The organism is Halobacterium sp. KA-4 (assembly GCF_021028995.1).
Taxonomy (GTDB): domain Archaea; phylum Halobacteriota; class Halobacteria; order Halobacteriales; family Halobacteriaceae; genus Halobacterium.
Map to the genome: position 1 here is coordinate 270,381 of NZ_JAJJZG010000001.1, position 109,831 is coordinate 380,211.

113 protein-coding genes, 9 tRNA genes and 4 pseudogenes (2 of these 126 only partly in view) are annotated in these 109,831 nt (G+C 67.5%); 72 read left to right on the plus strand and 54 right to left on the minus strand.

Going from position 1 to position 109,831, the window contains the following annotated elements; translation table 11 throughout:
* Nucleotides 1–37, minus strand: a tRNA-Ser gene (locus LPA44_RS01485); it reaches 48 nt to the left of the window's first position.
* A gap of 101 nt (nt 38–138) precedes the next feature.
* Between LPA44_RS01485 and LPA44_RS01490 the strand changes: the two genes are divergently transcribed.
* Nucleotides 139–1,107: an AAA family ATPase gene (locus LPA44_RS01490; protein ID WP_230887828.1), complete on the plus strand. Its 969-nt coding sequence runs from the start codon at nt 139–141 to the stop codon at nt 1,105–1,107.
* Here LPA44_RS01490 and LPA44_RS01495 read toward each other — a convergent pair.
* The 5 genes from LPA44_RS01495 to LPA44_RS01515 all read right to left on the minus strand — a co-directional run bounded on the left by LPA44_RS01495 (nt 1,089) and on the right by LPA44_RS01515 (nt 5,107).
* Nucleotides 1,089–1,586, minus strand: a complete 498-nt coding sequence (locus LPA44_RS01495; protein ID WP_230887948.1) for a DUF7519 family protein — start codon at nt 1,584–1,586, stop codon at nt 1,089–1,091. The two genes, LPA44_RS01490 and LPA44_RS01495, sit on opposite strands and share 19 nt — an antisense overlap.
* Complete coding sequence (locus LPA44_RS18020; RefSeq protein ID WP_330166470.1) at nt 1,583–2,926, minus strand: DUF58 domain-containing protein; 1,344 nt, start codon at nt 2,924–2,926, stop codon at nt 1,583–1,585. Before LPA44_RS18020 ends, LPA44_RS01495 begins: the two co-directional genes overlap by 4 nt.
* Nucleotide 2,927: 1 nt before the next feature.
* Nucleotides 2,928–3,503 (minus strand): DUF7269 family protein, encoded by a 576-nt coding sequence (locus tag LPA44_RS01505; RefSeq protein WP_230887829.1) that lies wholly within the window; start codon nt 3,501–3,503, stop codon nt 2,928–2,930.
* Nucleotides 3,503–4,453 (minus strand): DUF4129 domain-containing protein, encoded by a 951-nt coding sequence (locus LPA44_RS18190; protein WP_230887830.1) that lies wholly within the window; start codon nt 4,451–4,453, stop codon nt 3,503–3,505. Before LPA44_RS18190 ends, LPA44_RS01505 begins: the two co-directional genes overlap by 1 nt.
* Before the next feature lie 183 nt (nt 4,454–4,636).
* On the minus strand, nt 4,637–5,107 hold the full coding sequence (locus LPA44_RS01515) for a hypothetical protein (RefSeq protein ID WP_230887831.1): 471 nt from the start codon (nt 5,105–5,107) through the stop codon (nt 4,637–4,639).
* Between the two features lie 181 nt (nt 5,108–5,288).
* On the opposite strand from LPA44_RS01515, the gene LPA44_RS01520 reads away from it, so the two are divergent.
* Nucleotides 5,289–5,477, plus strand: a complete 189-nt coding sequence (locus tag LPA44_RS01520; RefSeq protein ID WP_230887832.1) for a hypothetical protein — start codon at nt 5,289–5,291, stop codon at nt 5,475–5,477.
* 55 nt (nt 5,478–5,532) lie between these two features.
* Here LPA44_RS01520 and LPA44_RS01525 read toward each other — a convergent pair.
* A tRNA-Tyr gene (locus LPA44_RS01525) sits at nt 5,533–5,606 on the minus strand.
* Nucleotides 5,607–5,726: 120 nt separating this feature from the next.
* Between LPA44_RS01525 and LPA44_RS01530 the strand changes: the two genes are divergently transcribed.
* The 3 genes from LPA44_RS01530 to ftsZ all read left to right on the plus strand — a co-directional run bounded on the left by LPA44_RS01530 (nt 5,727) and on the right by ftsZ (nt 7,781).
* The gene (locus tag LPA44_RS01530; protein WP_230887946.1) at nt 5,727–6,245 is read left to right on the plus strand and encodes a zinc ribbon domain-containing protein; all 519 of its coding nucleotides are present in this window, start codon (nt 5,727–5,729) and stop codon (nt 6,243–6,245) included.
* 175 nt (nt 6,246–6,420) lie between these two features.
* Nucleotides 6,421–6,588: a ribbon-helix-helix domain-containing protein gene (locus LPA44_RS01535; RefSeq protein ID WP_058981067.1), complete on the plus strand. Its 168-nt coding sequence runs from the start codon at nt 6,421–6,423 to the stop codon at nt 6,586–6,588.
* A gap of 2 nt (nt 6,589–6,590) precedes the next feature.
* Nucleotides 6,591–7,781, plus strand: coding sequence for a cell division protein FtsZ (gene ftsZ / locus LPA44_RS01540; RefSeq protein ID WP_230887833.1), 1,191 nt, complete (start codon nt 6,591–6,593; stop codon nt 7,779–7,781).
* A gap of 54 nt (nt 7,782–7,835) precedes the next feature.
* Here the strand turns inward: ftsZ and ncsA are convergent, their stop codons facing one another.
* From ncsA to LPA44_RS01555, 3 genes are all read right to left on the minus strand, one after another.
* A complete protein-coding gene (gene ncsA / locus LPA44_RS01545) occupies nt 7,836–8,798 on the minus strand; it encodes a tRNA 2-thiolation protein NcsA (protein WP_230887834.1) in 963 nt (320 codons plus the stop codon).
* Between the two features lie 145 nt (nt 8,799–8,943).
* Nucleotides 8,944–9,321, minus strand: a complete 378-nt coding sequence (locus tag LPA44_RS01550) for a hypothetical protein (RefSeq protein WP_230887835.1) — start codon at nt 9,319–9,321, stop codon at nt 8,944–8,946.
* A gap of 195 nt (nt 9,322–9,516) precedes the next feature.
* On the minus strand, nt 9,517–10,902 hold the full coding sequence (locus LPA44_RS01555) for an HD domain-containing protein (protein WP_230887836.1): 1,386 nt from the start codon (nt 10,900–10,902) through the stop codon (nt 9,517–9,519).
* Between the two features lie 133 nt (nt 10,903–11,035).
* Between LPA44_RS01555 and LPA44_RS01560 the strand changes: the two genes are divergently transcribed.
* Nucleotides 11,036–11,683, plus strand: a complete 648-nt coding sequence (locus LPA44_RS01560; protein ID WP_230887837.1) for a DUF7095 family protein — start codon at nt 11,036–11,038, stop codon at nt 11,681–11,683.
* A 131-nt stretch (nt 11,684–11,814) separates the two neighbouring features.
* Here the strand turns inward: LPA44_RS01560 and LPA44_RS01565 are convergent, their stop codons facing one another.
* The 3 genes from LPA44_RS01565 to LPA44_RS01575 all read right to left on the minus strand — a co-directional run bounded on the left by LPA44_RS01565 (nt 11,815) and on the right by LPA44_RS01575 (nt 14,711).
* Nucleotides 11,815–12,909, minus strand: coding sequence for an aminopeptidase (locus LPA44_RS01565; protein ID WP_230887838.1), 1,095 nt, complete (start codon nt 12,907–12,909; stop codon nt 11,815–11,817).
* Between the two features lie 67 nt (nt 12,910–12,976).
* Nucleotides 12,977–13,771 carry a class I SAM-dependent methyltransferase gene (locus LPA44_RS01570; protein ID WP_230887839.1) on the minus strand — a complete coding sequence of 265 codons (795 nt, stop codon included), beginning with the start codon at nt 13,769–13,771 and terminating at the stop codon, nt 12,977–12,979.
* Between the two features lie 109 nt (nt 13,772–13,880).
* Nucleotides 13,881–14,711: a deoxyribonuclease IV gene (locus LPA44_RS01575; protein WP_230887840.1), complete on the minus strand. Its 831-nt coding sequence runs from the start codon at nt 14,709–14,711 to the stop codon at nt 13,881–13,883.
* Between the two features lie 79 nt (nt 14,712–14,790).
* Between LPA44_RS01575 and LPA44_RS01580 the strand changes: the two genes are divergently transcribed.
* Entirely contained in the window at nt 14,791–15,324 is a 534-nt protein-coding gene (locus tag LPA44_RS01580; protein ID WP_230887841.1) for a redoxin domain-containing protein, read from the plus strand.
* Here LPA44_RS01580 and LPA44_RS01585 read toward each other — a convergent pair.
* The gene (locus tag LPA44_RS01585; protein ID WP_230887842.1) at nt 15,321–16,121 is read right to left on the minus strand and encodes a lipoate--protein ligase family protein; all 801 of its coding nucleotides are present in this window, start codon (nt 16,119–16,121) and stop codon (nt 15,321–15,323) included. The two genes, LPA44_RS01580 and LPA44_RS01585, sit on opposite strands and share 4 nt — an antisense overlap.
* Nucleotides 16,122–16,471: 350 nt before the next feature.
* Here LPA44_RS01585 and LPA44_RS01590 point away from each other — a divergent pair, with 350 nt between their 5' ends.
* From LPA44_RS01590 to LPA44_RS01605, 4 genes are all read left to right on the plus strand, one after another.
* Nucleotides 16,472–17,374 carry a serine/threonine-protein kinase RIO2 gene (locus LPA44_RS01590; RefSeq protein ID WP_230887843.1) on the plus strand — a complete coding sequence of 301 codons (903 nt, stop codon included), beginning with the start codon at nt 16,472–16,474 and terminating at the stop codon, nt 17,372–17,374.
* A 537-nt stretch (nt 17,375–17,911) separates the two neighbouring features.
* Nucleotides 17,912–18,976 (plus strand): DUF7282 domain-containing protein, encoded by a 1,065-nt coding sequence (locus tag LPA44_RS01595; RefSeq protein WP_230887844.1) that lies wholly within the window; start codon nt 17,912–17,914, stop codon nt 18,974–18,976.
* Nucleotides 18,977–19,055: 79 nt separating this feature from the next.
* Complete coding sequence (locus tag LPA44_RS01600; protein WP_230887845.1) at nt 19,056–20,027, plus strand: restriction endonuclease; 972 nt, start codon at nt 19,056–19,058, stop codon at nt 20,025–20,027.
* A 159-nt stretch (nt 20,028–20,186) separates the two neighbouring features.
* Nucleotides 20,187–20,777 (plus strand): 50S ribosomal protein L15e, encoded by a 591-nt coding sequence (locus tag LPA44_RS01605; protein ID WP_230887846.1) that lies wholly within the window; start codon nt 20,187–20,189, stop codon nt 20,775–20,777.
* 45 nt (nt 20,778–20,822) lie between these two features.
* On the opposite strand, the gene LPA44_RS01610 is transcribed toward LPA44_RS01605, so the two are convergent.
* Genes LPA44_RS01610 through LPA44_RS01620 form a run of 3 tightly spaced genes read right to left on the minus strand, consistent with a single transcriptional unit; the run spans nt 20,823 to nt 24,148 of the window.
* Nucleotides 20,823–21,341, minus strand: coding sequence for a CNNM domain-containing protein (locus LPA44_RS01610; protein WP_230887847.1), 519 nt, complete (start codon nt 21,339–21,341; stop codon nt 20,823–20,825).
* A gap of 48 nt (nt 21,342–21,389) precedes the next feature.
* Nucleotides 21,390–23,129 (minus strand): MutS-related protein, encoded by a 1,740-nt coding sequence (locus LPA44_RS01615; RefSeq protein ID WP_230887848.1) that lies wholly within the window; start codon nt 23,127–23,129, stop codon nt 21,390–21,392.
* Nucleotides 23,130–23,161: 32 nt separating this feature from the next.
* Complete coding sequence (locus tag LPA44_RS01620) at nt 23,162–24,148, minus strand: carbohydrate kinase family protein (RefSeq protein ID WP_230887849.1); 987 nt, start codon at nt 24,146–24,148, stop codon at nt 23,162–23,164.
* Nucleotides 24,149–24,262: 114 nt separating this feature from the next.
* On the opposite strand from LPA44_RS01620, the gene LPA44_RS01625 reads away from it, so the two are divergent.
* Together LPA44_RS01625 and mutS (LPA44_RS01630) are read left to right on the plus strand one after the other, a co-directional pair.
* Nucleotides 24,263–24,694 (plus strand): CopD family protein, encoded by a 432-nt coding sequence (locus LPA44_RS01625; protein ID WP_230887850.1) that lies wholly within the window; start codon nt 24,263–24,265, stop codon nt 24,692–24,694.
* 59 nt (nt 24,695–24,753) lie between these two features.
* Nucleotides 24,754–27,327: a DNA mismatch repair protein MutS gene (gene mutS / locus LPA44_RS01630; protein ID WP_230887851.1), complete on the plus strand. Its 2,574-nt coding sequence runs from the start codon at nt 24,754–24,756 to the stop codon at nt 27,325–27,327.
* Here mutS (LPA44_RS01630) and nucS read toward each other — a convergent pair whose 3' ends face one another.
* From nucS to LPA44_RS01645, 3 genes are read right to left on the minus strand one after another with little or no spacing between them, the layout of a single operon-like run.
* Nucleotides 27,328–28,029: an endonuclease NucS gene (gene nucS / locus LPA44_RS01635; RefSeq protein ID WP_230887852.1), complete on the minus strand. Its 702-nt coding sequence runs from the start codon at nt 28,027–28,029 to the stop codon at nt 27,328–27,330.
* A gap of 54 nt (nt 28,030–28,083) precedes the next feature.
* Complete coding sequence (locus tag LPA44_RS01640) at nt 28,084–28,860, minus strand: NAD+ synthase (RefSeq protein WP_230887853.1); 777 nt, start codon at nt 28,858–28,860, stop codon at nt 28,084–28,086.
* 38 nt (nt 28,861–28,898) lie between these two features.
* A complete protein-coding gene (locus LPA44_RS01645; RefSeq protein ID WP_230887854.1) occupies nt 28,899–29,402 on the minus strand; it encodes an adenylyltransferase/cytidyltransferase family protein in 504 nt (167 codons plus the stop codon).
* Between the two features lie 518 nt (nt 29,403–29,920).
* On the opposite strand from LPA44_RS01645, the gene LPA44_RS01650 reads away from it, so the two are divergent.
* Nucleotides 29,921–30,547, plus strand: coding sequence for a DsbA family oxidoreductase (locus LPA44_RS01650; RefSeq protein ID WP_230887855.1), 627 nt, complete (start codon nt 29,921–29,923; stop codon nt 30,545–30,547).
* Between the two features lie 276 nt (nt 30,548–30,823).
* On the plus strand, nt 30,824–31,543 hold the full coding sequence (locus LPA44_RS01655; protein ID WP_230887856.1) for a DNA-directed RNA polymerase subunit epsilon: 720 nt from the start codon (nt 30,824–30,826) through the stop codon (nt 31,541–31,543).
* A gap of 1 nt (nt 31,544) precedes the next feature.
* On the opposite strand, the gene LPA44_RS01660 is transcribed toward LPA44_RS01655, so the two are convergent.
* Both LPA44_RS01660 and psmA read right to left on the minus strand, forming a co-directional pair.
* Nucleotides 31,545–31,892, minus strand: a complete 348-nt coding sequence (locus tag LPA44_RS01660) for a thioredoxin family protein (protein ID WP_230887857.1) — start codon at nt 31,890–31,892, stop codon at nt 31,545–31,547.
* A 72-nt stretch (nt 31,893–31,964) separates the two neighbouring features.
* Complete coding sequence (gene psmA / locus LPA44_RS01665; RefSeq protein ID WP_230887858.1) at nt 31,965–32,687, minus strand: archaeal proteasome endopeptidase complex subunit alpha; 723 nt, start codon at nt 32,685–32,687, stop codon at nt 31,965–31,967.
* A gap of 117 nt (nt 32,688–32,804) precedes the next feature.
* Between psmA and LPA44_RS01670 the strand changes: the two genes are divergently transcribed.
* The 6 genes from LPA44_RS01670 to LPA44_RS01695 all read left to right on the plus strand — a co-directional run bounded on the left by LPA44_RS01670 (nt 32,805) and on the right by LPA44_RS01695 (nt 42,409).
* Nucleotides 32,805–33,833 (plus strand): AIR synthase family protein, encoded by a 1,029-nt coding sequence (locus tag LPA44_RS01670; protein ID WP_230887859.1) that lies wholly within the window; start codon nt 32,805–32,807, stop codon nt 33,831–33,833.
* A gap of 81 nt (nt 33,834–33,914) precedes the next feature.
* Complete coding sequence (gene mutS / locus LPA44_RS01675) at nt 33,915–36,551, plus strand: DNA mismatch repair protein MutS (protein ID WP_230887860.1); 2,637 nt, start codon at nt 33,915–33,917, stop codon at nt 36,549–36,551.
* A 40-nt stretch (nt 36,552–36,591) separates the two neighbouring features.
* Nucleotides 36,592–38,601: a DNA mismatch repair endonuclease MutL gene (gene mutL / locus LPA44_RS01680; RefSeq protein WP_230887861.1), complete on the plus strand. Its 2,010-nt coding sequence runs from the start codon at nt 36,592–36,594 to the stop codon at nt 38,599–38,601.
* A 24-nt stretch (nt 38,602–38,625) separates the two neighbouring features.
* Nucleotides 38,626–39,576 carry a bifunctional 2-dehydro-3-deoxygluconokinase/2-dehydro-3-deoxygalactonokinase gene (gene kdgK1 / locus LPA44_RS01685; RefSeq protein WP_230887862.1) on the plus strand — a complete coding sequence of 317 codons (951 nt, stop codon included), beginning with the start codon at nt 38,626–38,628 and terminating at the stop codon, nt 39,574–39,576.
* A 111-nt stretch (nt 39,577–39,687) separates the two neighbouring features.
* Nucleotides 39,688–40,920: a hypothetical protein gene (locus LPA44_RS01690; RefSeq protein ID WP_230887863.1), complete on the plus strand. Its 1,233-nt coding sequence runs from the start codon at nt 39,688–39,690 to the stop codon at nt 40,918–40,920.
* A 100-nt stretch (nt 40,921–41,020) separates the two neighbouring features.
* Nucleotides 41,021–42,409, plus strand: a complete 1,389-nt coding sequence (locus LPA44_RS01695; RefSeq protein ID WP_230887864.1) for an FAD-dependent oxidoreductase — start codon at nt 41,021–41,023, stop codon at nt 42,407–42,409.
* Here LPA44_RS01695 and LPA44_RS01700 read toward each other — a convergent pair whose 3' ends face one another.
* Nucleotides 42,410–42,814, minus strand: coding sequence for a DUF7522 family protein (locus LPA44_RS01700; protein ID WP_230887865.1), 405 nt, complete (start codon nt 42,812–42,814; stop codon nt 42,410–42,412).
* 102 nt (nt 42,815–42,916) lie between these two features.
* On the opposite strand from LPA44_RS01700, the gene LPA44_RS01705 reads away from it, so the two are divergent.
* On the plus strand, nt 42,917–43,981 hold the full coding sequence (locus LPA44_RS01705; RefSeq protein ID WP_230887866.1) for a rod shape-determining protein: 1,065 nt from the start codon (nt 42,917–42,919) through the stop codon (nt 43,979–43,981).
* Nucleotides 43,982–44,025: 44 nt separating this feature from the next.
* Nucleotides 44,026–44,910 (plus strand): alpha/beta fold hydrolase, encoded by an 885-nt coding sequence (locus LPA44_RS01710; protein ID WP_230887867.1) that lies wholly within the window; start codon nt 44,026–44,028, stop codon nt 44,908–44,910.
* 10 nt (nt 44,911–44,920) lie between these two features.
* On the opposite strand, the gene ubaA is transcribed toward LPA44_RS01710, so the two are convergent.
* Nucleotides 44,921–45,736, minus strand: a complete 816-nt coding sequence (gene ubaA / locus LPA44_RS01715) for an SAMP-activating enzyme E1 (RefSeq protein ID WP_230887868.1) — start codon at nt 45,734–45,736, stop codon at nt 44,921–44,923.
* Nucleotides 45,737–45,934: 198 nt separating this feature from the next.
* Nucleotides 45,935–46,780, minus strand: coding sequence for a DUF7260 family protein (locus LPA44_RS01720; protein WP_230887869.1), 846 nt, complete (start codon nt 46,778–46,780; stop codon nt 45,935–45,937).
* Between the two features lie 167 nt (nt 46,781–46,947).
* On the opposite strand from LPA44_RS01720, the gene LPA44_RS01725 reads away from it, so the two are divergent.
* Nucleotides 46,948–48,429, plus strand: coding sequence for a sensor histidine kinase (locus LPA44_RS01725; protein ID WP_230887870.1), 1,482 nt, complete (start codon nt 46,948–46,950; stop codon nt 48,427–48,429).
* Between the two features lie 138 nt (nt 48,430–48,567).
* On the opposite strand, the gene LPA44_RS01730 is transcribed toward LPA44_RS01725, so the two are convergent.
* Together LPA44_RS01730 and LPA44_RS01735 are read right to left on the minus strand one after the other, a co-directional pair.
* Nucleotides 48,568–48,676: transfer RNA gene (locus LPA44_RS01730), tRNA-Ile, on the minus strand.
* Nucleotides 48,677–48,766: 90 nt separating this feature from the next.
* Nucleotides 48,767–48,839 (minus strand) — tRNA-Asn (locus tag LPA44_RS01735).
* Nucleotides 48,840–48,939: 100 nt separating this feature from the next.
* On the opposite strand from LPA44_RS01735, the gene cca reads away from it, so the two are divergent.
* Nucleotides 48,940–50,289, plus strand: coding sequence for a CCA tRNA nucleotidyltransferase (gene cca, locus LPA44_RS01740; protein ID WP_230887871.1), 1,350 nt, complete (start codon nt 48,940–48,942; stop codon nt 50,287–50,289).
* A gap of 18 nt (nt 50,290–50,307) precedes the next feature.
* Here cca and LPA44_RS01745 read toward each other — a convergent pair whose 3' ends face one another.
* Both LPA44_RS01745 and LPA44_RS01750 read right to left on the minus strand, forming a co-directional pair.
* Entirely contained in the window at nt 50,308–51,315 is a 1,008-nt protein-coding gene (locus LPA44_RS01745) for a histone deacetylase family protein (protein WP_230887872.1), read from the minus strand.
* Nucleotides 51,312–51,743 carry a histone family protein gene (locus LPA44_RS01750; RefSeq protein ID WP_230887873.1) on the minus strand — a complete coding sequence of 144 codons (432 nt, stop codon included), beginning with the start codon at nt 51,741–51,743 and terminating at the stop codon, nt 51,312–51,314. Before LPA44_RS01750 ends, LPA44_RS01745 begins: the two co-directional genes overlap by 4 nt.
* A 91-nt stretch (nt 51,744–51,834) precedes the next feature.
* Here LPA44_RS01750 and LPA44_RS01755 point away from each other — a divergent pair, with 91 nt between their 5' ends.
* Nucleotides 51,835–52,062 (plus strand): hypothetical protein, encoded by a 228-nt coding sequence (locus LPA44_RS01755; RefSeq protein ID WP_230887874.1) that lies wholly within the window; start codon nt 51,835–51,837, stop codon nt 52,060–52,062.
* On the opposite strand, the gene LPA44_RS01760 is transcribed toward LPA44_RS01755, so the two are convergent.
* Nucleotides 52,059–53,468 (minus strand): single-stranded DNA binding protein, encoded by a 1,410-nt coding sequence (locus tag LPA44_RS01760; protein WP_230887875.1) that lies wholly within the window; start codon nt 53,466–53,468, stop codon nt 52,059–52,061. The two genes, LPA44_RS01755 and LPA44_RS01760, sit on opposite strands and share 4 nt — an antisense overlap.
* Before the next feature lie 183 nt (nt 53,469–53,651).
* On the opposite strand from LPA44_RS01760, the gene LPA44_RS01765 reads away from it, so the two are divergent.
* From LPA44_RS01765 to LPA44_RS01775, 3 genes are all read left to right on the plus strand, one after another.
* Nucleotides 53,652–53,724, plus strand: a tRNA-Arg gene (locus tag LPA44_RS01765).
* A 100-nt stretch (nt 53,725–53,824) separates the two neighbouring features.
* Nucleotides 53,825–54,580, plus strand: a complete 756-nt coding sequence (locus tag LPA44_RS01770; protein WP_230887876.1) for a PHP-associated domain-containing protein — start codon at nt 53,825–53,827, stop codon at nt 54,578–54,580.
* Nucleotides 54,581–54,616: 36 nt separating this feature from the next.
* Nucleotides 54,617–55,228, plus strand: a complete 612-nt coding sequence (locus tag LPA44_RS01775; RefSeq protein ID WP_230887877.1) for a DUF309 domain-containing protein — start codon at nt 54,617–54,619, stop codon at nt 55,226–55,228.
* Here LPA44_RS01775 and LPA44_RS01780 read toward each other — a convergent pair.
* The 3 genes from LPA44_RS01780 to azf form a co-directional block, all read right to left on the minus strand.
* A complete protein-coding gene (locus LPA44_RS01780; RefSeq protein ID WP_230887878.1) occupies nt 55,225–55,461 on the minus strand; it encodes a hypothetical protein in 237 nt (78 codons plus the stop codon). The two genes, LPA44_RS01775 and LPA44_RS01780, sit on opposite strands and share 4 nt — an antisense overlap.
* Entirely contained in the window at nt 55,462–56,271 is an 810-nt protein-coding gene (locus tag LPA44_RS01785; protein WP_442903356.1) for a M48 family metallopeptidase, read from the minus strand. It lies immediately after the preceding gene.
* Nucleotides 56,272–56,414: 143 nt separating this feature from the next.
* Nucleotides 56,415–57,173 (minus strand): NAD-dependent glucose-6-phosphate dehydrogenase Azf, encoded by a 759-nt coding sequence (gene azf / locus LPA44_RS01790; RefSeq protein WP_230887880.1) that lies wholly within the window; start codon nt 57,171–57,173, stop codon nt 56,415–56,417.
* A 120-nt stretch (nt 57,174–57,293) separates the two neighbouring features.
* Here azf and LPA44_RS01795 point away from each other — a divergent pair, with 120 nt between their 5' ends.
* On the plus strand, nt 57,294–57,620 hold the full coding sequence (locus LPA44_RS01795) for a dihydroneopterin aldolase family protein (RefSeq protein ID WP_230887881.1): 327 nt from the start codon (nt 57,294–57,296) through the stop codon (nt 57,618–57,620).
* 60 nt (nt 57,621–57,680) lie between these two features.
* Entirely contained in the window at nt 57,681–58,130 is a 450-nt protein-coding gene (locus LPA44_RS01800; protein ID WP_230887882.1) for a DUF5790 family protein, read from the plus strand.
* Between the two features lie 2 nt (nt 58,131–58,132).
* Here LPA44_RS01800 and LPA44_RS01805 read toward each other — a convergent pair whose 3' ends face one another.
* Complete coding sequence (locus LPA44_RS01805; protein ID WP_230887883.1) at nt 58,133–58,870, minus strand: creatininase family protein; 738 nt, start codon at nt 58,868–58,870, stop codon at nt 58,133–58,135.
* Between the two features lie 100 nt (nt 58,871–58,970).
* Between LPA44_RS01805 and LPA44_RS01810 the strand changes: the two genes are divergently transcribed.
* Nucleotides 58,971–59,258 (plus strand): DUF5789 family protein, encoded by a 288-nt coding sequence (locus tag LPA44_RS01810; protein WP_230887884.1) that lies wholly within the window; start codon nt 58,971–58,973, stop codon nt 59,256–59,258.
* A 35-nt stretch (nt 59,259–59,293) separates the two neighbouring features.
* Here LPA44_RS01810 and LPA44_RS01815 read toward each other — a convergent pair whose 3' ends face one another.
* Both LPA44_RS01815 and LPA44_RS01820 read right to left on the minus strand, forming a co-directional pair.
* Entirely contained in the window at nt 59,294–61,210 is a 1,917-nt protein-coding gene (locus tag LPA44_RS01815) for an ABC transporter ATP-binding protein (protein ID WP_230887885.1), read from the minus strand.
* An 84-nt stretch (nt 61,211–61,294) separates the two neighbouring features.
* Nucleotides 61,295–61,777: a DUF192 domain-containing protein gene (locus tag LPA44_RS01820; RefSeq protein WP_230887886.1), complete on the minus strand. Its 483-nt coding sequence runs from the start codon at nt 61,775–61,777 to the stop codon at nt 61,295–61,297.
* A gap of 82 nt (nt 61,778–61,859) precedes the next feature.
* On the opposite strand from LPA44_RS01820, the gene LPA44_RS01825 reads away from it, so the two are divergent.
* Both LPA44_RS01825 and LPA44_RS01830 read left to right on the plus strand, forming a co-directional pair.
* Nucleotides 61,860–61,933, plus strand: a tRNA-Val gene (locus tag LPA44_RS01825).
* Nucleotides 61,934–62,179: 246 nt separating this feature from the next.
* Complete coding sequence (locus tag LPA44_RS01830) at nt 62,180–63,190, plus strand: hypothetical protein (RefSeq protein ID WP_230887887.1); 1,011 nt, start codon at nt 62,180–62,182, stop codon at nt 63,188–63,190.
* 48 nt (nt 63,191–63,238) lie between these two features.
* Here LPA44_RS01830 and LPA44_RS01835 read toward each other — a convergent pair whose 3' ends face one another.
* Nucleotides 63,239–63,634 carry a hypothetical protein gene (locus tag LPA44_RS01835; protein WP_230887888.1) on the minus strand — a complete coding sequence of 132 codons (396 nt, stop codon included), beginning with the start codon at nt 63,632–63,634 and terminating at the stop codon, nt 63,239–63,241.
* A gap of 136 nt (nt 63,635–63,770) precedes the next feature.
* On the opposite strand from LPA44_RS01835, the gene LPA44_RS01840 reads away from it, so the two are divergent.
* From LPA44_RS01840 to LPA44_RS01850, 3 genes are all read left to right on the plus strand, one after another.
* Nucleotides 63,771–63,844, plus strand: a tRNA-Phe gene (locus tag LPA44_RS01840).
* A gap of 566 nt (nt 63,845–64,410) precedes the next feature.
* Nucleotides 64,411–65,070 (plus strand): HAD family hydrolase, encoded by a 660-nt coding sequence (locus LPA44_RS01845; RefSeq protein ID WP_230887889.1) that lies wholly within the window; start codon nt 64,411–64,413, stop codon nt 65,068–65,070.
* Nucleotides 65,071–65,177: 107 nt separating this feature from the next.
* Nucleotides 65,178–65,372 carry a cold-shock protein gene (locus tag LPA44_RS01850; protein ID WP_059055516.1) on the plus strand — a complete coding sequence of 65 codons (195 nt, stop codon included), beginning with the start codon at nt 65,178–65,180 and terminating at the stop codon, nt 65,370–65,372.
* 258 nt (nt 65,373–65,630) lie between these two features.
* Here LPA44_RS01850 and LPA44_RS01855 read toward each other — a convergent pair whose 3' ends face one another.
* The 4 genes from LPA44_RS01855 to LPA44_RS01870 all read right to left on the minus strand — a co-directional run bounded on the left by LPA44_RS01855 (nt 65,631) and on the right by LPA44_RS01870 (nt 71,034).
* Nucleotides 65,631–66,470 (minus strand): aldo/keto reductase, encoded by an 840-nt coding sequence (locus LPA44_RS01855; protein ID WP_230887890.1) that lies wholly within the window; start codon nt 66,468–66,470, stop codon nt 65,631–65,633.
* Nucleotides 66,471–66,530: 60 nt separating this feature from the next.
* Nucleotides 66,531–68,210 (minus strand): helicase HerA domain-containing protein, encoded by a 1,680-nt coding sequence (locus LPA44_RS01860; protein WP_230887891.1) that lies wholly within the window; start codon nt 68,208–68,210, stop codon nt 66,531–66,533.
* A 50-nt stretch (nt 68,211–68,260) separates the two neighbouring features.
* Nucleotides 68,261–69,607, minus strand: coding sequence for an LLM class flavin-dependent oxidoreductase (locus LPA44_RS01865; protein WP_230887892.1), 1,347 nt, complete (start codon nt 69,605–69,607; stop codon nt 68,261–68,263).
* 203 nt (nt 69,608–69,810) lie between these two features.
* Nucleotides 69,811–71,034, minus strand: coding sequence for a carboxylate--amine ligase (locus tag LPA44_RS01870; protein ID WP_230887893.1), 1,224 nt, complete (start codon nt 71,032–71,034; stop codon nt 69,811–69,813).
* Nucleotides 71,035–71,218: 184 nt separating this feature from the next.
* Here LPA44_RS01870 and LPA44_RS01875 point away from each other — a divergent pair, with 184 nt between their 5' ends.
* Both LPA44_RS01875 and LPA44_RS01880 read left to right on the plus strand, forming a co-directional pair.
* The gene (locus LPA44_RS01875) at nt 71,219–71,749 is read left to right on the plus strand and encodes a 50S ribosomal protein L16 (protein WP_230887894.1); all 531 of its coding nucleotides are present in this window, start codon (nt 71,219–71,221) and stop codon (nt 71,747–71,749) included.
* A 103-nt stretch (nt 71,750–71,852) separates the two neighbouring features.
* Nucleotides 71,853–72,704 carry an ATP-grasp domain-containing protein gene (locus LPA44_RS01880; protein WP_230887895.1) on the plus strand — a complete coding sequence of 284 codons (852 nt, stop codon included), beginning with the start codon at nt 71,853–71,855 and terminating at the stop codon, nt 72,702–72,704.
* Here LPA44_RS01880 and LPA44_RS01885 read toward each other — a convergent pair whose 3' ends face one another.
* Both LPA44_RS01885 and LPA44_RS01890 read right to left on the minus strand, forming a co-directional pair.
* Nucleotides 72,705–73,088 (minus strand): Hsp20/alpha crystallin family protein, encoded by a 384-nt coding sequence (locus LPA44_RS01885; protein WP_230887896.1) that lies wholly within the window; start codon nt 73,086–73,088, stop codon nt 72,705–72,707.
* Nucleotides 73,089–73,131: 43 nt separating this feature from the next.
* Complete coding sequence (locus tag LPA44_RS01890; RefSeq protein ID WP_230887897.1) at nt 73,132–74,139, minus strand: type II glyceraldehyde-3-phosphate dehydrogenase; 1,008 nt, start codon at nt 74,137–74,139, stop codon at nt 73,132–73,134.
* A 123-nt stretch (nt 74,140–74,262) separates the two neighbouring features.
* Between LPA44_RS01890 and LPA44_RS01895 the strand changes: the two genes are divergently transcribed.
* The 5 genes from LPA44_RS01895 to LPA44_RS01915 all read left to right on the plus strand — a co-directional run bounded on the left by LPA44_RS01895 (nt 74,263) and on the right by LPA44_RS01915 (nt 78,607).
* Nucleotides 74,263–75,207, plus strand: a complete 945-nt coding sequence (locus tag LPA44_RS01895; RefSeq protein ID WP_230887898.1) for an aminopeptidase — start codon at nt 74,263–74,265, stop codon at nt 75,205–75,207.
* A 128-nt stretch (nt 75,208–75,335) separates the two neighbouring features.
* Entirely contained in the window at nt 75,336–75,995 is a 660-nt protein-coding gene (locus LPA44_RS01900) for an HVO_0476 family zinc finger protein (RefSeq protein WP_230887899.1), read from the plus strand.
* An 18-nt stretch (nt 75,996–76,013) separates the two neighbouring features.
* The gene (locus LPA44_RS01905; protein ID WP_230887900.1) at nt 76,014–76,703 is read left to right on the plus strand and encodes a protein-L-isoaspartate(D-aspartate) O-methyltransferase; all 690 of its coding nucleotides are present in this window, start codon (nt 76,014–76,016) and stop codon (nt 76,701–76,703) included.
* 230 nt (nt 76,704–76,933) lie between these two features.
* Nucleotides 76,934–77,854 carry a hypothetical protein gene (locus LPA44_RS01910; RefSeq protein ID WP_230887901.1) on the plus strand — a complete coding sequence of 307 codons (921 nt, stop codon included), beginning with the start codon at nt 76,934–76,936 and terminating at the stop codon, nt 77,852–77,854.
* A 21-nt stretch (nt 77,855–77,875) separates the two neighbouring features.
* Nucleotides 77,876–78,607: a protein-L-isoaspartate O-methyltransferase family protein gene (locus LPA44_RS01915; protein WP_230887902.1), complete on the plus strand. Its 732-nt coding sequence runs from the start codon at nt 77,876–77,878 to the stop codon at nt 78,605–78,607.
* Here LPA44_RS01915 and LPA44_RS01920 read toward each other — a convergent pair.
* Nucleotides 78,604–79,068, minus strand: a pseudogene (locus LPA44_RS01920) (DUF7382 domain-containing protein). The gene LPA44_RS01915 and the pseudogene LPA44_RS01920 overlap by 4 nt on opposite strands.
* A 76-nt stretch (nt 79,069–79,144) precedes the next feature.
* Here LPA44_RS01920 and LPA44_RS01925 point away from each other — a divergent pair.
* Entirely contained in the window at nt 79,145–80,146 is a 1,002-nt protein-coding gene (locus tag LPA44_RS01925; protein WP_230887903.1) for an ATP-binding protein, read from the plus strand.
* Nucleotides 80,147–80,413: 267 nt separating this feature from the next.
* A pseudogene (locus LPA44_RS01930) lies at nt 80,414–80,565 on the plus strand (PadR family transcriptional regulator); the annotation flags it as partial.
* Nucleotides 80,566–80,589: 24 nt separating this feature from the next.
* Here LPA44_RS01930 and LPA44_RS01935 read toward each other — a convergent pair.
* Complete coding sequence (locus LPA44_RS01935; RefSeq protein WP_230887904.1) at nt 80,590–80,889, minus strand: hypothetical protein; 300 nt, start codon at nt 80,887–80,889, stop codon at nt 80,590–80,592.
* 79 nt (nt 80,890–80,968) lie between these two features.
* Nucleotides 80,969–81,091 carry an SWIM zinc finger family protein gene (locus tag LPA44_RS01940; RefSeq protein WP_230887947.1) on the minus strand — a complete coding sequence of 41 codons (123 nt, stop codon included), beginning with the start codon at nt 81,089–81,091 and terminating at the stop codon, nt 80,969–80,971.
* Nucleotides 81,092–81,294: 203 nt separating this feature from the next.
* Here LPA44_RS01940 and LPA44_RS18315 point away from each other — a divergent pair.
* The 5 genes and pseudogenes from LPA44_RS18315 to LPA44_RS01965 all read left to right on the plus strand — a co-directional run.
* Nucleotides 81,295–81,678 (plus strand): annotated as a pseudogene (locus tag LPA44_RS18315) (DUF7827 domain-containing protein); the annotation flags it as partial.
* A complete protein-coding gene (locus LPA44_RS01950) occupies nt 81,679–82,101 on the plus strand; it encodes a BGTF surface domain-containing protein (protein ID WP_330166473.1) in 423 nt (140 codons plus the stop codon).
* Between the two features lie 159 nt (nt 82,102–82,260).
* Nucleotides 82,261–83,163, plus strand: coding sequence for an archaeosortase A (gene artA / locus LPA44_RS01955; protein ID WP_230887907.1), 903 nt, complete (start codon nt 82,261–82,263; stop codon nt 83,161–83,163).
* A 96-nt stretch (nt 83,164–83,259) separates the two neighbouring features.
* The gene (locus LPA44_RS01960; protein ID WP_230887908.1) at nt 83,260–83,619 is read left to right on the plus strand and encodes a MarR family transcriptional regulator; all 360 of its coding nucleotides are present in this window, start codon (nt 83,260–83,262) and stop codon (nt 83,617–83,619) included.
* Nucleotides 83,620–83,742: 123 nt separating this feature from the next.
* Entirely contained in the window at nt 83,743–83,955 is a 213-nt protein-coding gene (locus tag LPA44_RS01965; protein ID WP_230887909.1) for a hypothetical protein, read from the plus strand.
* A gap of 345 nt (nt 83,956–84,300) precedes the next feature.
* Here LPA44_RS01965 and LPA44_RS01970 read toward each other — a convergent pair.
* Nucleotides 84,301–84,373, minus strand: a tRNA-Asp gene (locus tag LPA44_RS01970).
* 178 nt (nt 84,374–84,551) lie between these two features.
* Between LPA44_RS01970 and LPA44_RS01975 the strand changes: the two genes are divergently transcribed.
* The 9 genes from LPA44_RS01975 to LPA44_RS02015 all read left to right on the plus strand — a co-directional run bounded on the left by LPA44_RS01975 (nt 84,552) and on the right by LPA44_RS02015 (nt 95,535).
* Nucleotides 84,552–84,779, plus strand: coding sequence for a DNA-directed RNA polymerase subunit H (locus LPA44_RS01975; RefSeq protein ID WP_058980873.1), 228 nt, complete (start codon nt 84,552–84,554; stop codon nt 84,777–84,779).
* A complete protein-coding gene (locus LPA44_RS01980; protein WP_230887910.1) occupies nt 84,780–86,345 on the plus strand; it encodes a DNA-directed RNA polymerase subunit B'' in 1,566 nt (521 codons plus the stop codon).
* Between the two features lies 1 nt (nt 86,346).
* Complete coding sequence (rpoB, locus tag LPA44_RS01985) at nt 86,347–88,173, plus strand: DNA-directed RNA polymerase subunit B (RefSeq protein WP_230887911.1); 1,827 nt, start codon at nt 86,347–86,349, stop codon at nt 88,171–88,173.
* On the plus strand, nt 88,170–91,082 hold the full coding sequence (locus tag LPA44_RS01990; protein WP_230887912.1) for a DNA-directed RNA polymerase subunit A': 2,913 nt from the start codon (nt 88,170–88,172) through the stop codon (nt 91,080–91,082). Before rpoB ends, LPA44_RS01990 begins: the two co-directional genes overlap by 4 nt.
* On the plus strand, nt 91,075–92,262 hold the full coding sequence (rpoA2, locus tag LPA44_RS01995) for a DNA-directed RNA polymerase subunit A'' (protein WP_230887913.1): 1,188 nt from the start codon (nt 91,075–91,077) through the stop codon (nt 92,260–92,262). Before LPA44_RS01990 ends, rpoA2 begins: the two co-directional genes overlap by 8 nt.
* A complete protein-coding gene (locus LPA44_RS02000; protein ID WP_230887914.1) occupies nt 92,262–92,687 on the plus strand; it encodes a NusA-like transcription termination signal-binding factor in 426 nt (141 codons plus the stop codon). The genes rpoA2 and LPA44_RS02000 overlap by 1 nt, the downstream gene beginning before the upstream one ends.
* A 270-nt stretch (nt 92,688–92,957) precedes the next feature.
* Nucleotides 92,958–93,386, plus strand: coding sequence for a 30S ribosomal protein S12 (locus tag LPA44_RS02005; RefSeq protein ID WP_157500124.1), 429 nt, complete (start codon nt 92,958–92,960; stop codon nt 93,384–93,386).
* Between the two features lie 2 nt (nt 93,387–93,388).
* Nucleotides 93,389–94,003 carry a 30S ribosomal protein S7 gene (locus tag LPA44_RS02010; protein WP_230887915.1) on the plus strand — a complete coding sequence of 205 codons (615 nt, stop codon included), beginning with the start codon at nt 93,389–93,391 and terminating at the stop codon, nt 94,001–94,003.
* A gap of 116 nt (nt 94,004–94,119) precedes the next feature.
* A complete protein-coding gene (locus LPA44_RS02015) occupies nt 94,120–95,535 on the plus strand; it encodes a PQQ-dependent sugar dehydrogenase (protein WP_230887916.1) in 1,416 nt (471 codons plus the stop codon).
* Here the strand turns inward: LPA44_RS02015 and LPA44_RS02020 are convergent, their stop codons facing one another.
* The gene (locus LPA44_RS02020; RefSeq protein WP_230887917.1) at nt 95,536–96,300 is read right to left on the minus strand and encodes a DUF5781 family protein; all 765 of its coding nucleotides are present in this window, start codon (nt 96,298–96,300) and stop codon (nt 95,536–95,538) included.
* A gap of 165 nt (nt 96,301–96,465) precedes the next feature.
* Here LPA44_RS02020 and LPA44_RS02025 point away from each other — a divergent pair, with 165 nt between their 5' ends.
* The 6 genes and pseudogenes from LPA44_RS02025 (at nt 96,466) to LPA44_RS02050 (ending at nt 102,336) form a co-directional block, all read left to right on the plus strand.
* Nucleotides 96,466–98,655: an elongation factor EF-2 gene (locus LPA44_RS02025; protein WP_230887918.1), complete on the plus strand. Its 2,190-nt coding sequence runs from the start codon at nt 96,466–96,468 to the stop codon at nt 98,653–98,655.
* Between the two features lie 289 nt (nt 98,656–98,944).
* The gene (locus LPA44_RS02030) at nt 98,945–99,466 is read left to right on the plus strand and encodes an amino acid-binding protein (RefSeq protein ID WP_230887919.1); all 522 of its coding nucleotides are present in this window, start codon (nt 98,945–98,947) and stop codon (nt 99,464–99,466) included.
* A pseudogene (locus tag LPA44_RS02035) lies at nt 99,460–100,404 on the plus strand (homoserine dehydrogenase); the annotation flags it as partial. The gene LPA44_RS02030 and the pseudogene LPA44_RS02035, both read left to right, overlap by 7 nt.
* A gap of 140 nt (nt 100,405–100,544) precedes the next feature.
* On the plus strand, nt 100,545–101,810 hold the full coding sequence (tuf, locus tag LPA44_RS02040; protein ID WP_230887920.1) for a translation elongation factor EF-1 subunit alpha: 1,266 nt from the start codon (nt 100,545–100,547) through the stop codon (nt 101,808–101,810).
* A 3-nt stretch (nt 101,811–101,813) separates the two neighbouring features.
* Nucleotides 101,814–102,122, plus strand: a complete 309-nt coding sequence (gene rpsJ, locus LPA44_RS02045; protein WP_058980897.1) for a 30S ribosomal protein S10 — start codon at nt 101,814–101,816, stop codon at nt 102,120–102,122.
* 142 nt (nt 102,123–102,264) lie between these two features.
* Nucleotides 102,265–102,336: transfer RNA gene (locus tag LPA44_RS02050), tRNA-Ala, on the plus strand.
* A gap of 345 nt (nt 102,337–102,681) precedes the next feature.
* Here the strand turns inward: LPA44_RS02050 and LPA44_RS02055 are convergent.
* Complete coding sequence (locus LPA44_RS02055; RefSeq protein WP_230887921.1) at nt 102,682–102,933, minus strand: hypothetical protein; 252 nt, start codon at nt 102,931–102,933, stop codon at nt 102,682–102,684.
* Nucleotides 102,934–102,996: 63 nt separating this feature from the next.
* On the opposite strand from LPA44_RS02055, the gene LPA44_RS02060 reads away from it, so the two are divergent.
* Both LPA44_RS02060 and LPA44_RS02065 read left to right on the plus strand, forming a co-directional pair.
* Complete coding sequence (locus LPA44_RS02060; protein ID WP_230887922.1) at nt 102,997–103,200, plus strand: DNA cytosine methyltransferase; 204 nt, start codon at nt 102,997–102,999, stop codon at nt 103,198–103,200.
* A gap of 80 nt (nt 103,201–103,280) precedes the next feature.
* Nucleotides 103,281–104,312, plus strand: coding sequence for a matrixin family metalloprotease (locus tag LPA44_RS02065; RefSeq protein ID WP_230887923.1), 1,032 nt, complete (start codon nt 103,281–103,283; stop codon nt 104,310–104,312).
* A gap of 84 nt (nt 104,313–104,396) precedes the next feature.
* Here LPA44_RS02065 and LPA44_RS02070 read toward each other — a convergent pair whose 3' ends face one another.
* Together LPA44_RS02070 and LPA44_RS02075 are read right to left on the minus strand one after the other, a co-directional pair.
* Nucleotides 104,397–105,680, minus strand: a complete 1,284-nt coding sequence (locus LPA44_RS02070; RefSeq protein WP_230887924.1) for an RNB domain-containing ribonuclease — start codon at nt 105,678–105,680, stop codon at nt 104,397–104,399.
* Nucleotides 105,681–105,723: 43 nt separating this feature from the next.
* A complete protein-coding gene (locus LPA44_RS02075) occupies nt 105,724–106,002 on the minus strand; it encodes a DUF7562 family protein (protein WP_230887925.1) in 279 nt (92 codons plus the stop codon).
* Nucleotides 106,003–106,097: 95 nt separating this feature from the next.
* Between LPA44_RS02075 and LPA44_RS02080 the strand changes: the two genes are divergently transcribed.
* Nucleotides 106,098–106,577 (plus strand): RNA-binding protein, encoded by a 480-nt coding sequence (locus tag LPA44_RS02080; RefSeq protein ID WP_230887926.1) that lies wholly within the window; start codon nt 106,098–106,100, stop codon nt 106,575–106,577.
* Here LPA44_RS02080 and LPA44_RS02085 read toward each other — a convergent pair whose 3' ends face one another.
* A complete protein-coding gene (locus tag LPA44_RS02085) occupies nt 106,578–107,261 on the minus strand; it encodes a DUF1028 domain-containing protein (protein WP_230887927.1) in 684 nt (227 codons plus the stop codon).
* A 91-nt stretch (nt 107,262–107,352) separates the two neighbouring features.
* On the opposite strand from LPA44_RS02085, the gene LPA44_RS02090 reads away from it, so the two are divergent.
* Nucleotides 107,353–107,709 carry a cell division protein SepF gene (locus LPA44_RS02090; RefSeq protein WP_230887928.1) on the plus strand — a complete coding sequence of 119 codons (357 nt, stop codon included), beginning with the start codon at nt 107,353–107,355 and terminating at the stop codon, nt 107,707–107,709.
* 62 nt (nt 107,710–107,771) lie between these two features.
* Here LPA44_RS02090 and LPA44_RS02095 read toward each other — a convergent pair whose 3' ends face one another.
* The gene (locus tag LPA44_RS02095) at nt 107,772–108,167 is read right to left on the minus strand and encodes a DUF5611 family protein (protein ID WP_230887929.1); all 396 of its coding nucleotides are present in this window, start codon (nt 108,165–108,167) and stop codon (nt 107,772–107,774) included.
* Nucleotides 108,168–108,204: 37 nt separating this feature from the next.
* On the minus strand, nt 108,205–109,125 hold the full coding sequence (locus tag LPA44_RS02100) for a DUF7093 family protein (protein WP_230887930.1): 921 nt from the start codon (nt 109,123–109,125) through the stop codon (nt 108,205–108,207).
* Nucleotides 109,126–109,206: 81 nt separating this feature from the next.
* Here LPA44_RS02100 and LPA44_RS02105 point away from each other — a divergent pair, with 81 nt between their 5' ends.
* Complete coding sequence (locus tag LPA44_RS02105; RefSeq protein WP_230887931.1) at nt 109,207–109,500, plus strand: DUF6432 family protein; 294 nt, start codon at nt 109,207–109,209, stop codon at nt 109,498–109,500.
* Between the two features lie 55 nt (nt 109,501–109,555).
* Nucleotides 109,556–109,831, plus strand: partial view of a CAF17-like 4Fe-4S cluster assembly/insertion protein YgfZ gene (gene ygfZ, locus LPA44_RS02110; RefSeq protein WP_230887932.1) — the start only. 822 nt of this gene lie beyond the right edge of the window; 276 of the gene's 1,098 nt are visible here — the first part of the coding sequence; it begins with the start codon at nt 109,556–109,558; its stop codon lies beyond the right edge, outside the window.

Sequence of the window (109,831 nt, forward strand, 5' to 3'; positions counted from 1 at the left end):
CGAAGCAACCGCCTTGGCCAGGCTAGGCTACCTCGGCTCGTTTGGAGGAACGCCGTTGTCGGATTTAGGGATTACGGTTGGCGGGAGCGAGGTCGTGTCAACCGATACCACTAAACGCAACGGACTGAACGAACGCCTATGGACGTCACTGCTGCGAGTGACGAATGCGACGCCGTCCTGAGCGAAGTCGAGCGCGCGGTCGTGACCGACCGCGAGTTCCTCGAAACGGTCCTCGTCGGGTTCCTAGCCGACGGCCACGTCCTCCTCGAAGACGTTCCGGGAACAGGGAAGACGCTGACGGCGCGCAGCGTCGCGACCGCGCTCGGACTGGAGTTCAGCCGCATCCAGTTCACGCCGGACTTGCTGCCGGCGGACGTGCTGGGGACGCACGTGTTCAACGAGAAGTCCCGGGAGTTCGAGTTCCAACCCGGCCCCATCTTCGCGAACGTGCTGCTGGCTGACGAAATCAACCGCGCACCGCCGAAAACACAGGCCGCGCTCCTCGAAGCGATGGAGGAGGGGCAAGCGACTATCGACGGGGAGACGATGGAGCTGCCGGAGCCGTTCTTCGTTATTGCGACCCAGAATCCCGTCGAGCAGGAGGGGACGTTCCCGCTCCCCGAGGCGCAGATGGACCGGTTCGTCGCGAAGGCGGGCATCGGCTACCCGGACGAGGCTGGCGAACTGGAACTGCTCCGGCGCCGCGCGGGGCGATTCTCGCGCAGTCCGACCGTCGAGTCGGTCCTCGACGCCGAGCGCGTGCAGGCGGTGCGGGCGGTCGCCGAGGACGTGCGCGTGGACGACGACCTCCTGCAGTACGTCGTGTCGGTGGCGCGGGAGACGCGCGAGGACCGGCGCGTCGAGGTGGGCGTGAGTCCGCGCGGCACCCAGCGGCTGTTCGAGACGGCACGGGCACGCGCGGTGCTCCGCGGCCGGGAGTACGTCGTTCCGGAGGACGTGAAGCGGCTGGCGCCGAACGTGCTCGCGCACCGGCTCGTGTTGACGCCGGACGCCGCCGTCGAGAACACGGACAAGCGCGAGGTCGTCGGCGACGTGCTCGACTCGGTGCCGGTGCCGACCGTCGAGACTCAGTCGCCGAGCACGTAGGCGAGGAAGACGGCCGCGAACAGCAACGCAATCAGGCCGGTCACGGGGAGGCTCGTCGGTCCGAACTGGTAGATGCCGAACCCGAGAGCAGCGGCCAGGGACGCGACCGCGACGCTCCCGGCGGTGTGGACGGCGACGGACTGCGCGACGGCCGCGTCCGCGCCGACGTCGACGCCGAGCGTGACGGCGTGTTCGCCGGTGTCGTAGGCGACGAGTGCGGCGACGCCCGCAATCAGTGTGAGTGCGGTCGGGAGACCAGTAGCGGCGGCGACGGCGACGCCGAGGAACGCGAGCGTGCCGCCGAGCGTGACGTACGACCGGGTCGCGCTGCGGGCACCGAAGACGACCGCCGCGGCCCCCGGGCCAGCGAGCACGAGGCCGGCCGTCGAGCCCACCGCGACCGGGAGCACGACGAGCGCGGCGGCGACGGCGACGCCGAGGAACGCGAGCGTGGGCGGGCGCGCGTCGAACTCGCTCACTGCGACCACCCCCGGCTGGCGGTAGCGACAGCGACCGGGAACGAGGCCTCGGCGGACCAGTCGACGACGCGGACGCCCGCGCGGCGCAGCGACCGAATTCGGGTGGCGCGCTCGATGCGCGCGACCTGCTGGCCGAGCGTGTCGGAGCCGGTGACGTCCGGCGAGACAACCGTCACCGGGCTGCCGCCGGCTTCGAGGCGGCGGACGTACTCGGCGGCGTTGTCGTCGGCCAGCGGCGAGCAGAACACTACCTGCGCGTCCGCGGGCAGGTGCTTGCGGAGGCGGCGGAACACGAGCGCGCCGAGGAATCGTCGGTCCGGGGCGAGCGCGGCGAACCCCCGGCCGCGGGCGAGCGCGTCCCGGAGGCGGACGCAGTGGTCGCGGCCCGTTCCGGGCGCGAGCCACTCCCAGTGCGGGCCGAACGCAGCGACGCCCACGCGGTCGCCGGCGTCGAGCAGCGCTGACGCGACCCCGCCCGCGGCTTCGACGCCGTACTCGACGGCGACGTGTGCGGCGTCGCGGGCGTCCACGACGGCGACGACGGTGGCGGCGCGCTCCTCGCGGTACTGCACCGTCGAGAGTTCGCCGGTGCGCGCGAGCCGGTGCCAGTCCACGCGCGAGAGCGGGTCGCCGGGCCGGTACTCGCGGGTCGCGTGGAACTCCACGCCCGACCCGCCCTGCGAGGTGGGGACGCGGCCGACGCGCTGGACCGTCTGCTCGCGCAGCGGGAACGACGCCAACTCGGGGAGTTCGGGGACTGACGCCACGCTCGACGTCGTGGGAATCGTGGCTTCTGTCTCGCGGGCGCCGCTGAGGTCGCGCGCACGGACGTGCATCGAGTCGAAGTCGTGCTGGCCGCGGTGCATCTCGACGGTGTACCGGAGCGTCGCCGACTTCCCCGAGCGGAGCGCGGTCGCGAGCCGCGGCGACCCGTCGACGACTTCGACGCCCGCGGGCACGTCGTCGACGACGCGGAGGTCCGGGAGGAACGCGCCGTCGTTGCTGACCGACAGCATCACGTCGACCTCGTCGCCGGGCTCGGGGTCGTCAGCGTGAATCGTCCGCTCGACGCCCAGCGACGGCGATGGCGCCGCGAACAGCTCGCCGTAGGCGGCGTACGCCACACCGAGCACGGCGAGCAGGAGCGCGGCGGGCGACGACGACGCGATGCCGGCTGCGGCCGCGAGCAGGGAGAGCGCAGTGACGCCCCGCCACCGGTTCGTCTCGCGCGTGGTCACGCCCGTGAGCGTCGTGCCGATTCCGTCGGCGTCCGAATCGGCGTCAGGCTCGCCGTCCGCCTCGGCTGTCGTCTCCGCTTCCGCCGTGGTGGTCGTGCTCACGTCAGTCACCTCCGGCGTCGACGCCCGAGCGGCATTCCAATTCGGCGAGCGCGTGCCGGACTTCGCGCTCGTGGGTCGACTCGATGCCCGCGAATGAGGCTACGAGGTGCTGTGCGGCCGGGTTGACGTCCTCGGAGAACAGCGCGGCGGCGGTGCGGTCGTCGGTCCACGTGCCGTCGTCGAGGCGGCGGTGGGCCTCGTCCTCGGACCAACCCTCGGCGTCCGACAGCACGCGCACAGCGAGCAGACGCAGGCGCTCCCGGAGGCGAGTGTCGACGCTCGATGTGCCGTTCCGCGGGCCGACAGCGAGCTCCGTGTCGATTTCCGCGCCAGGTCGTGGCGGCTCATAGCGACCCTCTAGGCCGGACGCGCGCACGACCGCTTCGTCTGGGTCGCGGAAGTCCACCTTCTTGCGGGCGGCGTGTGTCGCGAGTGCGAACACGACTGCGAGCGCGGCGACGACGACGCGCGGCACGTCCGGCAGCCGCAGCGTGGTCGCAATCGAGGGGATGGCGGCGACGGCGACACCGAGCGCGGTGAACGCGAAGCCGAGCACGAGCAGGACGCGCCGCAGCACTACGCGTCACCCCCGTAGGAGGCTTCGATGGCCCGGAGCGCGTCGACCGCGCGCTGCTCGCGGTCCGCGGTGACCTCGGCGCCGCCGTACCGAATCGACCGGAAGAGGTCCGTGAGTTCGTCGACGTGCTCGCGGGCCATCCCGGCGTCGCTGGCGGCGGCCGCGAACTCCGCGGGCGTGCTGGCCTCGGGGTTGGCGACGTCGAGGTGGTCGGTCATCTCCCGCCACGCGCGGTACACCTCGTTCTCGACGTCCGCGTCCGCGGCGATGCGGTCGGCGGCCTCGCCGGCGACGCTCCCGAGCGCGCCGAGCGTCTCGTCGTCGGCCGCGGGCGCTGGTTCGGGGACGGGCTCGCGCACGGGTGGTTCGTCGTCGCCGGTCGCGCGGAACGCCACGGCGCCGAGCAGGACGGCGATTGCGAGCAATCCGAGGAGTACAGTCGGCGGCGAGAACAGCAGTTCACTCCCCGCGCTGCCGCCGGTCTCGCCGCCCGCGGAGGGCCCGTACGCGAGGTCGCGAAGGATGCCGCCACCCGTACGGTCGTCGGGCATCTCGCCGCTACAGTTCGTGAGCAACAGCAGGGCCGGGAACAGCACCGTCGACGTGACGAAGACGACGATGAACGCGGGCGCGATGCCGTCCCGCCAGTACGCGACGAGGCCGAGAGCGAGGGCGAACCCGAGGATTGCGAAGCCAGCGGCCGGCGTCGCGAGCACGGGTACGCACACCGGTTCGAGGCGGAACATTTCCTCGCCGTCGGCGGGTTCCGGGTTGTCGAGCCCGTCGCCACCGTCGCCGGACTGGGCGGCGGTGCCACTGGAGTCGGGTCCAGAGCCACCGATGCCGCTGCCGCCGGCTGGCTGCTGGGGGTTCGCGAGCGTCGCGGCCGCCAGCGAGACCGCGAGCACGCAGAGGAGGGCTACCAGGAGGGCGCGTCGGTTGCGGACCACTGCCGGCGTTTACGATGTTGACAGTATAGGTCTTGCGAACAGTTCACTCACCCCACCAGGTTCGATACTATTCGTGAAGTTTTAAATTAAGTAACGAACCGATTACTCGTAATGTCCGTGCTCGCCGACTACGCCGACCCGTCGCCGGTTCCGCCGGACGACCCGGACGCGACGGCGAACGCCTCAACCATCCTCGTCCCCCGGGCGGAGCGCGGCGGCAAACGCCTCGCGGTCATCGGGCAGCGACGCGAACTCCTCGTCGGCGGTACGGCGGCGCTCGCGAACGTCCTCGTCCGGCCGGCCGAGCGCGCGCTCGCGGCACGCCTCGTAGAGGTCCGATACCGAGCGCCGATAGGAGGCGATGTGGCGGGCGCGCTCGACGGCGGCACGGACGGACCCCTCACAGGACGATGCACACGCGACGTCGGCGTCGAGCGCCGTCGTCCCGATAGCAACGATGGCCGCGTCGGTGGTCGAACGAACCGTATTCACGACGGCAGCGGGGTCGGCAACCGTGGCTGCATCCACGACGACGACGTCGGGATCGTCGCGAGCGACGACGTCGCGGACTGCCGCAGCGTCGACGGTCACCACGTCGTCCGGCAGCACGTCCGCGAGTGACAGCCGGATCCCGTCCGCGACTAGATGTGTCACGTACGGTGTTTCCGCGTTGTCCGGCAAAATATTTTCGGGGACACTGTCGAAAATTCCGCCTCGATTGTGTGTGAATTTCCCAACCGGAGCAGTCGAAGGAGTAGCTGTCACTGTAAGTGATTCTGCAGCGGCTGAGAACACGACGCCGTACTTATGTGTCTTCTGTGAAACGTCCGCGTGTATGCGACACGAAGCGTGTGTCATCTGTGGGGGCTGGGCAGTCTTCCTCACCACGTTCGCCCTGACAGCCCTCGTCACGCCAGTGCGGAGCGTATTCGTCCCATCGCTCCTCAGTGTCGCGTCGGTCCTCCTCGCGACACCGGTCATCCACACGGGCCTGCGTGCACGCGAGGCGGCGAGTGCGAACTGATAGCGCGACTACGTCTAGTGTCGCGTAAACGGCCACGAATCGACCGCAGAGAAAGTCCGCCCTCCCCGATTTGAACGGGGGACAAGTCGATCTACAGTCGACTGCTCTACCAGTCTGAGCTAAGGGCGGATGCACTCTTGCGTACGCCGTGGTTCGGATTTAAGGGTTACCATTCGGAAACGGACGACGCGCGTCAGACGCATGAGGTGGGTTGAAGTCCCCGGCGGTATTACGTACTACCGAACGGGCATGTCGAAGATTACCTTCCGCGCGGACGATGACCTCGTGGACGCCGTCGACGACCTCGACGAGTCCAAGAGCGAGGTCATGCGCGCGGCGCTGCGGGCGTACCTCGACGGCGACGCGTCCGACGCAGACGACAGCATCGACGACGTCGTCGCAGAGCGCGTCGACGAACTCGTCGAGCGGCGACTCGCCCCACGAACCCGCGAGCGCGACGTAAACGTACGAATTACGGTCGATACCGCCGAGGGGCTGCGCGCGGAGCCACGGCGCGACGACCAGCGTGCGCCAGGTCGTGAACCGGCACGCGGCGAGAGTCGCGGGCGGGCAGCGGACCGCAGCCGCGAGCAGAGCTGCGCGCAGTGTGGCGAGTCGCTGTCCGACGACCACGTGTTCTGTCCGAACTGTGGGGAGAAGGCGACCCACCGCGTGTTCTGCGAGTGCGGCGACGAGGTGCGAGCGGACTGGTCGTTCTGTCCGCACTGCGGGCGGCGGACCGCGTCGGCGGACGCGCTCGACCGGTAAGACGCTCGTTTACATCCGCCGTTAATTATATACGTTGTGACGCTGTGGGTAGTGGTACGTAAGACGGTTGTCTTACACAGAATCGCACGACAGCGCGGGATTATGACCTGCCAAACGATTCTGTAAGACACGGACGGAACCAAACGCCGTCTTACCACAACGGGGATACCAAAATATGGAGCGTGTGACACTCCGCATTCCGAAACAGCAGATCGACGAGGTCGAACAGATGGTCGAACGGGGTAAGTTCCCGAATCGTAGCGAGGCGATTCGGTCGGCGGTCCGTGAGATGATAGACGAACAAACCGAACAGACCAGCACGAACAGCTGGGCGAAGGTGTAACGATGCAGGACATCGTTCAGGACGCCCTCGACAACGCCGAAGCCGAACAGCGCGAGATGGACGCCAGCGGCGACGGCGACGAATTCGGCGACCCGCGAATCGTCATCGTGGGCGCGGGCGGCGCGGGCAACAACACCGTCAACCGGCTGTACAACATCGGTGTCGAAGGCGCGGACACGGTCGCCATCAACACCGACAAACAGCACCTCAAGATGATCGAGGCCGACACGAAGATTCTCGTCGGGAAGTCCCTGACGAACGGCCTCGGCGCGGGTGGCGACCCCTCGATGGGCGAGCGCGCCACCGAGATGGCCCAGGGCACAATCAAAGAGGTACTCGGCGACGCGGACCTCGTGTTCGTGACCGCCGGCATGGGTGGCGGTACCGGTACGGGCGCCGCACCCGTCGTCTCGAAAATCGCCAAAGAACAGGGCGCAATCGTCGTCGGCATGGTGTCGACGCCGTTCAACGTCGAGCGCGCTCGGACGGTCAAGGCCGAAGAGGGCCTGGAAAAGCTCCGCGAAGAAGCGGACTCCATCATCGTCCTCGACAACAACCGGCTGCTCGACTACGTGCCCAACCTCCCAATCGGGAAGGCGTTTTCCGTGATGGACCAGATTATCGCGGAGACCGTCAAGGGCATCAGCGAGACGATTACCCAGCCGAGTCTCATCAACCTGGACTACGCCGACATGACCGCCATCATGAACCAGGGCGGCGTCGCGGTGATGCTCGTCGGCGAGACCCAGGACAAGAACAAGACCAACGAAGTGGTCAAGGACGCGATGAACCACCCGCTGCTGGACGTCGACTACCGCGGCGCGAGCGGTGGTCTCGTCCACATCACGGGTGGCCCCGACCTCACGCTGAAAGAGGCCGAGGGTATCGCGGACAACATCACCGAGCGGCTGGACGCGAGCGCGAACGTCATCTGGGGCGCGCGCATCCAGGAGAACTACAAGGGGAAGGTCCGCGTCATGGCCATCATGACCGGCGTGCAGTCCGCGCAGGTGCTCGGACCGAGCACGCAGAAGCAGGCGGACAAGTCCCGGCAGGAGCTCAAGGACGTCGACGCCGACGCGAAGCAGCGCGCCGTCGACGAGGGTGCCGGCACGACCAACGAGTTCGGCGCTCACTCCGACGGCGGCACGGAAGAGGTCGAGAAGAACAACGGCCTCGACGTCATCCGGTAACCTCCCGGTTCTTTTGCGGTCGTCAGCGACCCCGGATCCGCGGGTGTCGCACGTTTACACTGCGTTCACGGCGTCGACCAGCGCGCACTTCCGACACTGGTCGCGCGTCGTCGGCGCGCCACACTCCTCGCACTCGCCCACGTCCTCGTCCTCGTCGCTGTACTGGTCGGCCGCGAGCCCCGCGAGCTCCTCGTAGCCAGCCATAATCGAGTGACGCGTGCCCGGATGGTTCTCCTCTAACTTCAGCAGCAGGTCCTGAATCTCGCCGCGGAACGCCTCGCTGGAGTGCGGACACTCCGCCATGTGAACTGGCAGGTCCCGAAGTTGCGCGTACAGCGCGACCTCCTTTTCCGGGACGTCGCGGAGTGGCTTCGCGCGCGGAATCATGTCCTCCTTGGGCGTACGCTCGTCGAACGGGCCGAGGCTGGCGTCGAAGTGTTTGGCGACCTGCTCGACGTTCCCCTCGAAGATATTCATCAGCGCGGTCTCGGCCTCGTCGTCGAGGTTGTGCCCGGTGAGGAGTTTGTCCGCGTCGTACTCCTCGGCGTACTTCGCGAGGAGGTCCCGGCGGAACACCCCGCAGTACGCGCAGGGTGCCATGTCCAGGGGGTCGTCGTCGACGACGTCGTCCATCTCGACGTCGAACTCGTCGGCGTACGTGACGACCTCGTGGCGGATGTCGCGGTCCGCGGTGAGTTCCTCGCAGGCCGCGAGGCTCTCGTCGCGGTAGCCCTCGATGCCCTCGTGGATGGTGAGCGCGACCATCTCGATGCGCGGGTCCTCCGCGAATGTCTCCGAGAGGATGTCCGTGAGAACGACGCTGTCCTTCCCGCCGGAGAGTCCGATGACCCACGTTTCGGGGTCCTCGGGCGTCGCGTCGTCGGGCAGCATGTCGTCCTCGCGGATGCGCCGCCGCACCCGACGTTCGACGCTCTCGAAGAGGTGACCCTCGCAGAGGTGCGCGCCGGAGTACGCCGCGTGCATCACGGCCTCGCGGTCGCACTTGGTGCAATCCATTACGTACACGTTGGCAGCGCCGGCGTTTCACCGTTACGTCTCGACGAACCACCGCGACTGGTAAACCTCGTTTCGGGATAACAAATCGGTGGCTGCGCGAGAATCTCGGGCACAGAATCGGTCGCGAAAAAGCGCGAGCGGTGAGTCAGCCCGCGAATTCGGAACTCGCGGCGCGGTCGGCAGCGTCGCGAGCGTCGTGGACGTCGTAGAGCACGTCGGCGGGGTCGACGTCACCACGCCGGAGCGCTTTGAGCAACGCCGAGCGCTCGTCGGTGTCGAGTTCGTCGATGGTGTCGACGCGTCGCGCCACGTCCTCAACGGCCATGTCCGTCGGCTCGAAGCGCTCGCCGTCCGGCTTCAGTTCCTCGGCGGCCCCCACAGCGTCGAGCGTGTTCAACTCGCGTTCCGCGACGCCGATGGAGACGGCCGCACGGGTCGTGATTTCGTCCGTCGGCGGTGCCTCGTCGGTCTCGTCGGCGAGTTCGCGGAGCGCTGCGAGCACGCGGAAAGTCTGGTCGCCCATGTGTAGATGCGGTGGTGGGTGGCGCTTGACCGTTGTGGCCAGCGCGGCCGTCGACAGCCGGCCGCGTTAGGCGAACGCGGAGCGCAGCGATGCGTGAGCAGCGTGCCCGAGCGAAGCGACCCGCGAGCGGCCGTCTACCGACGACGTCACTACGAGCAACCCAATCAATCGCGAAAATTCAGAGAACAGCCGCCGTTACGCCTGATCGTACTTCTCGGCGTGGAACCAGTCGACGAGCGTGCCGGTGGCTTCCTTCTCGACGCCGTGGGGGACGTAGACGAACGGGATGGGGCGGTCGAACGCGCGCTCGCCGTAGAGCCCCCAGTCGCCGACCGAGCGGGTGGTGCCGCCGTACGCGATGGGGATGTCTTCGAGGTCCTGTGGCTCGTACTCGGGGACGTAGGACTGTTCGACCCAGACCTCGTGGTCGGGGACGCCGAGTTCGGCGGCGAGGTCGGCTTCGAGGCGGTCAGCGTGGGCGACCAGCCAGTCGCTGAACGCGTCCAAGTCCGCGTCGACGCGGTCGGCGTACGCGATGCGGTGTTTCCAGCAGGTCTCGGGGAAGCGGCGCGCGCGGAAGCGGTCGTAGAGCGCTGCGAGCGTGGAGTCGGGGTGCTCGCTGGCGGCGACGCGCAGGCGCTCCATGAGCGTGTTGTCGTCGATTTCGTCGTCGAGGATGCGGTCGGCGGTGACTGGCGGTTCCTCCGCGAGCGCGGCGAGTTCGTCGAGGAGTTCGCTGAGGAGCACGTGGGCGTAGACGGACTTGTGGTGCTGAGTCACCCACATGTACACCGCGATGCGGCCTTCGAGGTAGTTGCCGATGGTCGAGAGGGCCTTGTCCGAGAGCGCGAGTCCTTCCTCCGGATGGGCCGTGTAGGAGCCGACCATCCGGTCGGTGTCGAAACTGAGCACGTCCGCGCCGGTCATCTGGTTGTCCCGCGTGATGTAGTCGAGGCGATCGACGTCGATGGGGGAGTGCAGAATCTGGGCGGCGACGCCGTGCTGCCAGCGGCCGCCGCGCTCGTACTCGAGGCTGTACCCGAGGATGTGCGCGCAGACGTCGTGGGGGTCGACACCCATCTCGTGGAGGCCGTCGGCGAACTCCTCGAGGACGATGAGACAGCCCAGGAGTTCGTGCGCGGACGCCTCCCGAATCGGCGCGTCGCCGACGCCAGCGTCGTCGAACGCCTCGCGGAGCCCGCGCTCGGCGAGTCGGTCTTGGAGGTCGTCAGTGTCGATGAAGCGCTCGCCCAGGTGTGAGAACGGCGGGTGGCCGACGTCGTGGAGTAGTGCGGCGCACTCGAGCGTGCGCTGGATGTCGTCGAGTTCCGCGGTGGTGGCGTCGCGGTAGAAGTACGACTGTTCGCGGAGGTTCTCGAAAACCGTGCGCGCGAGGTGGTAGACGCCCAGGGAGTGCTCGAAGCGCGTGTGGTTCGCGCCCGGGTAGACGAGGTAGGTCGCCGAGAGCTGGCGGACGTGGCGGAGGCGCTGAAACGCACGGTTGTCGAGGACGTTGTCGACGAGCGGCTGGTCGAGTTCGACGTAGCCGTGGACGGGGTCTTTGATTTGCGTGGCTGGCATGGTGAATCGTCGGTCCGAGCGGACCGACCCGAATTACCCGCTCTAGGAGCTCGGCGGGGGTCGGTCTTTCGATTCGCGGCGTCGGTGGGCGCGTGCGGAACCGTTTTCGGCGTTCGCGGGCTACGAGCAGTCGATGGACAGAGCTGCCGCCGTCGACCGGGTGGAGGAGCTCGTCGACACCGTCGCGAGCGAGGAGATGCCGGTCCCCGTGCGCGAAATCTGGGTGTACGGCGACGTCGCGCTCGGCCTCGACCCCGTCGAGCGCCTGGACGTCTACCTCACGAAGGACATCCTCATGCGCGGCGACGACGCCGACCGCGCCGGGGAGTTCAAGCGCGAGTACGGCGTGAAGGGCGTCGGGAAGACCGTGCGCGCCTCGTGGGCCGACGACCACCCCGAGTACCTGCGCGCGAACGAGAGCGGCCACGTCGCGCCCGAGAGATGTCTCGCCGCACACCTCCTCGACGACGACGAGCCGATTCACCTCGAAGTGTGTAACGCGGGCTTCGAGGACAACGTCACTCAGCGCCTCGAAGGCGCGAGAGCGACCGAGACCTACGAGAACGTCCTCGACCCGCGCGGCGTCTGCCTATGGGCCGACGGCGAGCGTAGCGACGACGCCTTCCAGAAACTCCGCGACGGCGAACTCGTGTTCCCCACGCTCGCGGGTGCACTGGAGATGCTCGGTGCCGACGAGGAAGAAGCCGAAGTCGCCGCCGACGCCGTCGAAACCCGCCGCGAGCGGGCCGAGGGCGCGACCGTTCGCGGCGACGTAGTTTGAAGTGCGAAGCCGGGACCAACCGGGCGCGTGACCTGACGACTCGCCGGCTGGGGGAGGTGGGAGCGCGGCAGTCCCAGCCGGACGCGATGCCGCCTGTCAGCCCCGAGCCTGAGGCAAGTTGCCGGTAGCGATTACTCGTCTTCGAAGCCGTCTTCGAATTCGAACGTCCCGTCGCGCTGGACGATTTCGCCGTCGACCTCGATGAACGAATCCTCGCTCATGTCCACGATCAGGTCCACGTGCGTCGCGGACTCGTTGAACGGCTGGTCGTCGGGGACACACTCCGCGATGGCGCCGCCGACGGCCATGTGGACGGTGTCGCCCATCTTCTCGTCGAAGAGCATGTTGTAGGTGAACCGGTCGATGTCCCGGTTCATCCCAATGCCCAATTCCCCGAGGCGGCGAGCTCCCTCGTCCGTTTCGAGAATGCCTTCGAGCGCGGCTTCGTTCTGCCCTGCAGCGAAGTCCACGACCTCGCCGTCCTCGAACTGCAGCCACGCGTCCGCGATTTCCTTGCCCTGCCGGATGAGCGGCTTGTCGAACAGCACCTCGCCGTCGACACTGTCCGGCACGGGGCACGTGAACACCTCGCCCGCGGGCATGTTCTTCGTGCCCCAGTCGTTGGCCGCGTCCATCCCCGCGACACTCATCGTGACGTCGGTCGTGTCGCCGGAGACGATGCGGACTTCGTCGGCGGGGCCGAGAATCTCGACCATCTGGGCCTGAAACTCGCGCTGTTCGTCCCAGTCCTTGTTGATTGCGTCGTAGACGAAGTTCTCGTAGGCTTCCGTGCTCATCTCGGCCTTCTGCGCGCCCGCGTCCGTCGGGTGCTGGGTGATGACCCAGCGCTTGCCCAGTCGCTCTTCGAGAATCGGGCCGTTCGCGCGGCTCGCAGCCTGCGACTTCTCCGGGGGCACGTCGCTGGTCTCGAAGGCGTTCCCGTCACCCCCAATCAGGAAGACGACGTCGGTCTCCTCCATCGCGGCGAGGTCGTGGGCTTTCGTCTCGTAGTCGTCGACGTCCATCGCTCGGTTGTACGCGCGCGCAGCGCGAGCGTGTCCCCACTGCGTGGTCGGTCGCGCGCCGACCTCGCCGAGTTTCTCGTACAGCGCGACGACGAGGGCTTCGGCTTCCTTCGACGCGCGCACCAGCACCATGTCCCCAGGCTGGACGTCGGTACAGTCCTCGACGAGAATCTCGGCGTGGCGGCGGGCTCTGTCGTCCATACCGCGAAGTCGACCCGGACGCGAATAAACTCCGGAGGAGCGGAAAACCACCGCAGTTCGTGGGCGATTACTCGGGAACGCGCCCGACGGTCACGTAGAACGGCACGGTCTCGACGCGCTCGTAGTCGTCCTCGCGCATCTGCGCGACGACCTCGCGGCCCATCTCACGCCATTCCGCGCGCAGCGCGTCGTAGGCGTCCGAGGAGAGCCCACCGGCGGCGAGCGTCGGTTGCTGTTCGGCGAGCCGTTCGCCGGTCGCCTTCCGTGCAGCGGCTTCGAGCGCGGCTTCGCCGTACGGCGGCTGGATGGCCTGCACGTGCTCGTACTGCGTCGTCGAGACGTCGACGAGTCCTGCTTCCTCGAAGCAGTCCGCGGCGTCCGCACCGAGCGAAACGTTCGTCTCCACGCCCTCGATGTACGCATCGCGGGCGCGCGCTGCGAGCGGCGGTTCGCTCGCGACCGTCGACTCCACGGTGACGGCGGCGTTGTTCGGTTCGACGGCCGCCACGAGGTCCGAGGACACGCGCGAGAACTCCCGGACAGCGGCGACGGGGTCCGGGAGGTTGATGAGCAGTGCCTGGCACGCGACGAGGTCGCAGACGTCGTCGCGGAACGGCAGCCGCGTCGCGTCCCCGACGAGGCGCTCGTCGGCGTCGACGTGCCGGAGGAGGTCGGTGTCCGCGTCGAGTGCGAGCACGTCGGCGTCGGACTCCTCGCGGAACACGCCCGTGAGTTCCCCCGTGCCGCAGCCGACGTCGAGAATCCGCTCCCGGCTGGACAACTCCAGCGCGTCCAACGCCTCGCGCTCGGCCGACATCCCGGGGCGCGTCTCCTCGAGGTAGTCGGCGCTGAATCGGCGCACATCCCCACTGAAAACCGGGGTCGGCAAAAGCAGCGGGGTCCGAACGCTGGCTGTCTACTCGCCTCGCAGTTCACGGCTCCCGTCGGTCGCCGTTCACGGTCCCGAGAATCTACGATTCTCGCAGCTCCCGTACCTTCTGGATGTTCCACTCGAAGCCGCGCCCGTCCTCGTGCGGCGTCTCCAGCACGAGCGGAACGTCGGTGATGGCGTCGTGGTTGACGAACGCGTCCATCCCCTCCTCGCCGATGAGCCCTTCGCCGATGTGCGCGTGTTCGTCCTTGTTCGTGCCGCAGTCGTGTTTCGAGTCGTTGAGGTGGACGCAGTGGAGGTGTTCGAAGCCGACGACGTCGTCGAACTCCGCGAGCGTCTCCGCGACGGCGTCGGCCGTCGAGAGGTCGTAGCCCGCGGCGAACGCGTGCGCGGTGTCGACGCAGACGCCGAGGTCGTGGGCCGACTCGTCGAGAACGTACGCGAGGTGGTCGAAGTCGTCGCCGAGCTTCGTGCCCGAGCCCGCGTCGCTCTCCACGAGCACGGTGACGCCGTCGGGGATGTCAAGTTCGTCGAGCGCGCTGACGGCGTTGTCCAGGCCCTGCTGGACGCCCGCGCCGGTGTGCGCGCCGAGGTGGACGTTGACGTACTCGATACCGAGTTTGTCGGCGGCGTCGACCTCCTTCTGCATGCTGTCGACGGACTTCTCGCGGAGGTCGTCTTTGGGCGTGCAGAGGTTCACGAGGTACGACGAGTGGATGACCCACGGGCCGTCGAGGTGTTCGTCGGTTCCCTCCCGGAACGCAGCGGCTTCGTCGTCGCCGACGTTCGGGTCCTGCCAGACTTGCGGCGAGTGCGTGAAAATCTGTCCGCAGTTCCCGCCGACGTCCAGTTCGTTCTCGACGGCGTTGTCGACGCCGCCCGCGATAGAGACGTGTGCACCTACTCGCATACGCTGTCGTTCGCCGCGGGGGGCAAAGAGGCTTCGAACCGTCGCAACACCTTTGCCGACCGAGCGCGCTCGTGACGGTATGACCTCGGGGGACGCGCTCGACGTAGGTGACGAGGTGCCCGACGTGGCGGCACCGCTGGTCCATCCCGACGACAGCGTCGAGGAGACGCCCCTGTCGGAGCTCTACGTAGACCGACCGGTGCTCGTCGTCTTCTACACGAACGACTTCAGCCCGGACTGCGTGAGCGAGTGGTGTTCGTTCCGCGACTACGGCTGGTTCACGTCCACCGAGGACGTGCGCGTCGTCGGCTCGAGCAAGTCCCGCGTGCCGACTCACCGGCGGTTCATCGACTACCTCGACATCGACTTCCCGCTGTACGCCGACACCGACCTCGACGTCTCGGACGCGTTCGGCGTCACGTACCGCGCGCTGAAGCTGTTGCCGCGGGCGAAGCGCTCGGTGTTCCTCGTGGACACCGACGGCGTCGTTCAGTACCGCTGGATTGGCGAACACCCACTCGACCCGACGCGCGACCAGCCGCCGCTGGGCGAGATTCGGGAAGCCGTCGAGGAACACGTCGGCGGCGAGCCGGAGACGTTCGGGTTCAGCTAAGCAGTCCGCTCCCGCGTCCAGTCGTCGGTCGCGTACTTCTCCTCGGCGAGCTCACGCGCCGCTTCGACTTCGTCGTCGGTCCACTCGCCGACGCGCGCGTCACACCACTCCGCGAGCGCGTCCTCCAGCGCAGAGACGGCGTCGTCGCGGCTGATTCCGGCCTCCTCGTGGATGCTCGTCACGCGCTCGCGGAACCGCTCGGCGTCGATGCCGGGGTCGGCGAACACGCCGAGGTGGGCGTCGGGTGCCAGGGCGAACGACAGCGACCCGTGCTGGATGACCGCGTCCCGGGTGCGGTACTGGGCGTTCCCACTGATTTTCCGGCCGTCGACCGCGATGTCGTGGGCGGGGTGGAGCGCGCGCAGGTAGCACGCGGGCTCGTGAATCGCGGGGTGTTTCTCGGGGACGAAATCGGCGTCGACGCCCATCGCGTGGAACGCCGACAGAATCGGCTCGCAGAGCACCTCGTAGCAGTCCATCAAGTCACCGGGGAGTTCGTCGGCGGGCGCGACGATGCTGTAGGAGATGTCCGAGAAGTCGTCGTGGTAGATGCCGCCGCCGCCGGTCTGCCGGCGCGTCACGGAGATTCCCTCGCGCTCGGCGAAGTCCCAGTCGACGGAGTCCGCGTCCTGCCGGTACCCCATCGAGAGCGTCGACGGCGACCACTGATACGTGCGGACCGTTCGCGGGCCGCCATTTGCGGCGGTCTCCGCAGCGACCTCCTCTAGTGCCATCTGCATCGGCCCGTCGCGGGCCTCCTCCGGAATCAGCCGCCACTCGCGGTCGGCCAGCGTCATACCACGCGGTTCGCGGCCACCGACAAAAAGCCGTGCGTCTGCGGTTCCGCTCGGCTGCGTCCATCGAGCGCGCCGAGCGGCGCGGCAATCTGTGGCCGGACTGGAGGCACGATCGACCGCAACATCCTGTTTCTATATCGTGGCATGGGATTTATCGAGTGTATAGTCGCATTTTCGTAGAACAGATAATATCGGCCAGAGACAGCCACAGCGTCGCCAAATTGCTGGTTTCTATCAAAATCCAAGCGGGACCGCCCACGCTACCACGTCGATTGCTCCTGCGGCGCGGATTTCACGCCGTCGCCACGCGCCGCGTAGCTTTTACCCGCCGGTCCGCTAGATTCGCGTGAATGGTTCGGAACGTCGCCGCCGAGATGGCGGACCTCGACCCGGAGGACTTCCACCTGCTCTCCGGGGTCGAACACGGGATGCGGTTCTCCGAGTGGGTCAGCCGCGAGAAGCTCCCGGAGTTCTCCCGACTGACACAGGAGGAGGTCGACTACCGGCTGGACCGCATGCTCGACCTGGAGTTCCTCGAACGGAAGACCATCCAGTACGAGGGCGTCCAGCTCACGTTCGCGGGCTACGACGCGCTCGCGTTGCACGCGTTCGCCGAACGCGACACCGTCGAGGGCTTCGGCTCGCCGCTCGGCGTCGGTAAGGAGAGCGACGTCTACGAGGTGCAGTCGTTCCGCCCGATGGCGCTGAAGTTCCACCGCGAAGGCTACACCCAATTCCGGGAGGTCCACCGCGGCCGCGACTACACCAGCGACAAGGAGCACACGTCCTGGCAGTACACCGCGCGGAAGGCGGCCGAACGCGAATACGACGCGCTGGAGACGCTGTACCCGGACGTGAATGTCCCGCGGCCGGTTGACCAGAACCGCCACGCCATCGTGATGGAGCGCATCGACGGCGTGGAACTCTCGCGCGCGGAACTAGAGCCCGAGCAGGCCAGCGGCGTCCTCGATTTGGTGCTCCGGGAGATGGCGACCGCCTACGACGCGGGTTACGTGCACGCGGACATCAGCGAGTACAACGTCTTCGTCAGCGAGGACGGCGTGACGCTGTTCGACTGGCCGCAAGCCACCCCGAGCGACCACGAGAACGCCCGCGAACTGCTGGCCCGCGACGTGGGGAACATCGTCGGCTACTTCCAGCAGAAGTACCCCAGCGACGTCCCCGACGTCGACGAGTCGGCGATTGCAGACGCAGTCGCGAGCGGTTCGTTCGGCTCAGTCACCGAATTCTAACGCGTTCGCGTTTCTCGCACACAAATTCCGTAGCGGCTGCACTCTCGCGTTCACTCGAATAAATCTCATTCTGCGATATAGAATGTTCGTACGATCCCGGTCGCTACAGCAGTGAGGAGACAAAAGCGGCGCTCCGGCCCAGACGTGTTCGGTATCTAACCCGACACCCTACTGTATTTATACGACGGCGCGGAAGTGAAGGCCGAACTGCAATCGGTCATGGGCACACACCCGATTCGTCCCCGTCGTCGCCGCGCTCGTGTTGGTCGCCGCCGTACTCGCAGGTGTCGCGCCAGTCGCCGCGAGCACGCAGGCGTCCGCGTCAGTCGGAGACTACACCGTGACGCGAGGTGGGACGGTCAACATCAACGTCGGGCACTCCGGGCCTGCGAACCTCACCATCTCGGGGGGAGGCTTCGAGGTGCTGGTCGGGCTCGGCGACTACGCGGCGTTCGTCGTCGACGAGAACGAGAGCGGGTACGGCGCGCCGTTCGACGGCGACGTGTCCGTCCAAGCGTTAGCCAGCGAGGGTTCGAGATGCGCATCGAGGAACTCGACCCGGAGCCGAACACGAAAGCCGAGACGTACACCGCCGAGGACCAGCGCGTGGCCGCCCAGTTCGGTGACGGTGACGGCCAGTTCGCCGTACTCTGGGACACCAGTAGCGTCGACCTCGGCACGGGCTCGAACCACACCTACGGATTCGAACTCACCGTCGACGAGACGAAGAACCCCCCGTTCTCGGAGAACCAGACGCTGCTCACGGAGCGCGTGACGCTCGTGGAGCCGTCGGTGAGCATCAGCGCCGACCCCGGCTACACGCTCGCGCCGTGGGACGGCGACCAGATGCAGATTTCGGGGGAGGCGAACCTCCTCCCGGGGACGACGCTGAACGTGCGCGCGCTCCACGAGGACGGGACCCCGCCGCGGCTCTGGCAGTCCGACGTCGGGGTCTCCGGGGACGGAACGTTCGGGGCGACGTTCGACTTCTCGAACCCCGACCGGCCGGCGGAGTTCCCCCTGTGGGTGCAGAACTACGAGGAGCAGACCCGGACGACAGTCCGGCTGACTGCTGCGAGAGCGTCGATACTGTTCCCCTCACAGGTAGTCAAGAACGACACGGTGACCGTCGAGCGCGTGACGCTCTCCAGGGGCGGGTTCCTCCGATTGATCGTGGACAACGAGGCGCTCGGCACCTCAGGGTCGCTCTCACAGATGACCAACGGCAGCGTCGACATCCCGCTGAATACGTCGTTGGACGGTCCGACGAACGTGACCGCGACCGCAATCGTGGACGCGAACGGGAACGGGGAGCTGGACGCTGACGATCCCGCGTACGAGGCGTCGGGGTCGCCAGTCGCTGGGACCGCAGTCATCGAGCCGGAGACGGCCACGGAGCCGAACAACACGACCGCGACGCAGACCGCAGCGCCGACCTCCATGGAGGTGACGCTGCACGTGAACGACGCGGAGCCAATCGCGCCAGTCGCGAACAACAACAACTCGTCGGGCGGGTTCGTGCCGCTATCGCCCGTGACCACCCTCGTCGCGGTCGTCGCCGCGCTGCTGTTGGCGGCGCGCCGCGGACCCGACCGTTTATGAGGGGGCGCCGTGGTGATTACGATACACCTGGGGACTGCATGACGGGACAGAGTACGCGTCCGACCGGGAGGGCCGCGTGATGTTCGACGAGATGGCGGCGTCGGAGTTCCCGCACTTCCTCGCTGCGTTCTGGGAGGAGAAGGGATGGTCGACGTCGGTCACGGAGAACGACGACGGCACGTACCTCGTCGGCGGCGACAAGGACAATGGCAAGCGCGGGCTCATCGGCGTCCGGCCGGACACCGACACGGAAATCGGCGCCTCCGAGGTCGAGGACTTCGCGGCGTTCTGCGACAAGAAGGGCGTCGACGTGCGCGTGATGGCGACCCGCGGCCGGTTCACGACCGGCGCGCGGAGCGCCGCGGACGCGGGCAACGTCCACCTCCTCGACCCGAACGAACTCGCGTCGTCGGTCCGCGAGGAGGGTGCCGAGGGCCTCGTCGAACAGTACACCGGGAGCGACGACGGGTCGCTGCTCGACAACGTGCCGAGCCCGCCGGGCGGCGTGCCCAGCGGCATCCCAGTCGTTCCAATTGTAGTGGCAGTGGTGGTGATTCTGGCGGCCGTGTTCGCTGGCGGGACCGTCCTGAGCTTCGTGCCGTTCGTCGGCGGCGGTGGCGGTGGCGACGCGGGCCCGTCGTTCACGGCGTTCTCGATGGCGGCCGGGGAGAATACTACAGCGACCGCGGAGTGGGACGCTCGCGTACAGGACGAAATCCAGACCGCGAACAACACCTACCAGCCGAACGACGGGGAGACGTTCGTCGTCGTCCAGTTGAACGTGACTGCAGGCGACTCGCAGGTCGTGGTGCGGAACCCGAACTTCGCGCTGTCGGTGAACGGGACGAACTACGGCCACCAGCGCTTCGAGAACGCTAGCCAGCAGTTCCGCCAGAAACTGTCGGCAGTAACGGCCGCGCCCGGCGAGTCCGGGCGCATGCTCGTCGTGTTCTCGGTGCCCGAGGACTTCGACGGCGCGACGCTCGTCGAACGGCCGGACGGCCCCGGGCTGCGCTTCGAGCGCGCCGACCTGACCTTCGACGTCGAGTGACCGCGGGGATTCGAAGTTCTTAACCCCCGCCACGACGAAACTCGGGTAACTCGCTGGCGAGCGGGCTCCAGCGGGCTCCTGACGGGAGTCAGGACGGAATGTGACCGGCGAGGTCCACAGACCCAACCGGTTGAACCACCCAACGCCCGCGGACAACACATGACACGAAGCTTCTACTCCCACATCAAGGAAGCCTGGCGGGACCCCGACGACGGGAAGCTCGCCGAGCTCCAGTGGCAGCGCAAGCAGGACTGGCGCAAACAGGGCGCTATCGTCCGCGTCGACCACCCGACCCGCCTCGACAAGGCCCGCGAACTCGGCTACAAGGCCAAGCAGGGCGTCGTCGTGGCGCGCGTCAGCGTCCGGAAGGGTACCGCCCGGAAGTCCCGGTTCAAGGCTGGGCGCCGCACGAAGCGGCAGGGCGTCAACCGCATCGGTCGCGCGAAGAACCTCCAGAGCATCGCCGAGGAGCGTGCGTCGAAGAAGTACGTCAACCTCCGCGTGCTGAACTCCTACTGGGTCGGCGAGGACGGCTCGCAGAAGTGGTTCGAAGTGATTCTCCTGGACCCCGAGCACGGCGCAATCGAGAACGACGACGACCTCAACTGGATCTGCGACGAGAGCCAGCAGGGTCGCGTCTTCCACGGGAAGACGAGCGCCGGGCAGCGCGCCCGCGGCCTCCAGAACCGTGGCAAGGGCACCGAGCACCTGCGCCCGAGCACGAACGCCGGCAAGCGCCGGAAGTCGTAACGCCCCACTTCCTCCGTTCTTTCTCGCCGCTCAGCGGCAGCGCCGTCAGTCCTCCTCGAGGAGTTCCTGCTCGATGTCCGGGCTACCGCCGGTCGCGCCGGCGAGCCGGCGCGTAATCACGTCGAAGAACGTGACCAGCGGCCACAGCGCGAGCGCGACGTACTTCAGGGGCCGCGCGGTGGTCAGCGCCCACGACTCGGCGTTCGCCAGCCCCCACGACTTGGGGAGAATTTCCCCGCAGACGAGCACGAGCGAGGTGGCGATCAGCGTCGTCCCGACGACCGCGAGTTCGGGCGGGAGGTAGGTCACGAGCAGCACGGTGAGGATGCTGGAGACGGCGATGTTGACGACGTTGTTGCCGACGAGAATCGTCACGAGCAGCCGGTGTGGGTCGTCGCGGAGCCGCTTCAACTCGGGGCCGCGTTCGTCGCCGGCGGCGAGGTCGGCGATGCGTTCGTCAGTCAGCGAGAACAGCGCGATTTCCGTGCTGGAGAAGTACGCCGACACCGCCAGCAGGACGGCGACCGCGGCCAGTGATACGAGCACAGAGAGGTCGAGTGGCATGGAACCAGCGAGGGCTACCAGCCACTAAGGCGTTGGTGGCTGCCTCGCCTACTCGGACCACTCGGCGTCGGCGAGCGTGCGCTGGACGGCTTCCTCGCCGACGGCGCGCGCGAGCGTCTCGTAGCCGGCGCGCTCGGCGCGGTCGCCGGCGTCGGCGACGAGCCGGGAGACGATGAACTCCGGCGTGGACTTCCCGACGGTGCCGAAGCGCGGCTGGTAGTCCACGAGCAGGTCGAGGTCCTGGCTGAGGCCTTCGGCGAAGATGCCGTCGGTCCGCGCGACGTCGGGGAGCGGTTCGAGGTCGTCCGCGAGGTGCGTGACGAACACGCCCAGCGCCTGCTCGTCGACGGTGAGCGTGACGAGGCCGTGGAGGAGGTCGGCGGCGCTCCCGGGTTCGGTGATGGCTTCGAACTCGTCGACGAGCATGAGCGTGCGGTCGCCCTCGGTGAGCGGCGGGACGACGGAGTTCAGCGTCGCCTCCAGCACGCCCGCGTTGAACGACGCGTGGCGGCGGTGGAAGACGATTGCGTCGACGGGGCCGAGTTCGGCGCGGTCCGCGGGCACCGGCAGCCCCATCGCGGCGAGCACGGCGACCTGGCAGAGCGTCTCCAGCAGCGTCGTCTTCCCGCCGGAGTTCGCGCCCGTGAGCACGGTGACGCGGTCGCCGTTCGGCGGGTCCAGTGAGTGGTCGCCGACCGCGTACGTCACGGGCTGGACGTCCCCGCCGTCCGCCGCGAGCGAGAGGTTGCGCGCGTTCTCGACGGCGATGGCGTCCGCGTCGACGAAGTCGGGGCGCGTGAGGTCGTGGGCTTCCGCGAATCGCGCCAGCGAGACGTCGACCGCGAGATCGCTGACAGCGGCCACCGCGGCGTCGACCTCCTCGCGGGCGTTCGAGATGGCTCCGCGGAGTTCCGCCGCAACCTCGTTCTCGCGGTCCTGTTCGTCCTCGCGCACGTCGTCGGCGAGCGCGCGCAGCGTCGTGCTCACGAAGTCCGCGGCGTCGGCGGCGTCCGCGGCCATCGCGTTCCGGACGCGGCGCGGTTCGACGCCGGCCTCGCTGGCGACGTACTGGACGAACGCCTCGCGGAACTCGTCGGTGCCCTCGACGCCCTGCGAGCGCACGTCTTCGAGCACGTCGAAGGTGTCGCGTTCGAGGCGTTCGAGGTCGCTGGCGCGCTCGTGGAGCCGGTCGAGTTTCGCGTCCGCGCCGGCCGCAACGCCGTCACCAGTGAGGTGGCGGAGCGCTTCCGCGGCGTCTTCGAGCGCGTCGCGGTCGAGCGTTGTGACCGCCGCGAACACGCCGGAGTCGTCGCTGACGCCGTTCTGCAGGGCGAGCGCAGTCTCGACCGCCGCGCGCTGCGTGTCGCCCGCGTCGTCGTGGCCGTCGAACGTGTCGAGAACGGCTTGCTTGGCCTCGCCGTCGAGACCCGCCCACGTCTCGCGAGCGGCCTCCACGTCGTCGAGGCGCTCGCGCATCGCGTCGCGGTCGGTCAGCGGCGTCCGCACGCGAATCCGGTCCGCGGCGCCGGGCGTGACGGCGTAGTCGGCGGCGAGCGCGACCAGTTCCTTGTAGACGGCGCGGGCGTCGTCGGTCGCGAGCGCGTCCATCCCCTCGCCGCCGTTCGCGCGCCGCAGGATGCGCGTCGCGCGGCCCCGCGAGATGCCGGCGTCGACGAGCGCGCGGACGTTCGCGGACTCGATGGCGTCAACGGCGTCGGGGACGCCGAGTTCGGTCTCCAGTTTGTCGGCGGTCTTCGGGCCGACCCCCCAGTACTCCTCTAATCGCATACCTGCGAGTGGGCGACCACGTGGGTAAAGCGTTACGTGGATTCCGACGCCCGCCCAGCGAGCAACGCACGGACCGCGGCGTCGTCGGGGAGCGCAGTCGTCCCGCCAGTCTCGGTGGTCGTGAGCGCAGCCGTCGCGTTCGCGTAGCGGAGCACATCATCGAGCGCGTCAGCGTTCATTCCGGGTTCGTACGCCGCGAGCGCGCCAGCCGTGAACGCGTCGCCCGCGCCCGTCGTGTCCACGACGTCCACGTCGAAGGCGGGTTCAGAGCGCGTAACGCGCTCGCCGTCCAGCAGGTCGGCGACGACGGTCGCACCGTCGCCGCCGCGGGTGAGGAATACCGTCTCCGGGCCGTAGTCGAGCAATTCAGCGGCGGCTGCTTCGGGGTCGCTGCGGGCACGCTCGCCGAGGCCGAGCGGCCGGAGGTCGTCGGGACTACAGAATAGGAGGTCTACGAGGGCGAGCGCATCACGAATTGCGTCTCCGGCGGCTTCCGGGTCGTCCCAGAGGTCGGGCCGCGTGTTCGGGTCGAGCGAGACGAGACAGTTCGCGTCGCGGGCGCGTTCCAGTAAGTCGAGCGTGGCGTCGCGGCCCGCGTCGTTCGTGAGCGCGACGCCCCCGACGTGGACGCAGTCGAAGCGCGGGAGTGTGCTGTCGGGGACAGTTCCAGTCTCGAACGCGAGCGTGGCGGTGTCGGCTTCGTAGAAGGTGAACGAGCGGTCGCCGTCGGGCGTCGGGCTGACGACCGCGAGCGCGGTTGCGGCGTCGCCAGTGACGACGAACTCCCCGTCGAGGCCGTGGTCGGCGAGCACGTCGCGAAGGTACGCGCCGAACGCATCGTCGCCGAGGCGCGTCCAGAATTCGGGCGGGCTGTCGAGGCGCGCGAGGCCGGTGGCGACGTTCGCTGGCGCGCCGCCCGCGCGGTAAACGAAGCCGTCGACGGTCGCGAGGTCGCCGGGACCGGACGGGAACAGGTCGACGAGCGTCTCCCCGGCCACGAGGATTCGGTCGGTACGCACACCGCCGTCGACGCGCCACCGGCACTTAGTCTTCGCCGAGTACGCTTGAGGGCAGTGCCGGTTCTGGCTGGAGACCGACGCGTTATTTCCCGCCGGTCTGCGAATCCGGAAGCGATGAGCTTCGACATCACCGCCGCCCGAGTCGTCCACGTCGTCTTCGGCGCGGCGTGGACCGGGAGCACGCTCGCCGTCGCGCTGTTCGTCGTCCCCGCCGCCCGCCGCGGCGTGCTCGACGCCGCGCCCGTCGAGTGGATTGCCGACCGCTTCACGAAACTCAGCGTCGTCAGCGTCCTCGCGATGCTGTTGACCGGCGGCCACCTCGCCGGCAACCTCTACACGTTCGAGGCGCTCGCGGGTTCCTCGCGCGGCCACCTCGTCGTAGGGATGACCGGCCTCTGGCTGGTGCTGGCGGGACTCGCACACGTCGCGACGAGTCGCCTTACCGCCGGCCACGACGTCGAATCCGCGGCCGACGACGCGAAACCGTGGTTCGGTGCCGCGGCCGTCGTGAGCGTCGCGCTCCTCGTGCTCGCCGGCCTGCTCTGAGGCGCGCGAGGGGCCGTTGACCGACGAGCATAACAGCCGCCACCCCGTTGCCTTCGTGCATGGACGCGGCGCTCGGGCCACCCGACCAGATGGCCGAGAACGAGAGCGACCTCACGCCGATGATGAGCCAGTACTTCGAGCTCACGCGGCGCTACGAGGACGCGCTCGTGCTCTTCCAGGTCGGAGACTTCTACGAACTCTTCTGCGACGCGGCGGAGGCCGCCGCCCGCATCTGCGAGATTACGCTGACCGCACGCGAGGACTCGACCGGAAAATACCCGATGGCGGGCGTACCCATCGACAACGCGGAGCCGTACATCGACGACCTGCTGAACGCGGGCTACCGGGTCGCGGTCGCCGACCAGGTCGAGGACCCCGACGAGGTCACGGGGGTCGTCGAGCGGGCAGTGACGCGGGTCGTCACGCCGGGGACGCTGACCGAGGACGAACTGCTCGCGGGCGACGACAACAACTTCGTCGCGACGGTCGCAGCCGCAGAAAGTGGTGGGTTCGGCCTCGCGCTGCTGGACGTTTCGACCGGCGACTTCTACGCGACGAGCCTCCCGAACGCGGCGCGCGTGCGGGACGAACTCGGACGGTTCGCGCCCGCCGAGCTCGTCACTGGACCAGGTGTAGCGGCCGACCGCTTCGACGACGGGACGTTCGTCGCGGAGTACGACGACGCGGCGTTCGACGGCGAGCGCGCCAGCAGGACCGTGGAGGCGTACTTCGGGAGCGTGGACGCGCTCGCTGGCGACGCCGAGGTCGCGGCGTGTGGCGCGCTCCTCGACTACGCCGAGTACACGCGCGGTGGCGAGGACGGCGACCGATTGGACTACTTGAATCACCTGACGCGGTACGACCCTCGCGAGTACTTGCAGATGGACGCGGTGGCGCTGCGTAGTCTGGAGGTGTTCGAGCAGCGCAGTGTCCACGGCGCGGAAGGCACCGCGCTCGTGGACGTGCTCGACGAGACGGCGTGCGCGCTCGGCCGGCGGACGCTGACGGACTGGCTGCGCCGGCCGCTGACGGACCCCGAGGACATCGAGGCGCGCCACGAGGCCGTGGGCGAACTGCTCGCGGACCCCCTGACGCGCGAGGAACTCCACGAGCACCTGCGGGACGTCTACGACGTCGAACGGCTGATTTCGCGCGTGTCTCGGGGGCGCGCGAACGCCCGGGACCTGCGCGCGCTGAAGGACACTCTCGACGTAGTGCCCGAGATTCGGGGGCTGCTGGCGGACGCAGATAGCGAGAAACTCCGCGAGTTGCGCGCGAGCCTCGACGACCTCCCGGAGATTCGGGACCTGCTCTCGCGGGCCATCGTCCCGGACCCGCCCCAGGAACTCACGGAGGGCGGCGTCATCCGGGACGGCTACGACGAGACGCTGGACGACCTCCGGGAGACCGAGCGCTCGGGGAAGCGCTGGATAGACGAGTTGGAGCAACAGGAGCGCGAGCGTACGGGCGTCGACTCGCTGAAGGTCGGCCACAACGCGGTCCACGGCTACTACATCGAGGTGACGAACCCGAACCTCGACGCCGTCCCCGACAATTACCATCGCCGACAGACGCTGAAGAACTCCGAGCGGTTCGTCACGCCCGAATTGAAGGAGCGCGAGGACGACATCGTGCGCGCCGAACAGCGCTCCCAGGACCTCGAATACGACCTGTTCCGCGAGGTCCGCAGCCGGGTCGCGGAGGAGGCCGAGCGCGTGCAGGCGACGGCAGCGGCGGTCGCGGCCGTGGACGCGCTGGCGTCGTTCGCGACAGTCGCTGCGAGCCACGACTACGCGCGCCCCGAGATGGGTGGCGACGGCATCCACGTCGAGGGCGGCCGTCACCCAGTCGTGGAGCGCACGGAGGCCGGGTTCGTGCCCAACGACACAAATCTCACGCCCGAGAGGCGGGTCGCGGTCATCACGGGGCCGAACATGAGCGGGAAGTCGACGTACATGCGCCAGGTCGCGCTAATCTCGCTGCTCGCGCAGGCCGGGAGCTTCGTCCCTGCGGAGCGTGCACGCCTCCGGGTCGTCGACCGCATCTTCACCCGCGTTGGCGCCAGCGACGACATCGCGGGCGGGCGCTCGACGTTCATGGTGGAGATGACCGAACTCGCCTCAATTCTGCGCGCGGCCACCGAGGACTCGCTGGTCCTGCTGGACGAGGTCGGCCGCGGCACCTCCACCACGGACGGCCTCGCCATCGCGCGCGCCGTCACCGAGTACGTCCACGACGAACTCGGCGCGACGACGCTGTTCGCGACGCACCACCACGAACTCACGGCGGACGCCGACCGTCTCGCCGACGCCGTGAATCTCCACTTCGGCGCGACCCGGAGCGAGGAGGGGGTGACGTTCCAGCACGAAGTGCGGGAGGGGCCGGCGACCGCTTCGTACGGCATCGAGGTCGCGCAGACCGCGGGCGTGCCGGAAACGGTCGTCGAGCGCGCTCGCGAGTTCCTCGACGCGGCAGACGTGAGCGAGGAGCAGACGGAGTCGAGTGCGACAGGAGTAAATGGGAACACCAACGAGTCGGTCGTCGAAGCCGCGCTCCGGGACGTGAACGTCGCGGAACTCACACCCGTGGAGGCGTTGAACGTGCTGAACGACCTGAAGCGCGACCTCGACTGACTACTCGACGAGCGAAAAGGAGAGCCCGTTCTCCGCGAGCAGGCGACGAGTCTTCTCGGTGATTTCTGGGGCGACGAGCACGCCGCGGACGTCGGCGTCGGCGTGGAGGTCGCGGCGGAGCGCGTTCACGTATCGCTCCAGTTGCGACGCCGCCGACGGGCCGACGCGGCGGGCCTTGAGTTCGACGACGACCACGGCGCCGTCGCGGCCGCGGCCGTAGACGTCCACGGGGCCGGCGGGTGTCTCGCGTTCCGTGCTGCGCGGCTGGAAGCCGGGTTCGACGAGGTCGGGGTTGGCGAGCACGCGCTCCTTGAGGTCGGACTCGGTGCCGGAGACCTCTGCGTCGGCGTCCGCAGGGTCGAACGCCGCGGCGTGGTGGACAGCGTCGAACTGGACGGTGAGCGCGTCCGCGGCGTCGCCGTCGCCACAGCGGAGTTCGAGCGTTCCCTGATTCGCTTCGACGGCGACGCTGCCGCCGGTCGCCCACGCGTCGGGGTCGCGGCCGGTCGCGCCGTGGACGAGCACGGTGTCGTCGGGCTTGCAGAGGACGCTCCGGACACCCGCGGAGAGGCTGCGCTCGGCGCGCCCCTCGAATTCGGTCGCGCACTCGCCGACGAGCGAGACTGCGAGGCCGTCGCTGCGGGCGTCCGCGGCGAAGGCAGCGGCGCGGTCGGCGTCGGGGGTCGAGAGCGCGCGGGTCACGCCTCCGGGTACGCGGTGGACGGGAAAAAGCGCGCGGATGCGGCGACCCGCGGGCTACCGGATGCCGGGCGAGGGCGGGCGCTCGCGCTTGTGCGTGGAGGACTCGTAGTGCTCGACGAACTCCGCGACCGTCTCGCGGGCCTCGCCGGTGGCCTCGCCGGTCTCCTCGATGGTACGGTCCTCGTCGACGTACGCGTGCAGAATCGGGTCGATGACCTCGTAGGGTTCGCCGAGTTCGCCGGGGTCGGTCTGTCCCTCCCAGAGTTCCGCCGTGGGCGTCTTCGCGACGATGTCCTCGCTGACGCCGACCTCCTGAGCGAGGTCGTAGGCCTCGGTCTTGTAGACGTCCGCGAGCGGCGCGACGTCGGCAGCGCCGTCACCGTACTTCGTGAAGTAACCCAGGAGGAGTTCCGAGCGGTTGTTCGGGCCGACGACGAGCGCGTCGTCGTCGTTGGCGGCCTGGTAGAGCAGGACCATCCGGACGCGCGCCTGAACGTTCCCCACAGTAGTCTTCGAGAGGTCCTCGCGGGCGGCGGTGACGTCGTCGACGATGGGCTGGATGTCGGTCTCGCGGTAGTCCACACCCAGGCGCTCGCAGACCGCCCGGGCGTCCTCGACGTTCTCGGGGTCGCTGGGGTCCGCGGGCAGCAGGAGGCCGGTAACGCGCTCGGGGCCGACGGCGTCCGCGAGGAGGTGCGTGGCGAGCACGGAGTCGAGCCCGCCGCTGACGCCGACGACGTAGCCGTCCGCGGGCGTGGCGTCGAGGTAGCTCGCGAGGAACGACCGAATCTCGTCGGCGGCGGTCGCGAGGTCGAGGTCGAAGTCAGTCACGGACGAACGCGCGGCCGCCACCGGCAAAAAGCACGTGGCTACTCGGCGTTCTCACCGGCCTCGACGATGACGGGCGCGTACGTCGCGACGCGGTCCTCGCAGCAGTCCGGTACGAGGTCTCGCCACGGCTCGCCCTCGCGGATGCGACGGCGGATTTCGGTGCCGGAGTAGCGGCCGGGCTCGTGCATACGCTGGGCTTCGACGCGCGCGTCGGTGTACTCGCGGACGATGTCGGCGACCGTCTCGTTGCCCGTGATGACGACGTCCGCGTCCGTGCGCGCGACGAGGCGCTGCCCCCAGTCGGGGTAGCCGGCTTCGCCACGGTCCTCGTCGCAGACGCGCACGAGGTCGAGGTCCGGGAAGCACTCGCGAACGACGTGTTCGCGTTCGGCGGCAGTGAGCGGATTTCGCGGCGTCCGGGCTTTCTGCGGGCTGCCGATGGCGACGACGAGGTCGTACTCGCGGAGGAATCGGCGGACCGTCCGGTAGTGGCCGACGTGGAACGGCTGGAAGCGACCGGGGAACGCTGCGCGTTCGGGCACGAGAAGCGCTACCGACGGCGACGACTTGGGTGCTTGGGCTGGACGCATCGAAAAACCACGCTGGCCGGCGGTCCCGGCCAGCAGCGAGCGTGGAGCACTCGCCATCGGTTGCGTCAGACCACTGCGGGCTGGTCGTCGCGGCCGACCCGCTACGAGGGGACACCAGCCTCGCACGTGGACGGTGCTGGCGGACGACAGAAGACGTTTCGCCGAACATCTTCTCCGCGGAGTGCACGCCGACGACCCGCTCTCGCTTTAAGTATCTCTGGCGACAAGGGATAGATACGAAGAACTTCTCAGCGTGCTACGCTCCGTAGCCACGGTGCCGTCGTTCGCGTGAACGGTCGTCGGTGTGACGAACGCGAATGTTCTTTAAGTGCTTCTGGCGACAAGGGATAGATACGAAGGACTTCTCAGAGACACCGACTGCAGAGCCGGTGGCTCGTCGGTCGTCGTGGCTCCAGCGGGAACCCCCGCCAGCAGGGACCTTTTCGGCGTGCGCGTCCTACCGAGTAGCGATGAGCGACGCCGACGAAATCACGGTGTACTCCGACTACGTCTGCCCGTTCTGCTACCTCGGGCGGCAGTCGCTGTCGGAGTACCAGGCAGAGCGCGAGGAACCCCTCGACATCGACTGGCAGCCCTTCGACCTGCGCGCGCAGAAGCGCGGGCCGGACGGCGAAATCGACCACGACGTCGACGACGGCAAGGACGACGAGTACTTCGAGAAGGCCCGCGAGAACGTCCAGCGCCTCAAAGAGGAGTACGGCGCCGACGAGATGCAGATGGACTTCTCCCGCGAGGTCGACTCGCTGGACGCCCAGGCCGCGTCGCTGTACGTCAGCGACGAGTACCCCGAGCAGTGGCTGGACTTCGACGTCGCCATCTTCGAGGCGCTCTGGGAGGAGGGCCGCGACATCGGCGACCTCGACGTACTGGTCGACATCGCCGAGGACGTCGGCCTCAACCCCGAGGAGATTCGGGAGGTCGTCGAGAGCGAGCAGTACCACGACGAACTCCGCGCGGAGTTCCGCGAGGCCCAAGAGCACGGCGTCACCGGCGTCCCGACGTTCGCGTACGACGGCTACGGCGCGCGCGGCGCCGTCCCGCCGTCCCAGCTCCGCCGCCTCGTCGAAGGGACGTAAGCGCGGTTCGGCGGACTGCGACTGGCCGACACGCAACTTTCTTTAAGTGCCTCTGGCGACAAGGGATAGATATGAAGAGCTTCTCAGCGTGTTACGTCTCGTAGCCGCGGCGCTGTCGATAGCGAGCAACCGCCGAGCGTCGTTCGAAGTGCGGTTCCGCTTTAAGTATCTCTGGCGACAAGGGATAGATACGAAGGACTTCTCGGGGAGTTACGTTCCACAGCCACAGCGCCGCCAGCCGAGAGTTTAAACCGTGCGAGGCCACAGGTACCGGTAATGAGTGCTGACGGCGGCGACCGGATTCGCTGGGAGACGCGCGACGAGCGCCGCGTCGAACACCGACCGGGCTCGGGCGCGCTCTCGCGGGCGGAAGCCCAGCGCGACACCACGGTCCGCAAGTGGGGCGTCGTCTCCCCGAGCGCGACCGTCATCGGGCGCGCCGAATCCCCCGAAGCCGACCTCTCGGAGAGCATCCGGCGGCTCCACGAGGAGCGCCACACTGCGACCGAGGGACACAGCCGCCGCACCCACCACCTCGACCGCCTGCGGACGACACAAGCGCTCTGCAACGCCATCGACGTGACGCCGTGGCAGCGCGACGTCGCGCTCGGCGTGATGGGCGACATCGACCTCACTGAGTTCGGCAGCCAGCGCGCCATCGAGAAGGTCGCGCTCGTGGTCATCCGTCACGTCGTCGACGTCGACCGCCGCCAGTACTTCGGCCTCGACGACCTCGACGCGAACGAGCTCTCCCAGGAGCGCATGAACGACCTCTACGAACGCTACCGCAGCCACGACATCACCGACGAGCCGGCGTTCGCGGAGCTCGCGGAACGCTACGGTCTCGACAAGACGAGCCTGAACCGGCTGCGTCGCGTGCTCAAAGCACAGTTACCCGACGGGCTGCCGGCGTTCGGCCGGAACCCGAACCGCGACCCCCACCTCCCGGACGTCACCGAGCGCGACGTCCCCGACGAAGTGCCCAGCGACGACTAGGTCAGTCGAGGTGTTCGTCGAGGAATTCCTCGATGTCGTCGCCGCCCTGGAATCCCTCGGCGAGCCGCGCGACTTCTTTGCCGTCTTCGACGAGAACGAGCGTCGGCGCGCTCCGCACGTCCCACTCGTCGACCAGCGAGATGTCGTTGCCGGGGTTGACCATCGCGACCGTGATGCCCGTGGCTTTGGCTATATTGCCGAGGACTGGCTCGATTGCCTGGCAGAGCGAGCACCCCTTCGTGTAGAAGTCCACGAGTACGCGGTCGTGGGTGGCGAGGACGTCGGCGAGTTCGTCGCCGTCCGCGACGCGAATCGGTTTCTGTACGTTCTGTTGTGACTCCGTGCTCATGTAGAAATGTAGGGTGCGAGCGCGGAAAAGGACTGCTGCGGGGGCGCGTACCGCCGGCGCCCACGGAACAGGTTATTCGAGGTCTTCGAGGTACTCCGTGGTCTCCTCGGTCTGGAGTTCGCGGAACAGCTCGGAGTCAGCGTCCACGGTGGCGACGCCGACGCCCTCCGCGGAGAGTTCGTCGTCGCGGCCCTCGTTGAGCGCGCGGAGCGCGAGGTCGACGCCCTCGTCGAGGGAGAGGTCGGTCTCGTACTCGTCTTCGAGGTACTCCTGGATGACCGAGCGGTCCGAGCCGATGGCGACGGCCTTCCACTCGTTGGAGGTCCCGGATGGGTCCGTCTCGAAGAGGCGGGGTTCGCCGTCGGAGATGCCCGCGACGAGGAGCGCGACGCCGAACGGGCGTGCGCCACCGACCTGCGTGTACTGCTGGATGTGGTCGGTGACTTCCTTCGTCAGCGTGCGGACGCCGATTGGTTCGTCGTAGCGCACGCGCTCGACCTGAGACTGCTGGCGCGCGAAGTCCACGAGTTTCCGGGCGTCGGCGACGTGGCCGGCGCTGGCGGCGCCGACGTGGTCGTCGACCTTGTGGAGCTTCTCGACGCTGGAGCCCTCGAGGAGCGGCGAACGGGTGCGCTTGTCCACGACGAGGACGACGCCGTCCTCGGTGCGGACGCCGATGCTCGCGGTGCCTCGTTTGACCGCTTCCCGCGCGTACTCCACCTGGTAGAGGCGGCCGTCCGGCGAGAAAATCGTGATACCGCGGTCGTAGGCCTGCTGTTGGTTCTGACCCTGCATTGTCTTCGTTGACCAAATGTAAGCCGCGCTCACGTAAAGGGCTTTGACTTTCGGCAGGGGGTGCCGAGCAGCGGCAAAACCGCCGGGGTACTTGTGGCGGGGCGGCGAGAAACGAGTATGGACTCCGGGAAGGCGAGCCGTCGGTTCTTCGAGGAGCACGTCGCCGGGCGGACGGGTGCGGACCGCGAGGACGTCCGGCTCGGCCCGACGTACGGCGCGGACTTCGGCGTCGTGGACGTCGGCGACCGCGTCGTCGCGATGGCGACCGACCCCGTGTTCGTGCTCCGCGACCTCGGCCTCGAGCGGGCGGCGTGGTTCGCGTTCCACATCTGCGTCAGCGACGCTGCGCTCTCGGGCCTCCCACCGGCCCACCTCGCGGTGGACTTCAACCTCCCGCCGGGCACGAGCACGGAGACGTTCGACGCCATCTGGGAGGTCTTCGACCGGGAAGCCGAGAAACTGGGCGCGAGCCTGACGACCGGCCACACGGGCACCTACGAGGGTTGCGCGTTCCCGACGGTCGGCGGCGCGACCGCGCTCTCGATTGGCCACCCCGACGACCTCGTGGTGCCGACTGGCGCGCGGCCGGGCGACCGCGTCGTCGTCACGAAAGGCCCCGCAATCGAGTCGACGGGCGTGCTCGGCGTGCTGTTCGGCGACGACCTCCCGCTCGGCAAAGCCGCGGTCGAGGCTGCGCGCGAGCGCTTCGACGACGTCAGCCCCGTCCGGGACGCGCTCACCGCGGCGGCCGCCGGTAACGTGACGGCGATGCACGACGCGACCGAGCGCGGGCTCGCGAACGCGTTCCACGAGCTCGCGGCCGCCAGCGGCGTCTCCCTGTCAGTCGAGCGCGACCGCGTCCCCGTGCTCCCGGGCGTGCGCGAGGTCTGCGAGTACTTCGACATCGACCCGTGGACGACCTCCAGCGAGGGGACCGTGGTTGCGACCGTCGCACCAGAGGACGTGGACGCGGTGCTGACGGCGCTCGAAAGCGAGGGTATTCCGGCCGCGGAAGTCGGGTCAGTTGGGGAGAGAACACCGGACGGCGAGCGCGTCACCGTCGACGGCTCCCCGCTCCCGGAACCCGAATCCGACCCGCTATGGGGTGCCTACGAGACCGGGCGCGAGCGATTCGGGAGCGAGTGACGCGGCCGAGAGCGAGCGGCGTCCGGAGGGTTCTTTGCGACGCGCGGCCAGCGTTCCGACGATGCGAGCGAGGAACCAGCCATGGGCATAGTCGAGGAGTTCCTCGACCTGAAAGACGAGACCGACGCCGATCTGCTCGCGATGCAGGTCGGGGACTTCTACGAGTTCTTCGCGGAGGACGCGCGCACGGTCGCGGACGTCCTCGACCTGCAGGTCTCCGAGAAGTCCGCGCACGGGTCGTCGTACCCGATGGCGGGCGTGCCCGTCGACGACCTGACGCCGTACGTCGCGACGCTAGTCGAGCGCGGCTACCGCGTCGCCATCGCCGACCAAGTCGAGGACGGCGCCGACGACATCGAGCGCGAAATCACCCGGGTCGCCACGCCCGGGACGTTCGTGGACGTAACTGGCGCGGACGCCCGCTACCTCGCGGCGGTCGTCCGCGACGAGACGTGGGGGTTGGCGTTCGTGGACGTGACGACGGGCCAGTTCCACGTCGCGGACGCCGAGACGGAGACGGACGTGCTGACGGAACTTCACCGGTTCAGCCCTGAGGAAGTACTGCCCGGCCCCGAGTTGCGGGGCGACGACGACTTCCTCGGCGCGCTCCGCGAGCGCGCGGACGCGACGCTGACGCTGCACGAGGCGTCGGCGTTCGCGCCCGGGAAGGCCGCCCACAGCGTGCGCAAGCAGTTCGGCGACGGCGCGCTCGACAGCCTCGGCGTCGACAGCGACAGCCCGGCAGCGCGAGCAGCGGGCGCAGCCATCGACTACGTGGCGGCGACGGACGCGGGCGTGCTGGCGTCGCTGACGCGCCTCCAGCCCTATCGTGCGGACGACCACGTCGAACTGGACGCGACGACCCAGCGCAACCTCGAACTGACGGCGACGATGGGCGGCGACGGCGACGGGTCGCTGTTCGCCACGCTCGACCACACGGTATCCGCTGCTGGCGGTCGACGTCTGCAAGCGTGGTTGACCCGCCCACTCCGAGACCGCGCGGAACTGGCGCGCCGGCAGGCCGCCGTGGGCGCGCTCGCGGACGCACCGCTCGCGCGTGACGGGCTCCGGGACGTGCTCGGCGACGTCTACGACCTCGAACGCCTCGCGAGCCGGGCGGCTGGCGGGCGGGCCGACGCGACGGACCTGCTCCGAATCCGGGAGACGCTTGCGGCGCTACCCGAGGCCGTGGACGCGCTCGAGTCCGACCCCGACCTCGCGGACTCGCCCGTGACGGAGGTGTTGGAGGGCGTGGACCGCGAGGCGGCCGCCGGGGTGCGCGCCGAACTGGACGCCGCGCTCGCCGAGGACCCGCCGAAGACGCTCCGAGAGGGAGGCCTACTTCGCGAAGGGTACGACGACGAACTCGACGAGTTGCTCCAGGAAGCCCGCGAGCACGAGGAGTGGCTGGACGGGCTGGCGTCCCGCGAGAAGGACCGGCTGGGAATCACGCACCTGCAGGTCGACCGGAACAAAACCGACGGCTACTACGTGCAGGTCGGCAAGTCCGAGACCGACGCAGTACCCGAGGCGTACCGCGAGGTGAAGTCCCTGAAGAACTCCACGCGGTACACCACCGAGGAACTCGAAGAACGGGAGCGGCGGATTCTGCTCGTCGAGGAGGAGCGCGGCGACCTCGAGTACGAGTTGTTCGACGACCTGCGCGAGTGGGTGGGCGGGCACGCCGAAGCCCTCCAGCGCGTCGGCCGCGCGCTCGCCGAACTGGACGCGCTCGCCAGCCTCGCCGAGCACGCGGCCGCGAACCGGTGGATTCAGCCTGAACTCGTTGACGGCGACGACCTCGCAATCGAGGGCGGCCGCCACCCCGTCGTCGAGCAGACTACCGAATTCGTGCCGAACGACGCGCGGTTCGGCGACGGGAGACGATTCCTCGTCGTCACAGGCCCGAACATGAGCGGGAAGTCGACGTACATGCGGCAGGTCGCCCTAATAGTCCTGCTTGCGCAGGTCGGCAGTTACGTGCCCGCCGACGCCGCCCGCATCGGCCTCGTGGACGGCATCTACACGCGGGTCGGCGCGCTGGACGAACTCGCGCAGGGGCGCTCGACGTTCATGGTGGAGATGCAGGAACTCAGCCGCATCCTCCACGCCGCGACCGAGCGCTCGCTCGTAATCCTGGACGAGGTCGGGCGCGGGACCGCGACCTACGACGGCATCTCCATCGCGTGGGCAGCCACAGAGTATCTGCACAACGAGGTCAGAGCAAAAACCCTGTTCGCGACCCACTACCACGAACTCACGGCGCTCGCGGACCACCTCGCCGACGTCGCGAACGTCCACGTCGCCGCCGAAGAGCGCGACGGGGACGTGACGTTCCTGCGGACGGTCCGGGACGGCGCGACCGACCGCTCGTATGGCGTCCACGTCGCGGACCTCGCGGGCGTCCCCGACCCGGTCGTGGACCGCTCGCGAGAGGTGCTGGACCGCCTCCGCGAGGAGAAGGCCGTCGAAGCCCGGGGTTCGGCGAGCGAACCCGTGCAAGCGGTGTTCGACCTCGATTCCGGCGAGTTCGACGCGGGGAGCGCGGAGGAGCCGTCAGTCGAAACCGAGAGCGCTGCGGACGGCGGCGAGACAGCGGAACTGGACCCCGAGGCGCGCGAGGTGCTCGACGACCTCCGGGACGTCGACGTCAACGAGACGCCGCCCGTGGAACTGCTCTCGCGCGTGCAGGAGTGGCAGCGGCGGCTGGACGAGTAGCAGCGCGGGATTGATACGCGCGGGTCGCCTGCTGGCGAGTATGACTGACGGCGACCGCATCCGGGAGCTGGACGACGCGACCGTAGCCCAGATTGCGGCGGGCGAGGTCGTCGAGCGGCCCGCGAGCGTGGTGAAGGAGCTCGTGGAGAACAGCCTCGACGCGGACGCCGCGAGCATCGACGTCACCGTGGAGAGCGGCGGCCGCGACCGAATCGTCGTCGCGGACGACGGCCACGGGATGACCCGGGAGGACCTGCGGGCTGCGGTCCACCAGCACACGACGAGCAAACTCAGCGACGCCAGCGAACTGGACGCAGTCGCGACGCTGGGCTTCCGGGGCGAAGCCCTCTACACCATCGGTTCCGTCTCGCGGATGACGGTGACGACGCGCGCCCGGGACGCGGGCGACTCCGGGTCGACGCTCACCGTCGAACACGGCGATATCGGTGACCTACAGCCGGCTGGACGGCCGGCCGGGACCACGGTGGAGGTCGCGGACCTGTTCGCGGAGACGCCGGCGCGCCGCAAGTACCTGAAGCGGCCGGCGACGGAATTCGCACACGTCAACCGCGCGGTGACGCGGTACGCGCTCGCGAACCCGGACGTCGCCGTCTCGCTGACTCACGACGGCCGCGAGGTGTTCGCGACGACCGGCAGCGGGGACGTGCGGGACGCGGCGCTGTCGGTGTACGGCCGCGAGGTCGCCCAATCGCTCGTCCCAGTGGACGCGACACCCGAGGGACCGGTCGAGCGCGTCCACGGCTACGTCTCGGAGCCGGAGACGACGCGCTCGACCCGCGAGTACCTCGCGACGTACGTGAACGGGCGCTCGGTCCGCGACTCGGTGCTCCGCGAGGCCGTCCTCGACGCCTACGGCGGCCAACTCGCCGCAGACCGCTACCCGTTCACGGTGCTGTTCGTGGAGACGGACGGTGTGGATGCCAACGTCCACCCGCGGAAAATGGAAGTCAGGTTCGAGCAGGAGGACCGCGTGCAAACAGCCGTCGAGGACGCGGTGCGTGACGCACTACTGGACGCCGGCATCGTGCGCTCGCAGGCACCGCGGGGCGCGTCGAAGCCCGGAGACGCGACGATTTCGCCCGCGAGCGAGCGCGACGAGAGCGAACATTCGGCAGAAGGGACGACGCGCGAGAGCGACACGTCCAGCGCGGCGGACGTCGCCGTGGAGAGCGCGGAACACCAGAGCCGCGTGACGGACTCGCTGTCGAACAGCGAACCCGAGTCGACCGAGCGGAAGCCGAGCGGAACTGAACGGGAGCCGAGCACGAGCGAGCTGACGGGGGACTCGACGACGAGCGAGAGCGAATCCAGCGAGCGTGCGAACACTCGTTCGTCGTTCGACGCGCCGACGGAGAACGCGCGACTCACGGAGCCGACGAGCGGGGCCGACGACGAGGACGCGGCGGACGACTTCGACTCGCTGCCGGAGTTGCGCGTGCTCGGCCAGTTGGCGGAGACGTACGTCGTCGCGGAGACGGACGACGGCCTCGTGCTCGTCGACCAGCACGCGGCCGACGAGCGCGTCCACTACGAACGCCTACAGGAACAGGTCGGCGGCGCGTCGCAGGCGCTCGTCTCGCCGGTCGAACTGGAGTTGACGGCGGGGGAGGCGGCGGTGTTCGACGCGGCAATCGAGGACTTGCGCGCGCTCGGGTTCGACGCGGAGCTGTCCGGGCGGACGGCTCGCGTGACGGCGGTGCCAGCAGTGCTGGCAGACGTGCTCGACCCCGAGTTGGCGCGGGACGTGCTCGCGGACTTCGTGGCGGACGCGGGCGGTGACCCGGTCGCGGACGCCGCGGACGACCTGCTCGCGGACCTCGCGTGTCGGCCGGCGGTGACGGGGAACACGTCGCTGACGGAGGGGTCGGTGGTGGCGCTACTGGAGCGACTGGACGGCTGCGAGAACCCGTACGCGTGCCCGCACGGCCGACCGACGCTGATTCGCGTGGACGCCGACGAGCTCGCCGAGCGCTTCGAACGCGACTACCCCGGGCACGGTGGGCGGCGCCGCGAAGACGGCGGGAACTAAACCCCGGCCGCCGTACCGCGGGGTATGGACCTCGTGACGTTCGGCGAGACCCTGCTCCGGCTCTCGCCACCCGGACAGGAGCGACTGGAGCGCGCGACCGAACTGGAGTTCCGCGCAGCGGGCGCGGAGAGCAACGTCGCGGTGAACGCCGGCCGCCTCGGCGCGGACACCGCGTGGCTGTCGAAACTCCCAGACTCGCCGCTGGGCCGGAAGGTGACGGCGACGCTGCGCGCGCAGGGCACCGAGCCCGACGTGGCGTGGAGTGAGACCGGGCGGCAGGGCACGTACTACCTCGAACAGGCGGGCGAGCCCCGCGGGACGAACGTCGTCTACGACCGCGCGAACGCCGCGGTGACGACCGCGACGCCCGACGAACTCGCGACCGAGCGCGTCGACGCAGCAGAGTACTTCTACACGAGCGGCATCACGCCCGCGCTCTCGGAGACGCTCGCGGAGACGACCGCCGCGCTGCTTGAGCGCGCGACGGCCTCGGAGACGACGACGGCGCTGGACGTGAATTACCGCGCGAAACTCTGGGAACCCGAGGAAGCCCGCGAGGTGCTGGAGACGCTGTTCCCGGACGTGGACGTGCTCATCGCCGCGGAGCGCGACGCACGCCACGTGCTCGCCCACGAGGGGAACGCCGGCGAAATCGGGCGCGGGCTGGCAGACGAGTTCGGCTTCGAGACGGTCATCGTGACGCTGGGCGCGGACGGCGCGCTCGCGGTCCACGACGAGGATGTCTACGAGCAGCCGGCGTTCGAGGCCGACACGTACGACGCGGTCGGCACGGGCGACGCGTTCGTTGGCGGGTTCCTCGCGCGCCGCATCGAGGGCGGCGACGTGCGTGACGCCCTGGAGTGGGGCGCTGCGACCGCGGCGCTGAAGCGCACGATGCCCGGCGACACCGCGCTGGTCACGCGCGAGGAGGTCGAGGGCGTGCTGGCGGGCGGGGGCGCGGCAATCAACCGCTGACGCACGCGGTTCGAACGCTGGCCGGAGGAAACGGTTGTCTGCTTGTCGGGTAGGCGGGCTAACACGTGGCCCCAAGGCGTTTTTGTCCGACTGCACTCCGATTCGGACGCGATGAAACGAACAGCGACCGCTGCACTGCTGACGGTGTTGGTCGTCGCGAGCGCCGGAACGACGGCTGCCGCGGCAGCAGCGACCAGTACGCAGGGTAGTGGCGCAGTGTCAGAGGCACAGAGTGGGTCGGCGTACGCCGGAACGCACGTGCAGTTCGACGTCCGGCAGAACGCCGTGGCGAACTACCGCGTCGGCGGGGACACCGCCCTCGACAGCGTGAAGGTCCAGTCCGAGTCCGCCACCGACGGCGGCATCGGCGTGGACGTCGGTGTCGACCTCTCGGCGGTGACGAGCATCGCCGGGAGCGCGCTCTCGATGCAGACGAGCGCGAACGCCCAGGCCGAAATCGCCGCCGAAGGGTCGGCGTCGATGACCGCCCACGACAACGACCACGGCATCCTCGTCGTGGAAGCGGGCGGCAACAACCAGGTGGTCGTGGCGAACGTCTCCGAGGGAGCCACGGCCGAGAGCGAGTCGGACAGCCAGGTCGAGGTGACGACAGCGAACGGCACCCAGGGGACGTTCGTGGTCGTCGGGAACGGCTCCGTGACCGTCAACGAGGATGGCGACGTCTCCGCGCGGCTCGAAAGCGACTCGCGGCTCGTGTTCCGCGCGTACCCCGAGGAGAAGTCCAGCGAGGACGAGCAGACCGAGGAGTACATCGCGTCCGGGACGGCGACCGGCGAGGTGTACGTCGAACAGCAGGACGGCGAGATGGTGACTGACACGGTGACGTACAGCCAGCAGACGGCTATCGCAGCCGAGCAGGCTGCCGAGGACACCGTTCGCGTGACGGTCAACCGCACCCGCGAGCGCGGGAAAATCGTCGTCACGAGCGTCAGTGAGGCCGCAGTAGGGACCGTCTCGAACATCGACGTGACGGTGGACGGCGAGGCTGCCGTCGAAGCGTCCTCCTACAGCGAAGTTGAGGGCGCAATCGGCGGCGACACCTCGCGGTACATGGTGAAGCAGTCGTCGAGTGCGTCGTCGAAGGCGAAGGTGTACGTCGCGCTCAACCACTTCTCGAAGCGCACCATCGAGATGACGGGGAGCGAGACCACCGAGACGACGCAGGGCACGACGAGTGAGACGACGACCGCCGAGACGACGGCCGCAGACACCACCGAGTCCGGTGGCGACGGCGGCGAAACCGGCGGCGGCGCGCCCGGGTTCGGCCTCGGCACCGCTCTGGTCGCCGTGCTCGGTGCGGCGCTGTACGCGCTCCGGCAGTAGCGACTGCAGCCGACTCTTGAACGTTCTCTCGGCGCGGCCGACGCCGGTGCGCGTCGCTCCGGGCCGAAACCATTTCTCGCGGGCGCACGTCGGCCTAGCTATGACGCGACCGCACGTAGTCGTCGTCGGAGCGTACGGGAGCGCGGGCGTCGCGGCCGCCGAAGTGTTGGCCGAGGCGGACGTGGAACTGACACTCGTCGACGACGGCGAACCCGGCGGCGGGCTCTGCATCCTCCGCGGCTGCATGCCCTCGAAGGAGGTGCTGTCGGCAGCCGCGCACCGCTATCAGGCCCGGGACGACGACCGGTTGGTCGGGGACGTCCCCGACGTGGATCTGAGCGCAGTGGTCGAGCGAAAGGATGACAACGTGCTCGGGTACGCCGAGCACCGCCGGGGCGCGGTCCACGACCTCGCGGAGCGCGAGAACGTCACCTTCCACCACGAAACCGCCGACTTCGTCGACGACCGCACGCTGGACGTGGGTGGCGAGCGCATCGAGGCTGACTACGTCGTGCTCGCGACCGGGTCGACGCTGAACGTCCCAGACCTCCCGGGCATCGACGACGTGGACTGGATGGGCAGCAGGGACGTGCTCGATGCGACCGAGTTTCCGGACTCCGGGGTGGTGATGGGGTTCGGCTACGTCGGCCTCGAACTCGTCCCGTACCTCACGGAGGCCGCGGGGATGGACATCACCGTCGTCGAGCACGACGACCGGCCGCTGGACGACTACCACCCGTCGTTCGGCGAGGAACTACTGGATATGTACCGCGAGGAGTTCGGCGTCGAGATTCGCACGGAGGTCCGCGAGGAGCGCGTCGAGGCGACGCCGGACGGCGGCGCGCGCGTCCACCTCGACGACGGCTCCGTCGCCGAGGGCGACCAGTTGTTCCTGTTCACGGGCCGCGAGCCCTCGTTCCCCGACGACATGGAGAGAACCGCGCTCTCCCCGGAGCCGGGCTGGGTCGGGGACACGATGCAGGCGGCGGACGACGACCGCGTGTTCGTCGTCGGCGACGCCGTCGGCGACCGCATGCTCCTACACACGGCCAAAGAGGAGGGCTACCTCGCGGGCCGGAACGTCGTCCACCGCGAGGCCAGCGAGCCGCTGGAGGAGTACGACCCGCTCCCGCACAAGGTGATGTTCTCGGGCGCGGGCGTCTACCCGTTCGCGTCGCTCGGGCTGACGACCGAGCAGGCGCGCGAGGAAGGCCACGAGGTCGTGACCGCGCAGCGCGACGCCAGCGACGACGGCGTGTTCAAGGCGAAGGTGGCGTCGCGTGGGACGGCGCGATTAGTCGTCGATGCCGACGACGGCACCGTGCTCGGCTACCACGGCCTCCACTACGACGCGGACGCGATGGCGAAAACGATGCAAGTGATTCTAGAGGGAGAGATGGACGTCCGAGAACTTCCGGACCGTGCGTACCATCCGACGACGCCCGAAATCCTGGACGGGCTGTTCCGCGAGACCGCCGCGCAGTTGTAGTTAGTCGGGGCGCAGCCACGCGGTGTCGTACTCGCCGAGCACGCTGTCGACGGCGCTGGCGAGGTCCTCGAAGCGGTCCGTCGGCAGGCGGTCGGTGGTGACGAACGCGCCGTGGTAGCCGTGGATGACGCGCGTGAGGTAGCCGTGCTCGAACGCGCGGATGGTGAATTGGTAGTCGCCGAGTTCGGTGTCCTCGTAGATGCGCTTGGACTTGAAGCCGCTGCGCTCCTCGTTGGCGAACCCGACGATGTTCGCGCCGGGTTCGAGGTCGTCGCGGAGGTATATCTGTTCCTCGTTGGTGGTGTCGAAGTACGTGATGCTGCGGAGGCGGTCGCCGACGGTGGTCCGGCAGACGCTGACGAGTTCGTCCGCGAACGCCTCGTCGAGGTTGCTATCGTTTCCCATACTGGTCCTGCGGAGAGCGCCAGCAAAAAACCACGGGCGCGCTACGGGGAACCGGGAGCACCGCCTACAAGAGTTATACGCGCTCCGTTGGAACGGCGTCACATGTCCGACTCAGAGAGCAGCGACGGCGAGTTCGACGAGCAACCGGCCGCTCTCGGGGTGAAAGTCGGGAGCACGCGCACGGTCGTCTCCGCGGGCGACGCCGACGACCCGAACGTTCTCCGCACGCTGACGTGTCTCGCCACCTACGAGGACGCGCTCACCGGCGAGGAGCACGTCCTCTACGGCGAGGAAGCCGCGACCGAGTACCCCGACCGCGTGCGCTACATGCTCCGGTCCGGGCTGCCCGAGGACGAGGAGACGACAGACCTCGCGAAGACGTTCCTCGAGGAGTTCGCACGCTCGAACGGCCTCCCCGAGGACTCGGTCGTGGTGTACGCCATCCCCACCATCGACAACGAGATCGGGCTGGAGCGCCTCTCCGAAATCATCGAGGACGGCCCCCTCGGCGAGCGGCTGGTCCGGTCGTACCCCGAGTCGCTGTGCGGCGCGGTGCCCGCGCTCGGCGACGACCTCGAAGCCATCGAGGAGACGTTCGTCGCCGTCAACATGGGCTCGACGAACCTCGAAGCGTGCGCGTACCGCCGCGGCGAGCAGCTCGCGCCGTTCTCGACGGGCGCCATCACAGGTACCGAGGTCGACCGCCGCATCGCGAACTACGTCGAGGAGGAGACGCAGGGCCGCGTGAACATCGACCTCACGACCGCCCGCGAGTACAAGGAGGAGCACGCGGACTTCCTGAACTACGAGCCGTTCAGCGACATCATCCAGCAGCCCGGCGGCGGCACCTACGAATTCACCATCGAGCACAGCGTGATGGACGCCGTCGACGAGTACGTCGACGACGCGGTCGACGAGGTCGCGAACGTCTTCATGCCGGAACTCGCCAACGACTACATGAAAATCTACCAGCAGGCCCTCGACAACCCGGTCGTGCTCACGGGCGGGATGGCCTGTATCCCGGACGTCGTCGCCGAATTCGAGGAACGCCTGAGCGAGGAACTCGAACGCGACGTCGAGGTGACGACCGCCGACGACCCGGCGACGGCGGCCGCGCGCGGCGCCCACCGCATCGCCGACCGGCTCGTGGAACTGAACGAGTACTGAGCCGGACAACGTTTTTCTCGGCGGGCGAGAACCACCTGAACGGGATGGTCCCCGACCTGCGCGACGACGTCCCGACCGAAGAGGTACAGTTTCCCGACGGTCGCACGCTGGCGTACGCGGAGTACGGCGACCCCGACGGCACGCCCGTGTTCTTCTGTCACGGCACGCCGGGGTCCCGAATCTCCGGGCAGCTCGGCCGCGACGCGAAAGCCGAGGTCGGCGCGCGCGTAATCGCACCCGACCGCCCGGGCTTCGGCGCGTCCGACCGCCAGCCCGGCAGGACGTTCGCGGATTGGGCCGCGGACGTGGCGGCACTCGCGGACGAACTCGGCATCGAGGAGTACGCCGTCGTCGGCTTTTCCGGGGGTGGGCCGTACGCGCTGGCGTGTGCCGCACACAATCCAGAGCGCGTGACTCGCTGCGCGGTCGTCTCGGGGGTCGGGCCGCCGGGGTCCGCGCGCGGCGACCTCGGGTTCGAGCGCGCGCTGGCGTCCGCGTCGCGGGTGTCGCCGCAGTTCGGCCGGCCGCTCGTCTGGCTGATGGCGCGCGCCGTCGCGAGCGCGGACTCGTTCACTGACGTCGTCGGCGAACCCGACACGGACCTCGCGGACCCGCGGCGCGGCGAGAGCGGGCGCGTGCTACTGGCGGACTTTCGCGAGGGGCTGAGCCAGGGAACGACGCCGCTGGCGACCGACTACAGCGTGCTCTACGGCGCGTGGGACTTCGACCTCGCGGACGTCGCAGTGCCGACGCGCGTATTCCACGGGGAGAGCGACGCCAACGTCCCGGTCGCGGCGGGCGAAGGCGTCGCCAGCGAGGTGCCGAACGCCGACCTCACGGTCTACGAGGACGCCGGCCACTTCCGGCCAATCGTCGAGGAGGCACGCGACATCTTCGGCTGGGCAGTCGGGCGCGAGGAGAGCAAGTAGCGAGTAGGCGTTACGACGGGACGGTGCAGCCTTCGACGTACTCGACGTCCGCGACGGAGTCGATGGCGGGGTCGTCGCCGCAGACCGGGCAGTCGGGATTCTTCGCGACCGGTACCGTCTCGAAGGACATGTCGCCGGCGTCGTAGAACAGCAGGCGGCCGGTGAGGCGCTCGCCGTAGTCGAGCAGGCCCTTCACGCACTCGGTGGCCTGAATGCAGCCCATCGTCCCGGGGAGGATGCCGAGCACGCCCGCGGTCGCGCAGTCGGGAATCGTTCCTTCTGGTGGGGCTTCCGGGAACAGGCAGCGGTAGCAGGCGTTTCCGGGTTCGTACGTGATTGCCTGGCCCTCGAAGCGGTAGATGGCGGCGTGGCTGAACGGAATCTCGCGGAGCACGCAGGCGTCGTTGACGAGGTAGCGCGTCGCGAAGTTGTCCGAACAGTCCACCACGTAGTCGACGCCGTCGAGGAACTCGCCGACGTTCGACTGGTCGAGGCGCGTGACGTGCGCGTCGACGTCCACGTCGGGGTTGAGGTCCTCGACGTACTCGCGGGCGCTCTCGGCCTTCGGGCGGCCGACGTCGGCGTCCGCGTGGATGATTTGGCGCTGGAGGTTCGAGCGCTCGACGTCGTCGTGGTCGACGATGCGGAGCCGGCCGACGCCCGCGGCCGCGAGGTACTGGATGACCGGCGCGCCCAGACCGCCCGCACCCACCACGAGCACGTCGCCGTCGAGCAGGCGCTTCTGGCCCTCGGCGCCGACGTCGTCCATGATGATGTGTCGCGAGTAGCGGTCGAGCTGCACCGGGTCGAGATTCAGCCCGGACATACCCGTGGGGACGGCGTGGGCGCGGGTAAGCGTTTCCCGTCCGGCAGCACGCGTCGACGAAGCTGTCGCTGGCGGGTGTAGCGACGAAAGAACTACGGGTACCCCTACCCGGCAGTGGCTCATACCGACTCCCCCGGTAAATGTCTTGTCAGGTCGAATCGCGACCGATAGGGACGGACTAAATCCCGATAGAGCCCCTTAGCCGCCGTATTCGGCGGTTTCTGAGTCAGCGGGGAGCGCGCGACGGATTCGCCGGGCCGTGGTGGCGACCTCGTCGCTGGCGCGCCCGACCGCGCTCAACAGCGGGTGCGACGACGACAGCGACTGGTAGAGGTACTCGTTGAGCGGGCGGGCTTCCGCGGACGGCACGTGGACGGTCTTCGGTTCGAGGTCGCCCGCCTGGCGGCGGACGGCGAGGTCCTGGCAGTCGGCTTCGAGGGCGTCGAGGTCCGCGAGGAGCTGCCGGAGTTCGTGCGGCGGACAGCCGTAGAACGGCCGCGAACGAATCGCTACGAGGTCCTCGTGGACGGCGCGGAGCGTCCGCTCGGCGGCGTCGAGCGCGCTCGCCTCGTCGTAGAGGTCCGAGCAGAGTCGCTTGCGGCTGCGCTTGGACTCGCGGGCCGCGGCGAGCAGTTGGTCGCGCAGGAGCGGCGTCACGCGAGCAGCCTGCCGGAGCGCCACCGCCAACTCCGCTCCGAACTCCGAGGCCACGCTCTCCCAGTAGGTGTCGCCGTACTCGGCCGCGTAGTGCGGGGCGTCCATGACCGTCTCGACGTACGCCTCCCGAATCGCGACACTCGCGGTGCTGTCGGCGTGGTCGCGTCGAGTAGCAAGCGTGGTCGTCGCCGACCGAGCGGGCATCGAGTCGGCGGACTCGGCGTCGACGTCGACCGACTGGACGCGCCGGCAGAACCGCGTGAAAGCGTCGGCTTCCGTCTGGAGAATGTGTCGTTCGCGGCGGAGTGCGCGGCGCGCGTCGGGAATCCACTCCCCGAAGCCCGCGGTCGCGTCGGTCCCGTGCCCCCGAGTGGCAGACTGTGGCATATCCGTGGCTTCGACAGCGCTCGTATAGAAGACTGCTAGGAGTGCTATATTGGTCTCGGTGCCCGTCCCCACCCGGGACCGAGTTCGGCCGATGCGTTCAGGTGGCCGCGGCGTCAGTAGCGACGTATAGATGAACGCGCGACGCGGTGCCGAACACGTGATTGCCGATGAGTGACGCGCCGGAGTTCCCCTTTCTGGACGCGCTCGACGACGTGTTTCTGGGGTTCGACGAAGACGGGGCCGTCGTGGTGTGGAACCGAGCAGCCGAGAACGTGACCGGCTACACCGACGCCGAATTGGCGGCGGCGACGCTCGGCGACCTCTTCGACGTCCAGACTACGGAAGTCGTCGACGAACTGTTCGACACCGGGTCGGCGGTCGTCGAAGCCGACCTCGTGACCGCCGACGGCGACCGCATCCCCTACGACTTCGAGGCCCACCGCGTCGCCGCCGACTCCCCCGCCGCCTTCGCCGGCATCGGTCGCGACGTGACGGAGCGCCACGACCAACGAGCACGCATCGAGGCGCGCGAGCAGTTCCTGCGCGAGATGTACGAAGTCATCGCGAACCGCCAGCGGTCGTTCACGGAGAAAGTCGAGGCGCTGCTCGCGCTGGGCCGCGACGAACTGGGGACGGCGTACGGGACGCTCTCGAAAATTGACGGCGAGGACTACGTCTTCGAAATCGTGGACGCCGACGACGACAGCATCCAGGCGGGCGACGTCGTCCCGCTCTCGGCGACGAACTGCGAGCGCGCCGCCAGCGACGAACAGACCCTCGTGCTCGGCGACATCGCGCGGGACGCTCCCAAGGAGACCGACCGCGCCGGCTACACGGAGTGGGGAATCTCGTGTTACATCGGTGCGCCCGTGTTCGTCGACGACGACGTATACGGGACGTTCTGCTTCTACGACACGGAGCCACGCGACGGCCAGTTCTCGGAGTGGGAGGTCACACTCGTCGACCTCATGAGCCGCTGGGTGAGCTACGAACTCCAGCGCGACCGCGCAAACGAGCGACTGCAGCGCCAGAACGAGCGCCTGGAGGAGTTCGCGTCGGTCGTCTCCCACGACCTCCGGAACCCACTGAACGTCGTCGAAGGCTCCCTCGAACTGGCGGACGAGACCGGCGACGTCAAGCACCTGGACCGTGCTCGGCGCGCGCTCAACCGCATGGAGACCCTCATCGACGACCTCCTGACGCTCGCGCGCTCCGACACGGCGCTCGGCGAGACGGAAGCGGTCGACCTCGCGTTGTTCAGCCGCGAGTGCTGGGAGACCATCCCGTCCGGGGGTGCCGCGCTCGCGGTCGAAACCGACCAGATCATCGAAGCCGACCGAACGCGCCTCCAGCAACTCCTCGAGAACGTCTTCCGGAATGCGGTAGAACATGGCGGCGACGCTCCCACCGTCCGCGTCGGCGACCTCGACGACGGCTTCTACGTCGAGGACGACGGCCCCGGGATTCCCGAGGACGAACGACAGACCGTCTTCGAGCGGGGCTACTCGACGACCCCTGAGGGAACGGGCTTCGGGCTCGCCATCGTCGCGGAGATCGCACACGCTCACGACTGGGACGTCGTCGTGGCCGACAGTGCGAGCGGCGGCGCACGCTTCGAATTCGTCGAAGCGGACGCACAGCGCGCGTAAGGCTGGCGGACTTGTGAACCCAGAGGAAGACGTGCTCGCTCACTCCATTCGCTGGCCGCGACTTTCAGAGTTCAAAGCCTGCCTAGTTACAGCCGAGCAGCGACCCACGCGTTGCTGCGCGACATCGATACAGAAACGTGGGGCCTGGCGGATTTGAACCACCGCTCACCCGGTGTCCCACGACACCCGCCCCGTGACGGACGCCGATATGAGCCGGGGGCTTTGAACCAGACTAAGCTAAGGCCCCTCGCACACCGCTTCCCGTGGCCGAACCTTTAGCCTGTCGGGATTCCACGACAGCGCAGCCGAGGCTGCGCGAGTGAGTGTAGTAAAAGTACGCCGCCACCAGGGCTCGAACCTGGGACAACCTGGGTAACAACCAGGTGCTCTACCAACTGAGCTATGGCGGCTCGCACCCGTTTCTACCCGGTGCGTTTTGAAATGGCTTTCGTTTCGCCAGCAGACTCGGGCATCGACACGGCTTAGGCGCGGCCGCGTGAATTCGGCCGCATGAGCGACTTCGAGACGGTGCTCGACGCCGTCCGCGAGCGCGTGGACCCGACGCCGGCCGAGCGGCGCGCGCTCGCCGAGGCCGCGGAGCGGCTGGCCGACCGAGCGCGGGACGCCATCGCGGAGTTGCCCGTCGAGGCGGACGTCATGCAGGTCGGGAGTACGGCGCGCGGGACGTGGGTCGCGGGCGACCGCGACATCGACCTGTTCGTGCGATTCCCACCTGACCTCCCACGCGAGGAGCTACAGGAGTACGGGCTCGAAGTTGGCAACGAGGTGCTTCCGGAGGGCCGCGAAGAGTACGCCGAACACCCCTACGTGAAGGGAACGTTTGAGGGGTACGACGTGGACCTCGTGCCGTGCTACCGTCTGGAGTCCGCGACCGACATCCAGTCGGCGGTCGACCGTACGCCGTTCCACAACGCGTACCTCGAGGAGCGACTGAGCGACGAGGACGCCGGCGACGTACGGCTGTTCAAGCAGTTCCTGAAGGGCATCGGAGCGTACGGCAGCGACCTCCGAACGCAGGGGTTCTCGGGCTACCTCACGGAACTGCTCGTGCTGGAGTACGGCGGGTTCCGGGAGACGCTGGACGCGATTCGGGACTGGAAGCCGCCGGTCGTCCTCGATCCCGAGGACCACGCGGAAGCGGAGTTCGACGACCCGCTGGTGGTCGTCGACCCGACCGACCCGGAGCGCAACGTCGCCGCGGTCGTCTCCGCGGAGAACGTCGCGCGCGTCCAGCACTACGCCCGCGAGTTCCTCGCCGACCCCGACGAGCGCGTCTTCGAGCTGGCGACGCCCGACCCGCTCGGCGCGGAGGAGGTCCGCAAGCACGTCGAAGAGCGCGGGACGACGCCACTAGCAGTCGTCTTCGAGGCCCCGGGCCTCGTGGAGGACCAACTCTACCCGCAGTTGTATCGCTCTCGGGACGGCCTCGTGCGCGGACTCGAAATCGAGGGGTTTGAGGTGCTGCGCGCGGCGACGTGGGCGGACGACCGCGCGGTGCTGTTCGCGGAGCTAACCGTGAGCGAACTTCCAGCAGTCGAGCGCCACGAGGGACCGCCCGTCCACGTCGGCGGGCACGCACAGGGGTTCTACGAGAAATACGCGGACAGCGACGCTGCCGGGCCGTTCCTCGACGGCGACCGGTACGTCGTCGAGCGCGAACGCGACATCAGGACCGCCGAGGGGTTCGTCGAGACCCAACTCGAAGACGTCGCACTCGGTGCGCACGTCGAGTCCATCGTGGAAGCCGGGGACTACGAAGTGCTCGCTGGCAGGGAAGTTTCGGAACTCGCGGACGGCTTCGGAACGGAACTCGCAGCGTACTTCGAACCGTCCGTCTGAGGTCGCTTTTCGTTCGAGTCAGAGCGCGGGGTGGGAGGCGCGGATGTCGTCGAGCAAGTCGCGGACGGCATCGCTGACCTCGTCGTCGGGACCGACGGGTTCGCGGCCGTCGAACGTCTCGTGGACCATGCCGATGCCGTCCGCGAGCGTGTCGAGGCTGTAGCCGCCTTCCAGAATGAACGCCAGCGCCGCGTCCGTCGCGTCGGCGAGCGTCCGGACGCGGTCGGCGAGCAGGCCGTAGCCTTCCGTAGTGACGTGCATCCGCGAGATTGGGTCGTGGCGGTGGGCGTCGAAGCCCGCGCTCACGAGGAAGACGTCCGGGTCGAACTCGGCGAGTGCGGGTTCGAGCAGTTCGTCGAACGCCGCACAGAAGTCGGCGTCCCCGGAGCCCGCGGGGAACGGCGCGTTCAGCGTCGAGCCGACGCCGTCGCCCTCGCCGTACTCGTCGGCGTCACCAGTCCCCGGGTAGAGGCCGTCCTCGTGCACGGACGCGTAGAAGACGTCGCTGCGGTCGTAGAAGATGTCCTGCGTGCCGTTGCCGTGGTGGACGTCCCAGTCGAAGATGGCGACGCGGTCCGCGTCGAGGTCGTCAAGGGCGTACTGAGCGGCGACGGCAGCGTTGTTCAGGAAACAGAAGCCCATCGCGTCGTCGAAGACCGCATGGTGGCCCGGCGGCCGGCCGAGCGCGAACGGCGTGTTCCGGCCGTCGGCGCCGTTCACCGCTGCGCGCGTGGCATCCTTCGCGAGGCCCGCGCTAGCGAGCGCGGCCGGCCACGTCTCCTCGGAGGCGGTCGTGTCGGGGTCCCAGTCGCCGCCGCCGGACTCGCAGAAGTCGCGAATCTCGTCGACATAGTCGGGGTCGTGGACCGCCGCGACGTCGGCTTCGGTGGCTGGCGTGGCGCCCTCGTAGGTGACGCTGTGGCGCTTGGCGAGCCCGCGCTTGATGGCGCGCAGTCGGTCCGGGCTCTCGGGGTGGCGTGGGCCCGGGTCGTGTGCGAGACACGTCTCGCTGAACCCGAATCTCATTCCACGAGGTCGAAGTACGTCTGGACGTCCTCGGCCTGTACGGTGCGTCGGCCCGCGTGCTCAGCGAGTACGGCGGCGCCCTCCGCGGCGTCCGAGGCGAACGACTCCAAGAGGTCCGCAAGCGCGACCCGGGCGTCCTTGGAGACGCGGAACCGGTCGTCGAGATCAAGGCGCGCGATGCGGTCGACCGGCGCGACCGGCAGCGTGAGTTCGTCGGCGTCGGGCACCTCGTCGACGCCGAAGTCCGCCGCCATCAGGGTCTTTCGGCCGTCCGCGGCCGCGCGTTCGGCGGCGTCCTGCGCGAGCGATGCGCCGCGGCGCTGGATGCGCCGTGCGAGTTCCTCGGCCGCGTCAGCGCTCACCCGCAAGTCACCCGCGTGCCGCCGGATGATGGTGTCGACCGGCGCGAACGGGAGTTCGACGCTCATGCGTCAATGGGTGGCTGTCGCACGCTTAACTGTTTCCGTTGGAACGGAATCCGCCACCACGCATTTGGGAACTGCACCCAAACCACCGAATATGGCGAAAAATCCCCACCAGGCGAACGCCGAAGAGATCGCCGACCAGGAGGTCGACGCCAACGAGGAGGAAGCCGAGGAAGTCGTCGAGGAGCGCCGCGAAGCCGACGAGGAGTACCAGGAGGAACAAATCAAAGAGGAAATCGAGCACGAGGACGAGGAACGTTACCAGGAAGCCCGCGAGGCGACGAACGCGGACAACCACCCGGACGACGCCGAGTGGGACTAGTGTAGTTCCTCGGCGCGGAGGCGGCCGTCCTGGAGGAGTCCCCGGACGGTCACTTCCTGCCCGAGCGTGACGTCCGCGTCGGTCTCCACGCTCACGGTCTCCTCGCCGTCGTCCAGAATCACGGGGTTCTGGGCCTGCACGACGACGCCCGTGAATTCGACTTCTTCGCCGTCGTCGGTGTCGCCGTCGTCGCTCGACGAGCTATCGTCAGCGCTGCTCGGGTCGTTGCCGTCCTCGAACGCCGACAGTCCGGTCGGGCCGCTGCCCGAGTCGTCACCGTCGTCGCCGGTCGTCGCGCCGTCGGCGAGCGGGATGACCGACGACTGCCAGCCAGCGGACGCTTCGATGTCGTCCTGCCAGCCGTCCTGAATCTCGACGTCCACGAACGCGACCTCGTCGCCCGGCCCGATGTCGAGGTCGGCCTTGTCGCCCCACAGCGCCACGCGGATGTCGCCGGTGTCGTCCTGCACGCGCACGTTCCGGACTTGGCCCTCGCTGCCGTCGTCGCGGTCGAACGTGCGCTTGGGGTCCGCGGAGCGAATGACGCCCGAGATGTCGGCGATGTCCTCGAGTTCGAGGTCCTCGATGACCGTGGTGTCCGGCACGAACGCGACGTCCGCGTCGACGGGTTCGACCGCGCCGCGGTCGCCGACGTGGAGTTCGAGGCTGCCGTCGCGCTCGCGGACGTAGCCGTCCACGACTTCGACGACCTCGCCCTGCGAGAGTTCGGTCGCGGTCTCGGCCTGGTCGTCCCAGAGCGTGACGCGCACGCGCCCGGTCTCGTCGCCGAGCACGACGTTCGACACCTTCCCTTCGCTGCCGTCGTCGCGGTCGAACGTCCGCACCTCCTCGGTGCCGAGCACTTCGCCCGTGAGGTTCACGTCCGAGATGCCCAGCGAGAGGTCTTCGACGCGGTACTCGTCCTGCACCGGCACGTCGATTTCCTCGTCGTTGTCCACCTCGACCTGGTCGGCGCTGACCTCGATGCCGTTGTAGCCGTCCTTCGGTCGGCCCTTCACGCGGAGCACGTCGCCGACTTCCAGTTGGTCTTTGGCGCCCTCGGCCTGCTCGTCCCACAGCGATAGCCGGACGCTGCCGGTCTCGTCGGCGACGTCGACGTTGACCACGCGGCCCTCCGGGTCCTCGTCGTCGTCGCGCTCGAACGTCCGCACGTCGCCGACGCTCGTCACCTTCGCGATGAACTTCACTTCGTCCATCTCGGGTTCGACGTCCGCGACGCCGTTGACCTCGCCGTCCTCCAGTTCGTGGGCGATGAGCATGGCGGCCGTTTCCTCGTCGGCCAGTCCGCCCATCTGTTCGACCTTCGACTCGACGGCGTCCCGGAACTCCTCGAGGGACACGTCGGTGTCGAGGTCCCCGTAGACGTCCTCGATGTCGTCGCCCATAATCGTAGTTCACTCCAGACGCGAGCCGCGCATAAGCGTTGTCCTTGGGGAATTCCGCCGTCTCCGTCCGCGGGTCGTGGATGGCACACGGCGGGATGGCGCGACCTCCAGTTTGAACCTACGGACCGTGCGCGCACCCCGAATCGTAACCGCTTTACGTAAGTCCGGGCTACGAAAGAGTGAGTCCGGGTAGGGTAGTGGACTATCCTCTTGGCTTGCGGAGCCAGGGACCGGAGTTCAAATCTCCGTCCGGACGTTCTCTCTTCACACCACGCCCGCGAGCGACGCTCGTGTCGCTCGTGAATCCGTCAATTGGGGCACGAAGTTCTTAGCAGTGGACCGAGTACGGGTGGGTAATGAGCGAGGATCGGGCAGTGCTGTCGATAGACCCGCACGTGCACTCGGAGGGTTCGTACGACGGCAACGAGCCCGTGGAACTCATCCTCGAGCACGCCAGCGACATCGAACTTGACGGGGTCGTGATAACGGACCACGACAGCATCGAGGAGTCGCTGCGGGCGGCAGAGTTAGCACCGGAGTACGGGCTGGTCGGGATTCCGGGCGCGGAGGTGTCGACGGACGTCGGCCACGTGCTGGCCATCGGCGTCGAGGAGTGCCCGGAGCGCGGGCAGCCGTTCGAGGCGACCGTGCGCGCAATCCGCGAGCAGGGCGGCGTCGCAGTCGTTCCGCATCCGTTCCAGCGGAGTCGACACGGCGTGCGGCGGCGGAATCTCGGGGAGTGCGACGGCATCGAGGTGTACAACTCGATGGTGTTCACGGGCTACCGGAATCGGCGCGCGCGGACGTTTGCGCGTCGCCACGACTACCCGCGGTTCGGCGCGAGCGACGCGCACTCGATTCGGAACGTCGGGCGGGCGTACACGGACGTCGCGCTGCCGGACGTCGACCCGGAGACGCCGGCAGGCGAGATTCCGACCGAGACCGTGCTGGCGGCGCTGCGCGCGGGCGAGACGGACATCCGGGGGAAGCGGACGCCGATTCACCGGAGCACGCGCCAGTACGCGAAGGGCGCGGTGCGGAAGAGCGCGTACCTGTTGACGAAGCGCCTGCCGTACGTGAGTCCGTGGCCGGCGTCGATGGACAGCGCCTGACGAAACGCGTTTGCGTCCGGCAGCCGAAACCGTGGTATGGACGCGGCGCTGCGCGCGGGAATCGCGATTCACAACGCGGGCCATTATCACGCTGCCCACGACGCGTGGGAGGCGGAGTGGCTCGCGCTCGACGACGGAGCCGACGAGCGACTGCTCCACGGCCTCATTCAGTTCTCGGCGGCCATTCACCACGCTCGCGACGGGAACTGGACGGGCGCGGTCGGGCTGTGTGAGAGCGCGGGCGAGTACCTCGCGGACCTCCCGGCGGACTACCGGGGCGTGAACGTAGACGCGGTGCGAGCGTACGTGGCCGCGCTCGGGAGCGACCCGGAGCGCGTCGAGCGCGCGGCACCACCGACGCTGACGTACGAGGGGCGAGCGCTCGCGCTGGACGACTTGGACGCGCCGGCGGGCGTAGAAGCCGCGGTCGCGCTCGCGGAAGCCATTGGCTACGACGAGGACTTCGTGGAGAAGGGCGCGGAGTACGCTCGCGAGGGGCTGGCGGCGGGGGAGTTGAACGAGTTCGGGGTGTTGCTCTGTGACTTCGTCACCGAGCGCGAGCAGCGCGCGCTCGTGACGACGCGGCTGCGACAGCACGTGCAGCGGCGCCAGCGCCGAGAAGAAGACGTGGCGGGACTGTTCGACTAGGCGTACGTCTGGTACGCGATGAGCGCAGCGACGCCGAGGCACACGACGCCGAGCGCGCGCACCAGCCACGCCCACCAGTCGGGGATGGCTTCGTCAGTACCGTAGTCGCCGCGGCGGCGACGGTTCGGCCCCATGAACACGGAGAGGCGGAGCGCCGCCCGTGGCGCGAGAATCATCGCGAGTCCGAGCGCGGCACCGAGCACGACCGCGAGGAGTTCGCGAAATTCGGCCATCTACGAGCGGAGTCGCTGGATGCGCTTCTCGGTCGGCGGGTGCGTGGAGACGAGCTTCTGGAGGAGGCCGCGGTCCTCGCCGAAGATGCACAGCGCGTTCACGTTTTCGTCGATTTTCGAGTCCTGGGAGCGCTTGTTGCCCTGCTGAATCTTTTCGAGGGCGCGTGCGAGCGGGTCGCCGCCGTTGATGATGCGCTTGGCATCAGCGTCGGCGACGTACTCGCGGTAGCGGGAGATGGCGAGCACGAACAGCATCACGAAGAACTGCACGAGGTTGCCGACGACGATGGCGAGGAAGAAGTCCGCGAGGTCGTTGTCGCCCGTGAACAGCACGATGTACTGGGCGACAATCCCGACGACCGAGGCGATGCCCTGCCCGAGCACCATCATGACGACGTCGCGGTTGTCGATGTGCGCGAGCTCGTGGGCGATGACGCCCTCGAGTTCGTCACGGTCGAGGAGCTGGATGAGTTCGCGGGAGACGACGACCGTGCCGTTGCCGCGGCGGCCGACCGCGAAGGCGTTCGGTACGCCCATGCTCGCAACCTTCAGGTTCGGCTTCTTCAGGTTGCGCTCGCGGCAGACCTTCTCGACGAACTGGTGAATCTGTTGGTACTCCCGTTCGTCCATGTCTTCGGCGCCGACGCTTCTGAGTGCCGCCCACTTTCCGATCTTGTACTGGACGCCGACGAGCAGGACGCTGCCCAATACGGCGATGCCGAGGATGGTGGTGGACTGGCCGAAGAAGAACCACGCGGCAGCCACTGCCACCGAGTAGAACGCGAAGAGGATGGCGCCGACGATGGCCATCCGTACTTTGAGGCCGATGTGTCGCATACGGGAGATTTGTTCACTCACACGTATAAATCCATCTCAACGTGTCACGCGCCGAATCGGCTGCTTTCGGGCGGTTACGGTGGCAGCCTCGTCGCGAGTGCGCGTCTACGGACGGGTCAGGCGACCTTCTCGTCGCCATCCCACTCCGCAGAGTTGTCCTGCGGGTCGTACCCCAGAACCTCACGGGCGCGCTCCAGACTGTAGTACTTCCTGTCGTTGTCCGAGATGCCGTAGACGATTTCGTAGTCGTACTCCGCGGACAGACAGCAGTCGAAGAGGTGCGCGCAGTCGCGGTGGGAGAGCCACATCGCCTGTCCGCGCTCGTAGTCGATTGGCGGGTGGCCCTCGGTGAGGTTGCCGATGCGGACGGCGACGAACGGGAGGTCGTGTTCGTCGTGGTAGTACCGGCCGAGCGTCTCGCCGGCGGCCTTCGAGACGCCGTAGAGGTTGCTGGGGCGCGGGAGTTCCGTGCCGTCGAGCCGGAAGTCGTCGTCCTCGCGGTAGAGGTCGGGCTTGCGCTCGGTCTCGTAGTGGCCGACGGCGTGGTTCGAGGACGCGAACACGAACTTCCCGACGTCCTCCTCGACGGCGACCTCGAGGATGGTCTGCGCGCCGTCGATGTTGTTCCGGAGGACGCTCTCCCAGGGGGCTTCGGGGCGCGGGTCGCCGGCGAGGTGGATGACAGCGCCGACGCCAGCGACGGCTTCGCGGACGGCGTCCTCGTCGGTGACGTCGCCGACGACGACCTCGTGGTCGGTGTCCCCGGTCGGGGGTTCGCGGTCGAACAACCGCCAGTCGTAGTCGTCGCCGATGCCGTCGAGGATGGCCTGCCCGACGCGCCCGGCGGCACCCGTGAGGAGAACCGGCTCGTCCATTCGATTGAGAGTCTCGGCGACCACCGAAATGAAAGATGCGGTTCGCCCGCCGAAGTGGTCGAATCCCCGACAGCACGAGCGAGGCGACAACGATTAGCCGCGGCCGGCCGAGCATCCGGTATGGCATCCGACGCCCAGCAGGCGTGTTTCGAGGCGGGCATCAAATTCGGCGCGCTCTACCACCAGTTCGCGGGCACGCCCGTGAGCCCCGACAGCGCGGGCAGCCTCGAGACCGCCATCGAGGAGTCCATCGAGAACCAGCCGTTCTGCGAGTCCGTGACCGTCGACATCCTCACGGAGAAACTGGACACGGACCACGGCTACACGGAACTCACGGGCGAGTACATGGAAGTCGAAATCGTCGTCGACTACGAGGGCCGCGAGGTTATTGCGGAGATGGCGATGCAGGACGGCTACCCGCTGATGGAACTCGCAAGCGTCAAGTGAGCCGCGTTCACGTCCACCACGAGGCGTGCTTTTAAACCGGATGCGGGCGAATCACGGGACATGAGTCAGTCATCCCTGGACGACGACGAGCTGTTCGGCGAGGCCGCCGAGGAGATGCGTGCGGACGTCGAGGAAGCGCTCGACGCCGCTCGCGCGGAACTGCCCGCGGCCGACGACGTCTGGGAGGTCGAGGCGGACAACACGCTCGGCGTGCTGAACGCGCTGCGCTCCGCGCTGGACGTCGAAGACGTCGAATCCCACCTCCGGGACGCGAAGAAGGCGTTCGTCGTGGGCGAGCGCGCGGACGCCTTCGAGGACGCCGACGACCTGAAGGCCGAAATCGACGCCGTCGAGGACGTGCTCGGCGACATCGAGACCGCACGCGAGCAGGTCGGCGAGCTCGCGTCCACGGTGCCGGCGCTGCGCTCCGCGCTCGAAGAGGCTCACGAAGGCAGCGAAGACGACGAGGATGCGGACGAGGAGGAGAGCGACGAGGAAGCCGAGGAGTAGCGCTATTTGTGAGGCGGCCGTGTCGGGTCGCGGTCCCCGACCGCGTCCAGTAGGTCACAGAGCGCGTTCGCAGCCAGCGACAGCAGTTCCTCCCCGCGGTCGGCGTCACATTCGGTAGGGTCGCCGACGACGCCGTTCTCGCTGAACTCGGCGCTGTCGACGGCGAGGTTCGTGTGTGACTGCCAGTCCCCCCAATGGTCGCTGGCGCCCCCGCGGGCGTCGTCCAGCCGGTCCTCGCGAACGAGCTTCGGGTGGGTGTGTCGGAGGAACGCGGTCTCCAGGGGGCCGGCGTGACCCATGTCGTCGCTGTGGTCGCCGACGGCGTCGAACCACGTGAACGGCACCGCGTACGCGTCCCCGTCGCGGGTGACGCGCTGGCAGACTTCGCCGAGCGCGGGGACGTTGCCGCCGTGGCCGTTCACGACGACGACGCGGTCCCAGCCGTGGCTCGCGAGGCTCTCAGTCACTTCGCGGACGTTCGCGCGAAACGTCTCCGGGGAAACCCACAGCGTCCCCGTGAATTGGCGGTGTTCCTCGGAGACGCCGACGGTCAGGGGTGGCGCGACCACGACCTCGCGGTCGTAGTTCGATGCCGCGGTCTCGGCAACAGTTTCGGCAGTGACGTGGTCGGTACCGAGCGGCGCGTGCGGGCCGTGCTGTTCCGTGCTGCCGACGGGGAGCACGGCGAGGTTCGTGTCGAGTGCGTCAGCATCCGTCCAGGTCGCGTCCGCGAGTCGCATACGCGACCAAACGCGCGCCCCGGTTTTGTAGCCTGCCCCTCCGGCGAGCGAGTCGGGGGCCGCCACAACGCGCTTGGCGGCGGCCGCCCACGGCAGGCGTATGGGAAAGACGGTCAGACTCGGCGAACTGGAAGCCGAACTTCAGAACGAAGAGTACCCGCTCGACCGGGAGACAGTCGTCGAGGCGTACGGCGACTACGACCTCGACCTGGCGGGCGGCGAGGAGTCCGTCGAGGATGCTCTCGGGCGCGTCGACGACGACCGCTTCGAGAGCCACACGGACCTCGTCGAGACCATCAAGGACGGCGTCGGCGGCGAAGCCGTCGGCCGCCGGGACTACACGGACCGCGGCGCGTCCGCCGGCGAAGGGAACCAAGAGAGTTTCTGAAGGGAAATAGCAAGAGGCGGAGAAGAGCCGCGGCGTCAGTCCTCGGTTTCGTCGACGTCCACGTCGGCGGTGCGTTCGGCGGCGCGCTCGACGAATTCGTCGGGGAGTTCATCGATTTCGCCGGCTTGCACGCCCCAGAGGTTCGCGTAGAGGCCGTCCTCGGCGAGCAGTTCGTCGTGGGTGCCGCGCTCGACGATTTCGCCGTCCTCGAGGACGACGATTTTGTCGGCGTCCTTGATGGTGGAGAGGCGGTGCGCGATGGAGAACGTGGTGCGGTCCTCGGTGAGGCGGTCGAGGCTGCGCTGAATCAGCATCTCCGTCTCGGTGTCGACGTCGCTGGTGGCCTCGTCGAGAATCAGAATCTCGGGGTCTTTGAGGATGGCACGCGCGATGTCGATGCGCTGGCGTTGGCCGCCCGAGAGTTTCACGCCGCGCTCCCCGACCTTCGTGTCGTAGCCCTCGGGGAGGTTCGTGATGAACTCGTGGGCTTCCGCGGCCTTCGCGGCTTCCACGACCTCATCGCGGTCGGCGTCGAAGGTGCCGTACTCGATGTTCTCCATGACGGTGCCGTAGAACAGGAACGTGTCCTGGCTGACGTAGCCGATGTGGCGGCGCAGGCTCGGCAGCGTCACCTCGGAGATGTCCTGGCCGTCGATGCGGATTTCGCCCTCGTCGACGTCGTACATCCGCAACAGGAGTTTGAGGACGGTGGACTTGCCGGCGCCCGTCGGGCCGACGAGCGCGAGCGTGTTCCCGCCCTCGACGTCGAAGTCGATGTTCTGGACGATGGGTTCGTCGTCGTAGCCGAAGGTGACGTCGTCGTAGACGACCTCGCCCTCGCCGACGTCGAGTTCGGCGGCGTCGGGGTTCTCCTCGATGCGCGCGGGTTCGTCCATCAGCCCGAAGATGCGCTCGCTGGACGCGCGAGCGCGCTGGTACATGTTGATGATCTGCCCGAATTGGGCCATCGGCCAGACGAACTGCTGGCTGAGCTGGATGAACACGACGAACTCACCCGCCGACAGCGACCCGGACATCAGCGGCGGCGGGCCGACGAGCACCCAATAGCCGCCCGCGAGGAACGTCAACACGAAGCCGGTGCCGGAGATGATGCGCAGCGCCGGGAAGAACTTGATGCGGATGGTGATGGCGCCCCAGTTCGCGTCGAAGTACTCCTGGGAGACGCCCTCGACGCGCTCGGACTCGTAGGACTCCGTGTTCGACGTCTTGATGACCTGGATGCCGCCGAGGTTGTTCTCCAGCCGGGAGTTCAGGTGGCCGACCGAGGAACGCACGTCGGCGTACTTCGGCTGAATCGCCTTGACGAACCGGTAGGTGAACCACGCGATGATGGGCACCGGTAGCATCGTGATGAGTGCGAGCTGCCAGTTGTACGTGAACAGGACGACGCCGATGGCGACGACCATCACGGAGAGCCGGAACACGGAGTTCATCCCGTCGTTGAGGAACCGCTCGAGACGGTTGACGTCGTTCGAGAGGATGGACATCATCTCGCCGGTCTGCTTGGTGGCGAAGAAGTCCATGTTCAGGCGCTGCATCTTGTCGTAGGTGTCCGTGCGGACCGCGTGCTGGATGTGCTGGGAGAAGGAGTTCCAGCCCCAGTTGCGCAGCCAGTGGAACGCCGCGCCGAGGAGGAACGCGCCCGCGATAGCCGCGACCGCGGTGTACAGTTCCTGCGTCCGCGTCGCGGGCCGCATCGATGCCGGCAGGAACGGGAGGAACGACTGCCCTTCGGTCAACGCGTCGACGGCGTACCCCAGCATGATGGCGGGGACGAGGTCGAGCACGCGCGCGAAGATACTGGCGACGACGCCGACCAGCGCCGTCACCCAGTTGTCCCGCCCGTACTCGTCGAACAGGCGGTACATCGCGTCGTCGACCTCTTCGCGTTGTTCCTCGAAGGGGTCGTCGTCTTCTGTCGCTGTACTCATTCTCGTTGGCAGAAGTGACGACCCAACAAAAGCACTTCCCTACGAATCGAAACACCCGCTCGCGCGCTCACGACCGCGGTCTGCTCAGTCCTCGATGCGGACGCGGTCGCCGACCTCGACGTCGTGCTCGGTCGTCCAGTTGTACGGCACCTCCAGCACCCACTTCCCGACGCCGTCGTAGCCCGTGAGGTCCTCGTTGTCGTCCTCGACTTCCGCGTGGTGAATCGACGTGATGCGGCCGTTCGCCCCGATGTAGACGATGTCGATGGGGAAGTCCATCGAGCGCATCACGTACGTGTGGCTGCCCTCGCTGTCGTAGACGAACAGCATCCCCTCGTTCGGGCCGAGGGACTCGTGCTCGCTCAATCCCGTGTAACGCTCGCTCTGTGTGTCCGCGACTTCGACGGTGACGTTCCCGAGCGGGTCACCGCTCTCGTCCTCGACGAACACCTGCGTCGCGTCCTGTGCGGCAGTAGTGGCTCCCGGCGTCGACGCTCCGCCACCGGGGAGCCCCGCGCAGCCGGCGACGACGAGCAGACAGACGACCGCGAGCGTACGTCCGAGCATGCCCACAGGTACAACCGCCCGCGGTTTGGACGTTCCGCCGAAAGGAAACCGTTTAGGCCGCGGCGCGACTCTCTCGAAACGCGGGTTCGTGGTCTAGTTGGTTATGACGCGGCCTTTACAAGGCCGAGGTCGGTGGTTCGAATCCGCCCGAACCCACTATTCTACGCGACCGCGAACGGCCTCCGTGCCGTTCGCGTCGCTCAGTTTGTGCAGTGAGGAAGGATTCGAACCCTGGAAGTCGCGTGCAGCGAGTCTTCCTTCGGTTTGAATCCGCCCGAGCACTGCGTTCGACGCCGTCGCTGCGCAGGTGCCGGCATAACGCATTTCGGGCTGTCGCCGATACGGCCGTGTACGTTCATGCCGCTCTCAACGTCGAAGCTGGGAGGGGGAACACTGCTCGCAGTGGGTCTGCTCGTCGTGCTCGCTTCAGGCGGCGGCCAGCTCACCGCCACCCGACCGGTCGTCGAGTATGGCCAGCAGCTGTTCAACACCGCCGACCACCCCCAGGAAGACGTGCCCGCGAGAGCCGACGGGCTACCGCCGGAGACGGCGGGACTCCACGCTGACTTCCGCCGCCCGGAACCGGACAATCAGGTGTTCGGGTTCGAGAGCCACGACCCGATGCTCGCCGAGGCGAACGGCACGAGCTACCTCGTCGTCGGCACGGATTCCGACCCGAACCTCTACCGGTCCGACACCCCGACAGAGCCTGGTAGCTGGCGGCTGGTCGACGACGACTATCTCGCCGACCGCTTCGAGTTCGACTCACTCGTCGAAATCGGCGACCGGTACGTCGTCTACGGTAACGGCAACGTCTACACGGCCCACTCGATGGCGGCCGACGACTGGACGGTGCGCAACGACAACACCGGGTTCCGCGACCTCGGCGCGTACTACGACGAGGAGAGCGGGCTCGTCCACGTCTACTACGAGTACGGGAGTGCGGCCGGCTACTCCGGAAAGAAGATCGGGCACGCGGTCAGCCCGAACGGCGTCTCTAACTGGACGGTCTATCCGCCCGTGTGGACGGCGCCCGACGGCTACGGCGTCGGCGACTTCGACATCGTCGAGCGCAGCGACTGCCTGTACGTGTTCGGCGACTACGACCCCCACCATCCACGCTACAACGTCTCCGTGTGGGTCAACGACGACCCCTACTCCGGGTTCACACAGCTCGACACGCCAGCGGTCGCTCCACAGCACGGCGAATCGACCGCCAGCGACGGCTACGGTGTCGGCGACCCGTCCGTCCTGCGGCTCGACGATGGGCGATACCTGATGCTCGCTAACGGGTACGCGAACGACAAGGGTCCCGCGCGACTCCACTACTATCTCGGAACGATAGCGAACGAATCGCGACCCTCTCCGCGAGCGTCGCCCGCCCGCCAGGCATCCGTCGCGTCGGCAGCGTAGAAACTGGCCGGGCTGCAAGCTGGCCGAATCCGGCCGTGTACCCCGGAACTACTCCACTGCCGGCCGCTCGAACGCCGATTCGTCGACGACGCCCTCGGCGACGTGAATCGCTTCGCGGAGGTCGTAGTTCGCGTCGCGGTCGAGCGCGAACGCGATGCCGCTGGACTGCGAGATGGGGAGCGCGACATCGAGCATGTCCTCGTAGACGCGGACGGTCGCGTGCAGGGATTGGTCTTGGCGGGCTTCCAGCGAGCCGTAGCCGAGCGCTTCGAGTTGGATGTCGCGGACAACTTCGTCGACTTGCTCGGGGTCGTACTTCTCCCCAGCCCACTCGCTCCGGAAGACGTGGCCGACGCCGTTCTCGTCGAAGTAGCTGACGCCGATGAGCCCACCCGGGAGTTCCGCCTGTAGCGCGTCGCGGACCTGTGCGGCCAGTTGCTCCATGGCTGCCGCATCTAACGTCGGCTGTTTTACACTTGTGGCTAGCGAGCAGTCGCCCGCGGGACGGACGGGGAGCGTCCTACCGCCCCGAAGCGATTCGAAACGCTTTTTCCTACAACTGCCGTCGTCTCGACTGCGCGCCGCCTTAGCTCAGACTGGGAGAGCACTCGACTGAAGATCGAGCTGTCCCCCGTTCAAATCGGGGAGGCGGCATTTCTGTGATTCTAACCGACGAGCGGTAGCGAGGTATCGTGGAAACGACGTCGACCGAACCGGGAGCGGGAGAAACACCCGCGGCTGGATTCGACTCGGACTCCGTCCTCGTAGAGCGATAGTGTGGTCGCTAGCGTTCCTGGGCAGTCGCTTCACTCAGCGCTCGTGGGTGCTACTACACACCACTCGCGCATACGCGTGTAAGCGCATCGCGCGTATCTACGCGGTAGCACGCGTAATACGCCCTCTCGCACACGTGTCAGTACATAGATATAAGTGAGTGCGCTCAGTAGACGGAGACGAGATGACGAACATCGTCCGAGACCGGAACGGGGAGCGAGACGAAGCGGGACCGAACGACAGCCCCGAGGAAGAGAAGGACCTGCGGCGGAAATTGAATCGCGGGAAGCCGTAGCAACGATTCGTAACTAGGCGAGTCGAAGACGGGCCCAACCGGTGGCGATACGTGCCAGCGACGACGCGACGTTCTCTCGATTCGGGGTAGTCGCTGAAACCGCGTACCGAACGATGAAACGCTTATCTGTGTGAACCCCCAATCTACGTGTATGACTTACGACACCGTCGTGTTCGACAACGACGGCGTCCTCGTGGGCCGCACGCGGTACGACGTGCTGCAGGCGGCGACCGAGGACACGTTCGAGCAGTTCGGGGTTACGGACCCCGACCCCGACGACATCGAGGAGATGACTATCGGCGCGACGCCGAAGACCGTCAGCGACGTCTGTAGCCGCTACGGGCTCAAGCCCGCGGAGTTCTGGCCGACGCGCGACCAGACCGCCGCGGAAGCCCAGTACGAGGAAGTCCGGGAGGGCCGCAAGACCCTCTACGACGACCTCGACACGCTCCACGACCTGGACGTCTCGATGGGCATCGTGAGTTCGAACCAGCAGGCGACCGTCGACTTCGTGCTCGACCACTTCGGCGTCGACGACCTGTTCGGCGCAGCCTACGGGCGCGAGCCGACTATCGAGAGTCTGAATCGCCGGAAGCCGAACTCCCACTACATCGACCGCGCGCTCGCCGACCTGGACGCGGATTCCGCGCTGTTCGTCGGGGACAACGAGTCTGACGTGCGCGCCGCGGAGAACGCGGGTATCGACTCGGCGTTCATCCGGCGGCCCCACCGCCGCGACTGGGAGCTGAACGTCTGGCCGACGTGGGAAATCGACGGGCTCGACGATCTCCACGACATCTGCAGTCCCTAACGGTCGTAGAGCCACGCTCCAGCCCGTAGAATCACTCGTTCTGCCGGCGAACGCCGCCGGCATCACCCGCAAAGGTTATGAACGAGCGGCGCTTCTCTCGGGTTGCAATGGCAACCGGTACGGTTGACTTCTTCAACGACACTGGCGGTTACGGATTCATCGAGACTGACGACGCGGACGAGGACGTGTTCTTCCACATGGAAGACATCGGCGGCCCGGACCTGGAGGAAGGTCAGGAAGTCGAGTTCGACATCGAGGAGGCCGACAAGGGCCCCCGCGCGACGAACCTCACTCGGCTGTAATTCGGTGAAAGGCCAGCGTCTCTGACGCTGGGCAGGACGAATCGTTTTTCGACTATTCCCCAAATGACGTAGCGACCGCGTTCTGCTGCCACAAGGTGTACCAGTACGACGCCCGATTAGCGACGCGTGCGAACGTCCACACTCGCGTTGGCGGTCGGCGCGTTCCTGTTCGTGCTGCCGATTCCCGGCACGTTCGTGACCGGTGCACTCCTAATGGTGGTCGCAGCAGTGGCGCGGTATCGGTGAGCGGTCGCGAGCCTACTCCAGGCGCGCGCGGTCCTCGGCCGTGAGGTCGAGGTGGCTCGCAGCGACGTTCGTTTCGAGGTGGTCGACGCTGGACGTCCCGGGAATCGGGAGCGTCACGGGCGAGTGGTCGAGCAGCCACGCGAGCGCGACCTGCCGGACGGTGGCGTCGTGGTCGGCGGCGACGGCTTCGAGGTCCGTGCGCTTCTCGCCGAGGTCCCCGCCGCCCATCGGGAAGTACGGAATGAACCCGATGTCGTAGTCCTCGCAGGCTTCGAGGACGTCCTCGTACTCGCGGTCGACGACGTTGTACGCGTTCTGGACGGTGGCGACGTCGACGACCTCGCGGGCGGTCTCCAGCTGTTCGACGGTGACGTTGCTGAGGCCGACGTGGTCGACGAGTCCGTCGTCTTTGAGTTCGGCGAACGCGTGGACGGCGGCTTCGAAGTCCGTGTCGGGGTCGGGGCGGTGGTACTGGTAGAGGTCGATGGAGTCGACGCCGAGGCGGTCGATGGACGCCAGCGCCTGGTTCTTGATGTAGTCGGGGTCGCCGTGGGGAATCCAGTCGCCGGTCGCGTTCCGCAGGAGGCCGGCTTTCGTCGCGACGACGGCGTCCTCGGCGATGCCCGATTCGCGGATGAGGCGCTCGCTGACGCCGGGGCCGTAGGAGTCCGCCGTGTCGACGAAGTCGACGCCGAGGTCGACCGCGCGCTGGAGGACGTCGTGGGCGTTGGCCTCGTCGTCGGGGGAGCCGATGACGTCGGGGCCGGTGATGCGCATCGCGCCGAACCCGAGCCGGTGGACGGTCAGTTCGCCGCCGATGTCGAACGTGTCACTCGCGTTTTCGGCTGCCATACGGGAGCGGTCAGCAGCCCGTCGCTTAGATGTTGGTGAAACGGAGTCGCGTGCCGGCGGTCAGGGCTCCCACTGGTCGCGCAGTTCCGTCCGCGGCTTCGAGGGGTCGTCGTGTTCGACGAGCGTGCGCATCCGGTCGGCGTTGAACGCGTATGTGCGGTCGTCGCGCACGACGAGGTCGCGGGTCCGGAGTTCGCGTAACAGTGTGTGGGCGGGTTCGACGTCGATGCCCGCTGCGGCTGCGAGGTCGTGCGCGCTCGCGCCGGGGTTCGTCGCGAGCGCGGAGACGATTTGCCACGCGGCGTCGTCGTTGCACTTCGAGTCGCGGCGCGCCGCGTTCACGCGCGTCACGACCGGGGGTGCCTGTAGGAGGTCGACGACCGTCTCGGCCGCCGGGCCTGCGGGTTCGTCCGGCGTCGCGTCCGCGTCCTCGCTGCCGTCGCGGAGTTGGCTGCGCTCGCCGCGGCGACGCAGCCGGTCCTGCACAGCGTCCACGAGCGCGTCGCGCGTCTCGTCGTCGGTATCACTGCTGGCCGACGTCTCGGCTGGTGCATCCGCCGTCTCGTCGTCGGTTCCCTCTGTGGGGTCCGCTGGGACGCCGTCCTCGAAGCGTGCTTCGAGTTCGTCGATGCGCTCCTCCAGACGGTCGATCTGTTCGTTCTTCGTCTGGAGCGTCGCCTGGTAGCCCTCGGGCGGGGAGCCGTCGCCGTGCGCGAGTGCGTTCGCCATCTTCCGCGCCGCCGCGGAGACGTCGCGCGCGGTCTCCAGTTCGGACTCCAATTCGGCGATGCGCTGCTCGCGGTTCTCCAGTTGCGATTCGAGCTCCGCGACGCGGTTCTGCTCCTGTTCCTTGCGGTCGGTGATGTCGCCGAGGTCCTCCATCAGCGACCCGCTGACGGACTTCAGGTCGGGGCGCTCGAAGTCGTCGAGGCCCGGAGTGGCGCCCGCGTCGAACGTGCGCTTGCGCTTGAACTGCACGCGCTTGACCATGTCGTCGCTCCAGTCCGTCTGGATGAACGCCTCGCCGTCCCCCAAGTCAACGACATCGTCGGCGTAGTCGCTGCCGACGATACGGCCCACGACCTTGGTGTCGTTCTCCCACGTGAGCCGGTGCCACACCAACCAGTTCGCCTGCGTGATGAAGTCCTTCTTCACGTCCGCGGGGCGCTGGCTGATGCCGACGACGCCGAGACCGTGCTTGCGGCCGCGCTTCCCCACCTTGATGAGGAGGTTCCCAGTCTCGCCGACGCCGCCGCCCTCCGGGATGTACTCGTGGCACTCCTCGACGACGAGCAGGAACGGCTTCTTGAGCTTCTTCTCCTTCGCGAAGAGGTGCCGCACCGTCTCCCGGAGCAGGTCGTCGGCCTCCTCGTCGTCGAGGTAGCCGGAGACGTCCAGAATGATGGGGACGTTCTCCTCGAGGGCGAGGTATGCGAGCTTCTCGGCGTGCTCGACGCTCACCTGGATGTCGCACTCCTCGTCGGCACCCGCGTGCAGGAGTTCGTACTCCTCTTTGAGGCCGTAGTACTCGCCGTCCGTGTCCACGATGAGCACGGGGTAGCCGGCTTCGAGGAGTTCCTCGACCACGACGCTCGTCGTGTTCGACTTCCCGCTCCCTGATTTCCCGGTGACGAACCCGCGGCCGGTGAGCATCTCCACGATGGGAAACTCCAGCCGGTCGCCGTCGTCCGTCTCCCCCACGTGAATCTGCTGGTCGCCGTCCGCTGCGGTGTCTGCCATCGCTGGAAGTCACACGAGCCGGGGAGAAAACCGTTGTCCTCGAAACGGGACTATCGACTACCGGGGTGGCCGTCGGGGAGGCCGCGCCGGCCGAACGTCGTCTCGCGGAGCGTCTCGCCTTCGTACTCGTCGCGGAGCAGGCCACGCTCACGGAGCTCGGGGACGACGAGGTCCACGAAGTCCCGGAGGCTGTCGGGACGGGCGACCTCCTTGACGTTGAAGCCGTCGAGGCCGACGTCCTCGAACCAGTACTGGAACTCGTCGGCGACCTGCTCGGGCGTCCCGACGACCACGGGCGAGGTCGTCCCGAGGCCGGCGAATTCCGCGACCTCGCGGACCGTCCAGTCGCGGTCGTCGTTGGACGTGAACGCGTTCACGACGCCCTGGATGGCTTCGGTCTCGATGTGTTCGAGCTGCTGGTCGGGGTCGAGCTCGGAGAGGTCCATGTCCACGAACCCGGAGAGCAGCGCGAGCACGCCCTCGGTGTCGATGGCGTCCGTGTACGCGTCGTACTTGGCCTCGGCGACGGCCTCGGTTTCGCCGACGATGGGGACGATGCCGGGGAAGAACGCGAGGCTGTCGGGGTCGCGGCCGTGGGAGGCCGCGCGCTCACGGAGGTCGGCGACGTAGTCCTCGACGGCTTCGACGGATGGCTGGCTGACGAAGACAGCTTCGGCGTGTTCGGCGGCAAACTCGCGGCCGCGGTCCGAGGAGCCCGCCTGGTAGAGGACGGGCGTGCGCTGTGGGGACGGCTCGGCACCGTGCGGGCCGGGCACGTCGAAGTAGTCGCCCTCGTAGTCGATAGCCGAGACCTTCTCGGGGTCCGTGTAGACGCCGCTGTCGCGGTCGTGGACGACCGCGTCGTCGTCCCAGGAGTCCTCGAAGAGCGCGTAGAGCACGTCCATGAACTCGTCGGCGCGGTCGTAGCGCTCGTCGTGGTCCATGCGGTCGTCGTAGCCGAGGTTGTCCGCGGCGGATTCGAGGTAGGAGGTGACGATGTTGAACGCGACGCGGCCGTCCGTGACGTGGTCGAGCGTGGAGAACTCGCGGGCGAGCTGGTAGGGGTGGTTGTACGACGTCGACTTCGTGATGGCGAACCCGAGGTTGTCGGTGACTTCGGCCATCGCGGGAATCAGGTACGCGGGGTCGTTCGACGGCGTCTGGACGGCCTTCTCGACGGCCGTCTCCCGAGAATCGCCGTAGATGTCGTAGATGCCGCGGACGTCGGCGAAGAAGACGGCGTCGAAGCCGCCGCGCTCGGCCGTGCGCGCGACGTCGGTCCAGTAGTCGCGGTCGTGGTAGCGGTGGGACTGGTCGCCGGGGAGTCGCCACGACCCCACGGAGACGTGCTCCACGGAGTTCATCGTGAAGAGGTTCAGCCGCATCCGGTCGGTCATTACACCCGCGTAGGGGAATGTGGCGTTTAAGCCGGCCGGTCACGACGCTCCCGTGGTGTTGTCACTGACGGCGGCAACCCTCGCTGAGTTCGGGGCTGGCAGGCGACGAATCGGTGCCGGCGCGGCGCGTCGCACTCCCGCGGAACCACGCCGGGCAGCGGTCAGAACACGCACCGGGTTGGTCCCGGCTTCGTACTTGAACGTTAGCAGGAGCAGTAGTAGTCGCGGCCGCCGAATTCGACGTCGAGGCGGTGCGCGATTGGCGCGGGGTCGCTGGGCCGGTAGACGGCGGTCGTGAGGTCGCCGCTGGTCTCGAAGTCCCCGGAGACGAGCGCTTCCCAGTCGTCGGTGGCGAGGACGTCCGCGAGGTCGCCGCCGGCGAGCAGCGGGAGGTAGTCCTCCAGGGAGAGCCAGCGCGCGTCCTTCGTCGGGTCGGGCTCGTAGTCGACGTCGGTGACGTCAGCGTAGGCGGCCATCGGGAGGTTCGCGCCGGCCTGCACGGGCATGCTAATCCACTTCCACGGGCGCGTGTTGACGTCGAGGAGCACGAACTCGTCGCGGTCGCGGTCGTAGACGAACTCGGCCTCGCTGATGCCGTGGTAGCCGGCGTCCTCGATGACGGCGAGCGCGTGCTCCCGTATTTCGGGGCGTTCGACACGCTCGACGACACAGGAGGTGCCGTAGCCGAGCGGCGCGCGGACCCGTGCGTTCCCGACGACTGCGAGCGGGTCACCATTCTCGGGGACGTAGGAGGCCAGCGAGTGGTCCTCGCCGCGCGCGACCGGGACCTTCTCTTGGGCCATGATTTCGATGCCGGTCTCCTGGGCCATCTCGACGATGTCCAGGTACTCCTCGCGGTCCGCGACCTCGATGACGTTCGTGCCGACGGCCTCCTCGAACTCGCGCTTGCGCGCGGGCTTGATGACTAAGGGGAAGCCGAGTTCGGCGGCGACCTCGTCGGGGTCGACCTCCGAGAGTCGGTAGGTCTCGGGGTAGGGGACGCCGAGGTCCTCACAGGTCTCGTAGAGCGAGGATTTGTCGAGGACGGCGTCCATCGTCTCGCTGTCGGCGAACGGCAAACGAACGCCCTCGGGTTCGGTTTCGGCGAACGCGAGCGCCCACTCGTCCATGCAGCCGAACGCGACCGGCTCGTGGTCGAGTTGCGCGGCGAGTTCCTCGACGTCCTCGCGGAAGCCGGCTTCGTCGTCGAGCGGGTAGATGACGCGGCCCGAGTAGTCGACGGCGTTGGAGGGCGGTGCAGCGCCGTCCCCGGAGCGGTCGAGGGCGACGACGGGCACGTCGTGAGCGTCGAGCGCGCGGGCGACAGAGACACCCGTGACGTGGGCGTTCGCCACGAACGCTGGAGGTCGGTCGAAGTCGGCGGCCGCGAGCGCGTCGCGGAGGGCGTCGAACTCGTGGAAGGCCATGGGCGGAGTTGTGGGTGCTGGGGCTAAAGCGGCGTGATTCCCGCCCTCGTCCGCCGGTATACGGGAGCGGCGGCCGTTCGATCCTGCCTTCTCGTGGGCGTCAGCGGCGGAACTGCCGGCCACGCCGACGGAGCGGGTTCGAAGCCTTTATTCGCGCGCTGGCCGTGAGCCTCCAGTAGTAACCATGTCGGACAACCCGGCCTCCATGTACCGGAAAATCGACAAGCCGTCGTACACCCGTCGCGACTACGTCACGGGAATTCCGGGCTCGAAGATTGCACAGCACCAGATGGGCGACCTGCAGGCGGACGGAGACGACTACCCCGTCCAGATTAGCCTCGCCCCCGAGGAGGAGTGTCAGCTCCGCCACGGTTCGCTCGAGGCCGCGCGCCTCTCCGCGAACCGCCACCTCATCAAGGAACTCGGCGAGGGCAACTACAAGATGCAGCTCCGCAAGTTCCCCCACCAGATCATCCGGGAGAACAAGCAGGCGACCGGCGCGGGTGCGGACCGTGTCTCCGACGGGATGCGCCAGGCGTTCGGCGTCCCGGTCGGCACCGCGGCCCGCATCTACCCCGGCGACAAGCTGATGACGGCGTACTGCGACGTCGAGCAGGCGGAAGAAGTCAAGGAAGCGTTCCGCCGCGCGTACAACAAGATCACGCCGCCGTGCAAGATCAACGTCGAGCGCGGCGAAGAACTGCTGGTCCGGTAATCCGGCCGCTTCTCTCCGACTTTCCCACGCGTAGCGACGGCTTTCCTGGCGGCTTCTCGATGCCGACCGGCGTCTTTTAGTCCCACAGCGACGACGCCAGCGTATGCTCGGGCTGGCGGTTGCCAACGACACGGAGACGTTCGAGCGGATGCGCGACCCACTGGCGGACCGCGGGATTCGCGCCGAACACGTCTCCGTCCGCGAGCACGTCACCCACCTCACTGACCCGCCGTTCGACCCGACCCGGTTCGACGCGGGGTTCGTGTTCCCGGGGCGGCTGATGGAGGGCGGCGTCGTGGACGCGTTCCTCGACGTGCCGTGGGTGAACGACCGCGCGGCCGTGCTGCGCTCTCGGAACAAGGCTGGCGCGCTCGCGACGCTCGCGGATGCTGGCGTGCCCGTCCCCGACACCGTCTACGTCTCGAATCCCGCCGACGAGGACGAGGTTCGCGCGGCGTTCGAGGCCTTCGACGCGCCCGTGGTGGTGAAGCCGAACTCCACGACGCGCGGTGTTGGCGTCACGAAAGTCCACGACGCGGACTCCCTCGATGGCGTGACCGACTACCTCGAACTGGTCCACGACTACCGCGCGACCGGCGACAAGTCCTACCTGATTCAGGAGTTCCTCTACGACGCCGCGGACTACCGCGTGATGGTCTTGGATGGTGCGGTCGTCGGTGCCGTCCAGCGCGCCGCGCCCGACGGCTGGAAGCACAACGTCCACCGCGGCGCGGACGCAGCAGGCGTCAAATTACCCGAGAAACTCCGGGCACTCGCAGTAGACGCGGCGGCCGCGCTGGACGTGGACTTCCTCGGTGTCGATTTGCTCGTGACGGAGAATCGTGCGGTTGTCAACGAGACGAACGCGCGCCCGACTATCGACGACGAGGAGAAGTACGAAGACGGGTTCTACGACCGATTGGCGGCGCTCGTGGAACGGACGGCAGAACGGTAGCTACTCGACGTCGATGTTCGTCGACTCGCCGGTGCGCTCGAAGGTGACTTCGAGGATGCCGTTGTTGTAGCTCGCGGTCCCCGAGCGCGGGTCGACGGGGCCGGGGAGGCCGATGCGTTCGTCGTACTCGCGCAGGTCGCTGCTCGCGCTGATGGTGACCTGCTCGCCGTCGCACTGCACGGAGATGTCCTCCTTCTCGACGCCCGGGAGGTCGGCGATGACGCGGACCTCGTCGTCGGTCTCGTGGACGTCGACGTGGGTGTCCGTCGAGAAGCCGGACTGGTCGCCCTCGAACCCGTTCGTGCCGTCCATCATCTCGTCCATCATCCGCTCGATCTCGCGGAAGATGTCGTCGAATGGGTCGTCCCGGTCGTCGCGTCTCATACCCCGAGGTTAGGCCGCGTGCTGGAAAAGCGTTCGGACTGTCTCAGATTCCGAGGCTGTCGTTGGTGGTGGCGACGGACTCGGCGGCGTCGGCGCTGTCGGTGACCGCGCGAATCGCGTCGACGTTCTCGGGGACGACGTCGGACTCCTGGTGGATGGCCTGGAAGCAATAGAAGTCGCTGCCCTCCGTCGTGACGGATTCGCCCCAGAGACAGTTCTCCCAGAGGTCGCCGCGGGGGCGGCCGCGGTCGAGCGCCCACTCTTTGAGCTGGCCGGTGCCCTCGATGCCGAGGTGTTCGTCGACGACCGTGATGCGGGACTGCTCGCCGAGCAGCTCGCGGACTTCCTCGGCGTCGGGTTCGGCGGCGAGCGTGACGTTGATGGCGTGCATGTGCATCAGCGTCGTCGGCACCTTCAGCCCGAGCGTGTCGATGTCGAGGTCGGGGAAGATGGTGTTGACGTCGGGGCCGTGGTGGCTCGGAATCGAGATGGGGTCCGGGAGCGCGTCGTTGATGGGGCCGCGGTTCGGCTGGCTGGGGTCGCCGCCGCGGCGCACGAGCGTCGCGCGCACCTTCTCGACGCCGTACGCTTCACGGAGCGGCGCGAGGAGTCGGGAGAGCCCGGTCGTGTTACAGGAGACGACGCGCACGTGGTCGGCGCCGACGGCGTCGTCGTAGTTCGAGCGCGCGTTGAACGAGACGTCCGCGACGTCGGCGTCCTCGCCGCCCTGGTAGATGGCGAGCGTGTCGTACTCCTCGTAGAGCGCGCGGTTCTGCGCGCCGATGCCGGAAGGCGTGGCGTCCACGACGACGTCGCTCTGCGCGACGAGGTCGTCGACGAGGCCGGCGGTCTCGATGCCGGCGTCCGCGAATTTGTGCGCGCGGTCCTCGATGGCGGCGTAGAGGTCGTAGCCGCGCTCGATTGCCTGTTCGGCTTCGTAGTTCGGGCTGGTCTTGGCGACGCCGACGACGTCCATGTCGGGCTGGTCGCGGACCGCGTCCGCGACGCGCTTCCCGATGGTGCCGTAGCCGTTGATGCCGACGCGAATCATACCCGGGAGTGTCACGCGACGGCGGTTAACCGTTTCGCAGCACCGATTTACCGGGACGCGAGTGAATCCACCTGCGGCGGCGAAGCAACAAGACCTAACGCGACGCCGCGAGAACGACCCGGTATGACTGACCTGCGAGCGGCCGCCGAGACTGCCGTCGAACAGTGCCTCGGCCTCGAAGCCGACGAGTCCTGCGTCATCGTGACGGACGACAAGCGCCAGCCGATTGGCGAAGCACTGTACGACGTCGCCAGCGAGATTACGGACGCGACGCTCCTCCGCTATCCGCCGGGCGACCAGCACGGCGAGGAGCCACCTAGCCCCGTTGCCGCGGCGATGCTGGACGCGGACGTGTTCCTCGCACCAACGACGAAGAGCCTGAGTCACACGCGCGCTCGCGGGGCCGCCAACGACGCCGGCGCTCGCGGCGCGACCCTCCCCGGCATCACGGAGGACGTGTTCACGACCGGCCTCGACGCCGACTACGAGAACATCCGCCAGCACTGCGAGGACGTGCTCGCGCAAGTGGAGGGTGCAGACGAACTCCGCGTCACCACGCCCGCGGGCACGGACATCACGTTCGAGCCGGGCGACCGCGAGTGGCGCGACGACACCGGCATCGTCCACGAGCCCGGCAACTTCTCGAACCTCCCCGCGGGCGAAGTGTTCGTCTCCCCCGAAAATGCGAACGGGACGTACGTCGTGGACGGCACGATGATGCCCCACGGGAAACTGGACGCGGACGAACAACTCCGCTTCGAGGTCGAGGACGGCTTCGTGACGGAGATTTCCGACCGCGGCGTCCGCGAGCAGGTCGAGGCCGCCAGCGAGCAAGTCGGCCAGGACGCCTACAACCTCGCGGAACTCGGCATCGGCACGAACGTCGCCGTCACCGAACTCGTGGGGAGCGTCCTCCTCGACGAGAAGGCCGCGGGGACGGTCCACATCGCCATCGGCGACGACGCCGGCATCGGCGGCGACACCGACGCGCCGCTGCACCTCGACGGCATCATCCGGGAGCCCACGGTCTACGCGGACGGGGACGAAGTCGACCTGCCGAGTCCATAGTCCTCGAGTGATCAATCGCCGGGGCTTTCGAGGAAGCGTCGTCGAGGCTGACGAGGAGGGGGAAACTAGCCGTAGTTTCAAAACCCTAACTCCGCGGTCTTTTACGTACGGGGCCGCTATACGCCACCATGAGCGAAAACGTCGGGGAGCACGTCCCCTTCGAGTGTCCGTCGTGTTCGCCGGACCTCGAAACCGTCCACGAGGTACTCACCACTGGTGGCGGGAACGCGACCGTGAAGTGTACCGACTGCGGCCACGTCCACAAGGAACCCGTCGAGGAGGAGACCACCGTCAGCGTCGACGTCATCGTCTCCCAGGACGGCGAATCCTTCACGGGGACCGCGGAGTTCGACCCGGAGGAGACCATCTACGAGGGCGACGAGTTCGTCGTGGAGACCGAGGCAGTCATCGCGCAGGTGCGCGTGACGAGCATCGAAGCCGGGCCGGAGGACCGCACGACGCGCGCCGACGCCGCCGACATCGACACCGTGTGGACGCGAGAGGTCGGCAACGTCAGCGTCGACATCACCATCAACCCCAAGGAGGACAGCGAGGAGGGTAGCCGGAGCATCGAAGTCCACGTCCCCGGGGACTACGAATTCACGGTCGGCGAGACCGAGGAGTTCGGCGAGGAAGCGTTCACCATCACGGGCATCCACGTTCGCGAGAACGCGATTGACAGTTACAAATTCCCGAAGCTCGGCGACGAGGGCGACATGGTGTTCGCGAAGGACGTCAAGCGCGTCTACGGCGATGACGAGACCAGCGGCGCCTGGTCCCCCTGGTAACCCACTGAATTCGGACCCATGACCGAGGACGAACCCGACACCGACGAGGAGTTCGAGACTGGTGGCGAGTCCGGGAATGACTTCGAGAGCGAACGCGACAAACTCGCGGACGCGCTCGCCACGCGTCCGAACGTCACCGAGCGCGTCACGGACGCGATTCGCGCGGTGCCACGCCACGAGTTCGTGCCCGTAGAGCACCGCGACGCCGCCTACGACGACCGCCCGCTCCCAATCGGGGAGGGCCAAACGGTCAGCGCGCCCCACGTGGTCGCGATCATCGCGAGCGAACTCGACCTTCGGGAGGGCGACCGCGTCCTCGAAATCGGGACGGGGTGTGGCTACCACGCTGCGGTCACCGCCGAACTCGTCGGCGCAGAGCACGTTTTCTCCGTCGAGTACCTCGAAGACCTCGCCGAGAAAGCGCGGGAGAACCTCGAGCGCGCGGGCACCGGCGGCGTGTCGGTCCGGCAGGGTGACGGGCACGACGGCTGGCCCGAGCACGCGCCCTACGACGCTGCGTACCTGACGTGTGCTGCGTCCGAGTTCCCGGACGCGGTCGTCGAACAGGTACGGGATGGCGGTCGGCTGGTCGGCCCGATTGGCGACGTCAGCCAGCGCCTCGTCCGCGCCGAGAAGAACAAAGACGGGGGGCTCGTTGAGTCGGACGAAGGTCCCGTGCGGTTCGTGCGGATGCAGGGCGGCGAGTAGGGCGCTCCGACCGCTATTCTTGAGGAAATGTAGTTGTGGCCACCTCGAAAGCCCCGACGCGCTCGCTGCCTGCGGCTCACTGCGCGCTTCCCTCTCTCGCTACGCTCGTTCGGTGCAGTGCTTACGTCGCCTCGGCGAGCGACCGCGCCGCCCCTTTCAGTCCACCCGAACAGCAGTTGGGCGAGAAGCCGGCAAATGAATTTATCCCGGCGGGCGCCGAGACGCCGAGTATGGATTACCGCGAGCTGTTGCTATTGCGGGCGGCCCGGGAGACGGGCGTACTTGACGCGCTCGTCTCGAACGCGTACACAGTAGATGACGTCGCACGCGAGGCGGGCGTGACCGAGCGCGCTGCGCGCGTGACCGTGGACGCCCTCCTCGACATGGGCTTGCTGGAGGACGTCGAGGAGGGCGTGGAGCCGACGAATCGAATGCTGGGGTTCGTCACGAAGACCGACGTGCGCTCCATCGGGCGGCTGCCACACGAACTCGATACTGTGGAGGCGCTGGTCGACCTCCCGGAGACGATGCAGACTGGAGCGGTGCCGGAGCGACCGGGGAACTGGACGCGGAACCGCCTCGGCGCACGGGCCGGCGAAGACGATGCCAGCGTCCGCGCAGCCGTCACCGCGGCCGTGCGTGAGCATCCCGATGCGGACGACGTGCTCGTGGTCGCGGACGGCCCGGGCCAGCACGCGGTGGAGTTCGCGCGCCGTGGGTTCGACGCGACGCTACTCGACACGCAAGCGGTCGTGGACGCCGTCGACCCGCTGCTGGAGCGCGAGCGCGTGGACCTCGTCGCCGGCGACCCGCTAGAGGGCGTGGAGGGTGTGGACGGCGAGTTCGACATCGTCTTCCACGCGGGCGTGGCCCGTGAGTACGGCCCGGACGACAACCGCCGGCTGCTGTCCGCGGCCAGCGACGCCGCCGCGGAGAACGCGCTCGCGATTCACGTCGACACGTTCCGGAATGGGACGCCGGACGCCGCGGTTGCTGCGGAGTTGCTCGCGACGACCGAGCACGGCGGCTGCTACGAGGAGGGCGCGGTCGGCGAGTGGTTCGCGGACGCCGGGTTCGCGGACGTCCGCGCGGGCGACGTTCCCGGCACCGACTACCGGTTCGTCGCCGGCCGCAGGCGCGCCACTCAATAAGCTGGGCGGCAATTCTCGAGTATGGAGTTCGCGGCGTTCCGGGCGGAGATGGTCGACAGCCTCGAGCACGACACGAAGGCTGCCGTCCAGGCGAAATCGACCGCGCAAGCGATGCGCGAGGTGCCCCGCCACGAGTTCGTGGACGGCGGGCGGCGCGCGTACACCGACCAGTCGCTGGAGCATCAGGGCACGCGCGTGCTCGCGCCCTCTACCGTGGGCCGACTCGTGGACGCACTCGCGCCTGAGGAGGGCGACGACGTGCTCGTTGTCGGTGCGGGCGTCGGGTACACGGCGGCCGTGCTCGCGGAAATCGTCGGTCCGGAGCGCGTTCACGCCGTCGACATCGACCGCCGCGTCGTCTACGATGCGCGCTCGAACCTCGCAGACGCCGGCTACAGTAACGTGCTCGTGGACTGCCGGGACGGCGCGCGCGGCCTCCCCGAGTATGCGCCGTTCGACCGCGTGCTCGTCGAGGCGGCAGCTGTCGACCCGCCCGCGGCGTTGCTCGACCAACTCGCTACCGAAGGCCGGCTCGTCTACCCGGAGGGGACGACGGACCAGCGACTCGTCTCGATAGAGGACCGGGAGACGGTCTCGGTCCACGGCCCCGTTGCGTTCGCGCCGCTGCTCGTCGACGGCGAGCAGACAAGCGCCATCGAGCGCAATCGAACCGTCCGCGAGGACCGCGAGCGCGCGGCCAAGGAAGCCCAATCCCGGAAGGGCTGGGAGCAGGATTGGATCGACTGGGACTAGTGGCGGACGACGAGTATCTCGGTGTTCTTCCGGCGGTCGGCGTAGTCCGACCCCGACGGCGGCTTCACGGAGATTTCGAGCGTGCCGTCGGCCTGGTTCGGGCCGAGCTACGGGTCGACGTCCAGCGTCGCGGTTCCGTCGTTACCCGTGGTTGCGGTCGCGACACCGTCGAGGTCCGCGGTCCCTGCTTTTATCACGACCGTTGCACCCGCGACCGGATTGCCGTCCGCGTCGACCGCGGTCACGTCGACGGACTGGTCGCCGGGCGTGACGACGTCGGGTTCGGGGCTGGCGTCGAGTTCGCTCACAGAGAGCGTGTCGACGCCCGAGACCATGCTGAGCATCACGCTGAGTGTCGCGACGCCGACGACGAACGCGATGACGAGCCGGACGGGCAGCCCCTCAATGGCGCGCTCGTCGCGCGCGAACTGGTCGAGCCGGAGCGGGTTGGAGTCGAACACGCCACGGGTTGGCCGCGCCTCCGCACTTGAACCCTCGCACGGGAGTTCATCCGGGAAACCGCGGGCAACAGCAGCCATGGACGTGCTTGGACGCGATAGCGGGGAGGACGGCGATGGGGTGCACGGGCGCTTCGGTCGGTATCTCGCCGCGGACCAGAGCCTCGGTGCACGTGTCGGCGTGGACTTCGCGGGGCCGCACGCCGGCATCGTCGTGGGCAAGCGCGGGAGTGGGAAGTCGTATACGCTGGGCGTGCTCGCCGAAGGATTGGCGGAAACAACTGGCGTCGCGCCCGTGGTCGTCGACCCGATGGGCGCGTTCGGCGGGCTCGCAGCGGCTGGCGTCCCCGTCGTCGAGCCGCGCGTCCGGGCGAGCGCGCTGCCTCCGCGAGCGTGGTGCGAGTTACTTGACCTCGACCCGGCGGGTTCCGCGGGGACGCTCGTCTGGCGGGCTGCGACGGAAGCGGAGACGCTGGACGCGATGCGGGCGTGGGTCGCGGACGCAGATGCTACGGCTGCTGCGCGGCGGGCGGCCGCAAACCACCTCGAGCTCGCCGACTCGTGGGGGTGTTTCGCGCCAGACGCGCCGACCCCGATGGACTTGCTCGCGGACGGTGCGGTGCTCGACGGGACGGGCTTGGAGACGACTGCGTTGCAGGCGGTCGTCGCGGCGGGGCGGTATCGGGCAGCGGTTGACCGAGCGGGGAACCTACCGTGGCTACTGATAGACGAATCGCACGCGTGCGCGAGCGGCGCGGCCGCAGCTGCTGTTGATACGTTGTATACGCGCGGCCGTGCACCCGGCGCGAGCGTCGTGCTCGCGACCCAGCGCCCGAGCGCGCTGCCGGAGACCGTGATTTCGCAGTCGGATTTGGTGGTCGTGCATCGACTCACGTCGCAGCGGGACGTTGACGCGTTGGCGGCGATGCGGCCGACGTACCTCTCGGGAGGGGTCGGTGCGAAGTTGCCGTCGAGGACCGGGGACGCGCTGGTCGTCGACGACGCGACCGAGACGATGTGTGCGGTTCGCATTCGGGAGCGATGGACGGAACACGGGGGTGGGAGTCGCGTGGCCGAGTGAAGAGAACGGCTAGCCGTGGAAACGTTTACGCGGGATAGAAGCCAATAACAGCGTATATCCGGGGAGGTGACGGTTGACGAAGATACAAAGTCCCGGCTCGAAGAACTCCGAGACGAGATTCGCGCCGGGACGAGGGGCCAGTCACGCAGCAGGAGATACCTCGGAGAGCTCATCGACGACGCCTACGAGGAGACAGATGAAACCGTCGACACGTTCCGAGAATCAACAGTGCCGCTCTCCAAGGCGGAAACGGAAGCGATGAGCCGTGGCCGGCTCTACCCCAACCTCGACACACTCGTCGACAAGGGCTCATCGATAAAGGCCAACTCGACCAGCGCATCAGCTACCACACGCTCACCAGCCGCGGCCGCCGCGAGTGGGAACAGCAGTACGTCGACCTGGAAGAGCAAGTAGAATAAACATCTCGGGTAAGCGATCAGGCTTCAGTCGCCCGGATTAACGGGTCCTTTGTACGCTGAGCTGACGTGCTCGCCGTCCTGCCACTGCCAGTAGTAGTAGCGGTTGTTGATCTCCTTGACCGTGATTGTTGCTTTTGCAGGGGCCTCATCCGGTCGGTTGTCAACTTTGGGTTCCGCAGCTGTCTCCGCGGATCCTTTGTCTCGATACGTGGCGAAGTCCTCGGCGTTTCTGGCGACTTGCCGTAACTGTGCAGGCGAACACCCGTCGAGCGAATCAACGGTCTCGCCGGGCAGTGCTGTCGGAGAGGTTGATGGCTCTGGCATGGAAAGTTCATTTTATCCAATAGAAACCAGCTTGCGGGGAGTTCTGTTAGTTAAGCTTCGTGTAAGTCCGTTCCGGGAGTTACCCATACGGCCGCAAAACACGATCGGGTTTGATTTCGACGTCAACGCGCCACAGATGCTTGCAACCACCCTCGGGTGTGCGATACTCCCAATCCGGGCAGGTACATGTCTTGGCGACGATATCAACCGCGTGAACATCCTCCTCTGTTCGCTCGACCTCACGCTCACCGCCGGCGAGCGCGTCAAACGCTACTACGGGTCGAAGATGGTCGACTTGATACGGCCGTCGTCAACATCACTCTCGACCTCAGCGAAGCCGCAACCGGCGGCACGGTCGTCATCGGTAACGAAGCAGACGCCGGCTACTAGACTAATGTCCCCTTCAACGACGGTAACGACGACGGCCAGATTAGCGTCCTCTTCAACAGCTACCAGGCCGGCAACGCTGACGCCGAAAACTACAGCGTCGTCACCGCCGCTGGTGACGAGGACTCCGCGTCCCTTATCGACGGGGCTGACAGCGAAACGAACATCTCGCAGCTGTTGGCCGCCGGCGACTACGAACTCGCCGCCAGCACCTCCAGCGTCACCGACACCAGCAGCTACAGTCTGGAGAACAACCGCAGCCTCGCTGACGGTGACGTCTATAACGCGACGTTCAACCTCAACGAGCAGCGTCTCCTCCAGAAGAGCGAGGACGTTCAGTCCGTCTCTGACGAGTGCGAGACGGTCACGCGTGAAGAGAGCTTCACCTACGATGGTGACTAGATCACTGTCGAAGCCGCATCCGGCCAGACCATCTCCGGTGAAACCTCAATCGCACCCGGCACCGAGCTGACGCTCCGCGTCCGCTCGTCCGGCGACACCCAGTCTCGCTTCACCACGGGCCCGACGGTGACCGTCCAGGCTGACGGCACCTTCGCCCACGGCTTCGACTTCAGCGAGCGCAACGTGAACGACACGTTCACCGCACGACTCACCGGCGGCAGCTTCGGTGACACCGTCAGCGCTGACGGTGTTGTCGTCGAAGCCACCCAGACCGCAACGGCAACCGTCACCGCTACGGCCACCGAGACCGCTACGGCTACGGAACCGTCCGGCGAGTCCGGCGGCGGCATCCCCGGCTTCGGCATGGGTATCGCGCTCATCGCCGTCCTCGGTGCTGCCCTGCTGGCTCTCCGCCAGAACTAACGAATAACGACTGACCGCTCGTAAGCGGTCACACTACGCGGTACCCCACACTTTCTTTCACGAACCAAACCTGACAGCGGCAGCGCTACCGAAGCCGCATCAAGTGAACCCGACCGACTACCAACACGCCTATACTCGGGACGCCCGTCCCGTCTGGTAATGGTATCCGCGTTGACCGACACGCTCGCGTGGGTCGTCATCGCGGCGTTCGGAACGAGCGCAATCCTCCAGACCAACCACCGCCAGTACAGCCGGTACGCGGCTGTCGCGGCGTGGACGCTGTTCGCGGCGTTCTGGGGGCTTCTCGTGCCGTACTACTTCTTCGAGCACTTGAGCCTCATCGAGGGCGTGCTGAGCGCGGTCGCTGTACCCGCGTGTCTGTACACCGCGTACCTCGTCGGGACGGGGAAGCGCCAACTGGTGACGCTGACGCGCTCGATTGCGATTATGGGGCTGTTGTTCCTGCCGTTCCAGACCATCGAGCCGGCTCGCCAGTTCGCTATCGAGGCGGTCGCCCAGCAGGCCGAGTGGCTGATGGCGCAGTTCGGCTACTACCCGCCGGTCGTGGAGGGCGACCACGGCTACCTGGCGAAGTTCGTGTTCACCGGCGAGTCCGTCACCGGCGAGTCCGGCCACCGGTACACGACGACCGTTCTGATGGCGTGCACGGGCATCGGGAGCATGTCCATCGTCGGCGGGCTCGCGCTCGCCGTGAAAGCCCCGATGAAGCGCCGCATGCAGGCGCTCGCTGTCGCGCTCCCCGTCATCTACGGGTTGAACGTGATTCGCGTGGTGTTCATCGCCGTCGCGCACGGCAAGCAGTGGTTCCGCGGCGGCATCTACGAGTCGCTCGTGTTCGTGCTGTTCCCGACGAACGACGGCAACATGGTGTCGTACCTGTTCGCCGACCGCGTGCTCGCGCAGTCCGCGTCGGTCGTCGCGCTCGTCGTGCTGACGTTCGCACTGCTCCGCATCGTCCCGGAGCTCGGCGGCGTCGTCGAGGACGTTGCGTACATCGCGACCGGCAACGAGTACGAGATTACGCGGCGATTCGCGGAGTAACGCCGTCCAAATTACTGGCTCGATAGATGGTTTGTAACGAGGTTCCCAATCGCGATTGCCGTTACATCTATTACATCGGATTACATACAGTTATGTGTGCCCATCGACATCCAGTCTTTCGAGGAGGGCGACGAAGCCGACCTCCGAGCGGGCGGTCGAACGAACGCCGAGGAGGTGCTCGCGTTCCTCGCCGCGTCACCGGACCAGGCTTTCACGCCGAGCGAAATTCACGAGGGGACGACCGTCGCACGCGGCAGCGTCGGCGTCGTCCTCTCTCGACTGGAAGACCGTGGCCTCGTTCGCCATCGCGGCGACTACTGGGCTATCGGTGACGTTGAGGACGTCGACGTGACGCTCAGCTCGATGGCGACGGCGCGAGCCGCAACCGAACGGCTCGGTGCCGAAGACCCAGACGAGTGGGGGCCAGGCGTTGACGACAGCAGCGAGAGCGAATAGATGCCGGTCGAACAGGGTGACGTCTGGTGGGGACCTGCGCCACACAAGTCCAATCCGTCGTATCGGCCGTAGCTCGTCGTCAGCGACGAATCACATCCGTTCGCGCGAAACGAGCGCATCTGCGTGGCATTGACGACCCAGAAGCATCCGCGGGGCATTTCGATTCCGGACGACGCGTGGGTTCGCGGCGGCTCACAGAAATCTGCCTACGTCTCACCGTGGTACGTCGCCACGATGAAGCACCGCGACTTCGACGACCAGCAAGGCGCACTCTCGGACGAAATCGTCCATGCGGCCATCCGTGAGCTCCACGAGTACACCGCAACAAGTGAGTGATGAGACGAACGCTGCGCTCGTCGCGTTGACGCTTGCGGCTCTGCGTTGTCCCGGAGAGCACTCCGCGAGATTCCGAGCGTTCCGAGAACTGATTGCTTCCCCGTACAGCCAAGTCGACAGCTGCAGGTAACAGCCAGCCGGCCAGCCGGTACCGGGTGGACAGAAAGGGGCGAGACTGAAGACGAAGGGGCCCGACGCAAGCACCGCAGGCCGAAGGCCGAGGAGCACAGCGAGCGCACCGAGTCTACAGCCTCGGGGCTTTCGAGGAGGTAACGACTACGAGGGCACACCGAGAACGGAAAACGACGATACGAACCGCTAGTCGACGTGAGTTCGCTGAGAAAGCGCCCGGAGCGGGATTTGAACCCGCGTCACAACCGTGACAGGGTTGTATGATGGGCCACTACACCATCCGGGCTTGCTGCACTCATTCATAGCCGGCTTGTATTCTTAAGACTTTCCAAACGGTGGGACGTGTGCGTCGTGGTGGCGCGGGCCTCGACCGGAATCGTAGTTGACAAGACCTAAGTGCGCTGCGGGTGAATTGGCCTGTAGTATCTCGTGAGAGGTAGTTCTCCCCCCATCCAGGCACACCCATGGTAGACGTAAGCCAACACGAACTCGTCCCCGAGCACACAGTTCTCGACGAAGACGAACTTGAGGACGTGCTCGTGGACTACGACATCGACCGGACGGACCTGCCGAAGATTAAACGGAAGGACCCTGCCCTGCCGGACGACGCGGAGGTCGGCGACGTCGTCAAAATCGTGCGGGACTCGCGGACCACGGACAAAGCCATCGTGTACCGACTGGTGATCGAATAAATGCAAATCGAAGACCGACGTGAACTGTCGAGGGCGTATTTCTCGAAAGAACGACTCGCGGAACACCACTTCAGGTCGTTCAACTCGTTCCTGAAGCGCGGCATGCAGGACGTCGTCACCGAGAAGGAGCGCATCGAGACGGACATCGGTGACAAAGAAGACGAGGAGCCGGTGTGGGTCGAACTCGGCGACGTCCGCATCACGACCCCGCGCGTGCGGGAGGCGGACGGCTCCGAGGAGCTGCTGTACCCACAGGAAGCGCGACTGCGCAACATCACGTACTCTGCGCCGGTGTTCATGGAGATGAGCATCGTTCGCGGCGGCGAAGAGGAAGAAGAGCGCGTGCTGGACACGACGGAGACGAAGGTCGGCCGGATGCCGATCATGGTCGGCTCCGACAAGTGCAACATCGCGGGCTTCTCCGAGGAGGAGCTCATCGAAATCGGTGAGGACCCCGCCGACCCCGGTGGGTACTTCATCGTGAACGGCAGCGAGCGCGTGCTGATGACTAGCGAGGACCTCGCGCCGAACAAGATCCTCGCGGAGTACGACTCCAAGTACGGCGACGAGATTCAGGTCGCGAAGACGTTCAGCCAGCGCCGGGGCTACCGCGCGCTGGTACTCGTCGAGCGCAACCGCGAGGGGCTACTGGAAGTGTCGTTCCCCTCGGTCTCGGGCTCGATCAACTTCGTGACGCTGGTGCGGGCGCTCGGCCTCGAATCCGACGAGGAGATCGTCCACCGGGTCAGCGAGGACCCCGAGATTGTGAAGTTCATGCTGGAGAACCTGGAGGAGGCGGACGTCCAGACCCAGGAGGAGGCCATCGAGGAGCTCGGGCAGCGCGTCGCCTCCGGCCAGGGGAAGAACTACCAGCTGAAGCGCGCGAACTACGTCATCGACCGCTATCTCCTCCCGCACCTCCACGAGGAGGGCATCGAGGACGAGGAGACGCGCATCAACAAGTCCTACTACCTCTGTCGGATGGCTGAGGCGTGTTTCGAGCTCGCGCTCGACCGCCGCGAATCCGACGACAAGGACCACTACGCGAACAAGCGCCTCAAGGTCTCCGGCGACCTGATGAAGGACCTGTTCCGGACGGCGCTGAACAAGCTGGCACGCGACGTGAAGTACCAGCTCGAACGCGCGAACATGCGCAACCGCGAACTCACCGTGAACACGGTGGTTCGCTCCGACGTGCTGACCGAGCGCCTCGAACACCCAATCGCGACCGGGAACTGGGTAGGCGGGCGCTCCGGCGTCAGCCAGCTCGTGGACCGGACGGACTTCATGGGCGTGCTCAGCCACCTGCGCCGGCTGCGCAGCCCGCTGAGCCGCTCCCAGCCGCATTTCGAAGCGCGTGACCTGCACGCCACCCAGTGGGGGCGCATCTGTCCCTCCGAGACCCCCGAGGGGCCGAACTGTGGCCTGGTGAAGAACTTCGCGCAAGCGATGGAGCTCTCCCAGAACGTCGAAGACGAGCGCGAGTTGAAACGCGAACTCTCGTCGATGGGCGTCGAGGGCATCCCCGGAATCAGTACAGAAGCGACGACACCAGCGGACGACTAACATGAGCACGGAACGAGAAGCGAAAGTCTACGTCAACGGCAGTCTCGTCGGGACCCACGAGGACCCCGAGGAGCTGGCAGCACAGATCCGGGAGGCGCGCCGACGGGGAGAGGTCTCCGAGATGGTGAACGTCTCCGTGAAGGACCGCACGAACGAAGTCATCGTCAACGCGGACGCGGGCCGGGCCCGCCGCCCGCTGCTCGTCGTCGAGGACGGCGAGCCCCTCGTCACCGACGAGGAGATGGACGCCGTCGAGAACGGCGACATCGACTTCGAGGACCTCGTTCGCGCGGGGAAAGTGGAGTTCATCGACGCCGAGGAAGAGGAGGACGTCCTCGTCGGCGTCGACCAGGACGAACTCACGGACAACCACACCCACCTCGAAATCGACCCGCAGCTCATCTTCGGCATCGGCGCCGGGATGATTCCGTACCCCGAGCACAACGCGAGCCCACGAATTACGATGGGCGCGGGGATGATGAAACAGAGTCTGGGCCTGCCGGCGGCGAACTACCGCATCCGGCCGGACACCCGCCAGCACCTCCTGCACTACCCGCAGAAGGCGATGGTGAACACCCAGACCACCGAACAGATTGGCTACGACGACCGGCCGGCCGGCCAGAACTTCGTCGTCGCCGTCATGTCCTACGAGGGCTTCAACATCGAGGACGCTCTCGTCATGAACCAGGGCTCAGTGGACCGCGCGCTCTCGCGCTCGCACTTCTTCCGTACGTACGAAGGCGAGGAGCGCCGCTACCCCGGCGGCCAGGAGGACCGCTTCGAGATTCCCTCCGACGACGTGCGCGGCGGTCGCGGCGAGGACGCGTACACGCACCTCGACGACGACGGCCTCGTCAACCCCGAGACCCAGGTCGACGACTCTTCCGTCCTGTTGGGGAAGACGAGTCCGCCGCGGTTCCTCGAAGAACCCGAGGACATGGGCGGGCTCAGCCCGCAGAAGCGCCGCGAGACGAGCGTGACGATGCGCTCGGGCGAAGACGGCGTCGTGGACACAGTCACCCTCATGGAGGGCGAGGACGGCTCGAAGCTCGCGAAGGTCTCCGTACGGGACGAACGAATCCCCGAGCTCGGGGACAAATTCGCGTCCCGCCACGGCCAGAAGGGCGTCGTCGGCCACCTCGCACCCCACGAAGACATGCCGTTCACACAGGAGGGCGTCGTGCCCGACCTCGTGCTGAACCCGCACGCGCTGCCGTCCCGGATGACGGTCGGCCACGTGCTGGAGATGCTCGGCGGGAAAGCCGGCTCCCTCGACGGGCGCTCCGTCGACGGGACGGCGTTCACCGGCGAGGACGAGGACGAGCTACGCTCGACGCTGGAGGACCGCGGCTTCAAGTCCTCCGGCAAGGAAGTGCTGTACTCTGGCGTTTCGGGGGAGAAAATCGAGGCCGAGATTTTCGTCGGCACGATTTTCTACCACAAGCTCTACCACATGGTGTCGAACAAGCTCCACGCCCGCTCGAAGGGGCCGGTCCAGGTCCTCACGCGGCAGCCGACGGAGGGGCGCGCCCGCGAGGGTGGCCTCCGCGTCGGGGAGATGGAGCGCGACACCGTCATCGGCCACGGCGCCGCGATGGTGCTCAAAGAGCGCCTGCTTGACTCCTCGGACCGCGAGGAGATTCACGTCTGTGGCAACTGCGGCATGACGGCCGTGGAGAACTACGAGCAGCGCCGCGTCTACTGTCCGAACTGTGAGGAGGAGACGGACGTGCACAGCCTCGAGATGAGTTACGCGTTCAAACTCCTGCTCGACGAGATGAAAGCGCTCGGCATCGCGCCGCGACTCGAACTGGAGGACGCAGTATGAGCACAGGACAATCACCTATGGAGATCGGCGAAATCAGCTTCGGGCTGATGGACCCGGAGGAGTACCGCGACATGTCCGCGACGAAAGTCATCACCGCGGACACCTACGACGACGACGGCTTCCCCATCGACATGGGCCTGATGGACCCGCGCCTGGGCGTCATCGACCCCGGGCTGGAGTGCAAGACGTGCGGCCAGCGCTCCGGGAGCTGTAACGGCCACTTCGGCCACATCGAGCTCGCCGCGCCCGTCATCCACGTCGGGTTCGCGAAGCTCATCCGCCGGCTGCTGCGCGGGACGTGCCGGGACTGCGCGCGCCTCCTGCTCACCGAGGAGGAGAAAGAGGAGTACCGCGAAGACCTCGACCGCACGCGCAGCCTCCGCGAGGACGTCTCCGACGTCACGAAGGCCGCCATCCGGGAGGCCCGCAAGAAGGACCACTGCCCGCACTGCGGGGAAGTCCAGTACGACGTCAAACACGAGAAGCCGACGACGTACTACGAAGTCCAGCAGGTCCTCGCGAGCGACTACAGCGAGCGCATCGCCGCCGCGATGCAGCCCGACCCCGACGAGGACGACTCGGGTATCAGCCCGCAGGAGCTCGCCGAGCAGACGGACATCGAGATTAGCCGCATCAACGACATCCTCTCCGGGGAGTTCCGGCCGCGCCGCGAGGACCGCGAGGCCATCGAGGCCGCCATCGGCGCGGACCTCACCACCGAGGACATGAACAAGCTGATGCCCTCGGACATTCGCGACTGGTTCGAGGACATCCCCGGCGAGGACCTCGCCGTGCTCGGCATTGACCCCGAGAAGAGCCGGCCCGAGTGGATGATTCTGACCGTCCTCCCGGTGCCGCCGGTGACCGCGCGGCCGTCGATTACGCTCGACAACGGCCAGCGCAGCGAGGACGACCTCACGCACAAGCTCGTGGACATCATCCGCATCAACCAGCGGTTCATGGAGAACCGCGAGGCGGGTGCGCCCCAGCTCATCATCGAGGACCTCTGGGAGCTGCTGCAGTACCACGTCACGACGTTCATGGACAACGAGATTTCGGGAACGCCGCCCGCTCGCCACCGTTCGGGCCGCCCGCTGAAGACGCTCAGCCAGCGCCTGAAGGGTAAGGAGGGCCGGTTCCGTGGCTCGCTGTCCGGAAAGCGCGTGAACTTCTCCGCGCGGACCGTCATTTCGCCGGACCCGACGCTGTCGCTGAACGAGGTCGGTGTGCCCGACCGCGTGGCGACCGAGATGACCCAGACGATGGTCGTCAACGACCAGAACGTCGAACGCGCCCGCACGTACGTCCGCAACGGCCCGGAAGGCCACCCGGGCGCGAACTACGTCACGCGACCCGACGGCCGCCGCGTCCGCGTCACTGAGAAGGTCTGCGAGGAGCTCGCCGAGCGCGTCGAGCCCGGCTGGGAGGTCCAGCGCCACCTCATCGACGGCGACATCATCATCTTCAACCGACAGCCGTCGCTGCACCGGATGTCCATCATGGCCCACGAGGTCGTGGTGATGCCGTACAAGACGTTCCGCCTGAACACCGTCGTCTGTCCGCCGTACAACGCCGACTTCGACGGCGACGAGATGAACATGCACGCCCTCCAGAACGAGGAGGCGCGTGCCGAGGCGCGCGTGCTGATGCGCGTCCAGGAGCAGATTCTCTCGCCGCGCTTCGGTGAGAACATCATCGGCGCGATTCAGGACCACATCAGCGGGACGTACCTGCTCACGCACGACAACCCGCGGTTCAACGAGACGCAGGCCTCCGACCTGCTGCGCCAGACCAGCATCGACGAGCTCCCCGAGCCCGCCGGCACCGAGGACGGCGAGCCCTACTGGGAGGGACGACAGATTTTCAGCGAACTGCTGCCCGACGACCTCAACCTCGACTTCACGGGGACCGTCGGCGAGCCGGTCGTCATCGAGAACGGCCAGCTCCTCGAGGGTACCATCGCCGAGAACGAAATCGGTGGGTTCGGCGGCGAAATCGTCGACACCATCGCGAAAGTCCACGGGAAGACCCGCGCGCGCATCTTCATCAACGAGGTCGCCTCGCTGGCGATGCGCTCGATTATGCACTTCGGGTTCTCCATCGGCATCGACGACGAGACCGTCTCCACGGAAGCCCGCGAACGCATCGACGAGGCCATCGGGTCGGCGTACGACCGCGTGCAGGAACTCATCGAGACCTACGAGAACGGCGACCTCGAATCCCTGCCCGGCCGCACCGTCGACGAGACCCTCGAGATGAAAATCATGCAGACGCTCGGGAAGGCCCGTGACTCCGCCGGCGACGTCGCCGCGGAGAACTTCGACGCGGACAACCCCGCCGTCGTCATGGCCGACTCCGGCGCGCGTGGGTCGATGCTGAACCTCACGCAGATGGCCGGCTGTGTCGGCCAGCAGGCAGTCCGTGGCGAGCGCATCAACCGCGGCTACGAGGACCGCACGCTCAGCCACTTCGAGCCGAACGACCTCTCCAGTGAAGCCCACGGCTTCGTGGAGAACTCCTACACGAGCGGCCTCACCCCGAAAGAGTTCTTCTTCCACGCGATGGGTGGCCGCGAGGGCCTGGTGGACACGGCAGTCCGGACGTCGAAGTCCGGCTACCTCCAGCGCCGCCTCATCAACGCACTCTCCGAGCTGGAGACCCAGTACGACGGGACGGTCCGCGACACCAGCGACACCATCGTCCAGTTCGAATTCGGCGAGGACGGCACGTCGCCCGTCGAGGTGTCCTCCAGCGAGGAGGTCGACGTCGACGTCGAACACATCGCCGACCGCATCATCGAATCCGAATTCGAGAGCACCGAGGAGAAAGAGGAGTTCCTCGGCGTCCAGGAGCCGCCGACGAACCTCTCCGAGCACGGCGCGTCCTGGGAGGTGGAATCCGATGACTGAAATCACACCCGCGATTCGCGACCACGTCGAAGCATCGGAACTCCCGCGACGCCTCAAGGAACGCGTCTACGACACCATCGAGGACCGCGAAGACGTCACCATCCCGGAAGCCAAAGACATCGCGACCGCAGTCGAGTCCCAGTACATCGACACGCGCGTCGACCCCCTCGAACCCGTGGGGACCGTCTCCGCGCAGTCCATCGGGGAGCCGGGGACGCAGATGACGATGAACACGTTCCACTACGCTGGCGTCGCGGAGATGGACGTGACGCAGGGCCTGCCACGGCTCATCGAGCTCGTGGACGCCCGAAAGACCCCGGACACGCCCATCATGACGGTGTACCTCGAAGACGAGTACGCCGAGGAGCGCGAACGCGCCCACGAGGTCGTGTGGAGCATCGAGGCGACGAAGATTCTCGCGCTCGGTGACATCTCCACGAACGTCGCCGACATGGTCGTCCAGATCGACCTCAACGAGGACACGCTCCAGGAGCGGTGGCCGCTCAAGGACTCCACGAACGAAATCGCGGGCGAAATCGCCGAGACCATCGAAGGCAGCCTCGGCGTCCAGGTCACCCAGCAGGGGACCGTCCTGGAGTTCGGCCCGAGCGAGCCGTCGTACCGCGAACTCCTCCAGCTCGTCGAACAGCTCCGCGACATCGTGTTCAAGGGCATCGAGGACGTCTCCCGCGTCGTCATTCGCCGCGAGGAGACCGAGCGCGGCGAGGAGTTCGTCCTCTACACGGAGGGGTCGGCGTTCAAGAAGGCGCTCAGCATCGAGGGCGTCGACGCCTCCCGCACGTCGTGTAACAACATCCACGAGGTCCACAAGACCCTCGGCATCGAGGCCGCCCGCGAGGCCATCATCGAGGAGACGATGACCACGCTCGAAGAGCAGGGTCTCGACGACGTGAACATCCGCCACCTGATGCTGGTCGCGGACATCATGACCAACGACGGCACCATCCAGTCCATCGGCCGGCACGGCATCTCCGGGAACAAGGACTCCGTGCTCGCCCGCGCAGCGTTCGAGGTCACCGTCAGTCACCTCCTGGACGCCGCCATCTACGGCGAGGCTGACGACCTCGACGGCGTCATCGAGAACGTCATCGTCGGGAAGCCCGTCCAGCTCGGCACCGGCGACGTTGACCTCCGGATGGGCGCCAGCAAGTCCGACTGATGACAGTCAGGCTCTCCGACGAGGCGCGCCGCCTCATCGCCGCGTTCGAGGACGAGACCGACGCCGACGCCGTCGACTGCGTCGTCGACGACGAGGAGGACCGCGTCATCTTCGTCGTTGCCGCCGGCGAGATGGGGTCGGCCATCGGCCCCGGCGGCAGCCGCGTCGAAGAGCTCGAAGAGAAACTCGGCCGCGACGTGATGCTCGTCGAGGACGCACCGACGCCGGAGGGCTTCGTTGCGAACGCGCTCTCCCCGGCGGCCGTCTACAACGTCACCATCAGCGAGAACGACACCACGGTCGCGTACGCTGAAGTCGCCCACGAAGACAAGGGCGTCGCCATCGGTACCGGCGGGAAGAACATCGAAGCCGCCAAACAACTCGCGAAACGGCACTTCGACATCGACGACATCCAGCTCACCTGAGGCGCACTTTTTGCGCTGCGGGGGTCGCTACTGCTCGCTGATGCGCTTTACCCTGCTTCGATCAGTGTCAAGCATCTGGGAACCGAGCGGGACGGTAGGCTCAGTAGGGTCCCGGTTTGCGCTGTGGCCGCAAGGAGTGGGGGCGTCGAGGACTTGCGATAGGGGATTGGACGGCGTTTTTGCCGAGCGAGGCGGCGAAGCCGCCGAGTGCAGAGCGAACGGTCGAAGCGAAAGGCCGAGTTTAAGTGCCTCCGATGGGTAAACGACTGTATGTCGAACGGCAAGTACGCCGCTCGGAAACTGAAGAAGGACCGCCAGAAGCACCGGTGGTCCGACTCGGAGTACGCGCGGCGAGAACGGGGGCTCGGCAAAGAGTCCGACCCCCTCGAGGGTGCACCGCAGGGTCGCGGGATCGTCCTCGAGAAGGTAGGTATCGAAGCAAAACAGCCGAACTCCGCGATTCGGAAGTGCGTGCGAGTTCAGCTCATCAAGAACGGAAAGCAGGTCACCGCGTTCTGTCCCGGTGACGGCGCTATCTCGTTCATCGACGAGCACGACGAAGTCACCATCGCCGGTATCGGCGGTGCGAAGGGTCGTGCGATGGGCGACCTCTCGGGCGTGAATTACAAGGTCGAGAAGGTCAACGGCGTGAGCCTCATCGAACTGGTTCGCGGGAACGCTGAGAAGCCGGTGCGATAATCATGAGTGAGGAAGAAGCCCCCGAACCCGAGGCGCCCGCTGGCACCGACGAGGAAGACGTCAACGCGAAGCTCTTCGGCAAGTGGGACGTCACGGACATCCAGTACCGTGACCCGAGCACGCGCCGCTACCTGTCCGTGACACCCGTCGCACACACGATGGGTCGCCACGCGCAGAAGCAGTTCAAGAAGAGCGAGATCAGCATCGTCGAGCGGCTCGCGAACCGTCTGATGAAGACCGGCGCGAACGCGGGCAAGAAGCAGCAGTCGCTGGGCATCGTCCGCGACGCCTTCGACATCATCCACGAGCGCACCGAGGAGAACCCGATTCAGGTGCTCGTGCGTGCCGTCGAGAACTCCGCGCCCCGCGAGGAGACCGTCCGCCTGAAGTACGGTGGCATCTCCGTCCCGAAGGCCGTCGACGTCGCGCCCCAGCGCCGCGTCGACCAGGCGCTGAAATTCATCGCCGACGGCGCTCACTCGTCGTCGTTCAAGACGCCCGTCGACGCCGCCGAAGCGCTGGCGAACCAGCTCATCGGCGCCGCCGACTACGACGTGCAGACGTACGCGGTCGGGCAGAAAGAAGAGAAGGAACGCGTCGCGGCCGCGGCCCGCTAACGCGGTTCCACTCGGTTCGGTTCTGCGGTTCTTTCTTCAGTTTCGAGCGGCGGCGTTTCGCCGACGCGGATACGATACCTGAAAGCAGTTAACCCTGGATTCCGCAAGCACCGGGTATGCGATACAACCGCCGTTCGTTCCTCGCTTCCCTCGGCTTGACCGGTGTCGCCGGACTCGCCGGCTGTACGTCGCCGGACGAGCCCAGCGACACGACGACCTCCACCGAATCGCCGCCCGTCACGACCGTCGACGACCCCGCCTACGACCTCGGTGTGACCCACGACGTCGAGAACTGGGGCGAGTACGACCCTGACTGGTCGCATCCCGTGGACGCGCCGAACCTCGACGTGACGACCGAAACCGTCATCGAGGGCCTGAAGATTCCGTGGGACCTCTCCTTTGCGCCGAACGGCGACCTCTTCATCAGCGAGCGCGTGGGGCGGATATCGCGGTACGACTCCGACGAACTGGAGACCGTCGCGACCCCCAACGTAATCGACCACGCCGACGCAATCGCTCCGGGCGAAGAGGGTGGCTGGTGGGAGGCAGGCAGCGAGGGCGGCCTGATGGGAATCGCAGCCCACCCGAACTATCCGGACGTCCCGCTCGTGTACGCCATCTACACTCGGGAAGACGAACCCGCCGTCTCCGGCGGCGACCCCTTCGTCAATCGCCTCTCGTACTTCGACGTCTCCGCGGACGACCCCAGCGAGGCCGAGACGGTCGTGATCGACGACATCCCCGGCAATGAAATCATCCACAACGGCGCACGCCTCGCCTTCGGCCCGGAGAACTACCTGTGGGTGACCACGGGCGACGCCGCTTCGGTCAACCCGGAGCTCGGGACCAACCAGCCGCTCCCCCAGGACCCCTCCTCACTCGCGGGGAAGGTGCTCCGGGTCGAGCCGGACGGCGGCGCGCCCGCGGGCAACCCCGACATCGACGGCGGCGACCCGCGCGTGTTTACGTACGGCCACCGGAACCCGCAGGGCATTACGTTCCTGCCGGACGCGACACCGGTGGAGAACGAACACGGGCCGTCCGCCCACGACGAGGTGAACGTGCTGGAAGCTGGGGGAAACTACGGGTGGGGGCCCGAGGGCGAGCGGGCGCGCACGGCGGAGACGTACCGCGGCACCGACTACGCGCGGCCGGTCGTGAACACCGACGATACGTGGGCGCCGCCGGGGTCGGTGTTCTACACGGCGGACGCGGTGCCGTCGTGGCAGAACCGCCTCGTCATCGGCGGGCTCGTCTCCCAGCGCATCAACCTCGTCACCATCTACCCGACGGACGGCGAGCCGGCGTCCGCGGCCAACGGCGGCCAGCGCTTCGATGCGGACTGGATGAACTCCGAGTACAGCGCGGTCCACCACACGGCGCTGGAGGACGAACTCGGGCGCATCCGGCACGTCGAGCAGGGACCCAACGGCACGCTGTACGCGGTGACGTCGAACCGTGACGGCCGCGCGCAGGGCGACCAGTTCCCGCGAGAGGGCGACGACCGCCTCGTCCGCATCACGCCGGCCTAATCAGTCTGCGGCAGGGCCGGTCGTGGTCTCCTGTGCGTCGACGTACGTGCGGATGGCGTCGACGAGGCCGCGGCGGCACTCGCTCTCGTCGGGGTCGTCGGCGAGTTCCGCGAAGCGCTCCCGAAACGCTTCGACATCGATTTCGGGGGCGTCCTCGGCGGCGGCGTGCGCGAGGTCGTAGATGCGGTGGTCGTCGGGGACGGCGTCGTGGCGTTCGAGGAGGGCGAGCGCGAACGCGGCGTTGACGGCGGTCATCGAGGGGTCCGCACCCGCGGTGAGCCGCTGGCCGACCGACGGGCCGACAACCGGCTGGTCGGCGACGGCGGCCGCGAGCTCGGATTCGAGGAACGCAACGAGTTTGTCCGTCGGGCCGACCGAGAGCGTGATGTCGTCGGCGTAGATGTCCTTGACGTGGTTGGCAATCTGGTAGCAGTGCGTGAGCACGCGGCGCTCGACGCTGCGGCCAGTCAACGCCAAGAATAGGACTTCGTCCATCGAGAGGACGTGGCTCGGATGGTCGTGTTCGTGGCGGTGCATGTGGGCGAACTCGTGGAGGGCGAGTTCGCGGGCCATCGCGGAGGTGGCGGCCTGCTGGGAGATGTTGAGGACGTGGTGGTCGTCGTAGTGGCCGGCCCACGTTCGCTCGTCGGGGTTCTCGCGAACGTGCACCTCGACCGGCTGTTCGAGGTCGTGTTCGGTCTCGAAGACGTCGCGGGCCCCGAGAAACGGTGCGGCGGGGCCCCCACCCGTCACGCGCAACTGCATGGTATCTATTCACACGCCGCTCGCGGCAAAGACTCTTTCGCCCGCGGTAGCCACCGCGGCCGCCGGGACGAACCAGACGAGTCGGCGGCTACACCTCGTGTTCCGGCGTGCCGTACTCCCGGCAAAACACTATCCTTTTGAACCCGCTAGCAGTATGAATCCCTAATGGGCCGACGCAAGAAGATTGTCGAGAAGTGCGAACGGCTGATGGACAATCCGGAGCAGATCCGGAACATCGCCATCGCCGCGCACGTCGACCACGGTAAAACCACGCTGACCGACAACCTGCTGGCCGGCGCCGGCATGATTTCCGAGGACACCGCCGGCGAGCAGCTCGCGATGGACACCGAGGAGGACGAACAGGAACGCGGCATCACCATCGACGCCGCGAACGTCTCCATGACCCACGAGTACGAGGGCGAAGACCACCTCATCAACCTCATCGACACGCCCGGCCACGTCGACTTCGGCGGCGACGTGACGCGGGCAATGCGCGCCGTCGACGGCGCGCTCGTCGTTGTGGACGCCGTCGAGGGCGCGATGCCCCAGACGGAGACGGTGCTCCGGCAGGCGCTCCGCGAGGGCGTCAAGCCGACGCTGTTCATCAACAAGGTCGACCGCCTCATCTCCGAGCTCCAGGAGGGGCCCGAGGAGATGCAGGAGCGACTCCTGAGCGTCATCCGCGAGGTCAACGAGCTCATCCGCGGGATGACCGAGGAGATGGACGACATCACCGAGGACTGGACGGTCTCCGTCGAAGGCGGCACCGTCGGCTTCGGTTCCGCGCTCTACAAGTGGGGCGTCTCGATGCCCTCGATGCAGCGCACGGGCATGGACTTCGGCGACATCATGGACCTCGAGCGCGCCGACAAGCGCCAGGAGCTCCACGAGCGCACGCCGCTGTCGGACGTCGTCCTCGACATGGTCTGTGAGCACTTCCCGGACCCCATCGACGCCCAGCCCCACCGCATCCCGCGCATCTGGCGGGGCGACCCCGAATCCGAAATCGCGGACACGATGCGGATGGTCAACGAGGACGGCGAAGTCGTCCTGATGGTCACCGACATCGGTATCGACCCGCACGCCGGCGAAATCGCCGCGGGTCGCGTCTTCTCTGGCACGCTGGAGAAGGGCCAGGAGCTGTACGTCTCCGGGACCGCGGGCAAGAACCGCATCCAGAGCGTCGGCATCTACATGGGTGGCGAGCGCGAGGAAGTGGACGAAGTTCCCGCAGGGAACATCGCCGCCGTCACCGGACTCAAGGACGCCATCGCGGGGTCGACGGTGTCCAGCATCGAGATGACGCCGTTCGAGTCCATCGAGCACATCTCGGAGCCGGTCATCACGAAGTCCGTCGAGGCGCAGAACATGGACGACCTGCCGAAGCTCATCGAGACGCTCCAGCAAGTCGCCAAGGAAGACCCGACCATCCAGATCGAGATTAACGAGGACACCGGCGAGCACCTCATCTCCGGGCAGGGTGAACTCCACCTCGAAGTCATCACCCAGCGCATCGAGCGCAACCAGGGCATCCCCGTCAACACTGGGGAGCCCATCGTCGTCTTCCGCGAGTCCCCGACCAGCGACTCCCGCGAGGTCGAGGGGGTCTCCCCGAACCGCCACAACAAGTTCTACATCACCATCGAGCAGCTCGACGACGACGTTCTCGAGCAGCTCCGCCTCGGCAACGTCACGATGGACATGCCCGAACAGGAGCGCCGCGAAGCGCTTCAGGACGCCGGCATGGACAAGGACACCTCGCAGAACGTCGAGAACATCATCGGGAAGAACGTCTTCATCGACGACACGAAGGGTATCCAGCACCTCAACGAGACGATGGAACTCGTCGTCGAGGGCCTCGAGGAAGCCCTCGGAGACGGTCCGCTCGCCGCCGAGCCCGTCGAAGGCGCACTCATCCGCCTCCACGACGCTCGCCTCCACGAGGACGCCATCCACCGTGGTCCCGCACAGGTCATCCCGGCCGTCCGCGACGCCGTCCACCGCGGCCTCATGGACGCCGAGATTCGCCTGCTCGAGCCGATTCAAGATGTCCGCATCGACGTTCCCTCCGAGCACATGGGCGCTGCGTCCGGCGAGATTCAGGGTCGCCGTGGCCGCGTCGACGACATGTACCAGGAAGGCGGCATGATGGTCGTCGAGGGCATCGCGCCCGTCGAGGAGATGATCGGCTTCTCCAGCGACATCCGCTCGGCCACCGAAGGCCGCGCGTCCTGGAACACCGAGAACGCCGGCTTCCGCGTCATGGCCGACAACCTCCAGCCCGAGATCATCAAGCAGATTCGAGAGCGCAAGGGCATGAAGACCGAACTGCCCGCGCAGCTCGACTACTTCTAAAGTCGGACCTTTTTGCGGGGCGAGCGACGCTCGCCCCGCAAAAATCTACGCGAAAAAGCCGCAACCGGCTGCGGCATCTCGCGGTTCTCTCTGCGCACACCATCGACGACCAGCACTGCCGCCAACCATCGGTAGGATTTGTGCGGGCCGAAGGCTTATACACCGAACGTCCCCGAGTGAGAGTGTATGCACGCAGGCAGACGCGCCCGGCGTCGTATCGGCACGGAGCGACAGCACTCGCGCTCGCAGCCGACAACAACAGCCGGGGCGTCGCCAGCGGGGGGAGACGATGAGTGAGGCCGACGACCGCGCGCACACGCTCCGCCTGGAGCTCGTCGACGAGCCCGGCGAGCTGTTGCGCGCGCTCTCCCCCATCGCGGACAACGGCGGCAACCTCCTCTCGATATTCCACGAGCGCGGGTCGCTGACGCCGCGCGGCCACATCCCCGTGGAGGTCGACCTTGAGTGTTCGCCCGAGCGCTTCGAGCACATCGTCGACGCGCTCCGGGACGCCGGCGTCACCATCATCCAGGCGGACTCCGAGCGGTACGGCGAAGCGCTCAGCGTCCTGCTGGTCGGCGACCTCGTCGACACCGACCTCTCGGACACGCTCGCCGAACTCGAAGGGTGTGGGAGCGCGACGGTCGCAGACTTTTCGCTGACCACGGAGAAGGGGACGGAGGGCGTCTCCAGCGCTCGCGTCCGGCTGGCCATCGAGGCCGGGAGCACGGAGCGCGCGCTCGAACAGGTCCGGGACGTCGCCGCGCAGAAAGACCTCTCTGTCGTCGAGCCGCTCGTGGGGGAACTATGAAACTGGCAGTGATGGGCGCGGGCGACGTCGGCCGCGCAGTCGTCGACCTCGCCGACGAGTACGGCCACACGGTGTCGGCGTTCGCGGACTCGACGAGCGCCGTCGTCGACCCCGACGGCATCGACGTCGACGCAGCCCTCAAGCACAAAGACAGCGTCGGCAGAGTCGGCGAAGGCGACCCTGCGGACGCGCTCGGCGCCGAGTACGACGCGCTCGTCGAGGCGACGCCGACGACGCTCGGCGACGCCCACCCGGGCTTCGAGCACGTGCGGGCGGCGCTGGAGACCGACCGCCACGTCGTCCTCGCGAACAAGGGACCGGTCGCCGAGCGCTACGACGACCTCCGCGCGCTGGAAGCGGACAGCGCGGGGTCGATTCGGTTCGAGGCGACCGTTGCGGGCGCAATCCCCGCACTCTCGACCATCGACGGCATCGGGGCCGAACGCGTGACGGCCGCGCGCGGCGTGCTCAACGGCACGGCGAACTTCATCCTGACGCGGATGGCGACCGACGGCCTCGACTACGAGCACGTGCTCGCGGAAGCCCAGGATCTCGGCGTCGCGGAAGCCGACCCGACCTTCGACGTGGAGGGGACCGACGCGGCGCTGAAGTGCGCGATTCTCGCGAACGTCATCCACGGCGGCGGCTACTCGCTGGCCGACGTCGACGTCGAGGGCATCACGGACGTCCCGCCATCGGCGCTGGAGCTCGCTGCCGAGGACGGCCGGACGGTGCGGCTCATCGGCGAAGTAACCGAGGACGGCGCCCGCGTGGGGCCGCGGCTCGTCCCCGAGAACCACACGCTCGCGGTGTCCGGGACGATGAACATCGTCCAGCTGGAGACCGAGCACGCCGGCCGCCTGAACCTCTCCGGGCGGGGCGCCGGCGGCCCCGAGACGGCGACCGCGGTGCTGGGCGACGTGAACCGGCTGGAGTGAGCGCCGCGCCACGATTCGTGTGGCGTGTTCTCACAAACCCCGGGAAGGCGGCGGGGTCGTGCTGAGTGCGTACCGAAATGGTTTTAGTGCGAACTGACGAATGATTCCCACAGAGCGCGCCTTTCGCGCGATACTAGACAATGAGCGACGAACGACACCAGAACCTGGCCGTTATTGGCCACGTCGACCACGGCAAGAGCACGATGGTCGGGCGCCTCCTCTACGAAACGGGGAGCGTTCCCGAGCACGTCATCGAACAGCACAAAGAAGAAGCCGAGGAGAAGGGCAAGGGCGGCTTCGAGTTCGCCTACGTCATGGACAACCTCGCCGAAGAGCGTGAGCGCGGGGTCACCATCGACATCGCCCACCAGGAATTCAGCACCGACGAGTACGAATTCACTATCGTCGACTGTCCTGGCCACCGCGACTTCGTGAAGAACATGATTACGGGTGCGTCCCAGGCGGACAACGCCGTCCTCGTCGTCGCCGCCGACGACGGTGTCGCGCCCCAGACCCGCGAGCACGTGTTCCTCTCGCGGACGCTCGGCATCGACGAACTCATCGTCGCTGTCAACAAGATGGACATCGTCGACTACGACGAGTCCAAGTACAACCAGGTCGTCTCCGACGTCAAGGACCTGTTCGGTCAGGTCGGCTTCGCGACCGAGGACGCCTCGTTCATCGCGACGTCCGCCTTCGAGGGCGACAACGTCGCCGAGCACTCCGAGAACACTCCCTGGTACGACGGCCCGACCCTGCTGGAGGCCCTCAACGACCTCCCCGCGCCGTCCCCGCCGACGGACACCGACCTCCGTCTCCCCATCCAGGACGTCTACACCATCTCCGGTATCGGTACCGTCCCCGTCGGACGTATCGAGACCGGTGTCATGAACACGGGCGACAACGTCAGCTTCCAGCCGTCTGACGTCGGTGGCGAGGTCAAGACCATCGAGATGCACCACGAAGAGGTGCCCAAGGCCGAACCCGGTGACAACGTCGGGTTCAACGTGCGCGGCATCGGCAAGGACGACATCCGTCGCGGTGACGTCTGTGGTCCGGCCGACGACCCGCCGAGCGTCGCCGAGACGTTCACGGCCCAGATCGTCGTGATGCAGCACCCGTCCGTGATTACGGCGGGTTACACGCCGGTCTTCCACGCGCACACCGCGCAGGTCGCGTGTACCATCGAATCCATCGACAAGAAGATGGACCCCTCCTCGGGCGAGACCCAGGAGGAGAACCCGGACTTCATCCAGTCGGGCGACGCAGCGGTCGTCACCGTGCGCCCGCAAAAGCCCCTCAGCATCGAGCCGTCCTCCGAGATTCCGGAGCTCGGCTCGTTCGCCGTCCGCGACATGGGTCAGACCATCGCCGCCGGCAAAGTCCTGGACGTCAACGAAGCCTAATCCATGCAGCAGGCACGCGTTCGTCTCGCCGGCGTCAATCCCGACGATCTCGACAACATCTGCGACGACGTCAGGGAAATCGCGGACAAGACCGGCGTGAAGCTCAGTGGGCCGGTCCCGCTCCCGACGAAGACCCTCGAAGTCCCCTCGCGAAAGTCCCCCGACGGCGAAGGGACGGCCACGTGGGAGCACTGGGAGATGCGCGTCCACAAGCGTCTCATCGACATCGATGCGGACGAACGCGCGCTCCGCCAGCTGATGCGGATTCAGGTGCCCAACGAAGTCAGCATCGAGATCGTTCTCGAAGACTGACCGCGGGCTGTCACACGCGCCTTTCCTCTCCTTATTCAGCCGCGTAGCGCGGGCTCTACGAGGACCACGGCGTGCGTGAGTGATTCACGGCAGACCCACGAAACAGAAGTCTGAAATACGTCGGTCGACTTCGATTGGGTGCGGGCTCGTAGATCAGTGGTAGATCGCTTCCTTCGCAAGGAAGAGGCCCTGGGTTCAAATCCCAGCGAGTCCACTTCTCTCAATACGCCACCGACGAGTGACGTCTATGTCGCTCGTCGTGGCACTGCGTGAACGTTGACGAAGCTGGGATTGAAGCCCTGCCAGTCGCAGCCCGTGCAGCGCCAGCGAGCAGGAACGTCTGGCTTTGGGTTCAAATCCCGCAGACTCGCATCGCGAGTCTGCCGACCTGAGCGATACCGTGGTTTCGCTCAGTCACAGCGAGTCCACTTCTCTGAACCTCGACCACCAAGCGACGTCTCTGTTGCTTCCCGTCGAAACCTAGCGAGCGCTCGTCGTCGGTCGTCGACCGTGGCCGCTCGGTACGACATTTTGGCTAGTTGACTATTCCGAAGCGGAGTCAGGTGACGGCGACGGTCAAATACGCGTCACCAGCCTCGGTTCGGAGTTCGGTGATCGAGACGTGCGAGGCGTTCAGCAGTCGCGTAAGGTCGTCGCTGACCGCCGTCTCCGAGTGGACCCGAACCTTGAGGTGGCCGTTCGCCTCGTCGACGAGCGTGGTCCCGGACGACGCCGCGACGCACGCCCTGAAGTTGCTCACGCGGACTTCCTGCATCGACCGGTGACCGAGCACCACGTCGAGAAGACCCATACGGCTGGGGTGGAGTGTCCAATTTTTAATTCTACACGTACCGGCGAGTACCAATACTTCTCCGTGCTATCACCGAGCGACAGCAGAAGTCCTGGCCAGTTCCGGAACGAATGGCAGGACAAGAGCGCACGCCTGCAGTCGTTCCTCGACGACCATCTGTTCGTCGGCCCCATCGCGAAACAGCACCAGATGACGGGGAACGCGGTGCCGCCGCTGCTCGGGCGCCCGGTCGCCGAAGCTATCGCCAAGGAGATCCTCCCCGCGTAGCGGCCATTCTCCTGTGTTCCGGCTGCGCGGCGTGCACACGAGCGGTACGTTAATGCGGGGCACGCGACAGGTTCGAGACGATGGCGCGCGTCCTGCCGGTACTCGCGGTGCTCGCGCTCGTCGTCGCGGCGGGCTGTCTGACGGCGGAGCCAGCAGCCGTCGGGCCGGACAGCCCGACGGAACCGACGGCAGACGCGCCGTTCACGGTGCCCGACCGGACGGTCGACCGGACGACGAACCCGTGGGGGCCGGGGCCGATTACGGTCGTCGTGGACGACCACACGGGCGCGACCCGCGACGTTCGGCCGGCCGTCCGGGAGACGCTGACGTTCTGGGAGAACGCGGTCTACCCGGGCAACCGCTACCGGCCGGAGTTCGAACTGGTCGAGGGGAACGAGTCGGCGGACGTCCGCGTAGCAATCGAGGCCGCAATCGAGCGGTGTAGCGTCCACGAGGACGATGTCGCGCTCGGATGCGCGCCGGTCGTCCCGACGAACGCGACGGTGACCGACGAGGTGACCGTGCAGGTGCGCGCTGGGCACACGCCGGCGACGATGCGCACCATCCTGAAACACGAATTCGGCCACGTGCTCGGCTTCCGCCACGGCGAGGGACCGGGTGACGTGATGGCACCGAACCTCTCGTCACGCGTGGACAGCGACGTCGCAGACGCGGCCGCGCGGACGTACTCGTGGGCGTCGGACACGCTACAGGTCGCCGTCGTCTCGGACACGACGACGACGGACGCGGCACGGGAACGAGTCCGGGAAGCCGTCGGATACTACGAGCGCGGCGCGGACGGCACCGTCGCGCTCCCGCCGGAGTTCGAGGTGGTCGACGACCCCGAGAACGCGGACGTCGTCGTGGCGCTCGAGGAGTCCGTCGACTGTGACGTCCTCGGCGTCGACTCCTCGTGCGCACACTGGGACGGCCCGGACGTCGACGACGACGGGGTTCCGGAGTACTACACGGACGTCCGCGTCACCGTCGCGCCCGACGGCCACGACCGCGCCGGCTGGCACGCGGGCTACTGGCTGGGCAAGTCGCTGTGGACGAACGGCGTGCCGGGGCCGTTCCGGACGAACGAGCACCCGCCAGCGGGCACGTGGTGAGTGGGAGAGAAGGAGTTACTCGTCGACTTCGTCGTCTTCCTCAACAACGCCGTCAATCGAAGATTGACGTGCAGTCGAACCGGCCTACTCGTCCGGTTCGACGACCTCGACGCCGCGGTTGTTCACCGCGTCGGGGTCGAGACCAATCTCCTCGAGGAAGTTGCGGTACTCGCGTTCCGCGGACTCGCCGGCTTTCTGCTGGTCGCTGGCGTGGTCGCACAGTTCCACGAGGTTCTCGGGGACGTCGTTCTGGTAGACGATCCAGTGGTTGACGAGGTCGCTCATCCGGCGGATGGGGCTGGTGAAGTGGCCGTAGATTTCGAAGTTGAGCGCGTGGTGGCCGCCGAACGGGTCGTTCATGTAGCGGGCGCGGGGCATCACCTTCATCACCGCCCACTGAATCTTCCCGAGTTGGCGCTCGGGCGCCTGCTCTAAGGTGGCGTTGACCGCCTTCCGGGGGTCGTCCCAGGAGTCGCCGGGGATGGAGACGCCGTCGAGTTCCTGAATCTCGCGGAGCGCGTCGTCCCACTCGTCGGGCGACGGCTGCGGGTGGACGCGGTAGACGGCTTCGACGCCGCGGTCCCACATGAGTTCGTGCGTGACAGCCTTGTTCGCCTTCAGCATGCACTCCTCGATGATGGTGTGCGCGCGGTCCCGGCGCGGGTTCAGCACGAGGCTGCCCTCCTCCTTGCGCTGTTCGTGCATCTGGTCGGCGAGCTCGAAGACGAGCGAGATTTCGTCGTGCAGCGGCGCGTCCTCGTCGTCGAGGCGCGCCTCCGTCTCCTTGTACGTCAGGCGCTCGTCGCTGTGGATGACGGACTTGTAAATCTCGATGTTGCGGTAGGAGAGGTCCTCCTTGTCGAGGTGCATCTCGACGGTGTGCGCGAGGCGGTCCTCGTTGGGGACCAGCGAGCAGACCGTCTCCGCGAGCACCGGCGGGAGCATGTGAATCGTGTAGCCGGGGAGGTAGATGGTGTTCCCGCGGTCCATCGCGGCGTCCCACATCTTCGAGCCGGGGTGGACGTAGTGAGTGACGTCGGCGATGTGCACCCAGACGACGTACTCCTCGTCGCGTTCGAGGACGCTGACCGCGTCGTCGAAGTCCTGTGCGTCCACGGGGTCGGTCGTCCACGTGGGCAGCGGGCGCATGTCCGCGCGCTCGTCGACCTCGTCCTGAATCTCGGCCTGCACGTCCTCAATGCGCTCCTCCGCCTCCTCGATGACCTCGGGCGCGAAACCGTCGTGGAGTTCGAACTTCTCCAGGAGGTCGTCGCGCTTGTTCTCGATTTGGCGGTCGAGCTCCGGGGAAATCTCCACGGGCCCCTGGTCCTCGATGGACCCCTGCGCCGCCTCTGCGTCGTTTGACATACTACAGTGTAGCCGGCACCCGCAGTTAGGCGTGTCGCCGTGGTTACTCCCGACCCGGCTGTTCCTCGCCGGCGGCGTCGAGGAATCGCGCGACGAACTCCGCGTCGTCGACGCGTCCTGCGCCCGCGGCTTCGAGCGTGGCTTCGAGGCCGCGCCGGGGCTGCTTGGCGAGGTCGCGGAAACACGGCTTGCAGAGGTGTTCGAAGCGCTTGCCGTCGCGGTCCCAGCGGTCGCCGTGCTTGTCGTACTCGCGGGCGTCCTCGCGGGGCACGGACGCCCCGCAGGCGATGCAGGAGACGGGGTCGTCCCCGGAGCCCAGCATACGCGATGGTTGCCAGCGCGCGCACTTAGCGGTTTGGCCGCCGCGAGCCGTGACGGAGCGGCGGTTTTAAGCGTGGAGCCGCCCGAACCCACGGTATGGAAGTGTCCTCTCGTCACCACCTGCGGAGCGACGCCGTGCGCGAGATTGCCGACGCGCTCCGGGAGGGGCTGAGCGTCGAACTGGACGCGGACTCGTTCGAACTCGTGGAAATCGCCGACGAGGACTTCGACGTCGTGCTCGTCGACGGCGACCCGCTGGTGTGGTACCCGGAGGGCGAGCCGTTCGTCACCGTGCAGGGCGCCAACGAGTTCGACCCGTCGACGGGCGTCGTCACCGTGGACTCGGGAGCTATTTCGTTCGTCAGCGACGGCGCCGACATCATGCGCCCCGGCATCACCGAGGCCGACGAGGGCATCGAAGCGGGCGACCTCGTCGTCGTCGAGGAGGAGAACCACGGGAAGGCGCTGGCGGTCGGTCGCGCGCTCACGAGCGGCGACGACATGGTCGGGGACTCCGGGAAGGTCGTGGAGAATCTCCACCACGTCGGCGACGAACTCTACGAATTCACCGTCTAGCTACGCGTCGCTCTCTTCGTAGCGTTCGAGCGCGTCCTCGTAGCCCTGCTTGGCGAGCCGGTAGGTCTCCCGGAGGTCGACGATTGGGTCCTCGCTGGCGTCCACGCGGAGGTCGTCGTAGTACGGGCGCTCGTCCGCCCCGGTGTCGACGACTGTGACGGCCGCGCTCTGAATCGTGAGGTCCTCGCGCTTGTCGCCGCCCGCGGCCTGCCCCGCGCCGAGCGCGTCGACGAGGCGCTTGGCGAGCGGTTCGTCGCCGAACGCGACGTCCTCGTACTTCTCCGCGGTGCGCTCGACGACCGCTTCTCCAGTGAGGAGGTTGCCCGCGGCGGTGTAGTTCTCGCCGCTCGTGTGGCCGTACCAGCCGTTGCACTCGTCGCCGGAGAACGTGAACGCGCCGTCCCGGGAGACGCCGTGTAGTTGGCGGCTCGGGCTGCTGTCGTCGGCATTCAACAGCGCCTGTAAGGCGTCCTCGATGCCGAGGCCGTCCGCGAGGTACTCGATGCCTTTCGACCCGAGTCGCTCGTTCGTGACGCTCTGCGTGGCGACAGCGCCGTGCTCGTTGACGTGCGGGCACGGCACTCCGACCGCGGGCAGCCGGGTCGTGATGGCGATGCCGAAGCGGTACTGCTGGTCGCCGTCGTCGTCCTCGTAGGGTTCCCGAACGCAGATGCTGAAGGTCACACCCGAAGAGTGCGGCCGCAGCGGCAAAACGGTACGCGAACCGGGCCGTCTGACGCAAGAACTATGCACGCGGCGACCCCCTCTTTCCGCCATGGGCTTCATGGACAAGATTCTCGGCGGGAGCGGGAGTTCCACCGAGGATTACGTGGAACTAGACGTCGATGACTTCGACACGAACGGCGGCGAAGCGAGCGTCACCGTCCACATCGCAGAAATCGACGGGCAAGAGGACGTCATCGCCATCAAGGACGCCGTCTACGACGGTGACGTGGTCATCGCGGACATCACGCGCCTCCGCACGGAGGACCGCACGGTCGAACACATCGTCGACGAACTCCGGCAGGTCGCCCAGGAGGTCGGCGGCGACATCGTCCAGAAGGGCGACGACCAGCTCATCGTCGTGCCGAACGGGCTCGCCATCAGCCGGACGAAACTAAATCGGCAGTAAGCGGGCCGCTATCGAGAGCATCGTCCGCGAGAAGAACGACAGTACTGTTCTCTGAATCCGGGTTACGAGACGTCGTCGGGAGTGTCGGCGTCGTCTTCGACGGAGCGCTTCATCGAGTCGCGGCGGGACTTGGCGTCACGGCCGGTCGCTTCGAGGAGGAAGTCGTTTTTCGCGTCGACGGCGTCCGCAGCGGCCTCGGCTTCGCCCTCGGCGATGACTTCCTCGGCGGGGCGCTCCTCGAAGTCGACTGCGAGCTTGTCCTTCTTCCCCGAGTACTCGACGGCGCCGGCGGTGATGCGCTCGAAGACCGGGTTGTCGGGGTCTTCGACGACGTAGAGGTCGCTGCCCTTGAACTCCTCCGTGTCCGTGATTTCGCCGAAGTAGTCCTCGATTTCCGACTTGAGGTCGGGCATCCGCTCTTCGAGGTACTCGCCACGTCGCATCTTGTACTCCTTCATGAACGCGAGAAGGACAGCGAGGGGTTTAACGGCTTCGTCACCGGTCTTCGGCCAGGTAGCCGCGCTGGCACTCCGGGCAGATGTCGCCGGCGCGCAGGCTGGAGCCGGCGGCGTAGCGCTCGAAGCCACACTCCGGACAGTACAGCGCGAAGTCGAGTTCGTCGGCGGGCTCGTCGTTGTCCAGCGGGCCCGCGCTCGTGAACCCGGTGTCGGCTTCGACGACGCCCTCCTCAGCACCGAATTCGAACGTCGAGTCGTCGGTCTCGGTGGCGCTCACTTCCGCGTCGACGTCGGCAGTCTCGGTCGCGTCGAAGCCCTCGTCCTCGCCCTCGGCGTCCGGCCACGCGCCGCGCTCGCGGTCGAGGTCCGTGGACTCCGGCTCCGGCTCCGACTGGGACTGCGACTGCTCGACGTACTCGGTCTGCGTACCCGACGATTCGGGCTCGCTGGCCGGCCCCGCGTCGACGACTTCCGCGTCGTCCTCGACGGGCTCCGGCTCGGGTTCGGGGTCGGCCTCCGGTTCGGCCGGCTCCTCCCACTGGTCGCTCCCCGGCTCGTCGCCGCCGTCGTCGTCGAGGATGACCGCGTCGTCCTCCTCGGGCTCGCCCGCCAGCGCGTCGTCGGTCTCCATCCCGGCCTCGGCCTGTTCGATGGCGTCGGTCGCCGACGTGAACGCGCCGCTCGCGGAGCCACTCTCGTCGGCGGCCGTCGCGGGTTCGCTGCCCGGTTCCTCGGTCGTCGGCTGTTCGGGCTCCGGGGACGCGTCGGCGCGCTCGCGTCGCTCGGACTGGAGGGACCGAACTTCCGTGTTCTCCGCAGTGACCTTCTCCGAGCCACACCGCGCGCACTCCTTGAGCTCGCGTTCAGTCACGACCACTTCGTCGCCGCGCTCCTCGCGGTCCCGCTCGACGAACGCCTCGCCGTAGTCGTGTCCGAGCAGGGAGCACCTGAGACCCATTAGGACGGCAGTATCCGAGCCAGCGGCAAAAGACTACCGCTCGGGGATACTGCTAAGGCGCCGGCAGCCGTCGGTCGGCGTATGCACGTCAAACCCGAGTACCGCGACCGCCCGGAGACGGAAGTGGCGGTGCTCGACGCGCTCGTCGACCGGCCGAGCGAGGGGATGACGCTGTTCGAGTTGCGCTCGCACGTCGACGCGAGCATCGACGACCTCGAGGACGCGCTCGGCGCGCTGAAGGCCGACGACCTCATCGACGCCGAAGAGACCGACGGCCGGACGGTGTTCACCGCCGACGACCGCGTCTTCCCCGACGGCGACGAGCAGACCGAGCCGTCGATTCTGGACGAACTCCGGCGGCGCATCGGGTTGTAGCGGCGAGCACCGGAACCCGGTGGGTTTACCCGCGCGAGCGCCGACTCTTCGGGTAATGACAGTCGTCAGGGACCTCCACGAGGACCACGGTGCGTCGTTCCGCGACGTCGCGGGTCGCGCGCTCCCCGAGGAGTACGGCCGCCCCGAGCGCACGCACCGCGCGGTGCGCAACGTCGTCGGCGTCACCGAGCACGCCTTCGACGTGGTCGTCGTCACGGGCGAGGACCGCCACGAATTCGTCGACGACACCGTCACCAACCACGTCCCCACCGAGGACGGCGAGGGAGCGTACGCGCTCCTGCTGGACCCGCAGGGCCGGATTCGCGTGGAC

Bases quoted from the DNA above. Each gene is read 5' to 3' on its own strand.
- LPA44_RS01595 (WP_230887844.1), top strand. From the start codon at position 17,912: ATGCGCATCGAGGAACTCGACCCGGAGCCGAACACGAAAGCCGAGACG.
- LPA44_RS01780 (WP_230887878.1), bottom strand. From the start codon at position 55,461: ATGGCCGAATTTCGCGAACTCCTCGCGGTCGTGCTCGGTGCCGCGCTC.
- LPA44_RS01805 (WP_230887883.1), bottom strand. From the start codon at position 58,870: ATGCGACTCGCGGACGCGACCTGGACGGATGCTGACGCACTCGACACG.
- LPA44_RS01660 (WP_230887857.1), bottom strand. From the start codon at position 31,892: ATGAGCACGGAGTCACAACAGAACGTACAGAAACCGATTCGCGTCGCG.
- rpoB (WP_230887911.1), top strand. From the start codon at position 86,347: ATGAGCACGGAACGAGAAGCGAAAGTCTACGTCAACGGCAGTCTCGTC.
- LPA44_RS01655 (WP_230887856.1), top strand. From the start codon at position 30,824: ATGAGTGCTGACGGCGGCGACCGGATTCGCTGGGAGACGCGCGACGAG.
- LPA44_RS01745 (WP_230887872.1), bottom strand. From the start codon at position 51,315: ATGAGATTCGGGTTCAGCGAGACGTGTCTCGCACACGACCCGGGCCCA.
- LPA44_RS02020 (WP_230887917.1), bottom strand. From the start codon at position 96,300: ATGCAGTTGCGCGTGACGGGTGGGGGCCCCGCCGCACCGTTTCTCGGG.
- LPA44_RS02015 (WP_230887916.1), top strand. From the start codon at position 94,120: ATGCGATACAACCGCCGTTCGTTCCTCGCTTCCCTCGGCTTGACCGGT.
- cca (WP_230887871.1), top strand. From the start codon at position 48,940: ATGAGCGACTTCGAGACGGTGCTCGACGCCGTCCGCGAGCGCGTGGAC.
- LPA44_RS01535 (WP_058981067.1), top strand. From the start codon at position 6,421: ATGGAGCGTGTGACACTCCGCATTCCGAAACAGCAGATCGACGAGGTC.
- LPA44_RS01810 (WP_230887884.1), top strand. From the start codon at position 58,971: ATGGGAAAGACGGTCAGACTCGGCGAACTGGAAGCCGAACTTCAGAAC.
- LPA44_RS01975 (WP_058980873.1), top strand. From the start codon at position 84,552: ATGGTAGACGTAAGCCAACACGAACTCGTCCCCGAGCACACAGTTCTC.
- LPA44_RS01845 (WP_230887889.1), top strand. From the start codon at position 64,411: ATGACTTACGACACCGTCGTGTTCGACAACGACGGCGTCCTCGTGGGC.
- LPA44_RS01755 (WP_230887874.1), top strand. From the start codon at position 51,835: ATGGCGAAAAATCCCCACCAGGCGAACGCCGAAGAGATCGCCGACCAG.
- LPA44_RS02095 (WP_230887929.1), bottom strand. From the start codon at position 108,167: ATGAAGGAGTACAAGATGCGACGTGGCGAGTACCTCGAAGAGCGGATG.
- LPA44_RS01775 (WP_230887877.1), top strand. From the start codon at position 54,617: ATGGACGCGGCGCTGCGCGCGGGAATCGCGATTCACAACGCGGGCCAT.
- LPA44_RS01575 (WP_230887840.1), bottom strand. From the start codon at position 14,711: ATGCGAGTAGGTGCACACGTCTCTATCGCGGGCGGCGTCGACAACGCC.
- LPA44_RS01855 (WP_230887890.1), bottom strand. From the start codon at position 66,470: ATGGCAGCCGAAAACGCGAGTGACACGTTCGACATCGGCGGCGAACTG.
- psmA (WP_230887858.1), bottom strand. From the start codon at position 32,687: ATGCAGGGTCAGAACCAACAGCAGGCCTACGACCGCGGTATCACGATT.
- mutS (WP_230887851.1), top strand. From the start codon at position 24,754: ATGGACGCGGCGCTCGGGCCACCCGACCAGATGGCCGAGAACGAGAGC.
- mutL (WP_230887861.1), top strand. From the start codon at position 36,592: ATGACTGACGGCGACCGCATCCGGGAGCTGGACGACGCGACCGTAGCC.
- rpoA2 (WP_230887913.1), top strand. From the start codon at position 91,075: ATGACTGAAATCACACCCGCGATTCGCGACCACGTCGAAGCATCGGAA.
- LPA44_RS01585 (WP_230887842.1), bottom strand. From the start codon at position 16,121: ATGACGCTGGCCGACCGCGAGTGGCGGCTGATTCCGGAGGAGGCCCGC.
- LPA44_RS02070 (WP_230887924.1), bottom strand. From the start codon at position 105,680: ATGTCAAACGACGCAGAGGCGGCGCAGGGGTCCATCGAGGACCAGGGG.
- LPA44_RS01935 (WP_230887904.1), bottom strand. From the start codon at position 80,889: ATGCCAGAGCCATCAACCTCTCCGACAGCACTGCCCGGCGAGACCGTT.
- ncsA (WP_230887834.1), bottom strand. From the start codon at position 8,798: ATGGATTGCACCAAGTGCGACCGCGAGGCCGTGATGCACGCGGCGTAC.
- LPA44_RS01725 (WP_230887870.1), top strand. From the start codon at position 46,948: ATGAGTGACGCGCCGGAGTTCCCCTTTCTGGACGCGCTCGACGACGTG.
- LPA44_RS01880 (WP_230887895.1), top strand. From the start codon at position 71,853: ATGCTCGGGCTGGCGGTTGCCAACGACACGGAGACGTTCGAGCGGATG.
- LPA44_RS01590 (WP_230887843.1), top strand. From the start codon at position 16,472: ATGGTTCGGAACGTCGCCGCCGAGATGGCGGACCTCGACCCGGAGGAC.
- LPA44_RS01770 (WP_230887876.1), top strand. From the start codon at position 53,825: ATGAGCGAGGATCGGGCAGTGCTGTCGATAGACCCGCACGTGCACTCG.
- LPA44_RS02065 (WP_230887923.1), top strand. From the start codon at position 103,281: ATGGCGCGCGTCCTGCCGGTACTCGCGGTGCTCGCGCTCGTCGTCGCG.
- LPA44_RS01990 (WP_230887912.1), top strand. From the start codon at position 88,170: ATGAGCACAGGACAATCACCTATGGAGATCGGCGAAATCAGCTTCGGG.
- LPA44_RS01750 (WP_230887873.1), bottom strand. From the start codon at position 51,743: ATGAGCGTCGAACTCCCGTTCGCGCCGGTCGACACCATCATCCGGCGG.
- LPA44_RS01785 (WP_442903356.1), bottom strand. From the start codon at position 56,271: ATGGCCATCGTCGGCGCCATCCTCTTCGCGTTCTACTCGGTGGCAGTG.
- LPA44_RS02010 (WP_230887915.1), top strand. From the start codon at position 93,389: ATGAGTGAGGAAGAAGCCCCCGAACCCGAGGCGCCCGCTGGCACCGAC.
- LPA44_RS01815 (WP_230887885.1), bottom strand. From the start codon at position 61,210: ATGAGTACAGCGACAGAAGACGACGACCCCTTCGAGGAACAACGCGAA.
- kdgK1 (WP_230887862.1), top strand. From the start codon at position 38,626: ATGGACCTCGTGACGTTCGGCGAGACCCTGCTCCGGCTCTCGCCACCC.
- LPA44_RS01670 (WP_230887859.1), top strand. From the start codon at position 32,805: ATGGACTCCGGGAAGGCGAGCCGTCGGTTCTTCGAGGAGCACGTCGCC.
- LPA44_RS01600 (WP_230887845.1), top strand. From the start codon at position 19,056: ATGTTCGACGAGATGGCGGCGTCGGAGTTCCCGCACTTCCTCGCTGCG.
- LPA44_RS02025 (WP_230887918.1), top strand. From the start codon at position 96,466: ATGGGCCGACGCAAGAAGATTGTCGAGAAGTGCGAACGGCTGATGGAC.
- LPA44_RS01870 (WP_230887893.1), bottom strand. From the start codon at position 71,034: ATGGCCTTCCACGAGTTCGACGCCCTCCGCGACGCGCTCGCGGCCGCC.
- LPA44_RS01610 (WP_230887847.1), bottom strand. From the start codon at position 21,341: ATGCCACTCGACCTCTCTGTGCTCGTATCACTGGCCGCGGTCGCCGTC.
- LPA44_RS01490 (WP_230887828.1), top strand. From the start codon at position 139: ATGGACGTCACTGCTGCGAGTGACGAATGCGACGCCGTCCTGAGCGAA.
- azf (WP_230887880.1), bottom strand. From the start codon at position 57,173: ATGGACGAGCCGGTTCTCCTCACGGGTGCCGCCGGGCGCGTCGGGCAG.
- LPA44_RS01875 (WP_230887894.1), top strand. From the start codon at position 71,219: ATGTCGGACAACCCGGCCTCCATGTACCGGAAAATCGACAAGCCGTCG.
- LPA44_RS01980 (WP_230887910.1), top strand. From the start codon at position 84,780: ATGCAAATCGAAGACCGACGTGAACTGTCGAGGGCGTATTTCTCGAAA.
- LPA44_RS01795 (WP_230887881.1), top strand. From the start codon at position 57,294: ATGGCATCCGACGCCCAGCAGGCGTGTTTCGAGGCGGGCATCAAATTC.
- LPA44_RS01925 (WP_230887903.1), top strand. From the start codon at position 79,145: ATGGACGTGCTTGGACGCGATAGCGGGGAGGACGGCGATGGGGTGCAC.
- LPA44_RS01625 (WP_230887850.1), top strand. From the start codon at position 24,263: ATGAGCTTCGACATCACCGCCGCCCGAGTCGTCCACGTCGTCTTCGGC.
- LPA44_RS01550 (WP_230887835.1), bottom strand. From the start codon at position 9,321: ATGGGCGACCAGACTTTCCGCGTGCTCGCAGCGCTCCGCGAACTCGCC.
- ubaA (WP_230887868.1), bottom strand. From the start codon at position 45,736: ATGTCCGGGCTGAATCTCGACCCGGTGCAGCTCGACCGCTACTCGCGA.
- LPA44_RS01700 (WP_230887865.1), bottom strand. From the start codon at position 42,814: ATGGGAAACGATAGCAACCTCGACGAGGCGTTCGCGGACGAACTCGTC.
- LPA44_RS01835 (WP_230887888.1), bottom strand. From the start codon at position 63,634: ATGGAGCAACTGGCCGCACAGGTCCGCGACGCGCTACAGGCGGAACTC.
- LPA44_RS02030 (WP_230887919.1), top strand. From the start codon at position 98,945: ATGAGTGAGGCCGACGACCGCGCGCACACGCTCCGCCTGGAGCTCGTC.
- LPA44_RS01895 (WP_230887898.1), top strand. From the start codon at position 74,263: ATGACTGACCTGCGAGCGGCCGCCGAGACTGCCGTCGAACAGTGCCTC.
- LPA44_RS01890 (WP_230887897.1), bottom strand. From the start codon at position 74,139: ATGATTCGCGTCGGCATCAACGGCTACGGCACCATCGGGAAGCGCGTC.
- LPA44_RS01800 (WP_230887882.1), top strand. From the start codon at position 57,681: ATGAGTCAGTCATCCCTGGACGACGACGAGCTGTTCGGCGAGGCCGCC.
- LPA44_RS01650 (WP_230887855.1), top strand. From the start codon at position 29,921: ATGAGCGACGCCGACGAAATCACGGTGTACTCCGACTACGTCTGCCCG.
- LPA44_RS01915 (WP_230887902.1), top strand. From the start codon at position 77,876: ATGGAGTTCGCGGCGTTCCGGGCGGAGATGGTCGACAGCCTCGAGCAC.
- LPA44_RS01580 (WP_230887841.1), top strand. From the start codon at position 14,791: ATGACCTCGGGGGACGCGCTCGACGTAGGTGACGAGGTGCCCGACGTG.
- rpsJ (WP_058980897.1), top strand. From the start codon at position 101,814: ATGCAGCAGGCACGCGTTCGTCTCGCCGGCGTCAATCCCGACGATCTC.
- LPA44_RS01560 (WP_230887837.1), top strand. From the start codon at position 11,036: ATGGACAGAGCTGCCGCCGTCGACCGGGTGGAGGAGCTCGTCGACACC.
- LPA44_RS01910 (WP_230887901.1), top strand. From the start codon at position 76,934: ATGGATTACCGCGAGCTGTTGCTATTGCGGGCGGCCCGGGAGACGGGC.
- LPA44_RS01615 (WP_230887848.1), bottom strand. From the start codon at position 23,129: ATGCGATTAGAGGAGTACTGGGGGGTCGGCCCGAAGACCGCCGACAAA.
- LPA44_RS01605 (WP_230887846.1), top strand. From the start codon at position 20,187: ATGACACGAAGCTTCTACTCCCACATCAAGGAAGCCTGGCGGGACCCC.
- LPA44_RS01705 (WP_230887866.1), top strand. From the start codon at position 42,917: ATGTCCGACTCAGAGAGCAGCGACGGCGAGTTCGACGAGCAACCGGCC.
- LPA44_RS01900 (WP_230887899.1), top strand. From the start codon at position 75,336: ATGAGCGAAAACGTCGGGGAGCACGTCCCCTTCGAGTGTCCGTCGTGT.
- mutS (WP_230887860.1), top strand. From the start codon at position 33,915: ATGGGCATAGTCGAGGAGTTCCTCGACCTGAAAGACGAGACCGACGCC.
- LPA44_RS01555 (WP_230887836.1), bottom strand. From the start codon at position 10,902: ATGCCAGCCACGCAAATCAAAGACCCCGTCCACGGCTACGTCGAACTC.
- LPA44_RS02000 (WP_230887914.1), top strand. From the start codon at position 92,262: ATGACAGTCAGGCTCTCCGACGAGGCGCGCCGCCTCATCGCCGCGTTC.
- ftsZ (WP_230887833.1), top strand. From the start codon at position 6,591: ATGCAGGACATCGTTCAGGACGCCCTCGACAACGCCGAAGCCGAACAG.
- LPA44_RS02100 (WP_230887930.1), bottom strand. From the start codon at position 109,125: ATGGGTCTCAGGTGCTCCCTGCTCGGACACGACTACGGCGAGGCGTTC.
- LPA44_RS01710 (WP_230887867.1), top strand. From the start codon at position 44,026: ATGGTCCCCGACCTGCGCGACGACGTCCCGACCGAAGAGGTACAGTTT.
- LPA44_RS01520 (WP_230887832.1), top strand. From the start codon at position 5,289: ATGCGACACGAAGCGTGTGTCATCTGTGGGGGCTGGGCAGTCTTCCTC.
- LPA44_RS01820 (WP_230887886.1), bottom strand. From the start codon at position 61,777: ATGCTCGGACGTACGCTCGCGGTCGTCTGTCTGCTCGTCGTCGCCGGC.
- LPA44_RS01690 (WP_230887863.1), top strand. From the start codon at position 39,688: ATGAAACGAACAGCGACCGCTGCACTGCTGACGGTGTTGGTCGTCGCG.
- LPA44_RS01860 (WP_230887891.1), bottom strand. From the start codon at position 68,210: ATGGCAGACACCGCAGCGGACGGCGACCAGCAGATTCACGTGGGGGAG.
- LPA44_RS01865 (WP_230887892.1), bottom strand. From the start codon at position 69,607: ATGACCGACCGGATGCGGCTGAACCTCTTCACGATGAACTCCGTGGAG.
- LPA44_RS02075 (WP_230887925.1), bottom strand. From the start codon at position 106,002: ATGCTGGGCTCCGGGGACGACCCCGTCTCCTGCATCGCCTGCGGGGCG.
- LPA44_RS01695 (WP_230887864.1), top strand. From the start codon at position 41,021: ATGACGCGACCGCACGTAGTCGTCGTCGGAGCGTACGGGAGCGCGGGC.
- LPA44_RS01885 (WP_230887896.1), bottom strand. From the start codon at position 73,088: ATGAGACGCGACGACCGGGACGACCCATTCGACGACATCTTCCGCGAG.
- LPA44_RS01565 (WP_230887838.1), bottom strand. From the start codon at position 12,909: ATGGACGACAGAGCCCGCCGCCACGCCGAGATTCTCGTCGAGGACTGT.
- tuf (WP_230887920.1), top strand. From the start codon at position 100,545: ATGAGCGACGAACGACACCAGAACCTGGCCGTTATTGGCCACGTCGAC.
- LPA44_RS02105 (WP_230887931.1), top strand. From the start codon at position 109,207: ATGCACGTCAAACCCGAGTACCGCGACCGCCCGGAGACGGAAGTGGCG.
- LPA44_RS01760 (WP_230887875.1), bottom strand. From the start codon at position 53,468: ATGGGCGACGACATCGAGGACGTCTACGGGGACCTCGACACCGACGTG.
- LPA44_RS01720 (WP_230887869.1), bottom strand. From the start codon at position 46,780: ATGCCACAGTCTGCCACTCGGGGGCACGGGACCGACGCGACCGCGGGC.
- LPA44_RS02005 (WP_157500124.1), top strand. From the start codon at position 92,958: ATGTCGAACGGCAAGTACGCCGCTCGGAAACTGAAGAAGGACCGCCAG.
- artA (WP_230887907.1), top strand. From the start codon at position 82,261: ATGGTATCCGCGTTGACCGACACGCTCGCGTGGGTCGTCATCGCGGCG.
- LPA44_RS01905 (WP_230887900.1), top strand. From the start codon at position 76,014: ATGACCGAGGACGAACCCGACACCGACGAGGAGTTCGAGACTGGTGGC.
- LPA44_RS02080 (WP_230887926.1), top strand. From the start codon at position 106,098: ATGGAAGTGTCCTCTCGTCACCACCTGCGGAGCGACGCCGTGCGCGAG.
- LPA44_RS01530 (WP_230887946.1), top strand. From the start codon at position 5,727: ATGTCGAAGATTACCTTCCGCGCGGACGATGACCTCGTGGACGCCGTC.
- LPA44_RS01850 (WP_059055516.1), top strand. From the start codon at position 65,178: ATGGCAACCGGTACGGTTGACTTCTTCAACGACACTGGCGGTTACGGA.
- LPA44_RS02090 (WP_230887928.1), top strand. From the start codon at position 107,353: ATGGGCTTCATGGACAAGATTCTCGGCGGGAGCGGGAGTTCCACCGAG.
- LPA44_RS02055 (WP_230887921.1), bottom strand. From the start codon at position 102,933: ATGGGTCTTCTCGACGTGGTGCTCGGTCACCGGTCGATGCAGGAAGTC.